97 protein-coding genes, 2 pseudogenes and 1 riboswitch (2 of these 100 only partly in view) are annotated in these 115,343 nt (G+C 52.4%); of the genes and pseudogenes, 30 read left to right on the top strand and 69 right to left on the bottom strand.

Annotated features, from left to right (window positions below):
- A protein-coding gene (locus M0220_RS12535) for a HigA family addiction module antitoxin (protein WP_264017797.1) crosses the window boundary here: on the bottom strand, positions 1 to 198 show its 5' portion. 57 nt of this gene lie to the left of the window's left edge; only the first 198 of its 255 coding nucleotides appear in the window; it begins with the start codon at positions 196 to 198; its stop codon lies beyond the left edge, outside the window.
- Positions 199 to 689: 491 nt separating this feature from the next.
- On the opposite strand from M0220_RS12535, the gene M0220_RS12530 reads away from it, so the two are divergent.
- Positions 690 to 1,658: a zinc-binding metallopeptidase family protein gene (locus M0220_RS12530; RefSeq protein ID WP_030073419.1), complete on the top strand. Its 969-nt coding sequence runs from the start codon at positions 690 to 692 to the stop codon at positions 1,656 to 1,658.
- A 65-nt stretch (positions 1,659 to 1,723) separates the two neighbouring features.
- On the opposite strand, the gene M0220_RS12525 is transcribed toward M0220_RS12530, so the two are convergent.
- From M0220_RS12525 to trpB, 5 genes are all read right to left on the bottom strand, one after another.
- The gene (locus tag M0220_RS12525; protein ID WP_264017796.1) at positions 1,724 to 2,617 is read right to left on the bottom strand and encodes a dihydrodipicolinate synthase family protein; all 894 of its coding nucleotides are present in this window, start codon (positions 2,615 to 2,617) and stop codon (positions 1,724 to 1,726) included.
- 115 nt (positions 2,618 to 2,732) lie between these two features.
- Positions 2,733 to 3,197, bottom strand: coding sequence for a YpsA SLOG family protein (locus M0220_RS12520; protein ID WP_030073453.1), 465 nt, complete (start codon positions 3,195 to 3,197; stop codon positions 2,733 to 2,735).
- A gap of 80 nt (positions 3,198 to 3,277) precedes the next feature.
- The gene (locus tag M0220_RS12515) at positions 3,278 to 3,598 is read right to left on the bottom strand and encodes a hypothetical protein (RefSeq protein ID WP_030073454.1); all 321 of its coding nucleotides are present in this window, start codon (positions 3,596 to 3,598) and stop codon (positions 3,278 to 3,280) included.
- 333 nt (positions 3,599 to 3,931) lie between these two features.
- Positions 3,932 to 4,771 carry a tryptophan synthase subunit alpha gene (gene trpA / locus M0220_RS12510; RefSeq protein ID WP_264017795.1) on the bottom strand — a complete coding sequence of 280 codons (840 nt, stop codon included), beginning with the start codon at positions 4,769 to 4,771 and terminating at the stop codon, positions 3,932 to 3,934.
- A 20-nt stretch (positions 4,772 to 4,791) separates the two neighbouring features.
- Positions 4,792 to 6,009 (bottom strand): tryptophan synthase subunit beta, encoded by a 1,218-nt coding sequence (gene trpB, locus M0220_RS12505; protein ID WP_030073459.1) that lies wholly within the window; start codon positions 6,007 to 6,009, stop codon positions 4,792 to 4,794.
- Between the two features lie 139 nt (positions 6,010 to 6,148).
- Here trpB and M0220_RS12500 point away from each other — a divergent pair, with 139 nt between their 5' ends.
- Complete coding sequence (locus M0220_RS12500; protein ID WP_264017794.1) at positions 6,149 to 7,042, top strand: LysR family transcriptional regulator; 894 nt, start codon at positions 6,149 to 6,151, stop codon at positions 7,040 to 7,042.
- Between the two features lie 153 nt (positions 7,043 to 7,195).
- Here the strand turns inward: M0220_RS12500 and M0220_RS12495 are convergent, their stop codons facing one another.
- Together M0220_RS12495 and M0220_RS12490 are read right to left on the bottom strand one after the other, a co-directional pair.
- The gene (locus M0220_RS12495; RefSeq protein ID WP_264017793.1) at positions 7,196 to 7,798 is read right to left on the bottom strand and encodes a glutathione S-transferase N-terminal domain-containing protein; all 603 of its coding nucleotides are present in this window, start codon (positions 7,796 to 7,798) and stop codon (positions 7,196 to 7,198) included.
- The gene (locus M0220_RS12490; protein ID WP_030073464.1) at positions 7,798 to 9,003 is read right to left on the bottom strand and encodes a YbfB/YjiJ family MFS transporter; all 1,206 of its coding nucleotides are present in this window, start codon (positions 9,001 to 9,003) and stop codon (positions 7,798 to 7,800) included. Before M0220_RS12490 ends, M0220_RS12495 begins: the two co-directional genes overlap by 1 nt.
- A 147-nt stretch (positions 9,004 to 9,150) precedes the next feature.
- On the opposite strand from M0220_RS12490, the gene M0220_RS12485 reads away from it, so the two are divergent.
- The gene (locus M0220_RS12485) at positions 9,151 to 10,020 is read left to right on the top strand and encodes a LysR family transcriptional regulator (RefSeq protein WP_264017792.1); all 870 of its coding nucleotides are present in this window, start codon (positions 9,151 to 9,153) and stop codon (positions 10,018 to 10,020) included.
- A gap of 105 nt (positions 10,021 to 10,125) precedes the next feature.
- Here the strand turns inward: M0220_RS12485 and M0220_RS12480 are convergent, their stop codons facing one another.
- Positions 10,126 to 10,755 carry an SDR family oxidoreductase gene (locus M0220_RS12480; protein WP_030073466.1) on the bottom strand — a complete coding sequence of 210 codons (630 nt, stop codon included), beginning with the start codon at positions 10,753 to 10,755 and terminating at the stop codon, positions 10,126 to 10,128.
- Positions 10,756 to 10,861: 106 nt separating this feature from the next.
- Positions 10,862 to 11,251, bottom strand: a complete 390-nt coding sequence (locus tag M0220_RS12475) for a VOC family protein (protein WP_264017791.1) — start codon at positions 11,249 to 11,251, stop codon at positions 10,862 to 10,864.
- 359 nt (positions 11,252 to 11,610) lie between these two features.
- Here M0220_RS12475 and M0220_RS12470 point away from each other — a divergent pair, with 359 nt between their 5' ends.
- Positions 11,611 to 12,543: a glycerophosphodiester phosphodiesterase gene (locus tag M0220_RS12470; RefSeq protein WP_030073468.1), complete on the top strand. Its 933-nt coding sequence runs from the start codon at positions 11,611 to 11,613 to the stop codon at positions 12,541 to 12,543.
- Between the two features lie 17 nt (positions 12,544 to 12,560).
- On the opposite strand, the gene M0220_RS12465 is transcribed toward M0220_RS12470, so the two are convergent.
- The gene (locus M0220_RS12465; RefSeq protein ID WP_030073470.1) at positions 12,561 to 13,190 is read right to left on the bottom strand and encodes a hypothetical protein; all 630 of its coding nucleotides are present in this window, start codon (positions 13,188 to 13,190) and stop codon (positions 12,561 to 12,563) included.
- 143 nt (positions 13,191 to 13,333) lie between these two features.
- A complete protein-coding gene (gene nfsA / locus M0220_RS12460; RefSeq protein ID WP_030073472.1) occupies positions 13,334 to 14,065 on the bottom strand; it encodes an oxygen-insensitive NADPH nitroreductase in 732 nt (243 codons plus the stop codon).
- Positions 14,066 to 14,278: 213 nt separating this feature from the next.
- On the opposite strand from nfsA, the gene M0220_RS12455 reads away from it, so the two are divergent.
- Positions 14,279 to 15,046 (top strand): class I SAM-dependent methyltransferase, encoded by a 768-nt coding sequence (locus M0220_RS12455; RefSeq protein ID WP_264017790.1) that lies wholly within the window; start codon positions 14,279 to 14,281, stop codon positions 15,044 to 15,046.
- Positions 15,047 to 15,187: 141 nt separating this feature from the next.
- On the opposite strand, the gene M0220_RS12450 is transcribed toward M0220_RS12455, so the two are convergent.
- Entirely contained in the window at positions 15,188 to 16,249 is a 1,062-nt protein-coding gene (locus M0220_RS12450) for an NAD(P)-dependent alcohol dehydrogenase (RefSeq protein WP_030073476.1), read from the bottom strand.
- 198 nt (positions 16,250 to 16,447) lie between these two features.
- On the opposite strand from M0220_RS12450, the gene M0220_RS12445 reads away from it, so the two are divergent.
- Positions 16,448 to 17,341, top strand: coding sequence for an AraC family transcriptional regulator (locus M0220_RS12445; RefSeq protein WP_264017789.1), 894 nt, complete (start codon positions 16,448 to 16,450; stop codon positions 17,339 to 17,341).
- Positions 17,342 to 17,377: 36 nt separating this feature from the next.
- Here M0220_RS12445 and M0220_RS12440 read toward each other — a convergent pair whose 3' ends face one another.
- A complete protein-coding gene (locus M0220_RS12440) occupies positions 17,378 to 17,803 on the bottom strand; it encodes a VOC family protein (RefSeq protein ID WP_264017788.1) in 426 nt (141 codons plus the stop codon).
- A gap of 185 nt (positions 17,804 to 17,988) precedes the next feature.
- Here M0220_RS12440 and M0220_RS12435 point away from each other — a divergent pair, with 185 nt between their 5' ends.
- Together M0220_RS12435 and M0220_RS12430 are read left to right on the top strand one after the other, a co-directional pair.
- Complete coding sequence (locus tag M0220_RS12435) at positions 17,989 to 18,234, top strand: DUF3820 family protein (RefSeq protein ID WP_030073482.1); 246 nt, start codon at positions 17,989 to 17,991, stop codon at positions 18,232 to 18,234.
- A gap of 43 nt (positions 18,235 to 18,277) precedes the next feature.
- Positions 18,278 to 19,045: a DUF1499 domain-containing protein gene (locus tag M0220_RS12430; RefSeq protein WP_264017787.1), complete on the top strand. Its 768-nt coding sequence runs from the start codon at positions 18,278 to 18,280 to the stop codon at positions 19,043 to 19,045.
- Between the two features lie 71 nt (positions 19,046 to 19,116).
- Here the strand turns inward: M0220_RS12430 and M0220_RS12425 are convergent, their stop codons facing one another.
- Positions 19,117 to 19,479, bottom strand: coding sequence for a ribbon-helix-helix domain-containing protein (locus M0220_RS12425; protein WP_030073486.1), 363 nt, complete (start codon positions 19,477 to 19,479; stop codon positions 19,117 to 19,119).
- Between the two features lie 146 nt (positions 19,480 to 19,625).
- Positions 19,626 to 20,195, bottom strand: coding sequence for a DJ-1/PfpI family protein (locus tag M0220_RS12420; protein ID WP_030073488.1), 570 nt, complete (start codon positions 20,193 to 20,195; stop codon positions 19,626 to 19,628).
- Between the two features lie 267 nt (positions 20,196 to 20,462).
- On the opposite strand from M0220_RS12420, the gene arfB reads away from it, so the two are divergent.
- The gene (gene arfB / locus M0220_RS12415; RefSeq protein WP_264017785.1) at positions 20,463 to 20,879 is read left to right on the top strand and encodes an alternative ribosome rescue aminoacyl-tRNA hydrolase ArfB; all 417 of its coding nucleotides are present in this window, start codon (positions 20,463 to 20,465) and stop codon (positions 20,877 to 20,879) included.
- Between the two features lie 122 nt (positions 20,880 to 21,001).
- Complete coding sequence (locus M0220_RS12410) at positions 21,002 to 21,220, top strand: DUF1289 domain-containing protein (protein WP_264017784.1); 219 nt, start codon at positions 21,002 to 21,004, stop codon at positions 21,218 to 21,220.
- Positions 21,221 to 21,237: 17 nt separating this feature from the next.
- On the opposite strand, the gene M0220_RS12405 is transcribed toward M0220_RS12410, so the two are convergent.
- The 6 genes from M0220_RS12405 to M0220_RS12380 all read right to left on the bottom strand — a co-directional run bounded on the left by M0220_RS12405 (position 21,238) and on the right by M0220_RS12380 (position 27,510).
- Positions 21,238 to 22,287: a proline racemase family protein gene (locus M0220_RS12405; protein WP_264017783.1), complete on the bottom strand. Its 1,050-nt coding sequence runs from the start codon at positions 22,285 to 22,287 to the stop codon at positions 21,238 to 21,240.
- Positions 22,284 to 23,465, bottom strand: a complete 1,182-nt coding sequence (locus tag M0220_RS12400) for an alcohol dehydrogenase catalytic domain-containing protein (RefSeq protein WP_264017782.1) — start codon at positions 23,463 to 23,465, stop codon at positions 22,284 to 22,286. Before M0220_RS12400 ends, M0220_RS12405 begins: the two co-directional genes overlap by 4 nt.
- Positions 23,466 to 23,629: 164 nt before the next feature.
- Positions 23,630 to 24,208 carry an NnrU family protein gene (locus M0220_RS12395; protein ID WP_264017781.1) on the bottom strand — a complete coding sequence of 193 codons (579 nt, stop codon included), beginning with the start codon at positions 24,206 to 24,208 and terminating at the stop codon, positions 23,630 to 23,632.
- Between the two features lie 114 nt (positions 24,209 to 24,322).
- The gene (locus M0220_RS12390; RefSeq protein WP_264019229.1) at positions 24,323 to 25,291 is read right to left on the bottom strand and encodes a magnesium transporter CorA family protein; all 969 of its coding nucleotides are present in this window, start codon (positions 25,289 to 25,291) and stop codon (positions 24,323 to 24,325) included.
- 34 nt (positions 25,292 to 25,325) lie between these two features.
- Complete coding sequence (locus M0220_RS12385; protein WP_264017780.1) at positions 25,326 to 26,717, bottom strand: SLC5/6 family protein; 1,392 nt, start codon at positions 26,715 to 26,717, stop codon at positions 25,326 to 25,328.
- Positions 26,707 to 26,814: riboswitch (TPP riboswitch) on the bottom strand. Its footprint overlaps the gene before it by 11 nt.
- A 111-nt stretch (positions 26,815 to 26,925) precedes the next feature.
- A complete protein-coding gene (locus tag M0220_RS12380; RefSeq protein WP_030073502.1) occupies positions 26,926 to 27,510 on the bottom strand; it encodes a peroxidase-related enzyme in 585 nt (194 codons plus the stop codon).
- Between the two features lie 202 nt (positions 27,511 to 27,712).
- Between M0220_RS12380 and M0220_RS12375 the strand changes: the two genes are divergently transcribed.
- Entirely contained in the window at positions 27,713 to 28,408 is a 696-nt protein-coding gene (locus M0220_RS12375) for a hypothetical protein (protein ID WP_030073504.1), read from the top strand.
- A 98-nt stretch (positions 28,409 to 28,506) separates the two neighbouring features.
- On the opposite strand, the gene M0220_RS12370 is transcribed toward M0220_RS12375, so the two are convergent.
- The gene (locus tag M0220_RS12370) at positions 28,507 to 30,006 is read right to left on the bottom strand and encodes a CoA-acylating methylmalonate-semialdehyde dehydrogenase (protein WP_030073506.1); all 1,500 of its coding nucleotides are present in this window, start codon (positions 30,004 to 30,006) and stop codon (positions 28,507 to 28,509) included.
- A 231-nt stretch (positions 30,007 to 30,237) separates the two neighbouring features.
- On the opposite strand from M0220_RS12370, the gene M0220_RS12365 reads away from it, so the two are divergent.
- On the top strand, positions 30,238 to 31,296 hold the full coding sequence (locus M0220_RS12365; protein ID WP_264017779.1) for a zinc-binding metallopeptidase family protein: 1,059 nt from the start codon (positions 30,238 to 30,240) through the stop codon (positions 31,294 to 31,296).
- A gap of 6 nt (positions 31,297 to 31,302) precedes the next feature.
- Here M0220_RS12365 and M0220_RS12360 read toward each other — a convergent pair whose 3' ends face one another.
- Both M0220_RS12360 and M0220_RS12355 read right to left on the bottom strand, forming a co-directional pair.
- Complete coding sequence (locus tag M0220_RS12360) at positions 31,303 to 32,301, bottom strand: alpha-E domain-containing protein (RefSeq protein WP_030073510.1); 999 nt, start codon at positions 32,299 to 32,301, stop codon at positions 31,303 to 31,305.
- A 4-nt stretch (positions 32,302 to 32,305) separates the two neighbouring features.
- Positions 32,306 to 33,790, bottom strand: coding sequence for a circularly permuted type 2 ATP-grasp protein (locus tag M0220_RS12355; protein WP_030073512.1), 1,485 nt, complete (start codon positions 33,788 to 33,790; stop codon positions 32,306 to 32,308).
- Between the two features lie 546 nt (positions 33,791 to 34,336).
- Between M0220_RS12355 and M0220_RS12350 the strand changes: the two genes are divergently transcribed.
- From M0220_RS12350 to M0220_RS12340, 3 genes are all read left to right on the top strand, one after another.
- Positions 34,337 to 37,687: a transglutaminase family protein gene (locus M0220_RS12350; RefSeq protein ID WP_264017778.1), complete on the top strand. Its 3,351-nt coding sequence runs from the start codon at positions 34,337 to 34,339 to the stop codon at positions 37,685 to 37,687.
- A 64-nt stretch (positions 37,688 to 37,751) separates the two neighbouring features.
- Complete coding sequence (locus M0220_RS12345; RefSeq protein ID WP_030073521.1) at positions 37,752 to 40,157, top strand: circularly permuted type 2 ATP-grasp protein; 2,406 nt, start codon at positions 37,752 to 37,754, stop codon at positions 40,155 to 40,157.
- A complete protein-coding gene (locus M0220_RS12340) occupies positions 40,154 to 41,023 on the top strand; it encodes a transglutaminase family protein (RefSeq protein ID WP_030073524.1) in 870 nt (289 codons plus the stop codon). The genes M0220_RS12345 and M0220_RS12340 overlap by 4 nt, the downstream gene beginning before the upstream one ends.
- On the opposite strand, the gene M0220_RS12335 is transcribed toward M0220_RS12340, so the two are convergent.
- The 4 genes from M0220_RS12335 to M0220_RS12320 form a co-directional block, all read right to left on the bottom strand.
- Positions 41,010 to 42,275 carry a TRAP transporter large permease gene (locus M0220_RS12335; protein WP_030073529.1) on the bottom strand — a complete coding sequence of 422 codons (1,266 nt, stop codon included), beginning with the start codon at positions 42,273 to 42,275 and terminating at the stop codon, positions 41,010 to 41,012. The two genes, M0220_RS12340 and M0220_RS12335, sit on opposite strands and share 14 nt — an antisense overlap.
- Positions 42,276 to 42,308: 33 nt before the next feature.
- Positions 42,309 to 42,866, bottom strand: coding sequence for a TRAP transporter small permease (locus M0220_RS12330; protein ID WP_264017777.1), 558 nt, complete (start codon positions 42,864 to 42,866; stop codon positions 42,309 to 42,311).
- Position 42,867: 1 nt separating this feature from the next.
- The gene (locus M0220_RS12325; protein ID WP_264017776.1) at positions 42,868 to 43,854 is read right to left on the bottom strand and encodes a TRAP transporter substrate-binding protein; all 987 of its coding nucleotides are present in this window, start codon (positions 43,852 to 43,854) and stop codon (positions 42,868 to 42,870) included.
- A 127-nt stretch (positions 43,855 to 43,981) separates the two neighbouring features.
- Positions 43,982 to 44,689: a DUF3581 family protein gene (locus M0220_RS12320; RefSeq protein ID WP_030073535.1), complete on the bottom strand. Its 708-nt coding sequence runs from the start codon at positions 44,687 to 44,689 to the stop codon at positions 43,982 to 43,984.
- A 107-nt stretch (positions 44,690 to 44,796) separates the two neighbouring features.
- Between M0220_RS12320 and M0220_RS12315 the strand changes: the two genes are divergently transcribed.
- Complete coding sequence (locus tag M0220_RS12315) at positions 44,797 to 47,760, top strand: hypothetical protein (RefSeq protein WP_264017775.1); 2,964 nt, start codon at positions 44,797 to 44,799, stop codon at positions 47,758 to 47,760.
- Between the two features lie 100 nt (positions 47,761 to 47,860).
- On the opposite strand, the gene M0220_RS12310 is transcribed toward M0220_RS12315, so the two are convergent.
- Entirely contained in the window at positions 47,861 to 48,577 is a 717-nt protein-coding gene (locus M0220_RS12310; RefSeq protein WP_084180481.1) for a trimeric intracellular cation channel family protein, read from the bottom strand.
- Positions 48,578 to 48,667: 90 nt separating this feature from the next.
- A complete protein-coding gene (gene copM, locus M0220_RS12305; protein ID WP_030073540.1) occupies positions 48,668 to 49,165 on the bottom strand; it encodes a CopM family metallochaperone in 498 nt (165 codons plus the stop codon).
- A 156-nt stretch (positions 49,166 to 49,321) separates the two neighbouring features.
- Here copM and M0220_RS12300 point away from each other — a divergent pair.
- The 3 genes and pseudogenes from M0220_RS12300 to M0220_RS12290 all read left to right on the top strand — a co-directional run bounded on the left by M0220_RS12300 (position 49,322) and on the right by M0220_RS12290 (position 53,023).
- Positions 49,322 to 49,815, top strand: a pseudogene (locus M0220_RS12300) (NfeD family protein).
- A 14-nt stretch (positions 49,816 to 49,829) separates the two neighbouring features.
- On the top strand, positions 49,830 to 50,882 hold the full coding sequence (locus tag M0220_RS12295) for an SPFH domain-containing protein (RefSeq protein ID WP_030073544.1): 1,053 nt from the start codon (positions 49,830 to 49,832) through the stop codon (positions 50,880 to 50,882).
- Positions 50,883 to 51,223: 341 nt separating this feature from the next.
- Positions 51,224 to 53,023 carry a GGDEF domain-containing protein gene (locus M0220_RS12290; RefSeq protein WP_030073545.1) on the top strand — a complete coding sequence of 600 codons (1,800 nt, stop codon included), beginning with the start codon at positions 51,224 to 51,226 and terminating at the stop codon, positions 53,021 to 53,023.
- Positions 53,024 to 53,055: 32 nt separating this feature from the next.
- On the opposite strand, the gene M0220_RS12285 is transcribed toward M0220_RS12290, so the two are convergent.
- The 10 genes from M0220_RS12285 to fabV form a co-directional block, all read right to left on the bottom strand.
- A complete protein-coding gene (locus tag M0220_RS12285; RefSeq protein ID WP_264017774.1) occupies positions 53,056 to 54,405 on the bottom strand; it encodes a DUF2252 domain-containing protein in 1,350 nt (449 codons plus the stop codon).
- A gap of 142 nt (positions 54,406 to 54,547) precedes the next feature.
- Positions 54,548 to 55,252, bottom strand: a complete 705-nt coding sequence (gene bluB / locus M0220_RS12280) for a 5,6-dimethylbenzimidazole synthase (RefSeq protein WP_030073549.1) — start codon at positions 55,250 to 55,252, stop codon at positions 54,548 to 54,550.
- A gap of 347 nt (positions 55,253 to 55,599) precedes the next feature.
- Positions 55,600 to 56,976 carry an N-succinylarginine dihydrolase gene (astB, locus tag M0220_RS12275; protein WP_264017773.1) on the bottom strand — a complete coding sequence of 459 codons (1,377 nt, stop codon included), beginning with the start codon at positions 56,974 to 56,976 and terminating at the stop codon, positions 55,600 to 55,602.
- Positions 56,973 to 58,448, bottom strand: coding sequence for a succinylglutamate-semialdehyde dehydrogenase (gene astD, locus M0220_RS12270; RefSeq protein ID WP_264017772.1), 1,476 nt, complete (start codon positions 58,446 to 58,448; stop codon positions 56,973 to 56,975). Before astD ends, astB begins: the two co-directional genes overlap by 4 nt.
- 106 nt (positions 58,449 to 58,554) lie before the next feature.
- A complete protein-coding gene (gene astA, locus M0220_RS12265; RefSeq protein WP_030073556.1) occupies positions 58,555 to 59,586 on the bottom strand; it encodes an arginine N-succinyltransferase in 1,032 nt (343 codons plus the stop codon).
- Positions 59,586 to 60,650: an arginine N-succinyltransferase gene (locus tag M0220_RS12260; RefSeq protein ID WP_030073558.1), complete on the bottom strand. Its 1,065-nt coding sequence runs from the start codon at positions 60,648 to 60,650 to the stop codon at positions 59,586 to 59,588. The genes astA and M0220_RS12260 overlap by 1 nt, the downstream gene beginning before the upstream one ends.
- Positions 60,651 to 60,685: 35 nt before the next feature.
- Entirely contained in the window at positions 60,686 to 61,900 is a 1,215-nt protein-coding gene (locus M0220_RS12255) for an aspartate aminotransferase family protein (RefSeq protein WP_264017771.1), read from the bottom strand.
- Positions 61,901 to 62,000: 100 nt separating this feature from the next.
- Complete coding sequence (locus tag M0220_RS12250) at positions 62,001 to 62,975, bottom strand: GlxA family transcriptional regulator (RefSeq protein ID WP_030073562.1); 975 nt, start codon at positions 62,973 to 62,975, stop codon at positions 62,001 to 62,003.
- A 196-nt stretch (positions 62,976 to 63,171) separates the two neighbouring features.
- Complete coding sequence (locus tag M0220_RS12245; protein WP_030073564.1) at positions 63,172 to 63,387, bottom strand: hypothetical protein; 216 nt, start codon at positions 63,385 to 63,387, stop codon at positions 63,172 to 63,174.
- Between the two features lie 68 nt (positions 63,388 to 63,455).
- Complete coding sequence (gene fabV, locus M0220_RS12240) at positions 63,456 to 64,661, bottom strand: enoyl-ACP reductase FabV (protein ID WP_030073566.1); 1,206 nt, start codon at positions 64,659 to 64,661, stop codon at positions 63,456 to 63,458.
- A 160-nt stretch (positions 64,662 to 64,821) separates the two neighbouring features.
- Between fabV and M0220_RS12235 the strand changes: the two genes are divergently transcribed.
- Positions 64,822 to 65,205, top strand: coding sequence for a DUF7079 family protein (locus M0220_RS12235; RefSeq protein WP_030073568.1), 384 nt, complete (start codon positions 64,822 to 64,824; stop codon positions 65,203 to 65,205).
- A 24-nt stretch (positions 65,206 to 65,229) separates the two neighbouring features.
- On the opposite strand, the gene M0220_RS12230 is transcribed toward M0220_RS12235, so the two are convergent.
- Positions 65,230 to 65,712: a glutathione peroxidase gene (locus tag M0220_RS12230; protein ID WP_030073569.1), complete on the bottom strand. Its 483-nt coding sequence runs from the start codon at positions 65,710 to 65,712 to the stop codon at positions 65,230 to 65,232.
- 78 nt (positions 65,713 to 65,790) lie between these two features.
- A complete protein-coding gene (locus M0220_RS12225; RefSeq protein WP_030073570.1) occupies positions 65,791 to 66,408 on the bottom strand; it encodes a LysE family translocator in 618 nt (205 codons plus the stop codon).
- Positions 66,409 to 66,595: 187 nt separating this feature from the next.
- Here M0220_RS12225 and M0220_RS12220 point away from each other — a divergent pair, with 187 nt between their 5' ends.
- Positions 66,596 to 67,327: a YebC/PmpR family DNA-binding transcriptional regulator gene (locus M0220_RS12220; RefSeq protein ID WP_030073572.1), complete on the top strand. Its 732-nt coding sequence runs from the start codon at positions 66,596 to 66,598 to the stop codon at positions 67,325 to 67,327.
- 1 nt (position 67,328) lies between these two features.
- On the opposite strand, the gene M0220_RS12215 is transcribed toward M0220_RS12220, so the two are convergent.
- From M0220_RS12215 to M0220_RS12205, 3 genes are read right to left on the bottom strand one after another with little or no spacing between them, the layout of a single operon-like run.
- Positions 67,329 to 68,090 (bottom strand): C15 family peptidase, encoded by a 762-nt coding sequence (locus M0220_RS12215; RefSeq protein WP_264017770.1) that lies wholly within the window; start codon positions 68,088 to 68,090, stop codon positions 67,329 to 67,331.
- Entirely contained in the window at positions 68,090 to 68,917 is an 828-nt protein-coding gene (locus M0220_RS12210) for a mechanosensitive ion channel family protein (RefSeq protein ID WP_030073577.1), read from the bottom strand. The genes M0220_RS12215 and M0220_RS12210 overlap by 1 nt, the downstream gene beginning before the upstream one ends.
- An 8-nt stretch (positions 68,918 to 68,925) precedes the next feature.
- Positions 68,926 to 70,137 carry a hypothetical protein gene (locus tag M0220_RS12205; protein WP_264017769.1) on the bottom strand — a complete coding sequence of 404 codons (1,212 nt, stop codon included), beginning with the start codon at positions 70,135 to 70,137 and terminating at the stop codon, positions 68,926 to 68,928.
- A gap of 190 nt (positions 70,138 to 70,327) precedes the next feature.
- On the opposite strand from M0220_RS12205, the gene M0220_RS12200 reads away from it, so the two are divergent.
- Complete coding sequence (locus tag M0220_RS12200; RefSeq protein ID WP_264017768.1) at positions 70,328 to 70,600, top strand: hypothetical protein; 273 nt, start codon at positions 70,328 to 70,330, stop codon at positions 70,598 to 70,600.
- 17 nt (positions 70,601 to 70,617) lie between these two features.
- Here M0220_RS12200 and M0220_RS12195 read toward each other — a convergent pair whose 3' ends face one another.
- The 7 genes from M0220_RS12195 to ybaK all read right to left on the bottom strand — a co-directional run bounded on the left by M0220_RS12195 (position 70,618) and on the right by ybaK (position 78,088).
- Positions 70,618 to 70,758, bottom strand: coding sequence for a hypothetical protein (locus tag M0220_RS12195; protein ID WP_198023730.1), 141 nt, complete (start codon positions 70,756 to 70,758; stop codon positions 70,618 to 70,620).
- 168 nt (positions 70,759 to 70,926) lie between these two features.
- A complete protein-coding gene (locus M0220_RS12190; protein WP_030073583.1) occupies positions 70,927 to 71,934 on the bottom strand; it encodes a zinc-dependent alcohol dehydrogenase family protein in 1,008 nt (335 codons plus the stop codon).
- Positions 71,935 to 71,989: 55 nt separating this feature from the next.
- Entirely contained in the window at positions 71,990 to 73,897 is a 1,908-nt protein-coding gene (locus M0220_RS12185) for an ABC transporter ATP-binding protein (RefSeq protein WP_264017767.1), read from the bottom strand.
- Between the two features lie 36 nt (positions 73,898 to 73,933).
- Complete coding sequence (locus tag M0220_RS12180; RefSeq protein ID WP_264017766.1) at positions 73,934 to 74,974, bottom strand: AbrB family transcriptional regulator; 1,041 nt, start codon at positions 74,972 to 74,974, stop codon at positions 73,934 to 73,936.
- 116 nt (positions 74,975 to 75,090) lie between these two features.
- Complete coding sequence (locus M0220_RS12175) at positions 75,091 to 75,948, bottom strand: PA4780 family RIO1-like protein kinase (RefSeq protein ID WP_264017765.1); 858 nt, start codon at positions 75,946 to 75,948, stop codon at positions 75,091 to 75,093.
- A gap of 50 nt (positions 75,949 to 75,998) precedes the next feature.
- Positions 75,999 to 77,396 (bottom strand): ATP-dependent RNA helicase DbpA, encoded by a 1,398-nt coding sequence (gene dbpA / locus M0220_RS12170; protein ID WP_264017764.1) that lies wholly within the window; start codon positions 77,394 to 77,396, stop codon positions 75,999 to 76,001.
- Between the two features lie 215 nt (positions 77,397 to 77,611).
- Positions 77,612 to 78,088: a Cys-tRNA(Pro) deacylase gene (gene ybaK / locus M0220_RS12165; protein WP_264017763.1), complete on the bottom strand. Its 477-nt coding sequence runs from the start codon at positions 78,086 to 78,088 to the stop codon at positions 77,612 to 77,614.
- A 107-nt stretch (positions 78,089 to 78,195) separates the two neighbouring features.
- Here ybaK and M0220_RS12160 point away from each other — a divergent pair, with 107 nt between their 5' ends.
- Positions 78,196 to 78,384, top strand: coding sequence for a DUF3008 family protein (locus tag M0220_RS12160; protein ID WP_030073597.1), 189 nt, complete (start codon positions 78,196 to 78,198; stop codon positions 78,382 to 78,384).
- A 74-nt stretch (positions 78,385 to 78,458) separates the two neighbouring features.
- On the opposite strand, the gene M0220_RS12155 is transcribed toward M0220_RS12160, so the two are convergent.
- The gene (locus M0220_RS12155; protein WP_030073598.1) at positions 78,459 to 79,322 is read right to left on the bottom strand and encodes a cation diffusion facilitator family transporter; all 864 of its coding nucleotides are present in this window, start codon (positions 79,320 to 79,322) and stop codon (positions 78,459 to 78,461) included.
- 107 nt (positions 79,323 to 79,429) lie between these two features.
- Between M0220_RS12155 and M0220_RS12150 the strand changes: the two genes are divergently transcribed.
- Both M0220_RS12150 and M0220_RS12145 read left to right on the top strand, forming a co-directional pair.
- Entirely contained in the window at positions 79,430 to 80,299 is an 870-nt protein-coding gene (locus tag M0220_RS12150) for a LysR family transcriptional regulator (RefSeq protein WP_264017762.1), read from the top strand.
- 180 nt (positions 80,300 to 80,479) lie between these two features.
- A complete protein-coding gene (locus M0220_RS12145) occupies positions 80,480 to 81,889 on the top strand; it encodes a PhoH family protein (protein ID WP_264017761.1) in 1,410 nt (469 codons plus the stop codon).
- 103 nt (positions 81,890 to 81,992) lie between these two features.
- Here the strand turns inward: M0220_RS12145 and M0220_RS12140 are convergent, their stop codons facing one another.
- The 10 genes from M0220_RS12140 to M0220_RS12095 form a co-directional block, all read right to left on the bottom strand.
- The gene (locus M0220_RS12140; RefSeq protein ID WP_264017760.1) at positions 81,993 to 83,006 is read right to left on the bottom strand and encodes a YihY/virulence factor BrkB family protein; all 1,014 of its coding nucleotides are present in this window, start codon (positions 83,004 to 83,006) and stop codon (positions 81,993 to 81,995) included.
- Complete coding sequence (locus tag M0220_RS12135; protein WP_264017759.1) at positions 83,003 to 84,787, bottom strand: complex I subunit 5 family protein; 1,785 nt, start codon at positions 84,785 to 84,787, stop codon at positions 83,003 to 83,005. Before M0220_RS12135 ends, M0220_RS12140 begins: the two co-directional genes overlap by 4 nt.
- Positions 84,784 to 86,289 carry a complex I subunit 5 family protein gene (locus M0220_RS12130; RefSeq protein WP_264017758.1) on the bottom strand — a complete coding sequence of 502 codons (1,506 nt, stop codon included), beginning with the start codon at positions 86,287 to 86,289 and terminating at the stop codon, positions 84,784 to 84,786. Before M0220_RS12130 ends, M0220_RS12135 begins: the two co-directional genes overlap by 4 nt.
- A complete protein-coding gene (locus M0220_RS12125; protein WP_264017757.1) occupies positions 86,286 to 87,776 on the bottom strand; it encodes a complex I subunit 5 family protein in 1,491 nt (496 codons plus the stop codon). Before M0220_RS12125 ends, M0220_RS12130 begins: the two co-directional genes overlap by 4 nt.
- Positions 87,773 to 88,453 carry a hydrogenase subunit MbhD domain-containing protein gene (locus M0220_RS12120; protein ID WP_030073612.1) on the bottom strand — a complete coding sequence of 227 codons (681 nt, stop codon included), beginning with the start codon at positions 88,451 to 88,453 and terminating at the stop codon, positions 87,773 to 87,775. Before M0220_RS12120 ends, M0220_RS12125 begins: the two co-directional genes overlap by 4 nt.
- Before the next feature lie 46 nt (positions 88,454 to 88,499).
- Entirely contained in the window at positions 88,500 to 89,165 is a 666-nt protein-coding gene (locus M0220_RS12115; RefSeq protein WP_030073614.1) for an alpha/beta hydrolase, read from the bottom strand.
- Positions 89,166 to 89,238: 73 nt separating this feature from the next.
- Positions 89,239 to 91,008 (bottom strand): SLC13 family permease, encoded by a 1,770-nt coding sequence (locus tag M0220_RS12110; protein WP_264017756.1) that lies wholly within the window; start codon positions 91,006 to 91,008, stop codon positions 89,239 to 89,241.
- Positions 91,009 to 91,265: 257 nt separating this feature from the next.
- Positions 91,266 to 91,469 carry a cold-shock protein gene (locus M0220_RS12105; RefSeq protein WP_009101184.1) on the bottom strand — a complete coding sequence of 68 codons (204 nt, stop codon included), beginning with the start codon at positions 91,467 to 91,469 and terminating at the stop codon, positions 91,266 to 91,268.
- A 190-nt stretch (positions 91,470 to 91,659) separates the two neighbouring features.
- Positions 91,660 to 93,327 (bottom strand): GMC family oxidoreductase, encoded by a 1,668-nt coding sequence (locus tag M0220_RS12100; RefSeq protein ID WP_264017755.1) that lies wholly within the window; start codon positions 93,325 to 93,327, stop codon positions 91,660 to 91,662.
- A 26-nt stretch (positions 93,328 to 93,353) separates the two neighbouring features.
- Entirely contained in the window at positions 93,354 to 94,865 is a 1,512-nt protein-coding gene (locus M0220_RS12095) for a CoA-acylating methylmalonate-semialdehyde dehydrogenase (protein ID WP_030073623.1), read from the bottom strand.
- Positions 94,866 to 95,002: 137 nt separating this feature from the next.
- Between M0220_RS12095 and M0220_RS12090 the strand changes: the two genes are divergently transcribed.
- From M0220_RS12090 to M0220_RS12080, 3 genes are all read left to right on the top strand, one after another.
- Positions 95,003 to 95,905: a LysR family transcriptional regulator gene (locus M0220_RS12090; RefSeq protein WP_264017754.1), complete on the top strand. Its 903-nt coding sequence runs from the start codon at positions 95,003 to 95,005 to the stop codon at positions 95,903 to 95,905.
- Positions 95,906 to 96,106: 201 nt separating this feature from the next.
- Positions 96,107 to 96,691, top strand: a complete 585-nt coding sequence (gene msrA / locus M0220_RS12085; protein WP_198023736.1) for a peptide-methionine (S)-S-oxide reductase MsrA — start codon at positions 96,107 to 96,109, stop codon at positions 96,689 to 96,691.
- Between the two features lie 198 nt (positions 96,692 to 96,889).
- A complete protein-coding gene (locus M0220_RS12080; protein ID WP_264017753.1) occupies positions 96,890 to 98,272 on the top strand; it encodes an NAD-dependent succinate-semialdehyde dehydrogenase in 1,383 nt (460 codons plus the stop codon).
- Between the two features lie 124 nt (positions 98,273 to 98,396).
- On the opposite strand, the gene M0220_RS12075 is transcribed toward M0220_RS12080, so the two are convergent.
- The 5 genes and pseudogenes from M0220_RS12075 to M0220_RS12055 form a co-directional block, all read right to left on the bottom strand.
- A complete protein-coding gene (locus M0220_RS12075) occupies positions 98,397 to 98,885 on the bottom strand; it encodes a phosphatidylglycerophosphatase A family protein (protein WP_030073627.1) in 489 nt (162 codons plus the stop codon).
- A pseudogene (locus M0220_RS12070) lies at positions 98,885 to 99,663 on the bottom strand (tellurite resistance TerB family protein). The gene M0220_RS12075 and the pseudogene M0220_RS12070 overlap by 1 nt, the downstream one beginning before the upstream one ends.
- 106 nt (positions 99,664 to 99,769) lie before the next feature.
- A complete protein-coding gene (locus M0220_RS12065) occupies positions 99,770 to 102,835 on the bottom strand; it encodes an AAA family ATPase (protein ID WP_264017752.1) in 3,066 nt (1,021 codons plus the stop codon).
- Positions 102,832 to 103,977 carry an exonuclease SbcCD subunit D gene (locus M0220_RS12060; protein ID WP_264017751.1) on the bottom strand — a complete coding sequence of 382 codons (1,146 nt, stop codon included), beginning with the start codon at positions 103,975 to 103,977 and terminating at the stop codon, positions 102,832 to 102,834. The genes M0220_RS12065 and M0220_RS12060 overlap by 4 nt, the downstream gene beginning before the upstream one ends.
- A gap of 118 nt (positions 103,978 to 104,095) precedes the next feature.
- Entirely contained in the window at positions 104,096 to 105,754 is a 1,659-nt protein-coding gene (locus M0220_RS12055; protein WP_264017750.1) for a DASS family sodium-coupled anion symporter, read from the bottom strand.
- A 249-nt stretch (positions 105,755 to 106,003) separates the two neighbouring features.
- Here M0220_RS12055 and M0220_RS12050 point away from each other — a divergent pair, with 249 nt between their 5' ends.
- Positions 106,004 to 106,612, top strand: a complete 609-nt coding sequence (locus M0220_RS12050) for a CDP-alcohol phosphatidyltransferase family protein (RefSeq protein WP_264017749.1) — start codon at positions 106,004 to 106,006, stop codon at positions 106,610 to 106,612.
- A 137-nt stretch (positions 106,613 to 106,749) separates the two neighbouring features.
- Positions 106,750 to 115,343, top strand: partial view of a GH36-type glycosyl hydrolase domain-containing protein gene (locus M0220_RS12045; protein WP_264017748.1) — the 5' portion only. It continues 331 nt past the right edge of the window; the window shows 8,594 of its 8,925 coding nt (coding positions 1-8,594); the start codon lies at positions 106,750 to 106,752; the stop codon falls past the right edge of the window.

Here is a 115,343-nt window from a genome sequence, read left to right as displayed (position 1 = left end):
TAGCTGCTCTGCTTTGTAAAGATCCCAGCGCATTTGTAAATTCATCCAAAAATCGGCTGAAACGCCAAAGAAACGCGCCAGTCTCAACGCCGTACTGGGTGTTACACCGCGCTTTTTATTCACTAGCTCATTGAAGCGGATGCTGTGCTGTCCGAGCCTGTCGCCTGATAGCGCTTCGAGTCGGTTGCCTGGCGGCACCTTTAGTTCCTCAAGCCTCTGCCTCTGCACTGAGTCCAGCAAGTCGAGTTTCCGTGATGCGATCTTCCTATAGAGACGATGGGCAAAGCTTACGAGCCGCCTTGGTGTGCTCTCCATTGAATAAGTCTTCTACCACTTTGTCTTTGAAATTTACGATCATTAATACGCAATAGCACGGAACCCATGCTATTCAAGCCGATTAAGATTGATGCGCTTTTCTAAAACTTGCTAGCTCACCGCTGAGCTGATTGAGCAGCTCACACGCTTAGCCAGCCAGTGAGCATTCGATGAATACTTTTACATCAGCCCTAACGCGGCGGCTTTACACGGGCAGTTGGGCGAGCGCGATAGCGGGCAGTGTGCACACCAGCACTTTATTGACCTAGTAGCGGTGGCTACGTGTTCATATTGGCATGGTGCTGCAATCGCTATTCGCTTATCCGCGCCTTGCCTCCTAGACTGAAAGCTCATTTCTTTTGAGTTACCGACCTATGCGTGTGTTTTCTAATCCGGTCGGTGCCGGTTCACTGTGGTTTGATAATTTGGTGACCGCCGACGGCGTTCCTGTGGCTTACGACCCGCAGGCGCGCGCCTTTCTACCGATGCCGCCCTTCTGCGCTAACCGAGAAGTGATTGGCTGCAACTGGATTGCCCCTAAGCAGGGTGAATTCTGTCGTGCCTGCGCGATGACCGCCCTTGCCCCAGACCCTTCTATTTCAGACGCCATGCCTAACTGGGCGCAAACCGAAGCAGCAAAGCGCTGGGTAATTGATAACCTGGGCCGCTGGAACTGGTTTCGCCCGGAAGACCCTGGTGCGCCACCGGTGTTTCATATGTTGGCGGAAGGCGGAACGCCGGTACCCATGGGGCATGTGGGTGGCGTGGTAACCATCAGCGTGGCGGAAGCAGATGCGGTGCTGCGGACAACGCGCAAAGAGGCGTTGGATGAGCCATACCGCACGATGATTGGCCACATGCGCCATGAAATTGCCCATATGCTGTGGTGGCGGCTAAGTTTGCGGGATGACTTTCTTGATGCGTTTCGTGAAATGTTTGGCGATGAGCGGGAGGATTATCCCGCCGCGTTGCAGCACTATTACCACAATGGCCCGCCTGCGGATTGGCGGCAGCGGTTTCTATCTACCTATGCGTCCTCCCACCCTCACGAAGATTGGGCGGAAACCACCTCTCACCTGCTGCACTTAACCGATATCACCGATAGCTTTGTGTCGGCGGGCATGACCTCTCCGGCCTTGCCCAACACCTATGGCTGGGATGCGTATGCCGAACCCGATGCTGAGCGCTTGATTCACATTGCGGCATCCTTAGTTGCCGGTGTTAACCATGTGAACCGTTCGATGGGGCTTTCGGATCTGTATCCGTTTGTGCTTTCCGACGCGGCGATGCGCAAGCTAGCGTTTGTCCACGATTGGCTGCGGCGCGGTGCTCAGGGGCTGTAACCCGCATTGACAACAAGCCCTAGGAACAAGCAGCGCTTTACCCAGGGCCTGCGATCCACAACGCGTTAGCTTAGCTGCAATGCGTCAATCGCCGCCGCTACCCTTTTCCGCGCATCGCCTTGAAGCGTTTGAAGCGGCAGGGGCAAACAAGGCTGGCTGACTTTGCCGGTAAGTTCTGCAATAGTAGCGGCTACCCGCAGGCTGCCGCCGTAGTCACGATAAAGTGCCCATAACGGTTCAAGTGCCACGGACAGTGCGCAGGCCTGTTTTACGTCTTTCGCTTGGGCGGCACGGGTTAGCGCCAGCGCAGTCTCTGGGTATAGCCCACCAATCACCGAGTACCAGGCATCGCAGCCAGCCAGCATTCCCGTGGCGGCGGCTGGGTCGCCGCTAATGCCGATGGTTACGTCGCTGGGAATTAACCCACGCAGCCGTGCCACGCGCGCCTGTGCGGCGGCTATGTCATTCTGTACAGGGGGTATTTTAATCGAGTGAACCTGGGGTAGCTGGGCGATGCGCCCATGCAGTTCATCGCTAAATTCAAAGTGCGTAGTGCCTGGGTTGTCATAGACACATAGCGGCACGCTCAGCGAACGACAAACCGTCTCGAAAAGGCTAAACACCTCATCATCGGTGAGCTTTTGATAGGAAACCGGTGCCAGAAGCACGCCGCTAGCGCCTGCTTGCTGGGCGTTTTCTGCATGGGTTAGTACATCACGGGTGCGTAATGCGCCTATACCCACCACCACTGGTACGTCAGCAGCATGCTCAACGCAAAGCTTGGCAACGCGGGCACGCTCTTCACCACTTAAATAAGCGTAGTTGCCCGTCGAGCCCAGCACGCCGATTGAGTCCACCCTAGCCTCCACCAAGCGCTCCACCAAACGAGTGAACTCATACTCATGAATACCTTGCTCGTTCATGGGGGTTAGCGGAAACGCGCTCAGGCCAGTGAACATGATGGAGAATCCTTGTGAAATGTCTGCCCTATTAAAAAGCTTTATACGCCCCTGGATACTAGCAGCTGACTTCGGATTGTGTGTTCGTGTGGATCTCACCTAGCAACAGCGTAACCTAACGAGACTGCTTGATAACCAGTTCAATCGTTTGCTTTACGTACGCATACATTACCGGACAAGTGCTGGCTCTGGGGCCTGCCACGTTAAGCACGTTAATGTGGCGATCATGCACAAAGTCGGCTAGCAGCATTGCTGCGTGAAGCGGATCAATCAACTCTATATCAATCAGTTTATAAGGCTTTGATTGCTGAATGCAAAAGAGTGCTGTGGCCTCTGTTCCCCCTTGAAGATAAGACGCATAGAAGATGGCAGTACCATCCGCATCTTGTACATTTTTCTTAGTACGCTGGCGGTATCCACCGCCAGTTTCTTCAAGTAAGTAGACGCTACTGATCGGTCCATCTTCGGCCATTCTGCCAACGGGGCAGGTTCCACCAATGGGGAAGTCTAATGTTAATGCAGCGTCTAGTGCCGCCCTATCAGCGCCTGTTTGGCCGCCGCTTATAATTTTAGTCAACATAAAAGTGGCTATATATCTCTGATCGCGTGGCAAACACATCGCCACACGGTATTAGGAAGTAAAAGTGAAAGGGCTAAAACCTACTGACCAAAGCCAATGCTTAAGCGCAGCGCTTGAAGGCCATCGAACTCGACGTTGACGTCGTCAGAAAATACCGGGTGGCCGTAAACCACCATGTCCACTGCTGCCTGCGAGCCACGGTAGCTAACAGTTACGCTGAGGTCTGCAGAGGTGGTAATCGGTGCAAGCAGGCCATACTCAACCTTATCAACGCTCAACGACGATAGGCCGCGGGCATCTAACTGATGCTGCACTTCTTGTTTTACAACGACGCCGTAATAGAAATAGATACCCGCATAGCCAAGAGCCAGCAGTAAGATCAGTGAAAAGAGCTTTCCCATTCGTCTCCCTCGGGGTGATGAAATCCTTGTAGTTGCCGCTTTTAGCAGACAGCCGCGAGCGCTGATAATGCCTGCGGTAGTAAGTAGCTACAAGCATTGAAAAATGAACATTATTTACAAACAAGTGAGAAGGATTCTAATGGTGAGGTGTCGGTAGCTGGTGAAGAGTAGTTGATGAAGAGTAGTTGATGAAGAGTAGTTGATGAAGAGTAGTTGATGAAGAGTAGTTGATGAAGAGTAGTTGATGAAGAATGGTTGATGAAGAGCAGGCGCTGCTGGCCTGCTCTCTTAACGTATCGTTCTTTTTACTCTGCCTGTATCAATCTGCTTGTATCAACAGACTTGTGGCTCACTCGCTGTGCGGCATGCCCTGATACTCTCAGCCAACTCTTTGACTAAACCATGCACGCGCTCAACGGCGTCGTCAGGCGTGTTGGCATGCTCAATACAGTCAACCAGCGCGGAGCCGACCACCACTGCATCGCTAAAGCGGCCAATGGTGGCTGCTTGCTCGGCGGTACGAATGCCAAAACCAACGGCAATGGGTAGCTCGGTGTGCTCGCGCAATTGGCCAACTGCGCTTTCCAACCGCGCAGGCGTGGGGGCATTGCCACCGGTAACCCCCGCAACGGAGACGTAATAGATAAATCCAGAGGCGTTACTCAACACTTTGGGCAGCCGTTTAGCATCCGTGGTCGGGGTTGCTAAGCGAATAAAATCAATGCCGTGTTGCGCCGCTGGCTGGCAGAGTTCTTCATCGTGCTCGGGGGGTAAATCCACCACAATCAGGCCATCTACCCCTGCACGGGCGGCATCCGCTAGAAAGCGCTCAACGCCATAACAGTAAATCGGATTGTAGTAGCCCATCAGCACGATCGGCGTGGTGCCATTTTGTTCGCGGAAACGGCGCACCATGTCTAGCGTCTTGGCTTGCGTTTGGCCGCCTTCAAGTGCACGCAGCGCGGCTTTTTGAATGGCGGGCCCATCGGCCATCGGGTCACTGAACGGCATACCAAGTTCGATGATGTCTACACCGGCTTCTGGCAACCCATGTAGCAAGCGGCGCGAAGTCTCAGCATCTGGGTCGCCTGCCGTCAGGTAGCTGACCAGCGCTGGGCGATTTTGCTGTTTGAGCGCCGCAAAGCAGTGCTCAAGGCGAGAAGAGCGGTTCATAGCTGGCTCCTTGTGCGCGCTCATAGGTGTTTAACGCCGAATTTGTCGCCCAGGTGATGGGCCACGCTCATCATGTCCTTATCGCCACGACCGCTTAGGTTAATCACCATTAGGTGCTCGCGTGGCAACGTTGGCGCACGCTTGGCGACTTCGGCCAGGGCGTGTGCGGTTTCAAGGGCAGGAATAATGCCTTCTTGGCGGCAGCAGACCTGAAAGGCTTCCAGCGCTTCGTCGTCGGTGGCGGAGACGTACTCTACCCGCCCCTGCTCATGAAGCCATGCGTGCTCTGGGCCAATGCCGGGATAATCCAACCCTGCTGAAATTGAGTGGGCATCAATAATCTGGCCATCTTCATTCTGCAGCAGGTAGGTGCGGTTGCCGTGCAGCACCCCTGGCGTGCCGCCATTCAGGCTGGCTGCATGCAGGCCGCTTTTAACCCCTTTTCCGCCGGCCTCTACGCCAATCATCTTCACATCAGGATCGTTGATGAAGGGATAGAACAGCCCCATGGCGTTAGAACCACCGCCGACACAAGCGACCAGTGAATCCGGCAAGCGGCCCTGCTTTTCAAGCATTTGACTGCGGGTTTCATGGCCAATCACCGCTTGAAAATCGCGCACCATGGCGGGGTACGGGTGTGGCCCAGCCACGGTGCCAATAATGTAGAAGGTGTCGTCGACATTGGTTACCCAGTCGCGCAGCGCTTCGTTCATGGCATCTTTGAGGGTGCCGGTGCCGGAGGTGACTGGCACGATTTCTGCCCCCAACAGTTTCATACGAAAAACATTGGGCTGCTGACGTTCGATGTCGGTTGCGCCCATATAGATAACGCAAGGCAAGCCAAAGCGCGCGGCTACCGTGGCGGTGGCCACCCCGTGCATACCAGCGCCGGTTTCGGCAATAATGCGTTTTTTGCCCATCTGCTTGGCTAAGAGCACTTGGCCGATGCAGTTGTTAATCTTATGTGCGCCGGTGTGGTTTAACTCTTCACGCTTAAGGTAAATACTCGCCCCGCCGAAATGCTCGGTCAGACGTTCAGCGAAATAAAGCGGGCTTGGCCGCCCCACATAGTCCCCTTGAAAATAGGCGAGCTGGCGCTGGAACTCGGGGTCTTTTTTCGCGGCGGCGTATTCGTCTTGCAGCTCTAGAATGAGCGGCATGAGTGTTTCAGCGACAAAGCGGCCACCGAAGCTGCCAAATAGCCCATTGGCATCGGGCAGATTCACGAATTGGTTCATCACGACCTCTGAGTACACGTTGGAAATTGGCAATGAACTGAAGGTAGCGCAGGCAGGCGGGGATAAAAATCGATAAGATGTCATCAATAGGTGAGTTTTAGTCAACTGTTAAGTCATTTTCAACATTACTGGATACGCCATGCAGAACAGCATGCCGCCGCTTAGCGCCCTGCGCGCTTTTGAAGCCACCGCCCGCTTGGGCAGCGTGACCGCCGCCGCTGATGAGCTAAACGTTACTCATGGCGCGGTTAGTCGCCAGTTAAAAAGCCTGGATGAACATTTTGGTGTGGCGCTCTTTGCTAAAGCTGGCCGCGGGTTGGTACTGACGCATCACGGTGAGCAGTTGCAGAGCGGCGTGGGCGAAGCATTCAGCCGCCTACGTGATAGTTGCGCAGCGCTCAAGCATGAGGTGGAAGAAGCATCCTTTACCATGGCCTGCCCAGGCAGCCTGTTAGCACGCTGGCTAATACCTCGGCTAGATCGCCTTCACCGTGACCTACCTGAGCTAAAACTACAGGTGGTGGTGAGTGATACTGAGCAACCCGGTAAGCCTACTGATGCCAGTGCTACCTTGGCGTTTACGGAGCCGCCCTGGCCTGCCGATATAGAGGTTATATCACTGATGTCCGAACAGATTTGTGCAGTGGCAAGCCCGGCGCTGGCAGCACACATCGACCCTACCAAACCGGAATCGCTGTTTGCCAACACGCTGTTGGTAACCGCTTCACGGCCCCAGGCGTGGCCGCAGTGGGCCAGTGCTAAAGGGTTGGAGCAAGGTGCATTGAAGGACGCTCTTCAGCAGGGCCAAAGCTTTGCTCATCTTTATTATTTGATTGAAGCAGCCGTGGCCGGTTTAGGGATCGCCATCGCGCCAACACTGTTAGTAGAGGGTGAGTTGAGCAGCGGGCGGCTGATTGCCCCATGGGGCAGTATCGAAACGTCCGCGCAGCTCTGCCTGCTGCTACCTAAACACGCCAACCTTCGCCGCAGCGAGCCACTGGCAGAGTGGTTTAAGCAGGCGCTTAAAGGGTGAGACCGGCGCCTTGCTGGGAGGCTACGCCTCCATTCGCGGGTGCCTCATTTGCTCGTCCCTCACAAGATTCGTTACGCCGCGCTACAGAACCCAAGCCATTGAATTTTAATATGTCGTAGCGCGGCGTAAGCGTCAGCGCACCCGCGGGGGCGGCTACACAAAGGCTGTTTGCTGAAAACTATCTCTGGCAATCACTACGCCATGCCATTTCCGTAACGCTGGGTGCTCTTCCTTCCAGTTCACTTCTGGCAGCCTGAAGGCCAAATAATCTAGCGCTACAGCGATAGCGATTTCACCAAGAGTCATCGACGGCGTCAGTTGACTTTCGTTTAGCTCGCTGCCGAGTTGCTGAATGATGCGTTGCATCGCCCGTTGGCGCCTGCGCCCAAGCTCACTTTGATCAATCTCAGGGCCATGGTGTTTTCTAGCAATCACCGTGGTGAAAGCGGCGTCCATAAGGTTTTGGCCAAGCCCCGCTAGGTGCATTACATCAGCCAAGCGTGATGGGGGCATCATCGGCACGCTGGGGCTGATGCTATCAAGATAAACAGCGATCAGCATCGATTCGCTCAGCGTCGTACCATCGTTTGTCACTAGCGCAGGAATTCGCCCAGCGGGATTAACGTCCAGCAACGCTTGGTCATCTGCCCAAGGGTCGCACCAGCGCAAGGTAACGTCACCTGCCAGACCTTTTTCCAGCAATATAATCCGCGCGAGGCGCGCATAGGGTGACGTGGCGTTCAGGAAGAGTTGCATTACTGTCTCCGTTTTTGGCCTAAAAAAGGAACGTGGCGCTGCTCCACACCACGACTAAGCAGCACCAGTACAAAGCCACCTATCAACACTACACTGCTAATCAAAAATAGCGGCAAGTACGTACCCCACGCCACATATAGCCCAGACATCACGTAACCAGAAAACGCCTGAGCCGCAGCGAAAGCAGCCGTCGCTTGCCCCCAGAGTTTTTTGTGGGCTCCTGGGCCAACTAACTCAGCAAGTCGACCAGACGTTAGCGCCACAATGCCAGGGATCATCGCGCCCACCACGAACGATGAAACTGACTGGCTAAGCAGCGCGAGCGAAAAGACAGGCAGAGATACAGCGGCCGCCTTGGCTAAAAACGCGAGGGTTAAACCACGATGCCAGCCCACTTTTCGCGCTAACGCTCCTACTACCAGTGGCCCGCACACAGCGCCCAAGCCGAAAATCCCCCACTGAAGAGACGCTGCTTGATGCCCTAAGGCATTTTCTCGGGCGAGATAGTCCACCCAAAATACGGTATGGGGAACAAACCCGATGGCGTCCAGGGCATACGCACCGATCACCAATAGCACGGCGACGTTTACCGCTGCATACCCGTTCTGGCTCGCCGCCCCTTCGTTACCTGTCACCGGCGGTAAGGACACCCGAGTAACACCGCGGTCACCTACCAACCCCGCCACGATGCATAGCAGGCCAAGCGCGCCCCAAGTAGCGGTTAGGCTGAACTCCAGCAGCATAGGTACTACCGATGCTGAAAGCAGCGCACCGAGCCCAATGCCAGTGAAAACCAGGGCACCGACACCGGCTCGTCTTTCCGGGGGCGTTGCCGATAGAGCCATCGATGGGCCAACCACCATCAGAATAGCGCCAGCCATACCTGAGACTAATCGCCAAAAGAAGAACCAACTAAAAATGCCAGCCCCCGCACATAGAAAAAAGCTTAGCGCGATCGCCACGAAACATGCTCCCATCACCGCGCGAACAGGAAAGCGTTCACTCAAGGAGTGAGCAATCAATGCACCGATAAAGTAACCAAGAAGATTGGCAGCCCCCAGGTAAGCCCCTTGGCTGGCGGTAAACCACCCCTCTTGAATCAGCGCCGGTAATAGCGGTGTGTAGGCAAAGCGGGCAATGCCGATGCCTGCCAAGGTAGCCATTACGCCGGTCACCAGAGCAGGCAAATCTTTGCTGTTGATCATATCGTGTCCTTACTGAATCGCTGTGTGGAAAGTGTGGCGTCGGGCGTATTTGCTAGTAGCCTACTCACACCAACAATTCTTTAGAAACGATTTATAATGATAATAGCTATCTTATTTAGAGATAGCAGAAGCTTGGGGGAGATGGGAATGCAATTGAAATCGTTGCGGCTGTTTAAGGCGGTGGCAGAGACAGGCAGTTTTATGGCCGCTGCGAAGCAATTACACACGGTGCAATCTAACGTGACCACGCATATCAAAAAGCTGGAGGAAGAGTTAGGCGCGCAGCTGGTTCATCGCGCTGGTGGCGTGCGCCTTACCTCTGCCGGGCGGGCATTACTGGGTTACGCCGAACGGTTGTTAGCGGTACATGACGAAGCGTTAGCGCTATTTCAAAATGCAGAGAACGCTGCTGGCCAGCTGCGCTTAGGATCGATGGAAACTACCATGGCGCTGCGTCTTCCCCCAATACTGGCGGCCTATCATGCCAACTTTCCAGACGTGGATATGACGCTGGCGACAGGCCCCACCGCCAGCTTGATCGAGAAACTTATGGTCGGTCAGGCGGATGGCATTTTTGTGGCAGGCGCTGTCGACCATCATCGCTACCATTCGCTCAAGGTGTTTAGCGAACAACTTGTACTGGTAAGCTCAACCCCTATGACCAGTGTACCCAGCGCTGAAGAGCTGCTGACAGCTACGTTTTTAGCATTTCGCCAGGGATGTAGCTATCGCCAACGTATTGAATTGCTGCTGGCATCTCAGGGAATTAATGCGGTGCGTGTTTTTGAATTTGGCACGCTAGATGCCATGCTTGGCTGCGTCGCGGCTGGGATGGGTTACACCGTGTTGCCACGTATTACTATTGAAGCCCACCGGCACCGCTTCGGCATTCACACGATGGAACTGCCCTCCGCCATTGCCAATATCGATACCTATTTTGTGACACCAGAACCCGCCTCTTGGTCACCCGCATTAGCGCGCTTTGTTGATACGCTACATCAGGAAGCTGGGCTATAGACTCGCCCTCACTCTTCATCTCATGTCTTTTGAGCAATCAAGTACGCGCCCCGTGCAACCATAGCCAATATCGGCGGGAGTCATCGGGGCCTTTTCAAGACGAGGTTACTGAACGATTTCCTCAATTGAGCGTTTGCCATCCAGCAATGTGTATTCCTGATTAATAATGCTCGCCGTTTGCACCACATGCAGCAGCGCATGCGCGACGTTAGCCCGTGAGATTTGGTTATCGCCCGCTTCATCCACTGAGCTAGCAAACTGGCGGCTGGCTGTTTCGTCGGTCAAGCGTCCTGGTTTAAGGATCACATGAGGGAGATCGCTGTTGCGTAAATGCGCATCGGCAGCGAATTTAGCAGCCATATAAGGACGCAGCTTTTCCGGTGCTTCCAACGGGTTTTCTGCTCTCATGGCACTAACCATAATATAGCGAGAGAGACCTTTTTGACTGGCCACATCCGCAGCGCGAATGGCACCAAAAAGATCAATCATCAACGTTTTATCTGGCCCGGTGTGAGGTCCAGACCCCGCAGTAAAGACAACTTGGTCGCAACCTTCAAAGGCATGTTCAAATTCACCTTCCAAATCGGCGACAACACTGTCAATGCCACGCTCGTTAAACCATGATGCTTGCTCTTCGCTTCGGATCATCGCTTTGACAGGCGTGCCTGCCTGCTGCGCCAGCTCGCAAAACTGTTTACCTATCTGGCCGTTTGCACCAATGACTAGCGTCGTCATGCCTATTTCTCCTTTTGAGTGTCCTCTATCCTTTAGTTGCAGGCATTTTTGTTGAATTCAACCTTTACTAAGGCGTTGTTTGTTGATGTTGCATTGACTTTAGCGCCTACCGATGAGGATAGACGACAAACGCTAGCTTGTTGCCGTCTGGGTCTCGCACGTAAGCTGAATAAAATCCTGCGCCATATTGCGGTCGATAACCAGGTGCACCTTCGTCGCTGCCGCCATTGTGAATGGCTAACTGATAGAGCGTATCGACCTCTTTAGGGTCAGCAAATTGAAACGCTGTCATGCTGCCATTGCCAGCGCTAGCTGGATAACCATTAAAGGGTAAACCCACAAAGAACCTCGGCACATCGACATCATCCGGGTCTCCAAACGACACACAGGAATCGTCTTGCCAGCACACATCTAGCTCCATCGTGCTGAACAACGGCGCATAAAAATGAAGTGCACGCTCGAGGTTATGCGTTCCCACCATTGTGTAAGCAATCATTGTGGCTACCTCTTATCGTCAATCTCCCTGTTTATCTGCTTATTTTATCTACGTCCTTTATTTACTTAAGTCAGATAAGCTCCGATCACGGGGTGACCAGTGAGAAAATAAATAGCCCTCCGGTCCGGTCCCTACTCTCACATCGCAAAGCCACGCTTCTAGCTCGCCTAGAGTCAGGACTATTGCCGAGTAGGCGATGAAAGCGTTTATTTAAGAATAGCGGATGTTGCACGGCGATAAGCGTTAAATGACATAGCCACTTATCAAAGCGTGCTGTTTTGTAATAAGGGCTACCCATTTGATATTTGCGTGGCGAGAGCTGTAGGATAATTGAACAATCATTCAATTAAGGAATTTCTATGCAACGTCATCCACTGATTGCTGCCGTGTCATTGGGTCTTTTTGCTGGTGCTGCTGCGTCCACTGCTACCGCAGAGACAACACCGCTAGAGCAACAGCTAAAGGATCTGGAATCGTTTCAGGTGATTGCCCATCGCGGTGCCAGCGGCCATGCGCCGGAAAGCACCATGGCAGCCTATGAGCTAGCCCATGAGTGGGGTGTGGATTACTTAGAGCTGGATGTTCAGCTCACCTCCGATGGCGAGTTAGTGATCTTTCACGATGATGCTATCGATCGCACAAGTGACGGCGAAGGCAAAATTAATGATTACACGCTAGAAGAACTCATGGCACTGGACACCGGTACGTGGTTCAACGAAGCCAATGCTGAAAAAGCTGATGCGGCCTTTGAAGGTGCACAAATACTTACCCTCGAAGCGCTATTTGAGCGCTTTGGTCACGATGCGCGTTACTACATTGAGACTAAATCTCCCCAGTTAAACCCAGGATTAGAAGAAGCCCTGGTTGAGACGCTTGAAAAGCACGAAATGATTGAAAATGGCCGTGTGCTAGTGCAATCGTTTGAACAAGATAGTCTGCTAAAAGTACGTGAGCTAAATGAACGTGTCCCGCTCATTCAGTTAGTGTGGTACTCGCCTAGCGAAGAAGATAATGATCGTTTAGTGGAGTGGACAGGCGTTACCCCAGGGCCAGCAGAGATTACTGATGAAGACTTTCAAGCTATTGCAGAGTACGCGGTGGGTATTGGCACTAACGTGACGTATAACGGCGAAGACGTTATTAATGCGAGTTTTATTCGCCAAGCTCAAGAAAACGGCCTTCCCGTGCACGTTTACACCATCAATGAAACTGATGAGATGAAGCGTTTGCAAGACTGGGGCGTCAACGGTTTGTTTACCGATTACGCTGACCGTCTTCTTGATATTTTATAACCCACGTATGGGCTCATTTACGACGTAGCCGGTTGTCTAAAATCCTGAACTGAAACGCTGGCGAATTTTTCTAAAAAAAACACCAGCGTTTCAGGATGCTGAAAGCGGCGTTCAAATGTCTCTTGACCATTTCTGCCTCGGCGTATCACCTTGGCATGATAGTGATCGCCTATTTTAGTGACATTAACACTATTTTCTTGCTCTCCTTCGCAATGAACAGCAGACAGAGGCGAAGCGCTATCGAGCAAGACTGTAAGCTGCTGCGCTGCATCCGCTTCTTGAGGTGTTGCCCATAGGGGCTGATCACGCTTGCCGTAATGGAATAGCACAATGACCAGCATGACTGAGAAGATACTGCTTGTTAACATCCAGGTTAAAGCGACATTTGACACCGGCATGGTAAAAATTACCAACAGCTGCCCTACGGCCATAACAGCCAGTACTAACGCTAATGGTTGCCACATGCGAGGGTTCATAAACCCACGTTTTAATATGTAACCCCACAGCCCTATTACAGCCAGTGCCCCCACTATAAGGTGGGCTGCAGCAAACGGTGTGCCCCCTCCTGAAAAAATGGCGATTAGCCCGATAAGTGGAAGTAAGCTGTAAAAAGCCGCTAGCAGGTAATAAGCGCGCTGAAGGTTCATCCATAGCTCCTTTTATTGTTATCGGCACTCATCTTGATATCCCACCAGTATAGATGAAGGCTGCAAACGTGCAGCGCAAGAAGGCTTGCCTTTTAAACGCCTTGCAGCAGGAGATGGTAGCCTCCTCGCGCTTGACCCGCTGGTTACTTCATTTCAAAGCCGCGCTTAACTAGAAAATCACGCATGTGGGGGCGCAATTTTGAATCGAAAAGCGGCGTTAGGTTATGTGACCAATCCGACACTTTATTGCCAGTACTGCGTGATTGGTAGTATGCCTTCATGGTGCTGTCAAAAGCGTCGACGTGATCGGTATCTTCACAATAAGTATCTTCTTTGAGGATGGCCTCTACCGGCAAACGCGGTTTGACCTCAGGCTCATGGGCTGGATAGCCAAGGCACATACCAAACACCGGATAGACATGGTCAGGCAGCTGCAATAGCTCACTAATCGCTTGGGGGTTGTTGCGGATACCACCGATATAACAAATACCCAGCCCTTCTGATTCCGCCGCTATCGCCACGTTTTGAGCCATTAAAGCCGTATCAACGGTGGCGACCAACAGCTGTTCGGTCATGCCTCGTTCTACGTTGGCGCCGGTACGTTTAGAGGCCTCTGTTGGGCGCTTCATATCAGCACAGAACACTAAAAACACCGCACTACTTGCCACGTAACCTTGCCCACCAGCAAGCTCAGCAATTTTTTCACGATTAGCCGCATTTTTTACGTTAATCACTGTGTAGGCCTGTACATGACTCGATGTCGCAGCAGCCTGACCTGCCTTAATGAGTTCTAACAATAATCCGTGGGGTATTTCCTGATCAGTAAACTTGCGTATCGAACGGTGAGATTGAAGCAGTTTAATAACATCGTTCATTTCGTCTCGCCTCTTTATGCTTGATATAATGAATGTAAGTGCTAAAAATGCCCTCGCCTATTTCATTAACGATGCACGTTAGCGGTTCGCTGCTTGTGCTCTTGAAGTGCTTGTGCTGCTAAATTCAGGTTTAGCGCATGCTATTGATAGCAAGCTATACTAAATCAAGTCATTGGGTCACCCCCCAACAAATACCGACGCTAGGAAGCCGATATGTCTAATGCCCCTCACACGCCGTCAGGGCAGGAATGGAATGCCAGCCACTATGCGCAACATGCGGGTTTTGTCCCAACGTTAGGTGACGATGTCATGAAGCTGCTAGCACCCCAGCCTGGACAGCGCATATTGGACCTTGGCTGTGGGGATGGCGCGCTCACCGAACGCATTATGCAAACAGGTGCTGATGTGCTCGGCGTCGATGCCTCAGAAAACATGGTGGCCGCTGCCCAGCAGCGCGGCGTCAACGCTCGGGTTGTCGATGGGCATCAGCTGCCTTTTGACCATGAGTTCGATGCAGTATTTAGCAATGCAGCGCTGCATTGGATGCTAGATCCTCAGACGGTGTTAGCAGGCATCAAGCGCGCGCTAAAGCCTGGCGGACGTTTTGTGGCAGAGTTTGGCGGGCATGGAAATGTTGCAGCTATTTGCACAGCGCTGATTGCCTCGCTTCAATTTCGCGGCATTAGCTCGCATGGACGCCACCCGTGGTATTTTCCAACCACTGAAGAGTATGCACACCTGCTTCAAACTGTTGGTTTTCACGTTGATACAATCGAGCTGATACCCCGCCCTACCCCGCTACCTACCGGCGTAGCGGGCTGGCTCGAAACCTTTGCAAGCCCCTTTTTGCACGGGCTAGATGAAGATCTGCGCAACGCCATTATCGATAACACAATACAGCTGCTCGCTCACAGCTTAAGCGATGGTCAAGGTAACTGGACCGCTGACTATGTCAGGCTGCGTGTCTCGGCCCACGTGTAGTAGAACCTTCATCCGCTCTAAACAGGAAAAACCCACTGTTACTAACGGTGGGTTTTTCGTTCTTAGGGCATTAATATCGGTGCAAGCTGCTAGGCGGTATAGATATTAATACGAGTGTTGATATGGATGTTGATAGCCACACTACGCCGTGGTGTTTTTCAACGTCGCCATATCAATAACAAAACGATAGCGCACGTCGCCTTTCTCCATACGCTCAAAGCCTTCATTGATATTATTGATATCCAACATCTCGATATCGCAGGTGATATTGTGCTCAGCACATAGCGCGAGCAGCTCTTCAGTCTCAGCGATACCACCAATCAGCGAACCGGCAACGACCCGACGCTTGAACACTAAGTTAAACGCTTCGATAGCAGGCTCAATTGGCTCCAGCAGGCCAACAATAATATGTGTACCGTTGTACTTCAGCGATGCTAAGTAAGGGTTAAGATCATGCTGAACCGGAACGGTATCCAACATGAAGTCGAATGTTTCAGCGACGGCGTCCATCTGCGCTTGATCACTCGATACCACAACATGATCGGCTCCGTTACGCTTGGCTTCTTCCACTTTAGCGTCAGAACGAGTAAACACGGTCACTTCCGCACCCAGCGCTTTAGCTAGCTTAACTCCCATATGACCCAGGCCACCCATACCAATTACACCGATTTTGTGCCCCTTGCCAACGCCAAAGTGTTTAAGCGGCGAATAGGTGGTAATACCGGCACAAAGAATGGGCGCAGCGGATGCTAGGTCAATGCCATCTGGCATTTGCAACACAAAATGCTCACTCACCACGATAGAGTCGGAGTAGCCGCCCTGGGTTAACGTACCGTCTTGGCGGTCTGGGCTACCGTAGGTCATGGTGAAGCCTTCTAGGCAGTACTGCTCCACGCCGTCTTTACAGGCAGAGCAAGTGCGGCACGAGTCTACCATGCAACCAACGCCCACTAAGTCGCCCGTTTTAAAGCGTGTCACATCCCCCCCTACGGCAGTCACACGGCCAACAATCTCATGCCCTGGCACCACAGGGTATTGGCTCATGCCCCAATCATTGCGTGCAAAGTGCAAATCACTATGGCAAACGCCACAGTAAAGAATATCGATGGCAACATCGTCTGAACGTGGTTCACGACGATCAAAGGCATACGGTGCGAGTGGTTTATCAGCGGAGAAGGCAGCGTAAGATTTTGCTTGGCTCATGGAAACTCCTTAATAGGTTTTCCGCGTAAGTGGGAAAGTGCCTTTATTATTCGCTGCTAAACGTTAGATAGCGATGAGCGAAGCTATGTTTTTTTTGCTTATTTCTCTATTTAACTGCAATAAAATAACAAAAAATCCCAAAAAAATATCATAATCGTCGTGTAATCCTGATTTCCAACCCAGTTAGGAGGCTTCATAGTGGCCAGTACTGCTCTCGCAGGCAATGCGCTCGCTGACTTGATCGCACCGCTAGTAAAACGTGATGGAATAAGCGTTTCTCGATTGTCCAGAGTGGGGGTGCTTTGCTTGGCACGACGTCAGGAACGTACTCCTTTGATGTACGAACCTAGCCTAATCATCATCGCCCAAGGCCGAAAAGTCGGCTACTTAGGTGATCGAGAGATTCACTACAACCCTGGCCACTATCTTGTGCAAACCCTGCCACTACCCTTTGAGTGTGAAACTCACGGCTCACCAGAAGCCCCCCTGCTAGGTATATCAGTGACATTGGACCCGGCATTACTGAGCGAAATGGTTACCGCCATGGGCAACATGAGCCTACCGTTCACTTCACCTAAACCGATGGCATCAGTTGCTATGAATGAGGGCATGCAGGCCGCTATGCTACGGCTAGCAAGCACGCTACATGATGATATTGAGTGTTCAACGATGGGGGAAGCGCGTATTCGAGATGTGGTGTTTGAGGCACTAAAAGGGGAACAAGGCCCAGCACTGCGGGCATTGGTTAAAGGGCACGGGCACTATTCGCGCATTGTTCAGGTGCTATCGCAGCTGCACAGACACTTTGCCGAGGACTTTACCGTTGATCAGTTAGCCCAGCAGGCCAATATGAGCATATCGACGTTTCATCAGCACTTTAAGCAAATTACGCGCTCGTCTCCCGCGCAGTACTTAAAGCGACTGCGCCTACTTAAAGCGCAGCAGCTTTTATTGCAAGATAGCCACAATGTGAACCAAGCTGCGCAGGCAGTCGGTTATCGCAGCGTTCCCCAATTCAGCAGGGATTATAAGCGCTACTTTGGCGCATCGCCGCTACAGCATAAACGCCAGGAGCAGGCGTTACGCGCCTAGACGCCCAACATATTGGAAAACACTTATTGATCGTGTTTATTTAGCAAAAATCTGGCTCTGATCTTTAAACGCTTTGAATTCCAAGGCATTACCACAGGGGTCGAGTAAGAACATAGTCGCCTGTTCACCGACTTCGCCTTTAAAACGTATGTAAGGCTCAATTACGAAATCTGTCTTCCGCGCTTTTAAGCGCTCGGCTAAAGCTTCCCATTCACCCCACTCTAAAATGACACCAAAGTGCGGTACTGGCACATTATGGCCATCGACAGGGTTAGTGTGGGCGCTCTCTTGGCCTGGGGTTTTCGGATGTTCATGAATAACTAACTGGTGGCCAAAGAAGTTAAAATCGACCCAATGATCGCTAGAGCGCCCCTCCTCTAGACCAAACACATCGTTATAAAACACTCGTGCCAAAGCGACATCGTAAACAGGAATGGCTAAGTGGAAAGGGGAAAGGCTCATGAATGTCTCCCATTGATTTGCAGTGGTTGGTTAATAGCAGGGGAATGGCGTTACTTTCGATGACTAGCGCGTTGCGCTGTCACTGTGCAAACATCCTAAAACGCGCCGTAAAAAAATAAAATCAATCATTAACTGAACTCAACTGAAAAACGCCTTAATACACTAAATTGAACAGAGCTGACCCTATGAACCCTGAAGATCTCGAGAAGCTAGTAACGCGCACCATGCCATTTGGTAAATACGAAGGCTGGTTGATTGCCGACTTGCCTGGTCCTTATTTGAACTGGTTCGCACGAGAAGGGTTTCCAAACGGAGAAATTGGCCAACTTCTACACTTGATGCATGAAATTGACCACAATGGTTTGAGTGATTTACTGAGTCCTCTACGTAAAGAAACGCCCAAAAAAGCGGGTAATCAACATTCAAACTAACGTAGGCTGCCATTATTAACTGCGTCATTATCAGGAGGCCGACATGGCAAAAGGCGCGAACCACCAACAACGAAGAGCCAGCAAAGCCACCGTGCTACTTGCCTGGCTGAGCATGTTAGCGCTGATCGTCGCAGCTTCCTTATTAGCAGGCGCAGGGCCAGCCTATCGCTGGGAGTTGATTGGCCTGGGCGACGCCTTTAATTTTATGCGCAATGGTGTCTATGCCGCCACCGCCGCTGTAGGGTTAAGCGTTCTGCTACTCCTGATAAGCATCTTTACTCGCCGTATTGGCGCCAGCGTCGTGGCTATCTTCGTTATTGTTGCAACCGCTGCCCTGTTGTATATGCCGTGGCAGCAGTGGCAGCGTGCACAGCAGGCACCCGTCATTCATGACATTACCACCGACACCCAAAACCCACCCGCCTTTGTCGCATTAAGAGCTGCTCGCGAGGCGGCGCCCAATGCGGTTGATTACCCTGGAGAAGCCACCGCACACCAACAGCAAAATGCTTATCCTAATGTGCAGCCTATACACGTAACGGCACCTAAAGCGACTGTGCTTGCGGCCGCTCAGGCAGAAGTAGAAGCGTCTGGCTGGCAGATTGCTGCGATAACAGAGAGTACTATTGAGGCGACTGCGACAACCCATTGGTTTGGCTTTGAGGATGACGTCATTATTCGCCTGACCGAACAACAAAATGGCGTGCAGGTAGACATGCGCTCCGCGTCCCGGCTGGGGGCCAGCGATGTCGGCACCAACGCACTACGTATAGAGACCTTCCTGGATAATCTGGGCAAGCGGTTAGAATAACGATCCTATCTGATGCGGCTTTCACCTGTGGACTGAGTTAACGATAGCAAACCAATTTCAGTGCATTTCTTTCAGTGCATTTGGTTAGTACGCGTGGCGGCTTCTCTGCTCAGAATTTGCTGCGCGTCTAACGAGCCAATGGCTACCTCTACGTTTCTTGGAATATCACCGCTTAATTGAAGCGCTTGGTAACGCAGCGCACAAACCCTCAAGAACGAGGTAAAGTTGCCAAGATCATGCCCTGCATCTATCGACTCGTGATAAAGCCGTGTGATGAGTTGGGCGGTATTCATTCCATCCCGTTGCGCCATCTCTTCCAGAAGGTGCCAGAAGTAGTTCTCCATGCGGACGCTAGTTACCATGCCATCAATACGCAGCGAGTGTGTGGCGCTTCGCCATAGCTCAGGGTCTGCATCAATAAACAGTTTGCACATCATTATGCCCTCTCTGCTATCACAGTACATTGCCTGCTCTTGAGCTTGTTCGTCAGATTAATGCCTAACAGAAAACGCACCCAGCAGCGTCTAATACAACGTTTACTCCGATATCACCGGGTGCGTAAAGAGATAACCTATCAGTGTTACTTATCCAACAGCGCCATAAACTGGGCAAGCCAAGCAGGGTGTGCGGGCCAAGCAGGTGCCGTTACCAAGTTGCCATCTGTCACTGCATCGGTGACCTCCAAGTTAGCGAAGTGTCCGCCAGCGAGCTCCACTTCTGGTTGGCAAGCCGGATAAGCCGAACACTGCTTGCCTTCTAGCACCTTCGCCGCGGCCAACAACTGCGCGCCATGACAGATTGCTGCGACCGGTTTCTGGGTTTCAAAGAAGTGTCTCACCATCGCCAGTACTTCTTGGTTTAAACGCAAATACTCCGGCGCACGGCCGCCAGGAACTACCAAAGCATCGTAGTCAGCGGGGTTAACCTTGGCAAAATCGGCGTTCAGAGCGAAACGGTGACCAGGCTTTTCAGTGTAGGTTTGGTCACCTTCAAAATCATGAATTGCCGTTGCCACGGTATCACCGGCTACTTTGTCGGGACACACCGCGTCGACGTGATGTCCAACCGCCATCAGCGCCTGGAAAGGCACCATCGTTTCGTAATCTTCAGTGAAATCTCCGGTAATCATTAAAATTCGCTTGTTGCTCATCTCACTTCTCCTTGTCGTTATTGGTCGAGGCCCAGAGCACACGCGTGGCGTGTTAGATGAGAGTAGCAAGCGCTTTTACTCAGTGGGTAGTAAACCGCTACTACATCTAACATTGGTAACGATGACGCTCCGCTAGTGCTCGCAGCAGGCCAGCGCTCGGCTATTCCTGACACACGCCATGACTGATAATGGACCATCCACCTCTGATCGGCTCCTTGGTGCTAAGTGTGCTAGCCTTATGAGCCATATTCGACATAAAGGAACTGAATGCTCACTATTTCTAATAGCGTGACGATAGCGGATTGGGAGATTGATATCAGCCAGATCAGAGCTCAAGGCTCGGGAGGCCAAAACGTCAATAAAGTCGCTTCTGCGGTGCATTTACGTTTCGATATTCAAAGCTCTACACTACCGCCGATCTATAAAGAGCGTTTAATGGCGCTATCTGATCAGCGCATTAGTAAAGAGGGTGTAGTGATTATTAAAGCCCAGAGCTATCGCACCCTGGAATTGAACAAAGAGGATGCTCTTGCTCGCTTAAAAGCATTGATTCAAAGCGCAGGAAAGCAACAGAAAATGCGTCGGCCAACGAAGCCCACCAAAGGTTCGCAGCGCCGCCGTGTGGATCACAAAACTCGTAAAGGCAAAACAAAGTCACTGCGTGGTAAAGTATCGATCTCGTAAAATACGCACTGACTATAAGCGGTTCAAACTGGTTATAAAATATTCACCGATCATAAACTGTGAGCTGAGTATGTAATGCTCACTTAGCGTCGTTTTTTCATCACTCATTGAGTCTTTTCATCATGTCCAGCGCCTCATCACACTCTACCCTTCGCGTTGCCCGCCCACTGTCGCCCTGCATTCAGGTATGCACCATTGAGCCCTCCTCTTCGCTATGCCAAGGCTGTGGTCGGACGCTAGATGAGATTGCCTGTTGGGGCAGTATGACCGAGGCCGAGAAGACCCCGGTGTGGGATCGGCTTATACAAGAAGGCTATATCGACGCACAGTACGCCAAGTAAACAGTACGCCAAGTAAGCTAGATGTCGTCTGTATGCCGGTCGCTTAAAATATGGTGCAGTTCGCCACATGACACCATCGGATCATCGCAGTTAATCACGATCTTTGACTCTGCCAGCACATAGCTACGGCCTGTTGTGGTGTTTTCCACCACTTGGTAATCACCTTCTTGATGGGTGCCAGTGAAGGTGCCAATAAATCCGGTTTCACGCAGTGACACGGTCTCTAACTTATCGCCAACCGTCAGCCGACCTTCATAATTCATCAGTGCTAAGCGCGCTGAAGTACCGGTGCCGGTAGTGCTACGGCAAATAACACCGGGATGCACATAGGTGGTTGAACGCGAGCGAATATAGTCTTCTGCTATTTTCTCTTCTGGCCCCATAAAGTGTAAAAACGGCAATGGCCCGACGTCACCTAAGGTGTAATGCGAAAAACCGCGCTGCGCCTGGATCGCCTCAACTATTTTATAAGCGCAAGCGGCAAGTGCCTGCTCCTCATTGCGCACTAATTTAAAGCCCAGCTCTTCGGCATCGACCAACGCATAAAACCCACCGCTGTATGCGACCGAGTAAGTAACAGTGCCTATTTCGGGTACTTGAATGGTGTCGCGATAGGTATCGATATAGCTTGGCAGACCTTCACAGGTAACTGATTCCACGACCCCATTACGCACCTTTGCTTCAATTTGCACCAAGCCTGCGGGTGCTTCTAGTTTAAAGCGTTGAATCCCTTCCTGCTTAGGAACAAGGCCGCTCTCCAAGACCGCCGTGGCAGTGCACAGCGTGTTAGAGCCAGAATAAATCGGATACCCCATCACTTCCATAATAATGTAGCCCGCCACTGCCTCTGGATGCGAGGCTGGAACAAGCAAGTCCACCGACATTTCTGAAATGCCGTACGGCTCTTCCAATAGCAGTCGCCTTAAACCATCAGCATCATCACGCAGGAACTCCATTTGTTGGCGTACCGTGGCACCCGGAAGTAGATCAATGCCCCCTGTCACAATGCGGCTAACATCGCCACCAGCATGGGTATCCATCAATTGAATCGTATGCAGCTTCTTCATAAACCTTGCTCCTCAGCAGTAGCGAGGGCAAACGGTGCGCCGTGGGTTTCCCACTGTGCATCAGGAACAATCACAATCTTGCCCAAATAGTTACTATCACGGTTCACAAAGTAGCGCTCAGCGTTATGCAGGTCTGAGAGTTTAAAGGCGCCGTGCAGCACGGGTTTTAGTGCTCCGCTACGAATCCATTCAATCAGTTGCTCGGCCTCTTCCCGGGTGCCATGAGAAACACCAAAAATTTGCACCTGATACAGATAGATCCGAGTCCACATCATCTCGCTAATATTGCCGCCACTCGCGCCAGCAATGGATAACCGCGGATAGCGGCTACGCCCCTGCATGTCGACAATCATGGTGTCGATAAACAGATCGGTCATTTGCCCCCCGACCAAGTCCATCACTGCATCAATCGGCTTGCCACTGGTTTCGGCCAACACACGCTCAACAAAAGTGGCTAAATCACCACGGTCGATCACTGCCTCAGCACCCAGTGCCAAAAGTGCATCGGCCTTATCCAACTGGCTGACCGCGTAAGGAATAGCCCCCACGATTCTGCACAGCTGAATTAATGCCGTTCCAACCCCACCACTGGCACCTGTCACTAACACGCGTTCGCCTGCGCTTATGTTGGCAGAGGTCATCATGTGATAGGCCGTCTGATATGAACACATACCCATTGAGGCAAGCTCTGCATCTTGCAATTTAGGGTTAGGCACATGGTGGAACTGATCAGCAGGTACTACGACATACTCGGCGTATCCGCCATCTGCGCCATGCCCGTAATAATCAGGCGTCAGGTTAATATCGCGGCGTTCATCAGCGTAAATATTAAAGTCGAGCAGGCCTCGCTCTCCAATACGGGAAACGTCTACACCCTCGCCTACTGCCACCACACGGCCGGCAATATCGGCGCCTTGAATACGAGGAAAGGTCAGCGTGGGTGAGCCTCCCATCGCAAACGATGTGACTTCCTCTTTGCCCTTCGTTGGGTAAAGTCCTTCACGCGCTTTTCGGTCGGTATTATTTTTAGCCGTTGCCGTTACTTGAACCAGTACTTGCCCCGGCCCAGGTCGGGGGGTAACGACATCCTGCCGATACTGCAGCTTATCTACATCACCGTGGCCAGTTAATAGCATGGCAGACATCGTCTTGGGGAGTTGAGGTGCAGCTTCGGCCATAAATTTGCTCCTGTTTAAAAGCGTGGACGAACCGAACTGACAATAGCAAATGTTGCCAGTAACAAACGACGACAATAACAAACTTTGATAATTACTAAAGAGATAAAAACAAAACGGCGTCAACGGAGTACCACCGTTGACGCCGCTAATATTTATTAATAATTTCAGCTAAATACAGGCACACCGATAAGCAGCATGTGTAGATAAAGTGCAAAAACAATATACGCAACCAGCCCCACAACCACTGTGGCTATTGTTGCCGGGATAGAGATAACGGTCGCTGATGGCGGGGCGGCACGATCACGTTTTTTGGCTGCTTTAAACGCCAGGATAGCCCACACCAAAAACGCTGCAAAAAAGATAATATCGCCAAGCCTGCCATTGGCCAACAGATGAGAAAATGCCCAAATTTTAACGGCCAACATCATTGGGTGGCCAAGCTTCGCTTTAATCGCATTGCGCGGCACATAGGCTGCCACCAGCATAATAAAGGCGGGAATCATCAGCAGCGCTACCGCATGGCGTAAGCCCATAGGCGGGAACCAAACGTAAATAGAGTCTAAGCGCATTTGGCCAAATCCGTAGATAGCGATTGCCAGTCCAATCACTGATACTACGGAATACGCTAGCTTCCAGGAGGTTTCGCCATGTTTAGTAATCTGCTGCTGACGCCAGTCTTCAGCAAAGATACGCACGGAGTGGCTGCCAAGAAATATCAGCAGGCCAATAATCATGATGGTCATAAAGGTGGCTCTCAGGTTGTTTGCAGGTCGTTGGTCGACTGCGAGCATGCCACACTCACGCCCAAACCACATGGCGAACTATCAACTTTTCGCTAACAGCGAAACTATCTCGATTTAAAACCAGCTTTTGCGTTTAAATAGCCAAATCAAGCTACCACCGATACCCAGCATAGCCCCCCAAACAAAAAAATAACCATATTGATAGCGCAGCTCTGGCATGTATTCAAAGTTCATACCGTAAATACCAGCAATGAACGTTAACGGTACAAAGATCGCCGTAATCACCGTTAATACACGCATGGTGATATTTAGCTGATGAGAAGAGATCGAAATATAGCCATCGATAAGGTCACCGCAAATGTCATAATACATTTGCGTCAAAGTATAAAGACGTTCAAAGCGCTCCTCTACATCCGTAATGGCATGCATCGTTTCACTTTCACCACGAGGCAGATGAGCGTAATCGTAGGCTGTAAGCTCTTGGGTAATGCCCTTATGATAGCTAAAAATACGGCGCATCTTCACCAAACGTGAACGGTAGGTGGTGATTTTTCGCATCAGCACATCGTTACCATTCTCTAACAGCTCATCTTCTATGTCGCTTAGCTCAGTTTCGAATTCCAATAAGCTATCAATATAGAAACCTGCTGAGGTATACATGATTTTCAGCGCGACACGCTCGGGAGATAATGCCAGCAGCGTTTTGCCATGCTCATTAAAAAGCCGTTCAATGCTGAGCGCTTCACCGGCATGCAAGGTGATCAGAAAGTGCTCACCAATGAAAAAACACACCTGTTGAGGCACGAACTTGAGCTGGGCATCAAACGAAGAAATACCTCGGTAGATAATCAATGTATGATGCTCAAATTCTTCAATTTTAGGCGGATGACGCTCCTTGTGGGCATCCTGAATGGCCATTGGATGACAATTAAAACGTTCCAGTAACTGGCGCTCACGCGTTTCTGGCTCGCCTTTCATATCTATCCATAAGTGGCTGCCAGGCGTTGCCTGCCAAACATCAATAAGGCATTCATCACCTTCATGCACATCGCCATCCGGCATCGTTAGTAGGCTGCGAATCATCATCGTCCCTGTTAATTTGGTTCACGGCTTAACGTTACTGCCTAACGCTTTGACGACGATTAGGCAGATAGGCCAGCGTCACACTGACAACAATAGACGCCAGAAGCGCCCCTAAAAATGGCCCAAGCGTGGGAATACTGCCGGGGAACGTTGCTGCCATAATACCCGCGCTGACACTTCCCTGACTTATCCAGCCTGGCAGTATTGCTCCTACCAACCCTGCCATACCACCCCCTATCGCCGCCAGAGGCGTCATACGTTGCCACAGGCCAAGCAGCACCGGCACCACGATGGCAGCGCACAGTAAGTCAGCGATTAAGAATAGTCGCAGTACCGACAACCCCTGCAACGCAATCAGCACTACTGGCACCATCATGGCGACCGTTATCCAACGAGCAGTCGTTAAAGAAGCTGTATGCCGTTCACCGCCACGTCCAACAATCAGCGACGCGATGCCATTTTGAAGCGTATCAACACTTGAGGTTACCAACGTGACAGCCAGCACTAAGGCGGGCAGTGCTACCCACACCGGCGCATCGGTTAACAGTGCAAAGAAGGGAATAGGCGGCTCTCCAAGTGGCACTCCACTCATCGCGGCCATCATGCCGACACCGCCAATGACCATCACCACCAACACGGTCATACCGCCGCCTAGCCAAGCACCTCGGCCTAAGCTCTGGTCATCCTGGGCAGCCCATACACGCTGCCAATAGCCTTGATGGAAAAGATTGGCGGCGGTCACCGCAATGACAAGTGTAAGAGCAACGCTGAGCGCACTTGTGATAGGAATAGAAGGCATCACTGCGTCATTCGGCATGGTTGGCAGCCGCCATATGGCAACGCTGCCAACAGCTGCTAACAGGGCCAACAAAAGCCACGCTTGCCAGCGATCCGTGGCGAGGCTTGCCCGTAGCCCACCAACCACCGTGTACACCAAGGTTGTGAGCGCAACACCAATAATCACCAGCGCCGGAGGTACCTCTGACAGCAGCGCGGTAATCGCGCCGATGGCCGTTAGTTCCGCCGCTAAAAAACAGCCCATATAAGCAACAGAGGCCAGCGATACCCAGCGACGCACGCCTTTGCCATAACAGGCATCAGCAAATTCAGCAATGCTTCTGCCCTCTGGCAAAGCACGGCGAATTTTTGGCCCGTAAAGCCCTAAGACAATAAACGGCAGCGCAGAGCCTATTGCATAGCCTGCGAGCGCTAATGGCCCAACAAACGCACCTATTTCAGGCGGTGCAAACAAAATCCAAGCGCCCATTCCCGAGGCTAAAAATGAGAACCCCAGCGTGGAGGCCGTTTGCGAATTGCGTGCTGTCACGTAGTCATCGAGCGACCCCTGCACATGGCGTGCCCGAAGGCCCAAAAAGGCAAAGCAAAGTAGTGCCGCACCCAGTACGGCTGATGTTAGGTAAGGCATGTCGCACTTCCTCCGCCGGTATTAACCGGATCAGGTTCCAGGGTCTGCGCAGTGCGCATTCTCAGCCCATCAGTGTGGAGCTCCCCTGGCGACAGTGAATGGAGACGCTATCCTCGGTGAAAGTGGTTCGTTAGTAAAGGTTGGGCGTTAGTAAAATCTGTCAGTGAGTAACGCCTTGGTGGGTAACTTTTTTCCTACTATTTTCCCTTTATGATCGCGGTAGGCGTCCCATTAAGTAGAACTCTTCATTAGGTGGGGTGCCTGCCATGGTAACCAATCGGTTCGACATTCCAAAAAAAGCGACAATGGCACCAATGTCCCAACAATCTTCCAGCGTGAAACCCACTTGCTCTAATCTGGCCTGCCATTCGGAAGAGAACTCACCCACTTCAATACCGCAATGCATTGCAAAATCCAACATCATGCGATGACGTTCGCTCAGTCCTGCGGTCAGGTGGTTAATTGCAACGTTGTCTGCTACTAACGGGTCCTTGCTATAAATTCTCAATAAGGCCCCATGCGCAACGACACAATAAAGACAACGATTGCGTGCACTTGTGGCTACCACAATCATCTCTTTTTCAGCCTTGGTGAGCGTGTCGGACTCACGCTCCATTAGCGCATCGTGGTACGCAAAAAACGCGCGAAACTCATCGGGGCGGTGGGCCAACATTAAAAATACGTTGGGTACAAAGCCCGCCTTGCTTTGAACATTTACTATTGCTTCACGAATATCATCAGGCAGTTCGTCAAGGGTTTCTGGCACATGGAAACGGCTAAGTGGGTTTATCATCGCGGTTCCTCTTTTCCTAAAAGCAGGTTTTAAATTTTTGTTTTGGTTAAACATTTATACTGCTGACTGAACGCTATTCAGTAACAAAATACTAAACAAAGTGACTTTCAATCGCGGCTCACGCTGTCCATACTCTTAACAACTCAATAACCTATAAGCCGCGCAATGAACGCGTAAAATGGCACCTTACAGGGACACTCACATGCAGCATTTCGAAGCGAAAGAGCATACGCCAGGGCGCTTACACACACTTTTTGCTGACCCTTACCGCGCGTTCGACAACGATACCGATGAGCGGCAGCTACACATTCGAGTCATGCTGCACATCCTCTTTGCACAGCCCCTGCAACAGTCGCCGATGACCCTTCGGGTCATTCATGGTTGGGAAAACGGCAGTTTCGAGCCAAGCGAATTGAAGCACATTGATTATCCGCTTACTTCGTTAGAAGACTTACACCGAGTGACAAACGAATTTTCCCAGGCCTCTCAGCAGCGTCAACCACTACCAGCCGAAGATACCTCGCTTCTTACTGCGCCATTAGCCAAACTATTTGCCCAGGCAGAAGAGGCAGAAGGACGTATCATTACGGAAGCGACGCGCAATATACCCGCACGCTGGCCTGCCTTACCGGGTGGTTTAGCAATTTACACGCTATTCAAAATGTATCATCGCCTTGTATATGGTGAAGACGACAATTACCGTTGTTCTCAATGCGAAACGCCTGAGGGCCTCCAAGAACTCCATGAATTTCATATTGAAGAAGGCGAGTTCGCGCTGTTAACGCCCCCGGCCCACTACAAAAAAATAGTGCCCACCATGCTGATACTGCATGCTGGCCAGCTTGGCCCTATTGAGCAACTTATCCGCGAAAGTCTGCCTTTGTTTCCAGATAGATAACCCGTTATTTATCAAGCTAAAGTTATTTACTCTGAAGCCATGCCATCCGACGCCGTACATCAAGAAGCCCCGTTTTCACGGGGCTTTATTGATCACGGTTAGCTTAAGGAAATAGTACTGTTGATGCCGCTAGAGACATTTTCTGGCTCAAACCAACGGGCGGTAACCGTTTTGGTTTGCGTCCAGAACGTAATTGCCTGTTTGCCGTTTGGCCCCAGATCACCAAGCTTGGAAGCACGCGACCCAGTAAAGCTAAAGTAAGCCACAGGGACAGGAATCGGCACATTGATACCTATTTGGCCAACGTCAATGTCTGTTTCAAAACGCCGTGCCACCCAACCTGAATTGGTAAATATCGACGTACCATTTCCATTCGGGTTAGCGTTGATAAACTCGATCGCGTCATCCAGTGTTTCTACATTGACCACGCACAGTACGGGGCCGAAAATTTCTTCTCGGTACACCGTCATATCAGCGGTCACATCGGCAAACAGGGTTGGGCCAACAAAATTACCGTTTGGATAGCCATCTACCGTGCAACCACGGCCATCCACCAGAAGTTTAGCGCCCTCTTTTTCACCCGCCGAAATCAAGCGCTCAACGCGATCCTTCGCTTGGGGAGAAACAAGCGGGCCTAGGTCTGCATCGCGCTGAGTGCCCGGCCCTACTTTCATTCGGCGCGCGCCTTCCTCAATATCTTTCAGCCACTCACGGGCTTCACCCACTAGCACGACAACCGAGTTAGCCATGCAGCGCTGGCCGGCGGCGCCAAATGCCGAACCCAGCAGGCTATCAATAGCTTGGCTGCGGTTAGCATCCGGCATCACCACACAGTGGTTTTTAGCCCCCATCATCGACTGCATACGCTTGCCTGCAGCTGCAGCACGGTTGTAAAGCAGCGAGCCGACATGGGTCGAACCAATAAACGAAAGCGCTTTAATATCCTGGTGGTCGGCGATCTGATTGGCGACATCCGGACCACCATGCACCACGTTCAAAACACCGGCGGGTATGCCAGCTTCATGGGCAAGCTCCACGAGACGCATTGTGGAGCTAGGATCTTGTTCCGAAGGCTTCAGTACAAAGGTGTTGCCCGTAGCAATGGCCATCGGGAACATAAAACAGGGCAGCATAATCGGAAAGTTAAAGGCGGTAATGCCCGCGCCAACGCCCAGTGGCTGGTGCATGGTGTAAACATCGACTTCATTAGCGGCGTTTTCCGCCAGCTCACCCAGCTGCAGCGAGGTAATCGAACAAGCGTGTTCAACTACCTCTAAACCGCGCCCTACCTCGCCTTCGGCATCTGGTAAGGTTTTACCATGCTCTTGCGTAATCAATGCGGCTAACTCAGCGGTATTTTCCCGTATCAGAGCCTGAAGCTTGAGCATAATGCGCATGCGCTTGCCAAGCGGCACTTTACGCCACTCTTTGAATGCTGTTTTAGCACTCGCAACCGCACGCTCCACTTCTTCGGCGGTACAAAAGGGCACACGGGCAACAACTTCTTGGGTCGCCGGGTTCACCACATCACGCCAATCCTGGCTTTGTGACATGACTGGCTGACCATCGATATACATAGGGATTTCACGAACAGACATGACTACCTTCCTCATCGTTATGTTTATTATGAGACGTAAATATGAACCCTAGGGTATAGCAGCAAGTTGACGTAAACGTCAATTAGCCACTTGATAAAGATAAAACTCACCTAGCACTACTATTTACGCTTTCCCTCCTAGCACTGCCCTCGCTATGCTGGCTAACAGCAGGCCAATGACGTGTGCCCAGTTGTTTAGACGCGTACGTGTTCAACACCCCAGGAGGCATCCATGCAGACCTTTAGCTGTCGCTGTGGCAACCCGCTTTTTTTTGAAAACACGTATTGCTTGGCCTGCGAATCCGAGGTGGGCTGGTGCCCAACCTGCTCAGCTATTGTAGCTCTTGAACCGTTACCAAATGGAGGATACCGCTGCACTCACCCAGACTGCGGATCCACCTTAATGAAGTGCCATAACTATGCGGTTGAGAATGTATGCAACCGGATGGTAGTGATGGTCGAGGGGCATGCCGATACGCTTTGCGACTGCTGCCGCTTTAATGAAGTGATTCCCGACTTAACTATCAATGGCAACCGGGAGCGCTGGGCTGCGCTTGAAGCTGCCAAGCGACGGCTATTTCACACATTAGACTTACTCACGCTTCCCTACGGCGTCAACGGTGAAAACATTCGTGTTCCGCTTAGCTTTTCGTTTATGGCAGATGCCTTGCCCGATCAAGGCCTTTGGCGCTCTACCGCTAGCCAGGAAAAGATATACACCGGCCATGCCAATGGTCATATCACGATCAACGTGAAAGAAGCCGACGACGTTGAACGCGAGCGCCTGCGGGTTGATATGAATGAGTCCCACCGCACTCTCATCGGCCACTTCCGCCATGAAATTGGTCACTACTATTGGGATTTATTGGTAAAAGGACGCGATGAAGACACCTGCCGCCACGTGTTCGGAGATCACAACAACCCTACCTACGGTGATGCCTTAGAACGGTATTACCAACAGGGAACGCCTGCTGATTGGTCAACACAGTTTATTTCTGCCTACGCCTCGATGCACCCATGGGAAGACTTTGCGGAAACCTTTGCGTACTACTTAGATATGGTCGCTGTGCTCGATACAGCGCGTCATATGGGGCTTTCCCGCACCGAACACAACGGCACATTAGACAGCATGTTACGAGCATTCCATCAGGTAGGCATGGCCGTAAACGAACTCAATCGTGATATGGGACTGCTGGATTTAGCACCGAGCGTCATTGCCCCGGCGGTGAGACAGAAGCTGACGTATCTGCATCAACTGATTCTTAATGCGAACGCCAGCCCCCGTACTTAACAACCGTTAATCGTTGTCGTGCTCTCCTGCGTGGCTTTGCGACTGGCGCTGGGTCACGCGGGGAACGCCATCACTGTTGACAAAATAGGTTGCGCTTAGCGTGTCGTGAATCGCCGCGAAACCAATCTGCAGTTCATCCACAAACGCATGTAGTTTGCTGGGGGAGTGAGCCAACGCCTGAATGTCGGCGTCGACCACATCGGCTCGCACAAGCGACACCGTTGCCGCCGCTCGGTCTTGCCTGGGTAACAGCTGTAGCTCGTGCCCCACCGTTTCCAGGCTGCAGGCAATAGAGCGTGGTAGGTGGGGGTCCTGCAGCAAAAAGCGCAGCACGTCAGGCCCACGCACCCGCAAACGGACTTGCTGCCGGTACATTTGGTAAGCAGTGAGCGACTTCAGCACGCTCATCCACTGCAAATTTTCAAACGGCAGCAGTTCCTCTGGATTTTGCGGCAGCAAACTGGCGGACCGAACATCGACAATTCGGGTCGTCATATCTGCCCGCTCTAAATGGCGACCTAACTTGATGAAGGTGCGAGCAGGCCCATGGCTTAGCGTACCTTCTATTAAGCCTGTCAATGTCTGGCAGCCGCGAATTACACTTTTCAAAAAGGTGTCGCGGCGCCGCGGACTAACGCCATTTTCGGCATGATCTGCAACACTCAAATAGAGTTGATTGACCTCTTCCCAGATCTCTCTTGGCACGACATCACGAGTGGTACGCAGGTTTTCCCTAGCGCTCGCTAAGGCGGCAAGAATAGAGCTGCCATTTTGCGCGTCTGCACACAGAAAGTGCACCACGCTACGCTCATCAAAACTTGAATGGCGCTCATTAAACGCTTCCAACGTGCCGGTCATTTCAATTAACGGCGCCCAGCCCAGGGGCAAGTGACGCGGCAGATCCAGCATTAGGTGGCTATTAACACTCAGCAACCGAGCAGTATCTTCGGCCCGTTCGATGTAACGCGCCATCCAGTAGAGGTTTTCAGCAACGCGTGACAGCATGGCGCTAGACTCCTTCCTGCTCAGCGGCAACTGCCGCGTTCTCATCGGTTTCAACAATCCAAGTATCTTTACTGCCGCCCCCTTGAGAAGAGTTAACCACCAGTGAGCCCTCCACCAGGGCGACCCGGGTCAAGCCACCAGTGGTGACGTGGGTTTCCGGCCCAGAAAGAATAAATGGGCGAAGGTCTACGTGGCGCGGCTGGGGCAAGCCGTTAGCCAGCGTCGGCGTCGTCGAAAGTGCCAGCGTTGGCTGTGCCATATAGTTACGGGGATTGGCTTTAATTAAGCGTGCAAACTCATCGCGAGTTTCTTTAGTAGAACGAGGGCCTATCAACATGCCATAGCCGCCGGATTCATTTGCTGGCTTCACCACCAACTCATCCAAATGCTCCAACACATACTTGCGATCATCTTCAAACATACATAAATAACTTGGTACGTTTGGCAGCAGCGGTTCTTGGTCTAGATAGTAACGAATGATCTCAGGGACAAAGGCGTACACGACTTTATCGTCGGCGACTCCCGCCCCAGGGGCATTGGCAAGCGCTACTTTCCCCGCCCGCCAAGCGCGCATTAGGCCGGCCACCCCAAGCATTGAATCTGGATTAAACGCTTCAGGATCGAGAAACTCGTCGTCTACACGACGATAAATCACATCGACACGGCGCAACCCTTCCACAGTCCGCATATAAACCACGTCGTCGTCATCGACCAGCAAGTCGCTACCTTGCACTAACTCAACTCCCATTTGCTGAGCAAGATACGCATGTTCAAAGTAGGCGGAGTTATAGATACCAGGCGTTAGCACTACCACTTGAGGGTCGTCACCTGGGCGAGGCGACATCGACGCTAACATGTCATATAGCTGGGCAACGTAGTCGTCTACGGGAAGAATTTTGCCAGATGCAAAAAGCTCAGGCAGCACACGCTTGGTTACATTACGATTTTCCAGCATGTACGAAACCCCAGAGGGAATACGCAAATTGTCTTCTAGTACATAAAGCGTGCCATCACCGCCACGCACTAAGTCTGACCCGCAAATATGCGCCCAAATGCCATGAGGAGGGTTGATACCAACACACTGGGGGCGGAAGTTAACCGATTGCGCCAACACTTCAGCAGGTAACACTTTGTCTTTAATTACTTTTTGATCGTGATAAAGATCATCAATAAATAGATTAAGCGCTTGCACGCGTTGTTTTAAACCCGCTTCAGTTTTACGCCACTCACTGGCAGGAATAATTCGCGGCACAATATCAAAAGGCCAAGCGCGATCAATCATGGCGCCTTCTGAATAAACGGTAAAGGTAATCCCCATGGTGCGAATGGCAATTTCTGCTGCGGTTTTACGCTCTGCCAACTCCTCTGCACTAAACCTTGCCAACATATTACACAGCTCATCAGCCGAGGCTCGTGGCTTGCCTGGCGCCGCTAGTAACTCATCGTAATAGTCACGGCACGCATAGTTATTCCAATTCACTTGGCTCATGGGCGCTCTCCTGGCGCAATGGTGGAAGCGGCAACTTCCTCTTACGTAGTGCAGGCCTAGCCCCGCGCGATCTACGCAGTTCTCTTCACATATAAGCACGCAAAATGCATACCATCTTTTTCGCTATTTCAACGTTAAAAGGATGCTTTCAATACGCACCCTCGCCCACCGTCTACTAGCGACGCTACTACTACTGGCAGCGCTACTAATAACTACGCTACTAATAACTACGCTACTAATAACAATGCTGCTTATAACAACACTGCTAATAACACGCTGCTAATCCCTCTAATGCCCCCTCTACTGAACCGTTACTTTTAGTGAATAGCTGAACGCTCACTTAAAGCCACAAACAAAAGCACCAAAATAGTGCGCACCACTAACCCTAATGGTGCATTTTATGTTTTTCACACTTCTTAAACGGCTTAGTTAATTTTGCAGCTGCAAAAAAACCTAACTACAACGATACTGCCGTAACTTAGCTCTTTTTATCGAGGCGTCTTAATGACGAATCGGTTGATATAGACTTAACCCAGAGGGTGGCTTATGACCATTCGTGTTGCCTTGTATCACCGAACTACTTATCACTTTGACCGTCCGGTGAAGTTGTCACCCCATGTTGTTCGTTTGCGCCCAGCACCTCATTGCCGAACCCATATCGATGCCTATTCGCTGAATATTTCTGGTAATGATCACTATCTAAACTGGCAGCAAGACCCCTTTGGCAACTTTAATGCCCGCATTGTGTTTCCAGAGCCTCGCAAAGAACTAACCATTGCGGTCGAACTTATCGCCCCAATGACCGTTATCAACCCGTTTGATTTTTTCCTCGACGACATCGCACAAAAAATCCCGTTTGCCTATCCAGAAGAACTCAGCAAAGAACTGGGGCCTTATCTTGAAGTTACTGAGGCAGGCCCAAAGCTGATGGCGTGGCTTGAAGAAGTTCCCAGGGAGCCCACTGTCAGCGTTGATTTTTTAGTGGCCCTTAATCAGCGCCTTCAGAACGACATCAGCTATCTGGTGCGTATGGAGCCGGGCGTTCAGAGCTGCGAAGAGACATTGACCCTGGCCAGCGGCTCCTGTCGCGACAGTGCCTGGCTTCTGGTTCAGATTCTGCGGCACTTGGGGCTTGCCGCCCGCTTTGTATCGGGTTATTTGATTCAGCTAGCGCCTGATGTCAAAGCACTTGATGGCCCAAGTGGCACAGAGGTCGACTTCACCGACCTGCACGCCTGGACAGAAGTTTTTCTGCCCGGCGCGGGCTGGGTTGGCTTAGACCCAACGTCTGGCCTCTTTGCTGGAGAAGGCCATATTCCCCTTGCAGCCACGCCGACAACCGGTAGTGCCGCCGCGATTACCGGTTTTTCTGATAAATGCGAGGTAGAGTTTAGTGTGGAAATGCGCATCGAGCGTATCCACGAAGACCCGCGCGTCACTAAGCCCTACAGTGAGCAGCAGTGGCAGGAAATTTTGCAGCTGGGCGACCAGGTTGATAAGGAGCTTAATAAGCAAGACGTCCGCCTGACCATGGGCGGCGAACCTACGTTTGTTTCCGTTGATGACATGGAAAGCCCACAGTGGAACATTGAGGCGCTTGGTGACCATAAACGTGAACGCGCCGAAGTGCTCCTGAGCCGTTTGCAGGAAGCTTATGCTCCTGGCAGCGTCATTCAGCAGCAGCAGGGTAAATGGTACCCCGGCGAGCCGCTGCCCCGCTGGGCGCTAGCATGTTACTGGCGTAAAGATGGCGTACCGCTTTGGCGTGACGCCAAATGGCTTGCCTGCATGGAGGGCGCCCCAAAAGTAGCGGTTGATGATGCCATGGCACAGCGGTTTACCCAGGCGCTTAGCGAACGTCTAGGCATAGCCCCACATTACTGGATACCCGCTTTCGAAGACGCCTACTACTATCTTTGGAAAGAGCAAACGCTCCCGGTCAGTATCGATCCGCGCAAAGCCGATTTAAAAGATGATGCCGAACGCCGCCGTCTGGCACGGCTACTTGAGCAAGATTTAGCGGCAGTCGTTGGTTATGCCTTGCCACTGCGTCATTCAGTTTCCCAATCCCATCGCTGGGAAAGTGGGCGCTGGCCACTCAAACGCGATCATTTATTTTTGGTGCCTGGCGACTCACCTATGGGCCTGCGTCTACCGCTTTCTGCGCTGCCCTGGGCCGATCCTGAAGAGCAGCCCCAGCCTGAGTCACTGTTCGCGCCACGACCGGAAATTGGTGATATTCACGGCGAAGTCGCTAGACGTCATGCTGAGCAACATCGTTTAAGTAGCACCGAGCGCCACGGTCAAAGCCTTCACCCCAGCCTGAGCCACCCAGAAGGAGAAGCCGTTCAGCAGCAGCCCCTTCCCGAGAATGACCGCGACCATAAAGTGATTCATACCAGTCTGTGCATAGAGCCCCGTGACGGTCGTCTGCATATCTTTTTGCCGCCGCTCACCCGGCTAGAACACTACTTGGACTTGCTCAGCAGTATTGAAGAGTGCGCACGAACGCTTAGCTGTCCAGTGATGATCGAGGGCTACTCGCCGCCCCGTGATCCGCGTCTTGAAAACTTTATGATCACCCCCGACCCCGGTGTTATCGAAGTTAACATCATGCCAGCGGCTAGCTGGAAAACCCTGGTCGCTCAAACCGAGCGACTCTATGAGGAAGCCCGGCTAGCACGCTTGTGCACCGAAAAGTTTATGCTCGATGGCCGTCATACGGGCACCGGTGGCGGCAACCATGTCACTCTTGGCGGTATTACGCCCGATGATTCCCCCTTCCTGCGCCGTCCTGATTTATTAGCAAGCCTGGTCACTTATTGGCAGCACCACCCAAGCCTTTCGTACCTCTTTTCAGGCCTGTTTATTGGCCCTACTAGCCAGGCTCCACGTGTCGATGAGGCTCGCCATGAGGCGCTTTATGAGCTGGAAATTGCATTACAACAAATGCCTGAAGGAGACGTTGTTCAGCCTTGGCTAGTGGATCGCTTGCTGCGCCACCTGCTCACCGACTTAACCGGCAACACTCATCGTGCTGAATTCTGCATTGATAAACTTTACTCGCCAGATAGTGACAGCGGTCGTTTAGGACTTTTAGAACTGCGCGGTTTTGAGATGCCACCCCACGCTCGCATGAGCTTAATGCAGATGCTGCTGATTCGCGCGCTTGTCGCCCGCTGCTGGAAAGCGCCCTACCGTGCGAAGCCTGTTCGATGGGGAAGCGCTCTACAAGATCGTTGGATGCTACCCCACTATTTGTGGGAAGACTTAGGCGATGTACTGAGTGACCTGGGTCATCATGGCTTTGATTTTAAGCGTGAATGGTTTGCACCTTTTCTTGAATTCCGCTTCCCTGTTCACGGACGACTGCATACCCCAATGCTGGATATTGAGCTGCGCCAAGCTATCGAGCCCTGGCATGTGCTCGGTGAAGAGACCTCTGCTGGCGGCACCTCCCGCTACGTCGACTCCTCTGTGGAGCGTTTGGAAATTAAAGTCAACGGTATGAGCGGCAGCCGCTATAAGGTGACCTGCAATGGCCGTCTGGTACCACTATCTCCCACTGGCCGTAACGGTGAAGCGGTTGCCGGTGTCCGCTACCGCGCCTGGCAGCCACCCTCGGCGCTACATCCGCAAATCCCTATTCATGCCCCACTGGTATTTGATGTCTTAGATACCTGGAATCAACGTTCCGTTGCAGGCTGCACCTACCATGTGACACACCCCACCGGCCGCAGCTTTGAAACATTCCCCGTGAATGCATTTGAAGCGGAAGCCCGTCGTCTAGGTCGGTTCAGTGAGGATGGCCACCGCCATGGTTACCAGTCGCCTAGCGCTGAAACGCCTAGCCAAGAATTGCCCAACACGCTAGATCTTCGCTGGAGGCCAAGCTAATGCTTTCCTATTGACACAAGCTGCAGGATAATTCGCAGCCTATTCGCTTAGGACGACAAGGAACATGACGGCCCCAGTCTCTCCCACTCTTCTCGAGCCCGGCACAGCCGGGCTTGTGGAGGACTACTTCAACCAACTTTGCGAGGGACAACCAGGCGTCTTTGATGCCATGGTTGACCGTTATGGTCAGCTGCGGCCAGGTTGGGAAACCCTTCTTAGGGCGCTTGAAGCACTCGGGACCGATGGCCGCCTTCAGCAGCGTGAAGAAATCCAGCGACTGTTGGCTGAAAATGGCGTTATCTTCAATATGCATGATGAGGCCAAGCGCTCCTGGCGGCTGGACCCGCTGCCCTGGGTGATTAACCACACCGACTGGCAAGCGCTTGAAGTAGGCTTGCGTCAACGCACTCGCTTACTCAATGCTCTCTTTGACGATATCTACGGAGCACGCCGCCTGTTTGATACCGGCCTACTCCCTACCCAGGCGCTGCTCGCTTCGCCGCATTTGCTACTACCGTGTCACGGCTCGCAGCCAAGTGACCGTCCAGCCATCAACTTTCACGGCGTTGATGTGATTCAGGATGCCGAAGGTCAGTGGCGCGTGATTGGCGACCGCTTACAGGCTCCTTCCGGTACCGGTTTCACCCTTGAAAACCGCATATTGATGGCGCGGGCACTGCCTGACATGTACCGCAATGCGCCACTTAAACGATTAGCGGGCTTTCTCGATAATTACCACCGCACGCTTATTGCCCTTGCCTACCAGCACCGTGACAACCCAAACGTTGTACTACTGACACCTGGACCGGGCAGCCCACGCTATTTTGAGCACGCCTACCTGGCTAACTATCTCAATATTGACCTTGCCGAGGGGCAGGACTTAATCGTTAGAGATTCACAGCTATGGCTTCGCACTCTAGGCGGTTTGCAACCGGTGGATGTGGTGCTGCGCCATTGTGATGACGCCTACTGCGACCCACTTGAGCTGCGCGGTGACTCTCAGTTAGGCGTGCCCGGTTTACTTCAAGCTGCTCGTGCCGGAGGGGTAGCGATGTCCAATGCGTTAGGCGTGGGCATTTTAGAATCTCCCGAACTTGCCGATTATCTGCCCGCCCTTTGTGAGCATTTGCTAGGCGAAAAACTGCTGCTGCCGAACGCCAATGCCGCCACGCGACCGGCCACGGCACCCATATTTGACCATCAGATGCAGCGTTTATCGCCTACCACCATGAACCTGCGCTGTTTTATTACTCGCTCGCCGGGAAGTATCGCCAGTTCAGGCCAGCAGCCAAGCGACTACCACGTTATGCCGGGTGGTTTAGCCTGGGTAGGTACGCCGGGTTCGCCGTCGTTGAATAGTCCTGTTGTGAAAGATGTGTGGGTAACGGCCAGCACGCCCCAGCCTCATGTCAGCCAACTTCGCCAGGCCCGCGGCCCAGTAGTCGCCACCCGGGATGGCACCGACTTACCCAGTCGCGTGGCCGAAAGTCTGTTCTGGTTAGGACGCTACGGCGAACGCCTGGATGCACGGGCACGCTTGCTACGTGAAGCGCTGATGCGCTTGCTGGAAGTTGATCAAGATGAAATCGCCGACCAGTTACTTGATGAACTGTTGATCGCCCTGGAAATCACTACGCTTAACGAAGATAGCGAAAACAGCAAACCGCCGCTGGTCGGCTTTGTGCAGAAACGCGCAGCCCTGCTAGCCCAATTTGACACCACAGACACCCAGGCCTTACATGCCCTGTTTGACCAGCTACTGCGTAACGCCCGTAGCGTACGTGACCACCTAGGCGATGACTCTTGGCGGGTGATTAACCAGCTTCGCCAACGCGTCAGCGGTTTTAACTCAAGCCTGGGTGCCAGTGCCGCACGACGTGCCTGTGAAGGGCTTTCTGCTCAAATAGCCGCTTTTTTTGGCTTATGCAACGAAACCATGCCCCACCATTACGGCTGGCGGTTTATGGATATTGGGCGCTTTTTAGACCGCGTCTTAGGCCTGCTGTCGCTGCTCAAGCTGACCCTTAATGCTCCTCACTCTCCCGGCCTTGCGCTCTGGGAAGTAGTGCTGGCCACCACCGACAACTTTACTGCGTATCGCAGGCGCTATCGCAGCGAGCTACATCCAGAAGCGATTTTAGACCTACTGCTCTTTGATGAAACTAACCCACGCTCCGTGGGCTACATGCTCAAACGCCTTGAGCGGCAAATGAACCGCCTGCCTGGTAGCTCTTCACCCTATCGTAACGCGGAGCGGCGCCTGTTAATTCAGGCCAACGCCGCTCTGCATTTGGCCGATATTGATCGCCTTAGCCACCTTACCGACACCCCCGAAGCGCAAGAAGCGCTAGAGCAGTTGCTTGATGAACTGATTGAACCGCTAACAGCACTTTCCGATGCTATCAGCCACAGCCATTTCAGCCATGTCGAGCGGCCGCGCCAATTAGTTAGCATGGAGCCTGATGCATGAAGTACACCCTGCGGCACACCACGCGCTATCATTACAGCGCACCCGTCACACTATGTCATAGTGAGGCACGGGTGTTGCCGCGCAAAACGCTGCACCAAGAGTGCGGCGCATCCGAGCTAACCATTAGCCCACTGCCGCAGGTTCAAGCAGAACGACGCGACGTATTCGGTAATCGCGTACTTTATTTTGCCATGGAGGATATTCACCAGACGTTAGACGTCACGGTGGTCACCCAGCTGAATACCCAGCCGCTGCCCCCACTGCCCACGACGTCTCCTGGCTGGGAGAGTGTCGCCGAACAGCTCAACAGCGATTGCCGCTTTGATATGCAGCTGTATCGCCTGGACTCGCCGTTTATTCGCCGTAACGAGGACTTAGCCGCTTTTGCTCGCAGCTGCTTTACGCCCGGGCGTCCGCTGGTAGAGAGCGCCTTGGCGCTCAATCAACTGATCTACGATACCTTCGAGTATGACCCCAGCTTCACCACGCTTGCTACTCCGCTTAGTGATGTGCTGGCTAACCGTCGTGGGGTATGCCAAGACTTTGCTCACCTAGCGATTGGAGCGCTGCGCTCGATAGGCTTGGCCGCACGCTATGTGAGCGGCTATCTAGAAACCCAGCCGCCGCCTGGACAGCCAAGGCTGGTGGGGGCAGACGCATCTCACGCATGGCTTGCGACCTGGATTCCCGATTGGGGCTGGCTAGCACTCGACCCCACCAACGGTACCCTTGCTGGCGAACAGCACCCAGTGCTGGCCTGGGGACGTGACTACGCGGATGTTGCACCATTAAAAGGGGTAATGAATGGCGGCGGCGACCATAAGCTAGAGGTGGAAGTGGATGTGATGCCAATTAGCGCTGAATAAGCCCATTGGTTAACCAAGGCACCCAGGCAAGAAGCACTAGAGTCACTAAGGTTGCCAACAAAAATGGCAGCAGTGCGCGAAATATTTTGAGCGGCGGTGCGCCGGTCATCGAAGAGGCAATAAACAGTCCCGCCCCCACCGGAGGCGTTAATAAGCCCATTACCAAGGTTAAACACACCACCACACCAAATTGATAGGGGCTAATCGCGAACTGGCTTTGAGCAATGGGCATTAAAATCGGCACGACCAAGATCAGTGCCGCAATACCGTCAATTACCATTCCCACCAACAGCAGCGCGCCAATCACCAACAGTAAAAATACAAAGGGGTCGCTGGTAAACGCCGCAATCCACGCTGCGGCCATTTGCGGCAATCGCTCATAAATCACCACCCAACCAAACACACCCGCGGCAGCAATTAGCATTATCACCAAGCCCGCGTTGATCGCTGTGCGAGTCAGTACCTGAGGTAGCTGACTTAAACGCAGGTCACCGTATACAAAGCGTCCCATTAATAGCGCCGCCAGCGAAGCTAACGCCGCTGACTCAGTGGGCGTGGCAATCCCCCATAAAATACCGCCAATAATGATCACGGGTATGAGCAGTGCAGGCAGCCCCCAAAGCAAGTCATGAAGCGCCTGACGACGGCTAGGCCATTGGCCTTTAGGGTATTGCTCTACCAAGCCTATCAACGCAATCACGATAAAAAAGCTTGCCCCTAAAAGTAGCCCTGGCAGTAATCCAGCAATAAACATCTCTGCAATGGGGACTTGGGCCATAACACCAAACAACACAAACAGCATGGAAGGTGGAATAATCGGCGACAGTAAACCACCGGCTGCGGTAATCGCTGCGCTATAAGATTTGTCGTAACCTTCCTGCTCCATTGCCGGCACCATGGCACGGGACATAATGGCAATTTGCGACGCCGCCGAACCAATAATCGCGGCCATCATCATATTGGCCACTAAATTAATGTAGGCAAGACCGCCACGAAAACCGCCCACTAAAATACGCGCCAGCGCGATTAAACGACGGGTTAAACCACCTTCATTCATTAACTCGCCCGCCAGCATAAATAGCGGGATCGCCAGCAATCCATAGCTTTCAATGGCACTAAACAGCTGCTGCGGATAGGAATCAAATAGCACCGTATTACCTGATGCTTGGATATACCACATCGCGGTCAGTGCCAATACCAGCGCAATCGGCACGGCACCGAGCAACAGCAGCAAAAACACAGCAATCGTCATAAACGTACCGTCACATGATAAGCAGGATTAGCGTCACGTTTTGGCAGTAGGTTCTTGAGTCGGGGTGCGCCACTGGTTGAGTGACTGGATAAGATTTGCCCAGCCATGCAGACTAAGAGACAGTGCAAACCACGGCACAATCAACCACGCCCAGAACTTTTTAACGCCAAGAGTGGAAGTGTTTTCAGCGTAAATAAAATTAAAAGTGTGCCCCTGGAACGCACGGATGTCGAACCCTGCTTGCGCAAGTTCAAGAGGTTGATACCAACGCCAGCACAGCCACACAAGCAGCAGTGCAAATAGCAGCACCATAGCATCTACCCAAAGACCAATTAGTTTTCGCCCCGTTTGCGGCAGTAGATCACTCAACAGTGTTACCGCTATCCCTTGGCGGCGTTTAAATACCGCGCCGGCAATTAAAAAAGTCATCCAAATCATGGAATAAATTGCCAACTCACTAATCCAATAAAGCGGGCTACCCAGCGCACGAAATGCAATATTGGTGAGAATTAAGCAGGTAACTGCCGCTGCTAAAGCAGCGGCGGCTATCTCTTCGCAACGGGCAAGCCTTGAAGAAAAACGTTGCAGCATCTTACTCGTCACGTAACCGGTCAGCTTCGGCACGTAACGTTTCTAACATAGGCGCTTTCGGCGCCCAGATGCTTTCCCACTGTGCAATGGCGTCAGAGAAGAACTCAGCATCCGCTTCAACAATGTTGATATCTAAAGCACGGATTTCCTCTTCCTGAGCGGCATCCATCTCTTCAAAGCCTACCAACACGTTTTCAAGATGCTCCGCCATTGCGGTATCAATCAGCTCACGATCATCTTCCGACAGCTCGCGCCACACTCGACCAGACACCACGCCCACCATAGGGAACATCATATGATTAGAAATCAGCAGATTTTCCGCCTGCTCGTAGAATTTCAAAATCAAAATAGAGTCGAAATCCATATCAATAGCATCGACCTGGCCGTTAGCCAGCGCATCATACACTTCTAATAGCGGCATGGGCGCAGGGGCAGCACCAGTGGCCGTATAGAAATCACGGATTGGCTCAAATGGGGTAATACGTAAACGCTGCCCCTGCAGATCGTCGGCGCTTTCAATAGGATCACGGCTGAGCACTTGGCGCATACCCACCATGCCGTAACCAACGCCAATTAAGCCGACTTCTTGCGGCATTAATTCGAGTAGTTCTCCAGCCGCGTCAGAACGTAACAGCTGTGCCGCATGGTTAACGTCATCCACTAGATAAGGCGCATAAAGCGCACCAAAATCAGGAATACGATTTGAAATTTCGGCAATTGTTAAAAAAGCCATATCTAATGCGCCAGTTTGAAGCTGCTGAACCATCTGCGCTTCATTGCCAAGCTGCTGGGCTGGAAAAACGCTAACGCTATGCTCACCATCAGAGCGCTCGTTAAGCGTTTGGGCAAAGGCTTCCGCCTCGGTGGACCATAGATGCTGTGCAGGCGTGATAAGACCGAGACGAAAATCCCGCGCTTGAGCACTCATGGCTGAAACGGCGAGCGTGGCTGTTGCGCAGGCAAGCGTAAGCGTTTTGATGCGATTCATGCAAAGCCTCTTGTATCCAGCGAAAGCGCCCATAGCGCTTCGCGTGTTTTTTTAATTGATAGACTTTGAGAATACATTAGCGTTAGCGTTAATGGCACCCGCCATTACGCTAACGCAACGACGCTACTTACGCTGCTTCGTAAGCCGCTTTTAAGCGGTAAAACTCATCAACAATTGCTGCCATTTCAGTCGCGTCGTAATCACACAAGCCACTAACCACTAATTTCTTAGAGCCCACCCCAACCGCTTCTCCAGCAGACTCAATCGAAAACTCAAGCAAGGCATCGGCGCGCTTACCCTGCACTTCTAGCGAGGAGCTTGTTAGCGCTAAGTTCGGCGAAAAACCGTCTAAACGCTCTAGGGAAAAGCCCATGCTGTCGTAAATAACCAAGGGGCGCTTAGGATTAAACATTACCCCATGCTGCTCCATCAAAGGTTTTAAATAGTGGGGAAAGTTTTTACCCGAAAATGCCACATAGCAGCGAGCAAAGGCCTCAATAGCCGCTTCATCGTGAGTCACTTCTCCACCACGAGTTACCTGAAGGTAGCATTTACCACCATCATCGCAGACATGTAGATGACCGTTCTCGTCTTCACTAAATTTGAGCGGTGTGTCGGCTCCCACCATATTGGTGAAGCGAAATTCCATTTGTCGCGACAACCCAAATTTCACCAATACCAGCGTAAATAGCAGGTCACCAGGTACGCAAAAACGGCGCGCATCTGGATTATGAATCGGGTTGTAATCGCCGGCCACGCCCTTGGCGAAACGGCTGGCCTGCTCAGCAGAGATCACAACATACTCTCCGCGCTGCGCGTAAAAATCCTTGAACATGGCTTTGCTGCCTGCCTAGCGTTGAAATCGAAAACCCATTACGGTCCCACGACGCGCATAATGCCATAAAACACGCGCCGACAGGAGTCATCTGCAAGGAAGCCCGTATGCCGAACGAGAACCCAAGATCAAAACGTCTACCCCGTGTCCTGATCATCCTACTACTAAGCGCATTAGTGGCGACGTTGGTGTGGGTAGGTGGCAGCACCTGGCTGCTCAATAGCCAATGGCTACCAGAACGACTTTCTCAGATCGAAGGGGTCGACGTGCGCTGGACGAATGCAAACAGCCTTCACCCAGGACGCTGGGAAGTAGAAAATCTTTACTTGGCACGAGAAGACGACAGTTTGCCAATATCCGTTGAAGCCCAGCAGGCAACACTTTCGCTATCATTACTGGCACTCCTGCGCGGTGAGCTGCACATACAGGCATTGGATGCCAACGGCATTCGCCGCTTAACCGTCGGCGATATTGCCTTAGAGGCACAAGGCCAACTACAGGTGAAGGATACCCAGTTAAGCCGCGCTGCGTTAGCCGTCCCTAGCGTATCGTTGGATATCAGCCAAGGTCGCCTAATACGCCTTAGCGACCAAGCCTCGCTGGTGCAAGATATTCAGTTACGCGCAGATGCCTCCTTAGAGAGCGTCACTACCGCGCAAATCCCCCGCGAAGAACTCACCGCGGAGTTACTCAGCGCCCTGTCTGCTCAACTGACCATAGAGGCCCAAGCAGATGCCTGGGACGTCTTTATGCCCTACTTAGAAGCGCTACCCTGGTTGACACTTGATGGTCATGGCAACTTAACAGGTGAGCTTAACCTGAGCGACGGCGAGCTACAGCATGGCAGCGTGCTAACCTTAAATGCGCCTGAATTGCGCTTATCGGTGAACGAACAGCGCCTGCGACCCCGCGAAACAGACAACCTGCGCTGGTTGATTGCAGAAGCACCGCCTCCGCTCCACACCGCCGTTGGTGAAGGCGCTGTGCGCTTGGCGGTAGAAAACGATGAGCTTAACTTTTCAACCCAGCTCATCGATGTCGTATTGGCGGATACCCACCCCTACGCCACCAATACGCAACTTCGCCTAGCGACCAGTATGCCCAATCAGCGCCTAGACCAACTAGACCTTCCCACTGGCGCCTCACTTGAACTAAAGGGCGACGTCACTCGCCTGGATATGCTTGACCGCTACCTGGCACATACATTTGACGGCCAAGGAGTTCGGCTTGCCGGTAACGGTCAAATTGAGGCTAGCGTGACACTACGTGACGCCAAGCCTTATCACGCATCGTTAGCGATTCAAGCGCCAACACTTGCGGCTAATTTACTTGATTTCACGGCTCAAGGAAGCGGCTCATTGGCCGCACAACTGTCAAACGAAGAGGCGATAGACGCGACACTCACCTTCACTGACGCCACCCTCAGCCACCATCAGCGAACGTTGATGGCCGATGCTGCCATTACGCTGAATGCAAGTAGCCCACTAGACCCAACGTTGGCGCAAGAAAACGCTACTGCTCGCCTAACCTGGCAATCCGCGCGCTTACCCGACATTAGCGTGTTACAAACCTATCTTAAAGCCGCCTTGCCCGACCCAGCCCCCTTACAGCTGCTCAGTGGCCAAGCGACTAGCAGTGGGCGGCTCGACTTCACCACCGAGCAAACGCAGGGTGAGATCCTTTTAGAAGGAGAGCAATTAGCCACCCGCTGGCAACACACGGAACAGAACGGTGTACTGGAAAGCAACGCGCAGCTTAGATTAGCCATTCGACAAGCGGCTCTGGACGGCACAAGGCTTGATATCAGCGGTTCACGTCTGCGCTGGCAAGTAGCGGATAGGCACGCTACCAGCGAGCAATTAGAGAGTATTCTAGTACTCAATGATGGCCGCTTTCAGCGCAATGGAAGTAACAGTGATGGGGATAAACCGCTCAGCGGCGAGTTTTCACTCGAAGGTAGCGTTCAGCGACTGGGGTTCTTAAATATCTTTTTACCCGACGCCCACGGGCTGGCACTTTCCGGTAACGGCCAACTATTCGCTCAGGGAGCTTTTCGTAATGATCGCTTATTAGCACCCACTCGCCTACGGGTGAATGCCAACCAGCTTGAGGTGGCATTTTTAGATTACATCGCTACTGGGCGCGGCGAACTGACGGCCCAACTCGACACGTCTGAGCAGGCCCGGCTTTCGTTAGGCATTCCACACTTTGCGCTGATGCGCCAAGACGATGACCGCCCCCATTTGGAGGGCCGCCACTTTGCACTCACAACTGAAACAGCCCGCTTTAGTGACGTGCTGGAGTCGCCAGAGCCCGATTTATTCACTACTCGCATCGCGCTGCCTATTACGGAGGTGCCTGACTTCACCCGTTATAACCGTTACCTACCTGAAGATGCAGGAGTTACCTTGCTGGGCGGCCAAGCTAGCCTAACCAGCGAATGGCTACTGGATGGACTTACCGCTCAGGGAGATATTACCCTACGTGCATTTGGTGCCGAACTAGCACTACTTGATCAGCAGTTAAAGGGCGATGTTGAACTACATCTGCGGCTTACCGAAGGTGATTTAGAAACACGGCGCTTCAACGCCAATGACTCTTTCCTGCGGCTAGAAAATGTTTTTCGGCAAAGCTCGGAAGGCGCACAAGATGCTGGCTGGTGGGTGCAACTTAGCATGGACGAAGCACAGCTTGAGTGGGGTGACCCTATTCGCTTAACTAGCCAACTGCGCCTTGGCATGCGTGATACCGGGCTATTGGCCCGGCTCTTCCTAGCCCGCGCCAGGCAAAGTGACTGGCTGGGGCGGCTATTAAACGTCCATGGCATTAACGGTAACGCGCAGCTTCAGATCAACGGCGAACGCATACGCCTACATAACCTCACGCTTACCGGTGGTCCGCTGTTACTGCTTTCAGATGTCACATTATCTGACAAAAGCGCCAACGGTGCGCTCTATGCACACCTTGGCGCATTAGGAATAGGCGTAGAGCTGATCGATAGCGAACCCACATTGAAGGTAGTGCAACCAAGGCGCTGGTTTGATCGCTGGCGAGAAGCACGTGCATTTTGAAAGTAAATGAGAGAGAAGATAGCGACGAACACAAGAAAAAATGAAGGAAAAGAATAGGCGCGCCTACTTTTAGCGACATCGCAAAAAGTAGGCGTTCAGGCTAACGCTTTGTGCGTTCCCGGCGAATCATCCGCACCCGCTCTTTGGCTTTCTGAGGGGTTGATAACGGTACGGCAGACTCATCATGGGTTTTCGGTGGTAGGGTTACCCAGGCAAACACCGGTAACGCCAGGTGCCAGTAAATCGCCGCTAGGCGCAACCCAAGTGTCACTGTTAAAGCAGCTGCAATTGCAACGGTTAGCGGCGCCTCTAACGCATCGAACGCCACGTAAACAATGCCCCCCGCCAAGGCTGCGGTCGCGTAGATCTCTTCACGGAGCACCATGGGCACCCGCTGGGCTAGCACATCACGAATCATGCCACCTGCCACACCGGTCATCATACCCATTAACACCGCCACAACGCCTGATGTACCCAGCAGCAATGCTTTATGAGTGCCAATGACGGTAAATAGCGCCAGCCCAAATGCATCAGCAACAGGTAGAAAGCCCCGAGAAAGGCGATGAATATAGTGAAACCCTACCAAGGATACGCCCACTGTGGCTAATATCACCCACAAATAGGTCGGATCTGTCACCCAGAATACCGGGCGAACGCCTAGCACCAAGTCCCTGAGCGTGCCGCCACCGATGCCCGTCACCGCCGCGAGCACCAGCATACCGAAGGGGTCCATCCGCGAGCGGCATGCCAAAATCACACCTGACAAAGCAAATACGATGACCCCCGCCATATCCAACCAGTAAATCACACCCGACACGCGACGCTCCTTAGAGACATGCTTAATAAGGCGAGCAGAATAGCACTCCTGTGAATGGGAGGGTCATCCCAAAAGCGATGAAAATATTAACTAGTGACCATGGCGCTCTAACCATTCGCGAAGGAAAGCAATTTCACTCTCTTGAGCAGCAACAATATCTTCTGCCAGTTGGCGAATCTCAGAATCTTCGCCGTACTCCAACACAATTTCTGCCATAGCAATAGCGCCTTCATGATGAGGAATCATACCTTTAGCGAAATCTATATCTGGGTTGCCTGTAAATGACATTGCCATATCTTCATGCATACGATCACTGGCAGTTTGATACGCTGTAACGGCTGGATTTTCTTCCTGTGCCTGCGCCGGTGCTCCATGGTGGCCATGGCTACCATGCTGTGTACGGCTATCTTGTTGTGTATGGCTATCATGATGGTCATAGCTGCCATGATGGTCATAGCTGCCATGATGATCAGCAAACAGTAAAGGAGCCGCCATCAAACTCGCCATGGCGACAACACTCACCGCCACGTTTAATGGATTTAATAAACGTGCACTGGCTAATTTACATGTTAAAACAACGAGCGACATAGCAACTCTCCCAGAGAGTGATAAAAGCATGAAATAAGAGGAAATAGAGTTTAAAACCTATAGGCAGCACACAGGTCAACAGACGTCGAGTAGGTTACTCTAGTGGACAGCTGATTCTAGTGAACAGCTTCACCCATAGACTGCATAGGAGCACACATGGACTGGAACCCTGCTTATACGTGGTTGGTGATTGCCCTGTTGCTAAGCTTGGCAGAACTAACCTCCGGCGCAATGCTACTGCTTGCGCTGGGGATCGCTGCGGCGCTGACCGCCGCGGTAACGGCGCTGGGGTTATCGCTACCTTGGCAGTTGCTCAGCATGGGGGTTTTCGCAGGCATTCTAGTACCCTTAGGCGTTATGGTAATCCGCCCGCGCTTTTCGCCAAAAGGCGTTGCCTATGGCACAACGGGTACCGGCGTTGAAAAAGACAACCAGTACAGAACGCTGATACGTGACTTTGACAGTGCAACCGGTATTAAAGTGAACGGTGACTTCTACCGTTTACGGGTGATCGAAAGCGGTGATACTGAGCTGCCGCCAGGAACCCAAGTGGTCTTTAAACGCTTTGAAGGTACAACGGCCTTAGTGACGCTGACACCTTCAACAGACGCTACTTCCCAGGATGCAATTTCCAACGCAAGGAGCCATAAACATGAATAGCCTCATGGATTTCTCGATTAGCCCAGGCCTGCTCATCAGCCTGATTATCGTCGTTATTGGCGTGCTCATCATCTCGAAAGGATTGGTCATTGTTCGCCAGTCAGAAGTGATGGTGATCGAGCGTCTCGGTTCGTTTCATCGCGTACTTGAAAGCGGCATCAACATTATTATTCCGTTTATTGAGCAGCCGCGTGCGATCACAATGCTGCGCTATCGCAAGATGGGCGAAGACTACACAGCCATTACCAGCGATGAAATCCGTATTGACCGCCGTGAAACGGTCATGGACTTTCCTGGCCAGCCAGTTGTCACCACAGATAACGTCACCGTGAGAATCAATGGTGCGCTCTACTACCAAATTATTGACCCTAAACGTGCCGTCTACGAAGTAGAAAATATGAGTCAAGCCGTCGAGGTGCTGGCAAAAACCACGCTTCGCTCAGTAGTCGGTAAGATGGAGCTAGATAAACTGTTTGAGTCCCGTGCTGAGGTGAACAATGAAATCCAGGCAGCAATGGAGGAGCCCGCGTCCAAATGGGGAGTCAAGATCTCCCGCGTAGAGGTGCAAGATATTGCCATGCCGGACGAGGTAGAAACCGCAATGCGCCTGCAAATGGCTGCCGAACGTAAACGCCGTGCGACGGTAACAGAAGCAGAAGGTGAAAAGTCCGCCGCCATTGCAATGGCGCAAGGGCAGCGTGAGTCGGCCATTCTAAATGCCCAGGGGGACAAAGAGTCAGCAATTCTACGCGCCCAAGGTGAACAGGAATCTATTAAGCTTGTGCTTAGCGCCATCGGCGACAGCGAAGAGAACAAGCGCACCGTAGTGGGCTACCTACTTGGCCAAAGCTATATCAAAGGGCTGCCCAACATGGCGAAAGACGGAGAGCGGGTATTCGTGCCTTACGAGTCCTCTGCTCTACTGGGGTCAATGGGCATGTTCCGTGAAATGGCGGGCTCCCCCGAAGACACTGTCGCTAATCACTTAAAACAGCGCAACAGCAGCGAAAGCGGCTTTCGTAGCGGTATCGTCGGTGGCGCGGCTGGCGGTCATTAATTGTTTAGTGATAAATAATTATTTTGTAGTCATTTAAAAAGTACTATTTCAATAATACCAGGCTAAATGCTATTTCTAGAGGTGTTATACCTAGAGGCAGTGTGAAACACGGTTAGGCTGGTTAAAAAACCCAGCCAACCCTGTTTCATAGTTGACTCTGTTTATTAGTGTTATCACGCATTTTAACGTTAAAGGCACTGTCATCGCCTGATGTTTCTTGCTAGTTAAGCGGGCGGCTGGGGTTAGTGTTTTTATCATCGCGCCTCAACCAACTCATCGGATTATTGGGCTGAGGCACTTTTCAGCACAAGGATTGTAACCAGTAGATTAGGGCGTTCATCATGCTGCCTCATTGGCTTGCCATACGTCACTGCACCCAGCTGCTTCTAATACTGGCTGCTTTTGTGCTCCTGCCTAGTGGCCTTACCGCTGCTGCTCAGCCCCTACCGCTGCAAAATTGGGAATTTCGCTGGGGTGACTCACCACTTGATTCAAATAACCAGCCACAATGGCTACACGGCAATTTTAGTGAATGGCAGTCAATTGACTCTCCGTTTAATCCACCGGGACGCGAAGGGCACGAGCATCTTTGGTTGCGAACGACGCTGCCAGCCGGTGACTGGAACGACCCGGTTCTATTTATCACTAGCATTAATCTTATCGGTCAAGTTTATCTAGGCGACACGCTTATTTATCAATACGGGGAGTTTGACGATCTAGGAAAGGGGGATTTTGCTGGCTGGCCCTGGCATATGATTGACCTTCCCCAAGATGCCGCCGGCCAGCCCCTCACTTTTCGCTTCTATTCGTACTACACCAGTATTGGCTTGTGGGGCCAAATCCAGGTAATGGAGCGTAGTGATGTTCTAAAGCAAGTGATTCACGACTCTACTAAAGATTTAGCCGTCAGTGCGCTGGTATTAGTGTTGGCTATTCTCGCAACCATTTTCACATTAATTGGCCCTGAACGACGCGGTTTTAGTGCCATTGCGCTATTTGCCTACGCTTCGGGGCTGATGTTAATTGCAGAAACTCCAGCGCGCCAACTAATGGCAGATGGAGCGCTAGCCTGGGACATATTGCGTGCTGGAAGTTACTACACCCTGCCAGTGGCATTGGGCTTATTGCTCAGCGACTGGTTGGAGGGCACTGCTAAGCGCTGGATAACCCGGCTGTGGATTATTCACCTAGTATATCTCGTTGCCACTATGGGGCTAGTGCAGCTTGGTGTGATCAGCCTTTCAATCACTTTTCCCATCTTTGACGTAATGCTAGCTATCACACTTCCCATGATGCTGGTACTCGCACTTATGCGCTTTCAACGACTGAAAGTGGAGCAGCGGTTGCTGGTGGTTAGCTTTACGTTTTTTGCACCGTTGTTGTTAGCTGATATGGCCGTTGCTCACGGCTTTGTAACCTGGCGCAACGTACCATTAAGCTATGGCACATTAGCTTTCACTCTCGCCAATGCTGCTATTTTCCTATGGCACTATCGCCATACCCAGCAACAGCTTGCTATCGCGAATGAAACGCTTGAGCAACAGGTAGCGTCTCGGACAGCCGATCTCGACAAGCTGGTTCAGGAACTCGAAGGGCTATCATTTAAAGACCCGCTAACAGGGCTGCATAACCGACGCCACTTCGATACTGCGTTTGATCATCACTGTCAGCGAGCGCAACAATACGCCAGCCAACTTTCAGTTTTAATGCTTGATATCGATCATTTCAAACAGATTAACGACGTTTTTGGTCACGATACAGGAGACGCTGTATTGGTAGAGGTCGCACGACTACTACGCCAACACTTACGCGGTCTTGATGTTATCTGTCGTTTCGGTGGCGAAGAGTTTATTGCTCTGCTACCTGCCACGTCCCAAATCGCTGCGGAGTCCAGGGCAAACACGCTACTAGCCTCTATATCTCAAGAGATATTTACTCATGAAGGCACGGCTCTTCGGCAAATAACACTGTCCTGCGGGATAGCCACCTACCCTGATCACACTCGAGACCCTAAGAAGCTGCTACGACTCGCTGACGAAGCCCTTTATCACGCAAAACACAGCGGACGAAACCGCTGTGTTGTTTGGGAAGAATCGCTTGAAGAGCAAAGCTACTTGTTTAGTAAACAACAAACGCTATGAACAAACGCCATCAACATTAATGGCGTAGCCTCTTAGCAAGAATTCGTCGCCAGAAAGTGCTCTACAAATACCTCGTAATCTTGTGATACGCAGTCGGCATAAGCAACCGCAAGGGTCGATACCACCTCAATAAATTGCGCTTCACGTCCTTCCAAGCGCTGACATACCGCGTTGGCAAATGGTGCAGAATGCCCACGGTGAAGAGCCTGGGCACCGCGCAGATGTTCACGTGCGAGAATTTCTCCCCACTGACGCGCTAACTTGCGATAAGACTTGCCCCCTGAAAGTTTGTGGGTAGGCACATCTTTTTTGAATGGAGACCGCTCTCTGACCGAAAACACTTTGCCGTTCATGGTCAGCCAACCCAAATAGGCGTCCGGGTGTTCAGCAATGGCATGAAAGGCTGCCGCATGGCGAATGCCTTCATTAGGAAATAACTTTCGCCACGCTTGCTGCTGAGCTTTATTCATTAAGCTGTAAGCTTCCGGCGTTACCTGTTCTTTAACATCTAATATAACGTCGTCGTGTTCATGAGCCGCACCACCCTCGATTAATACATAATAGCGCTCGACACCTAGCGAGCCCGTTCCCGCATCTAGGCGGCGCGCGGTATCTTTTACACGAAAGTGTTTTGGGTCACTCTCTTTGATCGGATGCTGTAGCGTCTGTTGGTACTCTTGCTCAATCAAACGACGCAGCTGGCTGGCGACATCTGCAGGTAAGTTCGCTAACTTGCCAGGGCGCTCGGCAAATATGCGCCCTTTCTGCTCATCTAGAGTCGTCCATTTTTCCAGCATACGCGCCCGACTCTGCTTATCGGCAACTTTCCCCATAAACGGCTTGAGTGGCCCTTTGGCGCTATCCAAAGTCACCGCATCAATGGGCAGCTCTTTAGTATGGTCATCTTTTACATGAGCTTCTTTGTAATCCGCTAGCGTATGGATGTACCCCTCTAACAGCTTTTTCAGCGCTTTATCAGACGCTTTAGAACTTAACGCTGCGTTTTCACGGCTATCCAACACTACGCTGATCGCCAGCCGCCATACATCGTATTGATAGTCGCCTATCAACGCATCATCAAAATCATCCATGCCATAGCGCACTTGGTCATCGTGGTGACCATAAGCACCAAAGTTATAAATATGCGCATCGCCTTGAAGCCATGTTTGGGTAGACGGCCATCCGCCAAATAGCGCAAAACGCCAGTCATGCCATACGTCCTGCCAATATAAGTGATTAGTTCCACGAAAGAATCGGTAGGGAGAGGCAGCCATCTTGGCGTACTTTGCTTGGCGGTGTGCCACATTTAGCGGGGCATTCACCTGCTGAATCGCCTCAATCACTTGCTGTGGGCGGTTATGTCCGGTTAGTGCATGGCTCATCGCGTTGCCTTTTTCTGTGCGTAAAAAGCATTCTGCTATCAGCGTAGGTGAGAAACGTTAAGAGAATAAGTCATTAGCAAATTTTAACTATACCCAGTTAGCTAACTCGGGTATCGACGAATTCCCCAACGTTAAGATCTGGCTATTCGTGCTCTTGTAAAAAAGTTAGAAGCGGGCTTTCTGCCAACGAACTACCCCAGCCATCATGGTGCACCAATTCATCTAATGAAAGCCGAGAGCGCCAGCCTTTTGTTTCCAACTCAGGCTGATCTAGAAACTCGCTGACATAGCCCATGCAAAGATAAGCCAACGGATAAACATGTTCAGGCAACTTTAACGCCGTGCTGAGCTGATCTTGGTCGAGAATACTGACCCAACCAACGCCAATGCCTTCTGCCCGCGCCGCCAACCAAAGATTTTGCACCGCTAAACACGTGCTGAAAAGGTCGGTATCCACAATACTATTGCGGCCTAGTACATGGGGGCCTCCCCGACTGCGATCGCAGGTAATACAGAGGTTAAGCGGACTTTCCAAAATGCCTTGAAGCTTCAAGCCTTGGTAACGCTCCTTGCGATCGCCCTCAAACCGCTCCGCGGCTTTGTGGTTTTCTTGCTCAAACATCGCCAATATCGCTGCTCTAACCTCGCGGCTTTCGATCACAATAAAATCCCACGGCTGCATAAAGCCTACCGAAGGTGCGTGATGGGCTGCCTTTAGCAGTCTTGATAACACCTCGGGGGCAATAGGATCAGGTAAGAACTGTGAGCGCACATCGCGCCGTTCATAAATGGCGCGGTACAGCCCGCGCTTCTCGGCATCGGAGAAGTGGTGGTTAGAGATAGTCATTAAGCTGATCTGGCCTTTTGCTGATCGATTTTACAGACATTGAATAGGCAGCTCTCTTCCTTGAAAACGATAGCGGTAGAAGATCGCGAATGATGAGGTGGCTAGCAGCCGCTAAGAATTGTTTAATCAAATCATAGCGCAGACTCGCTTAGCTTTACCGCATAGACTTCCGGCAGGAGTGAGTCCCACACCCTTATTCCGCTATACGGTAATGAACCACCTTAACCAATTACGGGGATCAGCGTTATATCATTATTCCGTAAGCTCCCATTTAAAGAAGCGGGAGCTTACACCCCTCCCCCAAGCAGCACTAAACAACATAGAAAGCCTGTCGACCACCGCTACCATTATCCCAACTGAAACGGATAGACAGGTCCGATTTTAAGCAGTTGTGTCAGCTCATCCAGCGCGGTGAGCACTTCAGTGGCAAGCTGGGGGTCGGAAAGATCATCTGCCGTAAGGCGGTCACGGTAATGGCGGTTGACCCACGCAGTCAGATCATCGTATAGCGCATCATTGATTAACACGCGGCCGGTCAACGCTGCCTGTTCAGCGTTTGATAAGGCAACGCGTAAACGCAGGCAGGCAGGTCCACCACCATTGCGCATGCTCTGTTTAACATCTTTAACGACCACTTCCGCAATCGGGTTATGGCCCGCCAGAATGAAGTCCTGGATCGTGCGCCAGACGGCTTCACGCTCTTGGCACTCGCTGGGCACGACCAGTGTCATGGTGCCATCCGGGTTGGAAAGTAGCTGGGAGTTAAACAGGTACGACGCTACCGCATCCTCCATACTCACCGCGTCTAACGGCACCCGCACCGGGATCAATGGCGTGGACATTTTGGCGCGCAGCTCATCCAACGTGCGCGCTTCATCCAAAAAGGCCATTTCGTGATAAAGCAACACGGGGCCATTACCCACGGCAATGACATCGTTGTGGAAGACCCCCGCGTCGATGGCATCTGGATGCTGCTGGGCAAATACCGTTTGCGCATCTGTTAGCCCATGCTGGCGGGCCACCGCCTGGCTGGCTTCCAGGGTTTGACGAGCGGGGAAGCGTTGCGGCTCACGCTCACCGCCAAATGCTTGGCGACCATACACAAATAGGTGAATGCCTGGCTCGCCGTGTTCACCGCATAGCCGGGTGTGATTGGCCGCGCCCTCATCAGAAAAAGCAGGCGTTGCTGGCAGTACAGGGTGATGAGCGAAATGCTGCTCATCATGGAAAATAGCCTGTAGTACACGGCCAGTGGTTTGCGGCTCTAGGTAGCGATGAAAGCTCGATTGCAGGTTCGCCGGGGTGAAGTGCACCCGACGATCTGGCGCATCAACGCTGGGGGTAACGGTGCCTGCGTTGGCCGTCCACATACTGGAAGCCGAGCAGACGGCGCGCAGTAACTGAGGAGCCTCTTTTGCAGCGCGGGTGAGCACGTCGCTATTGCTACCGCTGAAGCCTAAATCCCGCAGCGCCCCCACATCGGGTCGTTGTTGAGGTGGTAATACACCTTGGGCATAGCCCGCATCCATCAGTGACTTCATTTTCAGAAGCCCCTGCAGTGCGCCCTCTTTGGGGTTGGATACCAATCCACCATGACTCATCGATGCCACGTTGCCGTGTGCCAGCCCAGAGTAGTTGTGGGTAGGCCCTACCAGACCATCAAAATTGACTTCTCTGACGTTGTTATTAACCACGTTGTTATTAATATTCACCACGTCACTCATAGGTTGACTCCTGGCGGCAGCGTGTCCGGCATTTCCAGGGTGTCGGCTTCCATAGATGCCACTGGGTAAGCGCAGTAGTCCGCCGCGTAGTAAGCGCTGGGCCGGTGGTTGCCGCTGTCACCTACGCCGCCAAAGGGGGCGTCGCCAGAGGCACCTGTGGTTTGGCGGTTCCAGTTCACGATGCCCGCACGAATGCGCAGCAGGAAATCATCCCAGTCAGCTTTATCGCCACCGATGAGTCCTGCAGATAAGCCATAGCGTGTATCATTGGCAAGGGCTAATGCTTCATCCCAATCGCTGTAACGATGGATTTTCAGCAGCGGGCCGAAATGCTCCTCGTCCGGCACGTCCAGCCCCGTCACATCAATCAACGCCGGGCTTAACAGGCTGGTGTTCTCTTTCAGGCGCTGCATCCGGTTAATCACCGTACCGCCCATGGCTTCCAGCTCATCTTGCGCTTTCAGCAGGCCATCGGCAGCTACCACGCTGACCAAGCCGCCATAAAATGGCGCCACGGGCTCTTCTTCAAATTGCCCAGCCACGTGCAACTTGCTGATCGCATCAGAAAGCGCGTCGATCAGGCGATCGCCAACCTCACCCTGCGGTACCATTAAGCGACGGGCACAGGTGCAGCGCTGGCCACCAGATAAAAACGCCGACTGCAGAATAGTCAGTACAGCTGCACGCTCGTCGTCGACGTCTTTGACCACCAGCGGGTTATTGCCTCCCAGCTCCAAAGCGAGAATTTTATCCAGCTGTCCAGCGAACTGCTGCTGTAGCATGCCACCGACTTTAGCGCTGCCGGTAAACAGCAGGCCATCAATGCCGGGGTGCGCTGCCAGGGCTTGGCCGACAGCAACACCGCCCTGCACTAAGTTAATTACGCCTGCAGGCAGTCCCGCTTCCACCCAGCATTGCAGGGTTAAGTCAGCGGTCAGCGGGGTTTGGTCGCTGGGTTTAAACACTACGGTATTGCCTGCGAGCAACGCGGGCATCATATGGCCATTGGGTAGGTGGCCAGGGAAGTTGTAGGGGCCAAACACCACCATGACACCGTGAGGGCGATGGCGCAGTACGGCTTTCGCACTGCCCACGTCTTTTTCTCGCTCGCCTGTACGCTCATGGTAGGCCTTGATAGATAGCGCCACCTTGCCGACCATCGCGCCGGCTTCAGTGCGTGCTTCCCAAAGCGGCTTGCCGGTCTCAGAGGCAATTGCTATTGCTAGGTCTTCACGGCGAGCCGTCAGTACCTCAACAAAACGCTCAACAAGTGCTTGGCGCTGCGCAAACGAAGTGCGCGCCCATTCAGGAAAAGCGGCACGCGCGGCATCGATAGCGGCGCTAACTTGTGCGTTTGAGGCCGAAGCTCCTTGCCAAAGCAGTGTTCCAGAAACAGGATCATGCTTTGTAAAGGTGTCGGCATCGCCCGTTACCCAGGCGCCGTTAATCAGTTGCTGCTGTTGGGCGTGCATCGTTATCTCCTTCCCGTATGCGTGCTGGTGGTGCGAGCTTGTTATGTGTATTTGTTTTGAAAGACTGTTAATAAAGATCAGTGTTTAAATAGCTGTGCTTGAAAAGCTAGGTTTCCAACAAGCGAATGTGGTCACCTGCTGTAACACCCAGGCGGTCGGCTTCTTGCTGGCTAAGCACAATAGTGTTCTCCTGGGTGGGACCGCGTCCTATCCAACTAGCGCTGAAGTTAAGCATCTCAGTAGTGGCTGCCAGCCAGAGGCTCTCGCTTTCGTCAGGCGCGTTTTGAGAAACTTCTACTTGGCAAAGCTGCGAATTACGAATCGCTCGCACGTCGTCAATGTAGGCCTCCACTGTGGGTCCACCATCGAAAATATCGATATAGCCTTCCCAACGCAGACCTTCTTTCTTGAGCATTTCAAGGGCTGGTCGTGTATGGCGGTGCACTTGACCAATGCAGGCACGTGCCTCTTCCGACATAAACGTGGTGTAGATCGGGAACTTCGGCATCAACTCACCGATAAAGCTTTTCTGGCCTAGCCCGGTTAACCGATCGGCCTCATTAAAGTCCATGGGAAAAAAGTGTTTACCCAAGCTTTCCCAAAAGGGGCTGGTGTTATGTTCATCAAACACGCCGCGCATCTCTGCCAGCACTTTTTGCGGAAAACGGTCACGAAACTGCGCAATAAACAGCCAGCGGGCTTTGGAAAGAAGCGCGCCATTACGTAGGTGTTTATTCGCTTCGCCGCGATATTCAGGGCGTAAGAACAGCGAGCACACTTCGGCATCGCCGGTATGATCAGAGCTTAAAAACAGCGTATCGATCGTGCGGTGCAAATCTAACTGCACCGAGGAGTGCGCTAACGTACCAAGCCGGTAGTTGTAAAATGGCACTTCACGACCCACTTGGCCTTCAATGGCGCAGCAGCCTGCCAACTCACCACTCTGCTCATCTTCCAGTACAAAGAAGTAGAGTCGATCGTTAATCGGCGTGCGCTCTTCAAAGGCACGGGCAGCGGCTTCAATTTTTCCAGCCAAAAACTCACGGTTATCCGGCAGTGAGGTAAAACCAACGCCTGCCTGTTGCGCAAGCGCCTGGAGCCCATCTAAATCGTCACGGGCAATGGGTCGAATGCGCATTACATTTCTCCTTCATCAAGCGCATCTACCGCGCTTGGCAGGGTTAATGGCGCGGCCAGCACCGCGCGCCCCTCTTCAACACCTAAGCGTTTAGCGTGCTGTGGTGAAAGCATCAATTGCCCAGTAGGTGAAAGCGCATAACGCGCCACGATACAGCGGAAATCACCTAGCGTTTGATTGGCAATCATCGCGGGTTCTGCATCGGGCAGTGCGTGTTCAGGGCGTACCCTAACCGGATGCCAGGCAGCACGCCGGAAGGTTTCCAAGCGCTCGCGTTCGGCTTTTACAATCGGCCCTGCGTCAAAAATATCGACATGGCGAGAGCGTACAAAGCCTTCTGCCAACATTTCGGCTAGCGCATCTTCATGGGCGGGATGCTCGCGACCAATGGCAGCGCGCGCCTGCGGTGTTAGCAGCGGTAGATAAAGCGGAAATTGCGGCATCACTTCGGCAATAAAGCTTTTCGAGCGGACGCCAGCAATGTGATTCATCTCTTGAAAGCTGCGGGCAAAAAAGTGACGGCCAACGCTTTCCCAAAAAGGCGATTCGTTTTTGCTATCCAAGTAGCCCGGAAACGCTACCGCCAGAATGCGTGAAAAACGCTCGGGATATTGAGCAATGAACATCAGCCGCGCACGGCGTAACAGACTTTCTGCACTGGTGCCTTTATAGCGCGGGTTGAGCGATAACGCGCAGAGCAGCGTGGCGTCAGAGGCTTCGTGAGAAAGTGCTAAGGTTTGCACTTCCCGACGTACGTTCAACTGCTGAGAAGCATGAATCAGCGTTTCCTGACGATAAGTGTAATAGGCTTCTGCTGCACCGGCTTGGGCACGGATGGTCGCCGTGCCTAGCACTTCCTCGCGGTCATCATCCGCCAGCACAAACATATAATGTTCGTTGCCGGGAAACTCAATTTCACTATTAAAAGCTTCCTGGGAGCGCACAATGCGCTCCTCTAGCCGATCACGGTTGGCGGGCAGATTGGTGAGCCGTGGCACCGCGTGCTCTGCCAACTGCTCCAGGGCTGGAAGATCAGCCATTGTTACCGGTCGAATTACCAGCATCCTTAACGCCCCCTCTTGTGTGGCTTCTTGCCTACTCATGCGCTGGCAACTAGCCGCTCAATCGCACGCTCTAGGCGCGCCATGCCCTCAGCAATATCGTCTTCTGGAATAACTAAAGATGGCGCCATGCGTAGCACGTTGGGACCAGCAATCAATGCCATCACGCCCTCTTCGATAGCCAACGGCAGAATGTCTTTAGCACGGCCTTCAAAAGCATCCGACATTTGTGCGCCCATCAGCATCCCCATGCCGCGGATTTCTTTAAACACGCCATGTTTGCGGTTAATAGTTTCTAAATGCTCACGGAACAGGTCGTGACGATGCTTAACGCCGTTAAGTACTTCAGGGGTATCAATGAATTCCACGGCCGCTAGCGCAACCGCCGATGCCAACGCATTGCCCCCATAGGTAGAACCATGGGTACCAATCGCTAAAGATTTCGCAATCGCATCCGTGGTTAAGGTGGCACCAATCGGGAAACCACCACCCAGTGACTTGGCACTGGTGAGAATATCCGGGGTGATACCGAAATTTTTGTAGGCGTAAAGCTCGCCGCTGCGGCCAACGCCGGTTTGTACTTCATCAAAAATTAGCAGCGCGTTGTGCTCATCACACAGATCACGTAGCCCCTGAAGAAACTCTTGGGTCGCGGGAACAATGCCACCTTCGCCCTGCATCGGCTCAACCATAATGGCGCAGGTATCGTCGCCCACTAGCTTGCGTACGCTTTCCAGGTCATTGAAGTTGGCGTGCAGAATGCCACCAGGCACTGGGCCAAAGCCTTGAGAGTACTTGGGTTGGCCACCCACACTCACAGTAAAGAAAGTGCGGCCATGGAAAGACTGATAAAACGAGATAATTTTATCTTTGTGCTCGCCATGGTGGTTGACCGCCCAACGGCGGGCTAGCTTCAGCGCCGCTTCGTTGGCTTCGCCGCCAGAGGAGCACAGGAACACTTTATCGGCGAACGTGCGCTCAGTAAGCGTTTTGGCAAGTGCCAGCGCCGGCTCATTGGTAAATACATTCGACAAATGCCAAAGCTTTTCGCCCTGCTCTTTAAGCGCATTTACCAGCACCGGGTGGCAATGGCCTAGTGAGTTGACCGCAATACCACCGGCGAAATCGATGTATTCACGTCCCTGTTGATCCCACAAGCGGCTGCCTTCACCACGTACCGGGATAATTTGCTGTGGTGCGTAGTTAGGCGTCATGTAGTGATCGAAATCCTGACGGCTTGGGGTGTAGTTCATGGGACAATACCTCCGGTGAAATAAAGGATAGAGTTAGTATACGGGGGGCGACAGACGCCGTGCTTTCAGTATTGGGACGGTAAATTATGAAAAGCTGCGCTTATCCAAGCCGCTCTTCACGTGGCGTAATGCCAAAATGATTGCGATAGGCGGTAGAAAAATGCGCGCCAGAGGAGAATCCAGTCATTAGCGCGATATCACCGACCGGCCGGTCGCTCTCTCTTAATTGTTTACGCGCATCCTGCAGGCGCAAATCCAGGTAATAACGGCTGGGCACTGCTTGCAAATACTTCTTAAATAAGCGCTCTAATTGACGCCGAGAGATACCCAAATGCTCGGCCAGCTCTAGCGTAGAAAGCGGCTCTTCAATATTGGCCTCCATCAATGTAACGGCATCTACTAGGCTTTGCGGCGCATGACCAAGGCGATTACGTAGTGGTACATGTTGGCGCTCATCGGCTAAGCGGATGCGATCACAGACGAACTGCTCAGAAACCTGCTCGGCAAGGCGCTGGCCGTGATGCTTGCCAATCAGCGTTAGCATCATATCCATTGCAGCAGTGCCACCGGCACAGGTTATCCGGTCACGGTCAATTTCAAATAGCTGCTGAGAAAGCGTGACCTGGGGGTACGCCTGCGCAAACGCATCGAAACGTTGCCAGGGCAATGTAGCGCGGTAACCTTCCAACAACCCACAGCGGGCAAGCACTTCCGTGCCACCCGCAAGGCCGCCGATAGCAACACCTCTGCCCTGATGGCTGCGCAACCATTCATTTAGCTTGGCAGGCAATGCATAGGGTAGCGGTGTAGGAGCACATACCAACAGCATATCAAGCGGCCCAAGCGGCGCGCCTAAGACATGTTGAGCGAGTAAGGAAAGCTGCGCGCCGCTGCGTACAGGTTCATCGGTTAAGCTTAACGTAACGGTTTGGTAAAGCATCTGCCCGCTTAGCTGATTGGCCATATGCAGCGGTTCGATAGCGCTCGCATGGGCCAGCAGCGAAAAACCAGGCAGCAGCACAAAGGCCACCCGCCTGCGTTCACCAGCGGATGACATCAACGTACTTGAGGACATAACACGTTGCTTTGCTGCATAGAAATCGCCGCCAACTCAGATAAATAGCCAAGAAAAAAGCCATCTTACCCAATTGCGCAAGTGAAGGCAGCGCTATGGCTCTTAAAACAAAAATAGCGGGCATAAATACAAAATTGCCGAGCGTAATGCTCGGCAATAGGGGGATACTACAAAAGGCGATACTATGTCGTCTTCGTTAACCGCCGCTGTTGCCAAGCCCCAGCATGACAATGCCTGCAACGATAATCCCCATCACGATAATAATTAAAGGGAGCATTTTATGCAGTCCGTTAGGAGACTTTTTTGCTTCCGGCTGCCGTTGTGGCTGTGACGTTTCAAAGTCCTCGGGCAGACGTTCGTTCATGACGTGCTCTTTCTCTTCTTCCCGGGTTTTGCTTTCCTTGGTATCCATACAACACCTCTCGCTTTCCGGTTAGATGATCAAAACGCGGCGATTAACCCTCCTCGACACGCTTCGCGCTATAGTGTAACGACATCAAAGTGAACATCAGGGTTCACATCTGCGTCGTAATCTACATCATCACGCTCGAAGCCAAACAGCTTCAAGAATTCATGCTTATAACCAGCATAGTCGGTAATTTCGAACAGGTTCTCTGTAGTGACGGCAGGCCATAGGTCTTGGCAGGCTTTTTGTACATCGTCACGTAGTTCCCAATCATCAAGACGTAGGCGACCTTTATCATCGGTGGCCATCGCATCACCTTGACCAGTGTAGAGGTAATCACCAAACAAGCGGTTTAGTTGATCAATCGTACCTTCGTGTAGGCCCTGTTCTTTCATGATGCGATAGACCATGGCGATATACAGCGGCATCACAGGAATCGCGGCACTCGCCTGAGTAACCACCGACTTAAGCACGGCGACGTTGGCACCACCACCGGACTCTTTCAGTTTGGCATCAATCGCTGCGGCGGCGCGATCAAGGTCTTCCTTGGCTTTACCCAACGCACCGTGCCAGTAAATCGGCCAGGTGATTTCGGTGCCGATATAGCTAAACGCCACACTACGTGCACCTTTGGCTAGCACACCCGCGTCGTCTAGGGCGCTCATCCACAGCTCCCAGTCTTCGCCGCCCATCACGGTGATGGTGTCGTCGATCTCTTGCTGAGTAGCAGGCTCGACTTCTGCTTCGATGATGGCGTCTTTATTGGTGTCGATCGCGGTTGCGCGATAGGTTTCACCAATTGGCTTCAGGCTCGAGCGCTTCACTTCACCCGTATCTGGCAGCTTACGCACTGGCGAAGCCAGGGAGTACACCACCAGATCAACTTCCCCCATGTCCTGCTTGATCAATTCAATGGCTTTTTCACGTGCTTCGTTAGAAAACGCATCGCCGTTGATTGATTTGCTATACAGACCTTCTTGCTTGGCGAACTTGTCGAACGCGGCGCTGTTGTACCAGCCAGCAGTACCGGTCTTTTTCTCACTGCTAGGCTTTTCAAAGAAGACACCTAGGGTATCAGCGCCATAACCAAAGGCAGCCGTAATACGAGCTGCTAAGCCGTAGCCGCTGGAAGCACCAATCACCAGCACCTTTTTTGGACCTTGGCTTTTATCTAAACCACGCGCGCGGGTCGCTTCAATCTGTTCTAAAACGTTTTGCTCGCAGCCTTTAGGATGAGTGGTGGTGCAGATAAAGCCACGCACTTTTGGTTTAATGATCACGTTGGACCCCTTTATCAGATTGATGTCGCTATCAGCATGGCAATGCCATTACCGTGTGGGGTGTATTCTAGCGGTCTAGACGCGCCCTGTCCGCTCTTGAGCTTCTCCGCCATTCACGGCAGGATAGCGACCTGACCACTCCTTTGCCGACGAGACCCTGATGAACGCACAGCAGCTAGTCGATGAACGCGGCGATTTATGGCTTGCTCTCGCCCCGCTGTGGTTGGACCGCGAGCCGAGCGAGCGTGATTACGCCCATATGATTGAGATGATTGAACAGCATGACATGTCGCTGAAGGAATTAGAGTGGATGTTCCGCTTGGAGCTTGCTCCCGTGATGATGAGACACCAGCTATCAATTGCCAGTGAATGGCGAAAGTTCGATGACTATCAACTGATGAAGCAGCTGGTAAGCCACAACCTGCGCCTAAAAGGCTGGCGGCGCAAAAGCTGGGCGCTTTTTTCAGGATTAACCACAATGATGGTGCGTCATCGCTGGGTAGAATTAATGCAGCGACTGATGGTTACCCGCGGCGAGATATAACAGTGCGCGTCGTTTTTTTACCCGTTACTCTTTATCAAGAGCGGCTTCCAACGCCAGCCGAAGTGATGCCCCATGGTCGTTAGGGGCAAACCTTGCGATCACCCTGCCATCGCGCCCCACCAGAAACTTTGTGAAATTCCACTTGATCGCCTTAGTACCTAATACGCCCGGTGCCTCCTGTTTAAGCACAACAAACAGCGGATGGGCGTTTGGACCGTTCACTGATACTTTTTCCATTAGTGGAAAGCTGACTCCAAACTGTTGCTCGCCAAAAAGACAGAAAGCCTCTGCACTCTCTGGCGACTGCTTACCAAACTGGTTACAGGGGAAGCCAAGCACCGTAAACCCACGATCTCGATAGCGCTGATATAAACCCTCTAGCTCTTTTAGCTGCGGGGTAAAGCCACACTTACTAGCCACATTAACCACCAACAATACTTGCCCGCGCAGCGCCCGCAAGTTGAACGGCTTGCCTTGATGGGTGTAACAATCCTGCTCATAAATCATCGCAAGGCCCCCCTAAATGACTTCACCAACATAGGCTTTACCATGCCACGGCGATGGCGGTTACACCAGTACGGTTTATCAACTAATCGGGCCTGCAACAACCCGCAGCGCCAGCGCAATAAGCAGCACACCAGTGATTCGATTGATCCAGTGGGCATGACGCTGAAGCCAAGGCAGTACGCGAGAGTGGGAAAGCCCCACCGCCACCAAAACATACCACCCCCCGTCAATAATAATTGCAGTTGCGACGATGATAGCCTTGGCCAGCAGACTCATGTCAGGCGTTACAAACTGACTTAATAGCGCCACAAAAAAGATGATCAACTTGGGATTACCTAGCGCCACTAGCACTGCTTCTTTAGCCGCTTGGCGTGGTGTCGTCACTGCTGCCTCGGGTGACAGCGCTCCACCTCTGCCTGCCCGTAGTGCCTTTATTCCAAGCCAGGCCAAATAGGCTGCGCCGCACCATGTCACTAGCTGAAATAACGCTGGGTGGCGCACAATAAGTGCACCCAAGCCCCATACGGTGAGCAACGCATAAAACCCGACACCCAGCGCATGAAAAACTGCAGCCGTCATACCGGGCAAGCGGCCCCCGCCTAACGTATGGCGCAACACTAGCGCTAGACTAGGTCCTGGGGACATCGCTCCCATGGCACAAATAGCAGCCAGCGATAGCCAGAGTGACAGCGGCATTTTTCTCTCCTTGAAATCAGCAAGATAGGCTGACTAATTATACGCCAGCTAAGCGGGTTCTAAGCGAATAAATCCGCCTCCTTAAATAACGCTGTTAGCATGGTACGCTGTTGGGTAAAATTTTCCCCTTTTTGAAAACGATGACGCCTGCCCTGCAGGCGGTTCATGGCTAATGAAGGACTTCAATATGGGTAGGGCGTTTCAAAACCGTAAGGAATCCATGGCCAAAACGGCCGCTGCGAAAACCAAGGTTTACAGCAAATACGGGCGTGAAATTTACGTTTGTGCCAAAGCAGGCGGCACAGATCCAAACGGTAACCTTGCGCTGCGCGGTTTAATGGAGCGGGCTAAAAAAGACCAAGTACCCTCTCACGTTATCGATAAAGCCTTAGATAAGGCCAGTGGCGCAGGTGGCGAAGACTTTTCTCCAGCGCGCTATGAAGGCTTTGGGCCAGGCAACGTGATGGTGATTGTCGATTGTTTGACCGACAACCCCAATCGCACCTTTGGTGATGTGCGCGGCTGCTTTACCAAAACCAAAAGCAAAATTGGCACCCCCGGCAGCGTCAGCCACATGTTTGATCACTGCGCAATTTTTTCGTTTGCAGGCAGCGATGAAGAAGCCGTGCTTGAAGCACTCATGGAAGCCGATGTCGACGTTACCGATATCGAGCAGGAAGACGGTCGTATCACGGTGTTTGCGCCGCACACCGATTACGCTAAAGCCAAACAAGCGCTGCTAGATGCTTTTGGTGAGGTTGATTTCGAGGTTGACGAGATCCAGTTCTTGCCACAGACCCCAACGCCCATCGAAGGCGATGACGTGGCGATGTTTGAGAAACTGCTGGGTATGCTTGAAGAGCTCGACGATGTGCAAAATGTTTTCCATAGCGCCGAACTACCGGAACAAACTGCTTAAATCATTGCACACTTAAAGAGTCACAAGGGACAAAAATCCATCCTTCGGCCGCTGGCATGTCTGCTGGCGGCCAAGCAACTGTCTCTTTAGCGTGCTCCAAGCTCCAGGCAAGGAGTGCACAGTGCCAAGCATCCTGGATATCCTGCTGCTTTGGCGTTGGCTGGTGCAACATGGAAGCAAACTCAGACGGCATTGTTACCTGATGACGTAGTGCAGCAAATGCCGCTGAGCGCTTGGCGGGCGTTGGGTAGCCTTCTACTACACTTAACGCACCCTCAGCACTTTGCCACTGCCCGCAAGCGGCAATATGCGGCGCAAAGCGCGCCAGCAGATGCATACCTTTAGTGGCCTGGCTGCCAATCATATCTTTGATGGGTGACAGCGGCGTGACACCTCGCTGAAACAGCCAGCGTTCAGTTTCGCGATATAGATACGGATTATCTTGAGAGCGGCCTAGCGCCTCAACAGCGTCACCTTTTGCCAGTGCCAACAGCGCCGTTGGTAGCGCAAGCGGCGTGTCTATTGCCATCACCACTCGTTCATTGCCACTTGCTGCGTATTGACACAGCCCCAATAGGCTATTTATCAAGTCACGGCTAGTTAGCGATTCGTTGAGCGCGGCTCGCAGATTGCCTCTCCACGGTGTCCCCACTAAGCGGAGTGTTTCATCTAACACCACCAACGCATCGCGGCTGGTGGGATTATTATCGCAATTCCAGCCGCCCACATCCCAGCCAATATAAAGCGACTCAGATACACTCATTAGCTGGCGGCACCCCGTGTATCCAAGGCCGCATCAGGCGGCAACAACGCTGGGGTAACGCCCGCCGCGCTTAGCACCTGTTTACCGCGCACGGTTAAATCGGTGATAAACAAAAACTGTTGCCGAGGATCCACCGGGTAGGCACGAATACGGTAATGGGTTCCCCAAGGTTTCTCCTCCGCTACGACAATAATCGGCTTATCAAACTTCAGGTAAGCACTGGTTAACGCGACGTCTCGTAGCGCCTTGCGCACCCAGCCAGCTTCATGCTCCGGATGAAGATAAAAGCTTGCCACGCACTGAAGACTGGTGCCGCCATTGTTGGCGTTATAAATGGCTGAATCCCAAAGTTTAAGATGAGGCACCGCAACCAGATCATCGTCAGGCGTAAGGATTTCTACGGTGCGCATTCCAACATGCTTTACTTCGCCGTAAGTTCCCTCGATATTGACCCAATCCCCAGGCCGATAGGGCAATTCAACGGCAGATACTACTCCTGCAATTAGGCTGCTGACATAGTCTTTCAGGGCAAAGCCAATCGCCAGGCCAATGGCCCCCAGTAGCGTTACCATATTGCGCAAGGAAGGCTCAATGACAATAGGTACAGCAATCGCCAGCGCGGTAATTAAAATCAGTAGGCGGGTTAGCGGCACTAGCGCAAATACTCGGAATCGCAGCTGTCCATGAAGCCGATTAGCCAACCAGTTGAGCCCCCGCTGACTAGCAATGATCAGTATCACTGTGCTGACTAGAATGACGCCTAATGTGATCAACATTTGACTATCAAATTCATTAAACAGTTTGGCGTACTGCTCTTGATCGTCCATGTCAGCTCCTAAAGCGGGTCCACTAAGTAGTTACGCGATTCCAGCAGTTGCCTTACGCTGGCGTAGCTTAAGGGAGCCACTTGCCAACGCCCTTGATGACAACTAAGAATTTCTTGGCGAGCCAGCGCCAATCGAGCGCCCAGCGCTTCATGATGTGAAAATGGCAGAACATGGCCTAACGCCTGATCCTCTAGCCCTCCATGAATTAACAAAGCATGTAGTAACAATGTTGCCACATCTCCTGTATCAGTAGGCAACTCTGCTTCTGCTAACGCGTCTAACAACCAAAGCTCTTCTTGAGACTGCTCTTCTTGAAACTGCTCTTCTTGAGACTGCTCGACAGAGCGCTCGGTATTGCAGCTTTCAACCGGCTTTCGCAAGCGCTCTCGCCAGTAGTGCCAGGCAATACCCAAATGCCCCCGGCAGTGGGCCGCCAGACGTTGCAACTCTTTATAGGAGCGCTCACGCTCATCGTCATCTTCACTCGTGTTGGCAAGAATAGGCCGCCCCGTACGGGAGCTATATACCGTTGGGAAGACACCACCATCATTCGCCAACTGAGTAAAATAGTGTGACAGCTGCTCACCTTCTAGCGCCTGCAAGGTAACCACGGGGACGCCCTCCAAACCCACCGCATGCTGCAGGTAAGCATACGTCCAGCTATCACAACCTATTACGCCTTGCCCTAGGCGGCCACTTAAGGCCCGCTCTAACAGTTCGCGCACACCTTGCAAGCCAAGACTATGACGTAAAAAATGCCTCTCTAGGGTAGGAATTGCCCAACGACGCTGATGACCACAACGCTCCACCCACTCAAGACACCCGTCAACAAGCTCTGCAAAGGTTGGCGTGGACAGGCAACTGACATCCTGCTGCTGCGCCCAATGGCTAACGACTGCACCGTGGCCACCATAAGGGGGAGAAATAAACAGTACGACCGGTGCATCAGCATATTCACCCATGGCTTGGCTGAGGGCATTAGCTGCTGGCACCCAATCAATAGCAGGTACCCAATGTGAAAGCGCGACTTCAGGCAACTTACGCAGCTCGCTCTCTTCCTTTGCCTGGCGTTCCGAGGCCTCTTTACCAATTATCCACGTGGTTGCTGCTCGCCAGCTACGCCGCCACTGGCTGGCTTGGGTCTGCTCTGGTGTTTGAAACGACTCAAGTGCCACGACTTGCCATGGCGATAAAGCAGACTTCAATAAGCGCTGCGTCATATGCCGCCTCGAACATAAATAAGTAGATTAAGGTTAGCATGCCTCATAGTGAGGTTGAGGAAATAGTGAGGTTGAGGAAATAGTGTGATTGAGGAAATAGTGTCATTGAGGGGTTAGCCGAACTTATCGGCTAATATAAAGTCGTTAGTCAGTAACTACCCCATATGAGAGCAAAGCGCAGGAGGCGATAATGAGCGTAGTTAACGTCACAATGGCAGAACTGCATGAGAAGCTTTCAAAATGCATTGCGGGCGAACGGGTGCTTATTGACCACGAGGGAAATCGATTTAGCGCCCGTATTCAGCACGTTGGCTTAATGGGACTAAAAGTCATCCCGGAAACCCAGATTAAGAACAGCACAGGCGACCCTGGCGATATCGATGGTGTGACAGTGCCTTATGACGACATTTGGGAACTTGAAGTCAAAGGCGTGGTGTATAGCCGTCAAAACGACGACGTTTGAAAAGTCGTTTTGCTAAATTAACCTGCCAACGCGGAGGCAACACGTTCCAGCACCAGCGTCTCGCGATGAATAGATAATCCCATGCTGGCAGGCTGACGTGCGATAACACTACGGTTGTGTTTGAGCGCTTCTTCCAGCGGTATCCATTTCGCTGACATACCGTTCGCTTATTCGTTATCTCCCAGGCTTGCCTGACCTAACGTGCTATGAATAAGATGGGCGATATGCTGCATGTATGTCACCGGCAAATAAAAGCGGCCATTCTACGTAAATGGCCGCTTTAATTCACTTGCCTAGAAGCAACGTCATGCGCTCTCCCAGTGAGACTAGAAGGTTAGGCAGATTTTGCCGAAGTGTTTGCCTGACTCCTGATGACGAAACGCATCGGCAATCTCATGTAGCGCAAACTCTCGGTCGATAATCGGCTTGAGACCGAGAGTATCAATGGCGCGAGTCATATCAATTTGGTCACGGCGACTACCTACAATCAAGCCTTTCAGCGTGGCCTGCTTAGCCATCAGCTTAATGGTTGGTATATCCCCCTGACGGCCGGTAAGTATGCCAATTAAAGCAATGTGACCGCCAATTTTGACCGCATCAATGGATTGCGGCAACGTGCCGGGGCCGCCGACTTCCACAATATGATCAACCCCTTCGCCAGCGGTCAATTCACTAACGGCTTTACCCCACTCTGGCGTCGTTTTGTAATTAATCACATGATCAGCGCCCAGCGCCTTGAGGCGTTCCAGCTTCTCATCGGAAGATGACGTCGCAATTACCTGAGCGCCCATCATCTTGGCAAACTGCAGCGCAAAAATGGAAACGCCGCCAGTACCCAATACCAGTACGGTATCACCTGCTTTAATGCCACCATCTACCACCAGCGCGCGCCAAGCGGTTAAACCAGCGGTGGTTAGCGTTGCCGCTTCCGCATGGCTGTAACCTTTCGGCTGATGGGTGAACGAATTAGCAGATGCCACCACCTGCTCGCGGGCATAGCCGTCAATGCCATCCCCTGGGGTGGTACGGAAATCAGCGATTCGCGCAGGCCCTTCGAGCCAACCTGGGAAAAACGTCGATACCACCGCATCACCCACAGCGAACTCGCTAACACCTTCGCCAACCGCTTCAACCACGCCAGCACCGTCCGACATGGGAATACGGCCATCCTCAGTAGGAATCATGCCCGCCACCACGGCGTAGTCGTGGAAGTTAAGCGAGCTGGCATGTAGACGTACTTTAATTTCACCGGGGCCTGGCTCGCCCGGCGCCGCTAGGTCAACCACGTCCAGTTTATCTAAACCGCCGGGCTGTTGAAGCTGAATGGCTTGCATCGCTACCTCCTGTTGAAAGTGCTTAGCTAGAATCGCTCAATAAGCGACTGGTCTATTAAGAGCTGGGGGCAGTGTGGTCAGTATCAAGGCCAAGATCAAGATCGTGCCCTAAAAAGCCCCCTGACTGACGCTGCCATAAGCTGGCATAAATGCCGTTATGGGCTAACAGTTCTTGGTGCGTACCACTCTCTACCATGCGCCCTTCATCCACTACAATTAACCGGTCAAGCATCGCAATGGTAGAGAGTCGATGGGCAATGGCAATCACCGTTTTGCCTTCCATCAGCGAATCGAGTTGCTCTTGAATCGCGGCTTCCACTTCGGAATCCAACGCTGAGGTAGCCTCGTCCAACACCAGAATGGGGGCGTTTTTAAGCAGTACGCGGGCAATAGCAATACGCTGGCGCTGACCACCGGATAGTTTCACACCACGCTCGCCGACATGGGCGTCTAAACCGCGCCGCCCTTTAGGGTCGACCAACTCGTTGATAAAGGTATCTGCATGGGCGCGGCACACTGCTTGCCACACATCATCATCGCTGGCATGAGGACTACCGTAGCGAATATTATCTCTCAGCGAACGATGCAGTAGCGAGGTATCCTGGGTCACCATACCAATCTGATGGCGCAATGAGGTTTGGGTAACCTCAGCAATATCCTGCCCATCAATCAAGATACGCCCGCCCTGTAAGTCATAAAAGCGCAGCAACAGGTTTGCCAGCGTCGATTTTCCCGCGCCAGAACGGCCAATCAGGCCAATTTTCTCGCCAGGTTTAATCGTCAGGCTCAGCCCGTCAAACACATTTTTACTTTCACCTTCAGCTTGGGCGTACTGAAAGCGCAGCGCATCAAACACAATTTCGCCCTTGGGCACCGCAAGCGCGTTAGCATTTGGTGCATCTTTGATCGTGGGCTCCTGGGCGATGGTATTCATACCATCTTGCACGGTACCGATGTTTTCAAACAGTCCGGCCACTTCCCATAAAATCCAATCTGACATAAAGCGGATACGCATTACCAGAGCAATCGCAATGGCCAACACACCCAGGGAAATGGCGTCCAAATACCAGGCGCTGATCGCCATGCCTGCCGTTCCCACCAGCAGCAGCGTGTTGAGCAGCGTTAGGCAAACACTCATGATGGTGACTAGCCGCATTTGCCGATGCACAGTCCCCATGAAACCTTGCATCGCATCCTTGGCGTAGCTCTGCTCACGCTCGGTATCAGCAAACAGCTTAATCGTTTGGATATTGCTGTAACTATCAACCACGCGCCCTGTCATCTGGGCACGGGCATCGGCCTGAGCCATTGAAACGTCGCGCAGGCGCGGCACAAAAAAGCGCATAATGCTTAAATAACCGACCAACCAAAGTCCTAGCGGCAGCAGTAGCCACGGGTCAGCACGGCCTAGTAAAATTGCCGCCCCGGTAAAGTACACGATGGCGTAAACCATTAGATCCATCACTTTGGTGACGGTCTCACGAATGGCCAACGCTGTTTGCATGACTTTTTGCGACACCCGCCCTGCAAACTCATCCTGATAAAACGCTAGGCTTTGGCTAAGCATATGGCGGTGAGAAAGCCAGCGGCCGATCATCGGGTAGTTACCGAAGATACTTTGGTGAGTCACCAGTGACTGCGCCAGCACCAGTAGCGGCAGGCCGATAATTACCAACACGCCCACACCTGCCAGCCAAAGCCCATGATCCGACCAGAAATTAGCGCGTTCTACGTTACCCAGCCAGTCGACCAAGTCGCCCATATAACTAAAAAACACCACTTCCGCCGCAGAGACCAGGGCAGTCGCTAGCGACATCAGTAACAGCCACGGCCAAACGGGGCGCGAAAAATGCCAAATAAACGGCAGCAGACCTTTCGGAGGCGTGGCAACCTCGCCTTCGGGATAGGGGTTCACCCGCGTTTCAAAGTAACGGAATAGCGGCGCTAGTAAACGTGACAGCATGGAAGGTCCTTTCGTTACCTTGGTGGACAGACGTAGTTAAGAAGATTGATGACGCAATAGCCAACGAGCCCAAAAAGGGGCCACAATCATCAGTGTGACCATACGCAGTAGGTGGTGAAAGGCTACAAACACTGGGTCGATATTAAGCGCGACAGCAAGAATAGCCATTTCACCGATGCCGCCGGGAGCTAGCGCTAATAGAGCAACGTCACGGCGCACGCCCAGCAGCTGGTGGATCAGTTCAGCAAACAGCGCTAATACCACCAGAGCAAGCAGCGTCGCCACCCCCGACTGCCATAAATAGCGCCCGAGCAAGCGCCGTGTTATGCCCTGAAAACGCGAGCCAATCGCGCTGCCTAGCACCCACAACATGAGGTTCATTCCCCAACTAGGCAACGTAAGGCTTGCAAGCCCAAACCCAGACAACAAGGCCGCCATAATAAGCGGCGCAAGTAGCGCCGCACTTGGAATGCGCAGCCACTGGCCCATGGGTAATAAGAAAGGAATAGTGAGCAGCATCCAACCGTGCTCAAGGGTGGCCTGTGCCGGCCCAATGTCACCTGCACCGCCTTCAAATGCCCAAAACAGAGGAGGAAGAAACAGAATGACGAGGATAATACGAAGCGACTGGGCAATGGCGATACGTTGCGGGTCACCGCCACATTTATCACCGAGCATGATCATTGCCGTCATTGCCCCTGGCGATGAACCAAACCAAGCACTGACCGGGTCGAAGCCACAGCGACGATACCACGCCGCGGCAACAGCGGTAGAGGCCACAACACCAGCCAGCAAGAGTGCCGCAGAGATTGGCCAGTCCAACACACGATGGGCAAGTTGAGGCGTCACCTGGCTGCCCAGCACTAATCCCATAACCGCTAAAAACACATTGCGCAGCGGTTCAGGTACGCTCACGTTGATGCCTTTCGCTGACATCAGCAGGTTGGCAATCAATGGGCCTAACATCCAGGCAAGCGGTAAGCCGGTGAGCTGAAAAATAACGCCACCTACTGCACCTACGGCAAGCGACGTTACCAGCCCCTTTGCACTGTCTGCGCTGACAAGGATGCCCTTCACGCTTCCCTCCACCCTAATCTCTAACGTTAAAACGCAATTGTTAACCTGCTAAGCGTAAACGTTAGCTTACCACCATAAAGGGCATTTAGGGCGTTAGTCGCAAGGTGCTGCTAGCCTCAATCTTCGTCTTCATCATCGCGCATTCGCGCCTGTCGATCGGCCTCTTCTTCAATAGCATCGTCAATCACTTCTAATAGCTCATCGACATTGGCAATGTGGCTATCAAGCTCGAAGTGGCCGGTCAGTTTGCTGTCGGGGTGCAGCTTGCCTGATTCATATAAAGCCCACATTTCTTTACCATAGTGGGTGGTGAGAAGCTCCGGCGCGAAACGACCAAAGTAGGCGCGCATATTATCAACATCGCGCTCTAACATTGCTTCTGCACTATTATTGCCCGCTGCATCCACTGCCTGGGGCAAGTCGATAATCACTGGCCCTTCAGCATCTACCAACACATTGAATTCTGATAAATCACCATGAATCAGACCTGCACACAGCATCCGCACCACGTCTTGAATCACTTTGGCGTGATAGCGAAGCGCTTGCTCATGAGTGAGGGTCACTTCATCCAGGCGCGGCGCCACGTTCCCCTCGGCATCGCTAATCATTTCCATGAGCAGTACGCCATCAACAAACCCATGTGGCTCAGGCACACGTACATCGGCGGCGGCAAGACGATATAGCGCATCGACTTCCGCATTCAACCACGCCTGCTCCTGCTCTTTTTGGCCGTAGCGGGTCTTTTTAGCCATGGCGCGAGAACGACGACTATTGCGCTCCTTACGCCCTTCTTGATACTGCACGGCCTGTTTAAAGCTACGCTGTTTAGCTTCTTTAAAGACCTTGGCACAACGTACTTCTTCACCGCAGCGCACGACATACACCTGCGCCTCTTTACCACTCATTAACTGCACCAGCACCTCATCGATCATTCCATCATCGACCAGGGGCTGTAATCGCTTAGGGATTTTCATGGTTAGCTGCGTCGGCTCCTCTTTACTATCTGTGCACAATCATTAATCGATCAATAGCGAATACGGCGGACGCGGAATGCGCGCCCTTTAAGTTTGTCACGCTCAAGCTTGGCTTGGGCTTTTTGAACAGCGCCATGCTCCACTGCCACATAGGCACTGCGGGCTAGCACTTTAATTTTGCCTACCTGGTCGCCACGTAAGCCGCCCTCGCTGGTCAGTGCTCCCAAAATATCACCCGGGCGCAGCTTGTCTTTCTTACCGCCTGCCAACTGTAGCGTTGCCATAGGCGGCTCAAATGGCACTGAATTTTGGGGCTTCGGCAAAGGCTCGGTGGTAATCGGTTGTTCTAGCAAGCCTTCCAACCGCTCCAGCCGATAATGCTCTTTAGGCGTGACCAGCGTACAGGCAATGCCGCTAGCCCCTGCTCGCCCGGTTCGCCCTACCCGATGCACGTGAACATCAAGCTCACGGGCAATCTGATAATTAAACACCGCATCTAATTGAGCAATATCTAAACCACGTGCAGCAACATCCGTTGCTACTAGAATAGACGCACTTTGGTTAGCAAACAGAATTAGCCGTCGATCACGATCTTTCTGCTCTAAGTCGCCGTTGAGCGCCACGGCACTAAAGCCAGCATCTACCAGTTGCTCAGCCACCGCCTGAGTTTCGCGCTTAGTGTTGCAGAACACCACGCTGGTCGCTGGCCGATAAACCAGTAGCAGCTGTTGAAGGGCCGCAAAACGCGCCTCTTCATTGGCAACGTCATAGAAGTGTTGATCGATGGTAGTGGCATCATGAACCTCGGCCACTTTGACCATCACTGGCTCACGCATAATGCCGCGGGTCATAGCCGTCAGGCCACCTGACGCCTGATCGTCCGGGAATGTCGCACTAAACAGCAGCGTTTGGCGGTCGGCGGGCGTCTCATCAATGATCGCATCAATGGTGTCTTGAAAGCCCATATCGAGCATACGATCGGCTTCATCAAGTACCAAGGTGGTAAGCGACCCTAGTGTCAACGAGCCTTTGCGCAAATGCTCGTCGATTCGCCCAGGCGTCCCCACAACAATATGCGCACCGTGTTCTAGGGAGCCAAGCTGCGGCCCAAACGGCGCACCGCCGCATAGAGTTAGCACTTTAACGTTGGGCAACCCACGCGCCAATCGCCGTAACTCTTCGGCTACCTGGTCAGCAAGCTCTCGGGTGGGGCACAGCACAAGGCCCTGAACAGCAAACGCTTCTACGCGCAGTTCTGCCAGCAGTGCCAAACCAAAGGCAGCAGTTTTCCCCGATCCCGTTTTGGCCTGGGCCAACACATCTCGGCCCGCCAACATCGGTGGCAGGCTTTGCGCCTGCACTGGTGTCATGGCGTGATAGCCAAGGGAGTCTAAGTTGGTTAAAAGCGCAGGAGAGAGCGCAAGCGATGCAAAAGAAGTGTCAGACACAAAATTATCCTGAAGGGGCTATATTGCCCAGCAAACCTATAATGTGAAGCACCATACCAGAAAGCGCCAACCCATGCCTTGCTGCAAGGATAGCCAAACGTTAAACCATGGGTGATTGCTAGACTTTTAGCCAACAGGCCAGCGAGTAGGACAGCGTAATTAAGATAGAGTAGTGGAGACACAGCACTTAAGACACAGCACTTAAGACACAGCACTTAAGACAACGCAGTTGCTAACGCTGCAAAACGCCCCTGACATAATGTTGCTAAGTCGCTTGGGGAAAGCTCTATCTCCAACCCACGCCGCCCCGCGCTTACATAAAGTGTCGAAAACGCCTGCGCCGAGCTATCAATAAAAGTAGGCAGACGCTTTTTCTGGCCGAGAGGGCTAACACCGCCAAGCACATACCCCGTGGTCCGCTCCACGTCACCTGGCGCTGCCATTGCCGCTTTTTTCGCCCCTGCCGCTTTAGCAATTTGCTTTAACCCCAGTTGGCTGGTGACCGGTACAATACCAACGGCCAACTGCTTACCATCCAAGGTAACTACCAAAGTTTTAAATACTTGCTGAGCGGCAACACCCAGTTTTTCAGCTGCCTCCAGCCCGTAGGACTGCGCAGCAGTATCGTGTTGATACTCATGGAGCTGAAACGCAATGCCTGCGTGTTTTGCACTATTGATCGCCGGTGTCATGAAGTTCTCTTAAGTTAGCATTATCAACCTGCCTGAAAAGTAGACTTCTCCCTGCTACGCTAAATAGCGTGATTGATTTAAGGATGTCAACTGACAGGAGTCTTGATATGAAAGCAACTTCCAAAGCACAGCAGAAAGCCGCTGGGGCTGCGCTTTCTGCCAAGCGTGGTGAAACACAGCCCAGTGAACTTTATGATTCCTCCAAAGAGATGTATGACTCAATGAGTGAAGAGGAACTCGAAGAAATGGCCAGCACTCAGCGCAAGGGAAAACCGCAAAAGAAAGAAGATGATTGAAAAAGCTGTGTTCCACAACGGCAACAGCAAAGGTAGATGTGATCGCTGTGCCGTTGTGGGAGAAGTTTATGTGATTAAGTTACTAACGTAATGCTGGTCACAGCACGCAGATTCCGCAACTTGCAGTGCTGCTCAACACTTTCAACAATCTCTTCAGCATCATTGATCTGCTGCTTATCTAGCTGAATATCAACCATTAAGAAGCTACCCACTTGAGCTAGACGTACATCGTCATTGGCAATATCAAAATCTGCCACTTCTTGCACCATCTCCTGGCGAACGCTACCTAAAGGCTCGCCAAACATCAATTCGCGCAGCGCGCCACGCACCATACGAATGGGCATCGGCAGGAAGTAGCCCGCGATTATTAGTACCATCACCGGATCGGCAAAGCGCGCAAGGTGAGACCACGGGGTAAGCGTCAACCCCCATGTGAGCGCAAAGCCCAACATAACGGCGGCACTTAACCAAGTATCCATTTGCCACTGACGCAGTTCGGCAGCTAGCAGTGATGAGCGCGCAATTCGAGCATAACGGTTCAACCACCACCACGTAAGTAAACATCCTGCTACGTTTACCACGCCAAACATTAACGCAAGATCCAACGTTACCAGCCGCCCACCTTGCGCAAGGCTCCATACAGCCGAGACCATCGAAAACAGGCACACCAGTGCTATCACTACGCCTTTAAGCAGCACAGCCAACGGCTCTACAGTAAGCCGCCCAAAGGGGTAGTGATCATCTGCCGGTTTGCGCGCCTGCTGCAATGCAAACAAGGACAGCGACGCCAGCACTAAACTTAATAGCGAATAACCACTATCGAATAAAATAGTAATTGAACCGCTAGCAAGCCCGAGAGCAAGGCCAGTAAAGGCAAACAGGCTGGCGGAGACAGCAGAAAATCTGAGCGCTCGGCGCTCGGCGACAAAGGGGGTCACGCGAAATACTCCAGTAAAGTGTCTTAAACCCAACGCATAATAGTGAGTACACTAACGTTTCACCAATCGCTCAGCGCCAGCTTTTTTGGCTCTCCATGGAGTAACCTATGCGCGCAGAACAAGTGCAGGCGTTTATTGACGTTACTGAACATGGTTCCTTTGCCGCCGCCGCGCGGCACACCGGAATGAAACGCAGCACCCTAAGCGCCACAGTGAATGCCTTGGAAGACAGTCTTGGAGTCGTGCTGTTCGAGCGTTCAGGCAATAGCCTGCAGCTAACAGCCGTAGGTGAAAGCGTTTTGCCGGACTGCTACCGCCTACTGACCAGTGCCAGCCGAATCAAAAAACACTGCCAACAACACCTGCAGGGGGTCGAAAACCAGCTCTGCATTGCCCGGGATGATGCGCTGCCTGAAGCATTTTGGCGACAAGTCATGCACGACTTAAAACAGCGCTATCCACTTACAGCCATCTCGGTATATTTATTGCCCCCCCAAGAACACCCACAGTTCGTCCTTCGACAAACCGTTGATATAGCTTTTGGGTTGTATACCGCTGAAGGTGCCGACGTAAATGCCAGTAACCTTGCACCGGTCAGCATGTGCTTAGTAGCAGCAACATCGCACCCGTTAAGCCGGCTTCCCAGCGTTACTCGCGATGATCTCGCCCAATATACCCAAGTCTGTTTAACCTATGAGCAGGGCGATAAGTTGGTCAGTGAAGCACTTTTTTCGACAAATTACTTGGGCCTGACCATGTTCGAGGTCATCCGCGATGCAGCGATTAATGGCACTGGCTGGGCGTTGCTACCTTACCCACTAGTCAAGGAAGCCATAGAAAGCCATCAGCTTTGCGCTCTTAACCATGACCTTGCCCTGGACAGTCATTACTACCGCTATGTGGAAGGCGAAAGCCTAGGGGTAGTCGCCACCGCGCTGCTAACGAAGGTGTCACGCTTTTTAGGGAACACTCGTTGAGGCCCGCCAAAACGTTGAAATAGAGCATTGGAAAAAATCGCTTGTAGCTTCCAATCTATAAAAAACCATACAAGGAGATCAAAAGGACACGCTAGAGAACCGACACAGGTGAGTGTCATCTAAGCGTAAAGTGCATCTGCCAGTGTCGATGTTGCCGTCAACTAAGGAGTAGTTTCCACGATGGTACGACTCGATAAGAAAGCCACTAGGCTGTATGTCCTGGACACGAATGTCCTGATCCATGACCCCGCCGCGCTTTACCATTTTGATGAGCACGACGTGGTTATTCCCATGACTGTGCTTGAAGAACTAGACAAGCATAAAAACGGCATCAGAGAGATCGCCCGCACCGCGCGGCAGATTAGCCGCACGCTGTCAGACCTTACCAACCAAGTCACCTTTGATGAGATCCAGAAAGGTATTCCTATTCCGCGCATTAGCGGTGAATCGGGCCGCTTACATTTTTTGTGCTACAACGACCTTAAACCCTTCGACTCCCTTGATGACAGCCCCGACAACCGCATTTTGGCGGAAACCTGTCGGTTACGCGATGAGCGCCCGGATGCTTCGGTCATCCTGATCACCAAAGACATTAACCTGAGGGTAAAAGCAGCCGCACTAAAAGTGCCGGTGGAAGACTACCTGAATGATCGCGCCTATTCTGACAGCGATGCAATGATTGAAGGCGCACAGGTATACACCACTGCGGGGCAGGACGGTGCCTCGCTGTGGGAAACGCTCAATGTCGATGTCACCGTCGAGCGTGTCGACCACCATACTTTCTATCAATTAAGTGGCAACATGCCGCGCCATTGGCATGTCGGCATGCTGGTATCCGATAGCGAAAATGGCGCTGAGTTTGAAGCCATTGTACGTGAGCTATCACCGTCATCTGCCCGACTACAGCTACTTACCAACTACCGTCACCATGCTGGCGTGTGGGGCGTTCATGCCCACGACAGCCGCCAAAACTTCACCCTCAACTTGCTGATGGACCCAGACATTGATCTGGTCACGATTGCTGGTAATGCAGGTACCGGTAAAACGTTTATGACGCTCGCCGCAGCGTTCCAGCAAACACTAGATGCCAAACTATTTGAGCGCATTGTATTTACCCGTGCACCGATTCCCATGGGCGAAGATATCGGTTTCTTACCGGGCACCGAAGAGGAGAAAATGTCACCGTGGATGGGTGCCTTCCACGACAATATGGATAACCTGTTGCGTAACGAAGAGGGAGAGTCTAGCTGGGATAATGGTGCCACCCGACAGCTTATTGGCTCGCGGGTGCAGATTCGCTCCCCAAGCTTCATGCGTGGGCGTACCTTAAACGATACGTTCTTGATTATTGACGAGGCGCAAAACTTTACCCCCAAACAACTCAAGTCGCTGGTAACCCGAGCGGGCCGAAATACTAAGATTGTCTGTTTAGGCAACGTTGGCCAGATCGACACCCCCTACCTAACCGCCAACACCTGTGGCATGGCTGCTGTTGTCGAACGATTTAGAGATTGGCCCCATGCTGGGCATATCACGCTGAAAAGCGTTGAACGGTCGCGCCTCGCGCTGGCAGCTGAAGAGCTTTTGTAACGCTTGCCGCAAACCACCTTGCCGATTCCCCCTTCGACTAAGAACATCGCCCAGCAAAACTGGGCGATGTGCTCTAGTGAATATAGCTAACAGGGCTATTACTCTACTCCCGTGGTTGGTGCTGCGTGTCAGAATTTTCACTATTCCAAGGGTTTTCAACACCCACCGTATCGGCAGCAAACGCCTCTCGTTCACCTAGGGGGCGAGCCGCTCCAATCGTTGTATCGTTGCAAGTCTGACGCTCCATCTCACAGTTGAGCTCCGCACCAAACAGCACCACAAACGCTGAGAGCCAAAACCATAGCATTAATGCTACAACGGCCCCGAGAGAGCCATACAGCTCACTAAAGATAGAAAAGTAACGTACGTAAAGCGATAGACCGCCGGAGCCTAGTAGCCACATAGTGGTGGCAAACAGCGTGCCATAGCTTAACCACCGCCACTGGGCAGAACGCCGATAGGGGGCGTAACGATATAGTAAAGCAATAAGTACGCTCATCAGTACCAACAACGCCGGCCAACGCAACCATTTCAAGACACTATCTACCGGTGGTTCAATCATCAGCGTATCAACCACAATCGGCACAATGGCGATAAACCCCAGTGACACTAACGTCATCGTAATTAGCCCGAAGGTTAACGACACCAACACCACACCGCGCAGTAGCAACGGACGCTTTTCATGTTCCCCGTACACCACATTCAAACCGACGACGAGTACAGAAACACTTTTTGACGCAATAAACATGGCAACCAACAGTCCTGCTAGCGCAGTCATTACATTCCCAGACTCCGTACTTTCCACGACCTCTTGGGCCTGCTGATCAATCAGCTTCGCCGCATCCGGCGGCATAAAACGACTAATTTCATAAAGCTGACGACCGGCCTCAACAGGATCAAACAACAGCCCCCAAAGAGAGATAACTGCTGCAATCGTTGGAAATAGCGCCAATAAGGCATAAAAAGCCACGCCCGCCGCAAACATGGTAATACGGTCACGACGAGCAGCACGCACTACCCGCCAAATAATATCGTGCCACCCCTTACGGGGGATATCGTCAGGCGCTGTGGCTTTCCGACCCCGCCAGTGAGACTCTACTCTCCCTTTTTGGCTCATCGCAGCCCCTCCCACATTAGTAAAAGCGCCACTATTACAGCGAACACCATCATCAAACCGCTACCATGATGACGCATCCATGCTTCTGCGAATAAACCTCTGTTCAACTGCCTCATTAACGCTCTTTCACGAGCAAGCGAAAACGCAACACTCGCCATTTTCACCTTTTCACAGGCCCGGGCCAAAGCCTCTATAACGCGCAATCCTTTTACAGAAAAGACGCTATACAGCCACCATAAATCGCCTGCGGGTGGCGCTTGAATGACAACGCGGCGCAGTAAGCTAGCGCCAATCACCACCACCATCACAACAATCATGACACCAACAGGGAAAGGCCAACTCAGGCTTAACCATTCGGAGGCTGGTGGTATCTCAACACTACCAGCGGGCAGTGGAAGCCATATTGGCGTTACCAGGGCGGCGACCAATGCAGCCAACCACGCGCCCCACTGGAAGGCATTACTACCCCCTGAGTGCCGTTGCTGCCACTGACGCCACACGCAAACACTGATCAACGCAGAAGTGCCAATGGCCGCCCAGGTAAGCAGCATAATCAGATGTTCGTGATGCATGTCATAAAGCGCACTTTTAACGCCCCACTTACTTAGCATCCCCGCCGCTAGCGCACCCGTTAGCGACACGCCAGGCAAGGCGATTAACGCAAACAGCAGCGGTTGCGGCCAGCGAGGCATGTGCTCGCTAATACTAGTACCCAGAAAGAGTGCTCCTTTTGCCAATGCATGATGAGCGGTAAACAACACCACACCAGGTAATAACAGCGGCCACACGTCTGGGGCGGCTAACCCCATTGCCACCATAGCAGTGAGCATTCCCATTTGGCTGATGCTGGAGTACGCCAGAACCGCTTTTGGATGGCGCTGCCACACACCATACAACGCAGCACCAAAGGCGGCTGCCAATCCTGCTATTAGCATGACGTTGCCAAGCTGGAGGAGCGCAGGTGACAATCCGTTAACTCCTAACGGCAATACATTTATCCATGCTAATAGCCCAGCTTTAATCATCGCGCCGCTCAGCACCGCGCTAGCAGGAGCAGGCGCTACTGGATGCGCTAACGGCAACCAAACATGAAGGCCAATAACCCCCGCTTTCACCCCAAATCCAAGCCACAACAAAAGCGCCATCGTGGCCCCGTGGTCAGCGACAGCGATTCCCTCACGCACTCCCTTAAGCGTCAGCGTTTCTGAAGTGCCTGCCACCCAAAGAAAACCGCCAAGGATAAGCCCTTCACCAATAACGGCTAAGATTAAGTATGCCCTTGCGCCCAACCGCGCTTCGTCACTACCGCTATGGACTACCAGGGCATATGCGGCAAACGTCATCAATGCAAAGCCCAGATAAAAACTGGCGATATCTTGAGCAATAATCAGCAGCACATTGCCCAACAACGTCAGCGGCCACAGAAGCGCTAACCGCTGACATCGACGCTGTATAACCTGATCGCCTGCCTGTGCTTTTCGTTGCTCTGCTGCAAAGTATCCACGCGCATGAATGGCCGCTAAGCTCCATAGCAAAGCGGTAAAGGCCAGCCACGGACGGCTCAGTGCATTTAACTCCCAATAACCGCCTAACATCCAGGCGCTGATTGACCACTGGACCTCGCCGCTAAAGGCTAGCAGTAACGCCGGCCATGAAGCACTCACCCAGAGCATCGAGAAGTAGTCGCGGCTCGCCGCAGGCGTTCTATACGCCTGCCATATTGTGGTGCCCGCAACGCACAGAGGCCAAAGTAATGCCGCAAGCAAAAGTAGCGTGATCATGGCAGGTACTCCCCTACCGCCACGCGGGTAGCCCAATCCAGCGGGCTAAACGGCAATCCTGCCAATAAACCTGCTCCAAGGCTTACCATTGCAGTAAACACGGCTGGCCATAATAGCCAGCCGTGGGTTTCCAAGCGCCCAAGGCGCTGTTCATTAGGCCACTCCCCCTTTCCATGAGCCGGCCCCTCACGAAACCAAAGGCGGTGCAAAATAGGCAAAAAATAAATAGCATTCAAGGTACTACTCGCGACTAAAACCGCCACAACCCAATACATCTGCGCCTGGATAGCCCCCACCCCCAAGTACCACTTAGTAATAAAACCCGCGATAGGAGGCAGCCCAATCATCCCCAACGCCCCTACGGTGAATGCGAAGCTGGTAAGGGGCATACGCTTGCCGGCACCGTTCATTTCATCAATACGGTGGATACCAAGCTCTTCAGCGTAGTTACCCGCGCAAAAGAACAGCGTGACTTTCATCAAACCTTGATGCAGAAGATGCGCAAGTGCACCAATGGTACCGAAGGGGCCAAACAGGCAAACACCAAGCACAACATAGGAGACCTGGCTGATAGTAGAAAATGCCAACCGAGGCTTTAATTCTTGCTGGGCAATCGCGCGCAGCGAGCCGTAAATAATCGTAATTGAAGCCGCGACCGCCAATACAGTGGTGACACCAAGTTCAACGCTGAGCTCAATACCATAAAGATCATAAATCACCCGAAGGATGCCAAAGGCACCGGCTTTTACAACCGCAACCGCATGTAACAGCGCGCTAACTGGCGCAGGCGCTACCATTGCTCTTGGCAGCCATCCATGCAACGGCACCATGGCAGCTTTAACGGCAAGGCCTCCTACCAGTAATGTAAATATCAGTATCAGCAGACCACGATGATCATTGAGGTATGGCGACAATCCCTGCTCAGAAGCGAACGAATGGTCGCCGGTTAAACTATAAAGCAGCACCACACCGAGTAGCAGCACCACGCCAGCCGTTAAGGTATAACGCAGATAAACACGCCCCGCTGCTAACGCTTTGGCGGTTCCGTAGTGGACGACCAGCGGGTAGGTAGAAAGGGTCAGCATTTCGTAGAAAATCAGGAACGTAAACAGATTCCCGGCTAACGCGATACCCAACGTACTCGCGACACACAGGCTGAAAAAGCCAAAAAAACGTTTTCGGTTCGCCGCCCCTTCTAAATAGCCGATCGCGTAGATCGTGGTACACAGCCACAGTAGCGAAGAAAGTCCAGCAAACATTACTCCCAACGCATCAGCTCTCAATACAAACTCAACACCGCCCACTATCTGGAAACTAAAGGTGTCTTCAACCCCCTGAGAAACCCGCCCAACCATCAAGGTTACCAGGATGATTTTACTCACAGCGGCAATCAGGTTAATGCTGGTACGCAGCCGCCGCGCGTCTTCAGGCAAAAGAAAAATAACCGCTGCTGCAAAAAAAGACGTTGCTAACGTTGTTAGCGGTAGCCAAGCCGCATTCATGCGCCACCTCCCTGGAGTAGCGCCAGTGGTAGGTGAGCCAATAAGCCTAGGGCAAACGCTGCCACCGCCAAACAAAGCGCAATAAGATCCATACCAGGCGCTAACGGCTGGTAATGATGGCGAGGCGCAGTTTCATCAAAGCAGTAACGGAAAACACGAAATATATAAGCAGCTGTCAGCAGTGTGCCCACCAATAGTGCGGCAACAGCTACCCATTGCTGTGTCATCACCATCGCCTGTAGCAGCAACCACTTTGCGGTAAACCCTGCGCTAGGCGGCAATCCCATCAGCGTAACGGACGCAATGCCGAACACAAGCAGTGACAGCGGTAAACGGCGGCTAGTGCCTGCAAGCCCTTTGATTGAGCTTTCGCCGGTGGCAAGAATCAAATTACCAACGGCCATAAACATAGCCGCTTTTGCTAGCGAGTGGCCCATCAACTGTAGCCAAAACCCTTCCCAGGCCAGTGCCCCTGGCAGCGGAGAAATAGTAGGCCCCAACAGTAAAGGAAAGGCCACCATTAGGTAGCCCAACTGGCCTACCGTAGAAGACGCTACCAAGGTTTTAAGCGATTCAGCACGCCACGCAATTAGCCCACCCCAAACAATCGCTAACATGCCCAACCATGCCACAAAGCGTGGGGCAAACAGCGCTTCGGGAAGTAAAATTCCCCACAGCATGATCAACATAAACAACGAGGCTTTAATCACCAACGCCGCGTGCAATGCGCTCACCGGCGTCCAAGCATTTTCATGCACAGGCGTTAGCCACCCGTGTAGCGGAAAGAGAGCTGCTTTCAGCGCCAACCCTGCACCCATCAATGCAGCAGCCACCCAGGCCACTGGGCCAGGCTCAACAATGTCAGCCAGAGTTATAAGGTCAAGCTCTCCCCAGTTCCCAAGTAGTAAGGCCACACCAAGTAAATAGGCAAGAGACCCCACCAACGCTAACAGTAAATATCGCATGCCTGCTTTCAGCGCATTAGCCTTACCTGATAGCAGCAACATGCCTACGGCAGCCAGCCCCATAGCCTCTAATGCAGCGTAAAGGGTCAATAAATCTACTGCTAGCCAAATAAGCGATAGCGCACTGATCAGCACACCCATCAGTGCCCACAGCCATCGTGCTTGCTTGCCGGGGCTGGTAAGTTGCAAATGACCCAGTGTGTATAAGGCAGCCGCTACCCCTACCCACTGAGTGATCATTAACATCAAACCGCTCAAGCCATTAAAGCGCAGTGACAGCTCAACGCCCGCAACGTGCCACTGCCAGCGCAGTAAGCCCACTTGAAGGTAATCGACAACCAACAGTGCGCCAGCCAATAAAATTGGCAGGCATGCAAGCATCACGGGAAATAGACGGCGCGGTGTAAAAAGCACACCTAACAGCCCTGCAAAAATCGGCAACACCAAGATAATCAACAGCGCCCAGTGGCTATACCACAACGGCTCAAACGTACTTTCGTACAAGCCAAAACGCCATATCATTGCGCATGCCTCGCAGCATCACTGTCACTTGCTAGCGCAGACACACCCTCTAACAACACAAGTTGCCGAATAAGCAGCACACCTAACAACGTGCCTAGCCAGGCAATGATTAGTCCCACGCTGATAAGCGCCTGCGCTCCAGGCACCGTGCCCGCCATACCCGCCAGCAGCAAAAACACACCAGACCCGAGAACATTAAAGGCCATTAAACGGCGCAGCATATGTTTATGTAGCGTAAACGCTCCCATAGCTGTCGCCACAATAACCACAGCGGCGATAATTAGCGGATGCTCAGTCAGCGAATACGCCATATCAGGCAATAAAAACCGAATGGCACCCCCTATCATCACACTCCAGGCTAGCGCCAATAGAGCGCGCACCACGCCATGAGACCAACGGTGGCGGGAGCGGTCATGATGCGAACCCTTTTCGATAGTGGCAGGGAATGCGCTCAATGCATAAAAAAAGCTCCCCCCGGTCAGAACAACTCCTAATACAAGCTCTGCCAACGCCAACCAAGGTGCACCAAGCTTCCACCAGGAAAGACTCATTAATAGCGCAAAGAGCAAAAATAGCCCGCTCGCCCGTTTTAAGTGACGATCAAACAGGCAGACTAGCGACGCGGCTACTATGCAGAACGCTATACCGCTTTCTAGATAGTCAATTGACGCTATCATAAGCCTTCGCTAATTCCTTGCATCGGCTGAGGGAACCAATGTACGGCTAAGCCAAACGCTCGCTCAGCCACTTGCCAATATCGTTAACCTGCTGCGGGCATAGTGCATGCGCCATCGGATACTGGCGATAATTAACCGTATAACCCATTTCTTTTAAGCGTTCGACACCATTGCGACCCAGAGTTTCAGGAACGATGGGGTCGAAATTCCCATGGTGTACTTCGATAGGTATATCACGATTGGCTTCAGCTAAATCGATGCTATCGGCTGTCGCAAAATAGGTCGACATAGCTAACAGTCCGCCAAGAGGCTGAGGGAAAGAAAGCGCCGCCTGATAAGCTACTGCGCCGCCTTGGGAAAAACCCGCGACGATAATACGGCGGCTGTCGATCCCTTGATCAATCTGCTCTTCAATCAGTGCCTGAAGTCGTTCAGCAGACGTTCTCAACTGCGCTTCATCCACCCGACGCCCTAAGTCCATGGCAAGAATGTCATACCACGCTGGCATCACCATGCCGCCATTAATAGTGACCGGCAAGCGCGGCGCATGGGGCATAATAAAACGCACATGCGCTGAGTCAGGGAGTGTAAGGGCTGGTACTAGCGGCTCGAAATCGTGCCCATCGGCACCCAACCCGTGAATAATAAACACGCACGCATCGGCGGGTTGACCATTTTGCGGTTCAATAATCAGTTCGCCTGGGGCTGTCATGGGCTCTTTCCTTGCTGACGTTAAAAGCGCCACCCTAGCGTAAAGTGACGCGTTCGGCGAGTCATTTGCCTGCTTAAAGCGGCCAAACCAGTGGAATAAGAGTTAAGGCAATGATCCCCGTCAAAAGGTTCAAGCCACCACCAACACGTAAAAAATCACTGACCCGATAGCCGCCAGGGCCATGCACCATAAGGTTCGTTTGATAACCAATCGGCGTTAAAAAACTAGCCGAAGCAGCAAACATTACCGCCACCACATAGGGCATCGGGTTAACCCCCAGGCTTTCTGCTGCAGCCATAACCACCGGAAAAATGATTACCGCAGCAGCATTATTGGTCACCAATTCGGTCAACATTGCCACGACGCAATACGTGGCAATTAATAGCAACAGAGGGTTACCCGCCACCAACGACAGAACACTGCCTGCCAGGAAGTCCGCCGCGCCGGAGGTTTGCAGCGCAGCCCCTACCCCGAAAGATGCTGCAATAGTTAGCAACACTTGTGTATCCAAACCACGCTTAGCAGCGTCTACAGAACAGCAACCGGTTAACAACGCTAGCGCCGCGCCTAACATAGCCGCATTGAGCATACTTAAGACACCTAGCGCCGCCAGCAGTACAGCCCCCAACAAAATCGCCCAGGCCAACGGAGCTTTTTCATGCACGGGCCGTGCAGCGCCGTTCAACTCACTGATTAAGAGAAAGTCTTTCGATTGTCGGTGGCGCTCAATAAACGGTGGACGCGCTTCTAACAACAGCACGTCAGCGGGCTGCAAACGCACTTGCCCTAAGTTTCCAGTCACCCGCTCGCCGCCACGGCAGATCGCCAATACGGCAGCGCCATACAACGTTCTAAAACGCCCGTCACGAATACGCTGTCCAATAAACTGGCACTGGTTCGATACCACTGCTTCAACCAAGCGCCGCTCTTTGAACTCTTTTTCCAAACTCGACGCCGCGTCACGAGAAGGGATCAGGCCACGAATTTGCTGTAGCTCTACAGCGGCGTCCGAGGTGCCCACAAAGACGAGTCGGTCACCTGCCTTTAGCTGCTCGCCTGGCCCCACCACACTCACCACATTACCAGCGCGCTCAATTTCAACTAAAAAAAGCTCTTGAAGATGGCGCAATCCAGCCTCTTCCACCGTACGGTCAACCAGCACCCCTGCGGGATCTACTTCCATTTCGATGGTGAACTCGCGAGGGTTAGCAAATGCTTTTGAGATCCCCTCTCGCGAAGGCAACAAGTGTGGCCCTAGGAAAATAAGATAAGCAAGGCCCACCAGCGCAACAGGAACACCTACCCAGGCCAAGTCAAATAAGCCCATAGCAAGGTTAGGATAGCGCTCCACTAACAAACCATGCACCACTAAGTTAGTACTGGTGCCAAACAGTGTAATGGTACCGCCTAAAATGGAAGCAAAGCTGAGCGGCATTAAGAGCCGTTGAGGAGAAAGCCTCAACCGTCGACTCCAGCTCATCACCGCCGGAATGTAGGTAGCCACTACTGGCGTATTATTGAGAAAACCGCTGAGTGAAGACACAGGTAACAAAAGCCGAACAAGTGCACCACGCTCACTGTTAGGACGACCCAGTACATAGCGGATAATCAGGTCAATACCACCGGTTTCACGAATACTCGCCACCAATACGTACATGAAAGCTACGGTAAACAAGCCGCTGTTAGAAAAACCGCCCAGCGCCTGCTGCGGGTCAATGACACCCAAGGTCATTAACACCACGACGGCACCAAGCAAAATAATATCTGGCCCCAGTCGAGACAGTGTCATTAGTGGGAAAATAGTAAGCACTACTCCCACGGCTATCCAAGCATCCAGCGACATATCCTGTCTCCCTAACATAAAATCTTGGAAACATTGTGCCGCCTTGACGATATTCTAAAAAGTTATTTTTGGAAACACTTTAATAACAAAAAAGAATATATATGTGAGGTGTGAGGTGTGAGGTGTGAGGTGTGAGGTGTGAGGTGTGAGGTGTGAGGTGTGAGAATGTTGACTAAGCAGAAACGAAAAAACCCCGCTTTCGCGGGGTTTTTAGCATATTAGCGTTATGCGCTAACAGCGAACATCATCGTTTCTAATTAAAGAACTTTGATGTTGGAAGCCTGAAGGCCTTTTTTACCCTGAGTGACGTCGAAGGAAACCTTCTGGCCGTCTTGCAGAGTTTTGAAGCCATCAGCTTGAATTTCAGAGAAATGCGCGAACAGGTCGTCGCCATTGTCGTCAGGAGAAATGAAGCCGAAGCCTTTAGTGTCGTTAAACCACTTAACGGTACCAGTTGCCATGATCGAAATCCTCGATGTAGCTTGATGTAGAGCCGGGTAATACCCGAGTTGCAGTGGGTAGAACAAGAAACTTTCACCAGACTAAACGCTTGGGCGTTTCGATACTGCTGACAACGTTCGACTTGCTAACCAACTGCATCCAGCATGCGCTTAACTTAGCCGCACGTCAATACTATAGTTAAAAAAAATGTCAGGGTGATGACCGATCCGCTGCCATCATCCACCCCGCTGCTTTTTCGGCGATCATCAAGGTAGGAGAGTTGGTATTGCCACTGGTAATAGTCGGCATGATGCTGGCATCTACCACCCGCAAACCAGTCACTCCCCTAACACACAGTTTGGAATCCACCACCGCCATGGGGTCATCTTCGCGGCCCATTTTTGCCGTACCCACTGGGTGAAAGATGGTGGTACCGATATCCCCCGCCAGCTTGGCCAGATCGTCGTCACTCTGGTATTCAAGCCCTGGCTTGAACTCTTCCGGCTGGTACTTTGCAAAGGCCTGCTGCTCGGCAATGCGCCGGGTGACCCGCAGTGAGTCTGCGGCCACCTTGCGGTCTTCCTCAGTACTCAGGTAATTAGGTTCGATGGCTGGGGCAGCTTGCGGGTCGCGGCTTTTGATCTGCACACGGCCACGGCTGGTGGGGTTGAGATTGCACACACTGGCGGTAATCGCAGGAAACCCATGCAGTGGCTGGCCAAACGCATCCAGGCTTAATGGCTGCACGTGGTATTCGATATTGGCGTGCCGATACTCATCCGAGCTGCGGGTAAAAATGCAAAGCTGTGAAGGTGCCATACTCATCGGGCCTGTGCGTTTAAACACGTACTCCAAACCAATCTTGGCTTTACCCAGCAGGGTACCGGCCATGGTATTGAGCGTTTTTGCCCCTTTCACTTTATAGATAGAGCGAATCTGTAAGTGATCCTGCAGGTTTTCACCCACACCCGGTAGCGCTGACACTACGTCAATACCGTGTTGTTGTAGTAGTTCGGGCGCGCCAATCCCAGAAAGTTGTAGTATCTGCGGCGAGCCAATAGCCCCCGCGCTCAACACGACTTCTTTATTAGCCCCTACACTAAGCGTTTTGCCCTCGCGGAGAAGCTCTGCGCCTACGCAGCGCGGTTGGTCATCTTGCGGCTCAAATAGCAGACGATTGACGTGGGTAGAGTGCCAGATCGTTAGGTTAGTGCGTTGCTTGATCGGTCTCAGAAACGCTTTAGAAGTATTCCAGCGCCAACCATTGCGCTGGTTGACCTCAAAGTAATTGACGCCTTCGTTATCACCGCGGTTGAAATCATCAGTGCGTGGAATACCCGCTTGCACCGCCGCCTCGGCGAAATCGTCCAATACTTGCCAGCTTAAGCGCTGCTTTTCTATCCGCCATTCGCCACCATGACCATGGTAGCGGCGATGATCAGCATCGCCGTCACCGCCCTCGTCCAGCCGGTGGTGATCTTCATGCTGCATGAAATCCGGTAGGCAGTTATCCCAGCGCCAGGCGTTATCTCCAGTCAGCTCAGACCAGTGGTCGTAATCCCGTGCTTGGCCACGTAGATAGAGCATACCGTTGATACTTGAACAGCCACCTAGAGTCTTGCCGCGTGGGTAGATTAATGACCGACCGTTGAGCCCTTTGTCGGGCTCGGTACGAAACAGCCAGTCCGTGCGGGGGTTGTTGATGCAGTACAGATAGCCCACGGGAATATGAATCCAGTGGTAGTTATCCGGCCCACCCGCTTCAATCAGCAGCACCTTATTATTTGGGTTAGCGCTTAGCCGATTGGCCAGCAGGCACCCAGCGGTGCCTGCGCCAATCACAATGTAGTCGAAATTATTGTTAGCAGTGTTTGGCATAGACGTGCTCCCGTCACCTGGCGGCATTACTTAGCCGTCGGCATCACGAACTCAGCACCCGCGTCGATGGAGTCTGACCAGCGCTGCATGATGGATTTCTGCTTGGTGTAGAAACGTACGCCCTCTTCCCCATAGGCATGCATATCGCCAAACAGGGAGCGCTTCCAGCCGCCAAAACCGTGCCAAGCCATGGGGACCGGAATGGGGACGTTGATGCCAACCATACCTACCTGGATGCGGCGGCCAAATTCACGGGCGACGTTGCCACTTTCGGTAAAGCAGCTGACGCCATTGCCGAACTCGTGGTCGTTGATCAGCTGAATCGCCGTGGCGATATCCGGCACGCGTACGCAGACCAGCACGGGGCCGAAAATTTCTTCCTTATAGATAGTCATCTCGGGGGTGACGTGGTCAAACAGGGTACCGCCCATCCAGAAACCATCGGCACAGCCTTCGCCTGTTTGCGCGACATTAAATTCACGACCATCTACCACCAAGTGTGCGCCTTCTTCTACGCCTTTATTGATGTAACCGGTAATCCGCTCATGCGCCTGACGGGTGACAATCGGGCCCATTTCCGCATCAAGCTGCATGCCGTCCTTCACTTTCAGCGCCTTGGCACGCTCCGCCAGCTGAGCAACGACACCATCGGCTACATCGCCAACCAGCACCGCCACGCTGATGGCCATGCAACGCTCGCCTGCCGAGCCGTAGGCAGCACCAATCAAGGCATCCACGGCTTTATCCAGGTTGGCATCCGGCATCACCACCATATGGTTCTTGGCACCCCCCAACGCCTGGACGCGCTTGCCATGTTTGGCGCCGCGCTCGTAGATCAGGTTGGCAATCGGGGTGGAACCGACAAACGACAGTGCCTTGACGTCCGGATGATCAATCAGCGCTTCAACGCTGTCCTTGTCGCCCTGCACCACGTTGAAAACGCCATCCGGTAGCCCTGCCTGCTTGAGCAGATCAGCAATCATCAACGAGGCACTAGGGTCCAGTGGGCTGGGCTTGAGGATAAAGGTATTACCAGTGGCAATTGCGACCGGGAACATCCACATCGGCACCATGACCGGAAAGTTGAACGGCGTGATACCGGCGACCACACCCAGCGGCTGGCGCATGGTCCAGTTATCAATCCCAGTGCTAACCTGCTCGGTGTAGTCACCTTTCAGCAATTGCGGAATGCCGCAGGCAAACTCAACAATATCAATCCCGCGCGCCACTTCGCCCTGAGCATCGGTAAACACTTTACCGTGCTCCTTGGTGATCGCTTCGGCCAGCTCATCCTTATGGGCGTTCAGCAGCTCCAGAAAACGGAACATCACGCGCGCCCGACGAATGGGTGGGGTATCTGCCCAAGCAGGAAATGCGGCTTGAGCAGCGTTAACGGCGCTGTCCACATCCTGGGTGCTGGCCAACACCACATGACCGCTGACCTCGCCGGTAGCAGGGTTAAAGACCTGTTGAGAAAGGCCTGAGCTACCCTCGTTGATCTGCCCGTTAATAAAATGATTAATAGTGGTTGTTGTCATTTGGTTACCTTTATAAGCAAATTAAAATAACGGTGTAAGTGCGGATAGATTAACCGCCTTGATATGGCAATCAATTGAGTAATTTTTAACCTAGATATAAGATTTACTAATAACACAGCAGTAGCAGGTGGCCGCTTATGCAAGAGAACTCAGCACTACGGGCATTTGTCGCCGTAGCACGTACGGGTAGCGTTTCACGAGCGGCTGACCAGCTATGTATTACTCAGCCCGCAGTAAGCCTAAAGTTGAAGCAGCTTCAGCAGCATTTGGGTCTAACTCTGTTCACCCGTCGCCCACAGGGGTTAACGCTAACCGCCGATGGCTATGCCTTATTGCCCGCCGCAGAAAATGCCCTTGCCAGTGCGCTTGCCTTTGAACAAAGCGCCAGCGCTTTACATAGCACCCTGCGAGGAAAGCTGAAAATCGGCACGATTGTAGACCCTGAATTTATTCGCCTAGGTAAATTTCTCAGCCGCTTAATGGCTCGCGCGCCCCATCTTGAAACCGAGTTGCATCACAGCATGAGCGGTAGCGTGTTAGCAAAGGTGGAGCAGGGTGAATTAGACGTAGGCTTTTATCTCGCCATGCCAGGCGAAGGAACTGACAACTCAGCACTGGCTTGGCGTGAGTTGACTCATTTTCACTATCACATCGTCGCCCCAGCTGGCTGGGAAGCCAAGCTAGCAGACACCCGCTGGGAAGTACTGGCTGCCCTACCTTGGATCGTTACACCAACGGATTCCGTACACCACCGACTACTTAAACACGCGTTAGCAGCAAGTGGAGCCAAGCCCAATCGGGTCGCTCAAGTAGACCAAGAAGTATGTATGCTAGATCTAGTGCGCGCCGGTGTCGGGCTTAGCCTAGCGCGGGATGCGTTGGCAATGACCGAACGACAGGAAAGCGGCTTGACGATAGCGGATAGTATTCGCCTGCCCTGTGCACTCAGCTTGATCTGGCGCAAAGAGCGTGCCACAGAACCCACCGTAAAAGCGGCACTCGACACGTTGGATACGGTTTGGCAAAATCGTTTAAATTAGACAGATTATGTACAATAAAATCTAGCGCGTATAAAAAATTAGGAACCTACGTTAATAAATTGAATCACTATTCAGTCAGCTAATTAGCCATGTTCCTAGAAAGTCCTAACTAGAAAGCCTTAAACTGGAGCGCCCTAAATGTCTCGTCTAATGCCATTTTCCAAACCGTTTCGCCCGCTTTTGCACGTGCCTGCTTTTTGCATGGTGGTAGCGGTAGGTTTAACAAGCACCTCGTTACACGCTCAATCTAATGCGTCGGCCACCTTTGCTGGCGGCTGCTTTTGGTGCATGGAACCGCCCTATGATAAGCAGCCCGGCGTCAGCGCCACCATCTCTGGCTATATGGGTGGCGAGCTTGAAAACCCTACGTATGAACAGATTTCTCGCGGTGGAACTGGTCACGTCGAGGTGGTGCAAATTGCCTATGACGATAGCCAAATCAGCTATGAACAGCTGCTGGAGATTTTCTGGCGAAATATCGACCCCTTCGCCGTAGACCGTCAGTTTTGTGACAGCGGCGACCAGTACCGTTCAGCCATTTTTTACCATAATGATGAACAACGAGAGCTAGCAGAAGCCTCTAAAGCTGACATGGAAGCACGCTTTGACCAAACTATCGCGACTGAGATAGCTCCTGCCAGCGAGTTTTGGGAAGCTGAAGAGTACCACCAGGATTATTATGAAAAAAATCCACTACGCTACCGGTTTTATCGCCTGAGCTGTGGTCGTGATGATCGTCTGGAAGAAGTATGGGGTGAAGAAGCAGGCGGCCCAACATTTCAGTAGCACACTATCAGCATGCACATCTAACGGAACGTTTTTTGTCCGGGACTGCCCTATGATTACGCTTTAGTTAAGTCGCTAACCATTGAATTAGGCAAAGCGTTATTTTTCTACTAAAGTGGAGAGTCAGCATTAATAGACCAGTCGACTAAAGACTGGTTTATGCCTTAACGCCCCGTTGATCAAAAGATAGGAGATCTTATGAGCAACAGCATCACAACCGTCAATCCAACCACCGGCGAAACGCTTGAAACTTATGCGCTGATGGATGCCAGCCAAGCCAAGCAGATTGTCGAGGCAAGCCATGAAGCGTTTCTTGACTGGCGGCTTAAACCTCTTGACCATCGTGCCAAAGTGGTTAAAGCCATTGGCGAGGCGCTTAACGCCCATAAAGATGAGTTTGCCGAGCTAATGGTAAAAGAGATGGGCAAGCTGCCTAGCCAAGCCCGTCAGGAAGTTGACCTTTGCGTGGGCATCTGTGATTACACTGCAGCGCATGGCCCTACTACATTAGCCGACGAAGAGCGCAACCCCAGCAACGGCGAGCGTGGCATTGTTACTTACTCTCCCATGGGTGTTATCTATGGCATACAACCGTGGAACTTCCCCGCTTATCAGGTAGTTCGTTACTCCATCGCCAACATTATGGCGGGTAATAGCGTGTTGCTGAAACATGCTGAAAATGTCACTGGCAGCGGCCTACTGCTCGAAAAAATTTACCGTGAGGCAGGCCTGCCGGAAAATGTTTTCCGCACGATTGTTATTTCTCATGATGTATCTGATGAGGTGATTGCACACAAAGCAGTGCGTGGCGTTACTTTAACGGGTAGTGACGGTGCTGGTCGTAAAGTGGCGGCAAAAGCTGCCGAGCACTTGAAAAAAACGGTATTGGAACTGGGCTCAAACGACGCTTATCTGGTGCTGGATGACGCCGATATGGACGTGGCGATCAAGACCTGCGTTCAAGGACGCGTATACAATGGCGGGCAGACTTGCGTTGCAGCCAAGCGTTTTGTAGTCACAGAAAAGAATTACGAAACATTTAAAGAACGTTACGTCGCACGTATGCAGTCGTTGAAAGCGGGTGACCCCACTAACGAAGATAGCGATCTTGGTCCTATGGCCCGTGTCGATCTGCGCGATACTCTTCATGAGCAAGTGGAAGAGAGTGTTCGCAAAGGTGCAAAAATCTTATGCGGTGGTGAAAAGCCATCCGGCAAAGGAGCATTTTACCCGGTAACCGTGCTGGATAACGTGACACCCGGCCAGCCCGCCTACGATGACGAGCTATTTGGGCCAGTCGCAGCGCTGATTCGCGCTAAAGACGATGAAGACGCCATGCGTATTGCCAACGACAGCCGTTATGGCCTCGGCGGCGGCATCATCTCTAAAGATGTGAAGCGCGCTACCGAGCTTGCTAGCAAGTACTTTGATACCGGCATGGTATTTATCAACGGCTTTGGCGTTGCTACCCCAGAAATGCCGTTTGGCGGCGTCAAAGATTCCGGTTATGGGCGTGAGCATGGTGGTTTCGGCATGCTGGAGTTTGTTAATGTGAAGTCGGTCATTGTCGTTAAAGAGTGATGATCGTAAAAGAGCGATGACCATTAGCGACTAAGCCGGTAAACGCTCAGAATCATTAGCCGTAAAAAGAGCGCGCCGCTAGCTTTTCAACAAGCTAGCGGCGCTTTTTTTGTTACTGGTATTTTTACGAGCTTAAATGTTGTTCAGAGGTTCGGCGCTGCCATAATTTCAGTATTAGTGCCATCACTACCCACGTCACTAATGCGGCAATAACATCGTCTAACACAATGCCAAAGCCACCCTGCACATACTCTGCCAAATGAATTGGTGGCGGCTTCAGCGAATCAAAGAAACGATAAACAACGAATGCCAGCGCCATCACCAACGGATGTCGTGCTGCCTGTAGCCCAATCACTACTAGCGGGAACGCCAAGTACTCATCAGCAACAATGCTGCCATGATCTAGTCCTGCATAGTGCCACGCAGCAACATGGCAAACCGGCACAGCAAGTACCAGCAGAACAGCCATGATAGCGCCCTGCTGCACCAACGGTCGGCTTAACAACCACCATGCTAACGGAATGCCCAGCAGCGAACCAACCGTACCCGGCGCAATCGGCGCTAGCCCCAGCCCAAAGCCGGTGGCTAGCCAAAAATTAATGGTATCCAGCATTAACCTGCCTGCTGCGCCTGGCGTTCAAGCTCGGCGGCCATATCAGGCGAGAGATTTAGCGCACTTGCCAATTGATCCAACCAAGCGCGCTCCATGGGATTTTGCTCATCCGTCACCGCGACGCTAATCAAGTACATCTCGCGGGCAGCTTGAGGGGAGTCAGCTTCCCGGGCAAGTGCCTGGGCATCCAGTGGGGCGTTGAGCTGCTGCTCGACCCAGCGGTGCATCTCCTGATCGGCACCTAACGCGTCGATCTGCTCTGTGATGAGCGCCTGTTCTTGTTCATCAATATGGCCGTCGGCTCTCGCCGCCATAATCATTGCTTGCAACAGTTCGAGACTACGCCGCTCTTGATACTCACCGCTAAGCGCCTCTACTCGCTCACCTTCGGATGCGGCGTTTTGAGCAGCGTTTGACGGATTAGCACCATTTTTTCCTTCCTGGGAGCTTTGCCATGCTTTCCAGGCCAGCATGCCCACCCCAGCAATCGCGCCGTACTTGAGCGCTTTGCCGCCCATGCTACGGCCACGCTTAGAGCCAACGAGCAGCCCCATTGCGCCACCACCTAATAGGCTCTTCATATCAAAACCGCTAGAGCCGCCCCCTTGCCGCGAGCCTTGGTTTGCGCTACTGCTGCCACCGCCTAGCTGGCGCGACAGCCCATCAATAACGCCTTTAACATCGATACCGTTTCCGCTGTTTCCACTACTGTTTCCACTACTTCTGCTACCGCTGGCCTGCTTCATCAACTGTGTTGTAAAATCTTGCTTGCGTTCATCCTTGCACTCCTAAGTGGATAGTATCTCTAGGGCTCGCTAGACAATTAACTTCCGTTATAAAACATGCTGTATGAACGCAGCATGAATTAACGCCACCCCAGGCATTTAAAGAAGCGCGCCCTTTACTTCCACCGAGCTGCCAAGTCGGCTGGCACGCACTTCAACACGGACAGACATTTGCTCTTTGAGTTCGCTGACATGCGAGATGATCCCAATCATTCGCCCGCCCATTTGTAACTCACTGAGCATGGCGATCGCTTGGTCTAATGCATCCTGATCCAGGCTGCCAAAGCCTTCATCAATAAATAGCGTATCCAACTGAATACCGCCGGCGTAGGCCTGCACCACATCAGAAAGCCCCAGCGCCAACGCCAACGCCGCCATAAACGACTCGCCGCCGGAAAGCGTCGCTACTGAACGGCTCTTTCCAGTGTAAGTGTCGGCCACGTCTAGCTCCAATCCTGACGCTTTATTGCCCTTAGATGGGTCTTCACGGCGCACCAACTGGTAGCGCCCGCGGCTCATACGCACCAGCCGTTCAGACGCCTGAATCAGTACGTCGTCTAGTAGTACTCCCAGCACAAAACGCTGCAAGCTAATGCGGTTACCGGTGCGCCCGTTAGCCACCTCGCTTAACGTACCCCATACTCGGTATTGGGCTTCAAGCTCGGCCTGGGCCGTGTGGGCAGCAGTGAGTTTTTGGCCAATACCCTGCAAGGTCTTTAACCGCCCATCCAGCGACCGCCATGCCTCTAGCTGAGTATTCTCCTCTGCTTGAGCAGCTTTTGTTTGAGCAGTGAGTGCAGCAATATCCGGCAGCGTTTTTTCAGCCAGCTGGGCGTGGTAATTATGTAGCGCGCCGTCAAGCTCAGCCAAACGGCGCTGATACTCCTCTACTTGGCGAGCCAGATCTTGGCGTTGGTTATCTTCTAGCTGAGCCGCCTGAAAAGCAGCTTCGCTTTCAAATGAACTGGCCTGTAACGCCGTTTGCCACTCAGCCTGAGCCTGTTCAAGCGCTTGCTGGTTACGCGCCAGCTGTTGGTTTGCGCTGCGCAGCTGCTCTTCTGCCCGCGCTTGCTGGGTTTGGGTCTCTGCAAGCGCTTGCTGTGCGCTTTCCCAGTTTTTTTCAAATTCACTAATCTGGTTGTCCAGCTCAATAAGCGTTTGGCGCATGACTAAGGGGTTACGCACATCTTCTGGCAGTGATTGACGTAACTGATCGCACTGGCTATCTAGCCGTAACGCCTCCTCTTTGGCTTTTTCAACCTGAGGTCGCTGGGCTTTGAGCTGTTTGTCTAACGCGCTCCAATCCCGGCGACGCTCGTCACGAGCAGCGTTTTGCCGGTTAATCTCACCCTGCACATGCTTGTGACGCCCGACCTGGCGGCGTAATTGTTCGCAGGCCTGTTGCAGCTCAACCTGTGGTTGGCTGGCCCAAGCGCCTAGCTGGTGGCTAAGGCGCTGCGTCTGCTCAGCGTTGTAGCTAAGCTGCTGTGCTAACTGGTGTACCTGACGCTCGGCGGTTTGTAATGCGTGGCGGGCCCGTTCCTCAGCTGAGCGCGCTGTTTCCACCTGATCTTGGGTAACAATATCAGCATGTTTAACCGCCGGGGCCGGGTGCTCAAGGCTGCCGCACACCGGGCAAGGTGCCTCATCTTCAAGGGTGAGCGCTAACAGTGCGGCTTGCCCTTGGTGCCAGCGCATCTCTTGCTCAGTGGTGTGGCGTTTGGCCTGCTCCGCTTCCCTTTGCCGACCTTTAAGCGCCTGTGTTGCCTGCTGTTGTTGAGCGTCGAGTTCACGCCCCTGCCGAATCAGCTCATCCAACTCCTGTCTCTGAGTTAATAAGCTCTCATGGCGACTCAGCTCTACAGGGGCGCTGGCTAACTGCTGAAACTCGTTCTGTAACTCCTCAAGAGCAGCGCCTAGCGCTTCGCCTTGTTGGCGAATACCGTCTAACTGTGCTTCGTCACGCTTTAGTGCCTCATCAGCGTGTTGCCAAGCGACCTGGGCTGTTTTCCAGCGCGCTTCCAGCTCACTCAGTTGTTGGCCTTTGTGGATAAACTCGCCCAACTGACGATGGCGCTCACGCAGCGCGGGAAGTTCGGTTTGACGCTGGCGCGCCGTCTCAAATGCATGCTGAGCTTGTTCAGTACTGATACGCTGGGCAGCAAGCGCGGCATCGGCCTGTCGCTGCTGTTCTTGAGTGGCAGTGAATGCCTGCTGCGCTTGGACTAACGCAGTGCTGTAAGGCCGCAGCGCTTGGGCGTGGTCACTTTGGGTCAATCGGCTCTGAAAGGCGGTTATTTGCGCTTGCTGTTCAAGGTGGCGCGCTTTCTCCGCGGCGAGGCTGTCACAGATTTCAAATTGGCGCTGAAGTGCTTGGCCTTCGCCTAGCATCTGTTCAGCGCAGCGGCGCTGCTGCTGAGCGGTGTCAAAACGCTGACGCGCTTGCTCTACTTGCGGGGTTAGCGCCGCTAACTCTTGCGCTAATGCCGCTTCGCTTTCCAGCTCACCACCGGCCAAAATGCCACTGATATGCTGGCGGTGATCATTCACCGCTCGCTCAATTTGATTCGCTTGGGTACGCAGGCGCTCTTCAATACGCTGAAAAATCTGGGTTTGAAACAACTGAGAAAAAATTTTCTCGCGGTCTTTCGATTCTGCTAGCAGTAATTCACGAAACTTCCCTTGGGGGAGCACCATGACTTGGCGAAATTGATTCGCATCCAGACCTATTAAGGCGTGCAGCTGGCTGTTGGCATCGGTAACCTTACGCGCCACCAAGCACTCATCCTCTTCACCTTCTGGGGTCAGCCGCCACAGCTGGGCTTCAGCACTTTGTGTGGTAGTCCCTTCGCCAGTGGCCTTGGGGCGCTCCTGCTGGGGAACTCGGCGCACCCGGTAAGCACTATCACGCAGGCGAAAATCCAAGCTGACCTCGGTCAACAAAGTATCGACGGCCTGGTCGCAGCGCATTTGCCCGGCATCGCGGTCATTACCGGTGGTTTGACCGTAAAGCGCAAAACAGATGGCATCTAGTATCGAGCTTTTGCCTGCGCCCGTAGGGCCATTAATCAGAAACAGCGGGCTGTTGCCCAACGCAGTAAAATCGATCGTTTCACTGCCTGCAAAGGGGCCAAACGCCTGCATGGTGAGCGTTAACGGCGTCATGACTGGCTCTCCTGCTCACGGCTTAAGGTGGTGATGAGTTCACGCATGGCGCAGGCCTGCTCATCACTCATGTTGCCCCCGCTGGTTTGGGTAAAGAAATCGCTAAACATGTCCAGCGCGCTAAACTGCAGCCGTTCGCGATCTAACTGCTGACGCCCCCGCGCTGCCAACATGCCGGGCTTTTCTAAATGCAGCACGTTGGGGTAGACCTCGCGCAGCTTCCCCATGGGGTCAAGTATCGCGTGGCGGTCGGTCAAGCGAACGAGTAGATAGTCATCGGCTGTATCGGTTCTGCCTTGTGCTAGCAGCTCAGCCAGCTCGCCTTCCAGCACACGTACCTCTCGGCGCGGGGTCAGCGGGCGGTGTTCGATCTGGCTCACGCCCTCGGAGCCAATATCCACCAGCGTGACGCCTTTGCGCTGGTTAGCCTCTGAGAAGCTGTATTTAAGTAGCGAGCCGCTGTAGCGAATATGCTCACCGCCGCGATACTGCGGCCCATGAAGGTGGCCTAAAGCAACATAGTCAAACGACTGCATAGGTTCCCAGGCAACACTTTCCGCACCTCCCAAGGTTAGCGGGCGCTCTGAATCGCTGGCACTGCCGCCATCCACAAAGCAGTGGCTCATCAGCACCGTAGGTCGACTCGCTTGGCGCTGGGTGTTGATACGCTCGACTAAGTAACGGTGAGCGCTGTCAAAATCACGAACATCCACCGAAAATTGATTGCGCACATACTCTGGATCAGCGTAGGGAATACCGAACACATCCACCTCCGCCCCATTAATCGACAGCGACACAGGGCGGTCGCAGGCGGATAGATCAGACAAAATATGCAACCCTGCTTGGCGCAGGTGGCGCGCGCCAAAGCCAAGGCGCTCAGCACCGTCGTGGTTGCCAGAGATCATAATCACCGGCAAACGGCGCTTTTCACACAACTCGCCAAGCATCTCATCTAATAGCGTGACAGCGGCGGCTGGCGGCACCGAACGGTCATAAATATCACCGGCAATCAGCACCGCGTCCACCGCATCGCGGTCGACAATCTCCAGCAGCTGGTTCAAGACATGGCGCTGGTCTTCCAACAGCGAGAGGTTGTGAAACAGCCGCCCCAGGTGCCAATCGGCGGTATGAAGTAGTCGCATGGCAGGCTCAATGCAAAAAAATATTCCCCATCATAGCAATCTGCATTCCAAACTGTCCGTCACCCAGCACAAAAAGCCCCGCACATGGCGGGGCTGGAGCAGCAGTAGTCGCTGGCAGTTAGTTGCGGAACGCGTCCGGGTAGGTGGTTAAATCAATTCCCCACACGAGGGGTAACAAGAAATAAACCGACGCGACGATCAGCAGCAGTGCGAAAATATTTAGCCAAAAGCCGTTGCGTACCATTTCAATAATTTTTATTTTGCCGGTCGCAAAAATAATCGCGTTGGGGGGCGTGCCCACCGGCAGCATGAAGGCGCAGTTGGCTGCCATTGCCGCCGGCACCATCAGCACGAATGGATGAATATCCAATGCCAGCGCCAGCGACGCTAGCACCGGCAGAATCATCGTGGCCGTTGCTGTATTGGAGGTGATTTCAGTTAAAAACAGCACCATTCCTGCGGCTAACAGAATCACCAGCAAGAAGTTAACGCCTTCCAGCACACTCATTTGACCACCGATCCATGCGGCCAAACCCGAAGATCCAAAACCAGCAGCAATTGCTAGGCCACCGCCAAATAGCAATAGGATGCCCCACGGCACGTCTTTGGCGATATCCCACCCTAGCAGGCAGCCGCCTTTATTAGGCGAGGGAATTAAGAACAGTGCAATTGCCGCTGCAACGGCAATCATTGTGTCGTTAATGCCGGGAATATTCAGGAGCTGGCCTTGCCATAAAAATGAGCGGGTAATCCAGAAAAACGCCGCTAACAGGAAAACCCCCAACACGGCTTTCTCTTCGAAGGTGATTTTACCCAGCGCTTCCTTTTCTTTGGCAATAAGCGCTTTGCCGCCTGGAAGATTGCTGAACTTAATCGGGTAAATGATGCGTGTCAGCATCAGCCAGCCAATCAACAGCAGTGCTAACACTACGGGGAAAGCAAACATCATCCAGCTAGCAAAGGTAATTTCAAACCCAAACAACTCATTCACAACCGCAGCTAAAATGATATTAGGAGGCGTTCCAATCAGGGTACCCAACCCCCCGATAGTGCCACCATAACCAACACCGAAAATAAGTGCCTTGCTGAATTTATCAATTTCTTCGCTATGATCACCCTCACTTTTGTTTAGCTCTTGGGTCACCTGATACACAATCGCGGTGCCGATGGGCAACATCATCATGACCGAGGCCGTATTGGAAACCCACATCGACAGAAAGCCAGTGGCTGCCATAAAGCCGAACACAATGCTGTTAATACTGGTGCCTAGCAGCGAAATAATAGTGAGTGCAATGCGCTTATGCAGATCCCACTTCTCCATCGCCAAGGCGATCATAAAACCACCCAGGAAAAGGAAAATAATAGGATTACCGTAAGCCGCCGTTACCGCACTACTTTCAAGGGCCCCGGTAATTGGTAGCAGTACAATCGGCAATAGCGACGTTACCGGAATAGGAATAGCTTCAGTAATCCACCAAACCGCCACCCACAAGGTAGTCGCAAGCACCATACGGCCTTCTACGCTTAGCTCCGCAGGGTGGAAAAAAAGCAGTACAAACGCAAACAACATTGGCCCCAGCACCAGGCCAACCTTTTGAGGTTTTGTATAAGCAGGTGGCGTTGGCGGCTTATCGCCGGTTCCTTGCTGCTCGCCTGAAGTGTTGGAAGCTGAGCGCCCCGCGCCAGACGCTGGCAACGCGCACATCAGTAAATTTTTAACTTGGTCATGGGAGTGCCAGAGCATCTCCCAGAGCGTCATCGTGGCAGTTCTGCGCATTATCTAAGTACCGCTCGCAGTCAGGTGGTCAAAAGGGCTTTTTACACAGTAAAACCCGATGGCGTATTTAAAATAGCCTAGCTGGCTTTTTCGGTGCCCTTTATTCACTGCAGCCAAGGATTAGTCCAGTAAATTGGCAAAAAATACAACCAAAGTCTAACCACTTTAGTCGCAACTATTAGCTCATTCTTACATGACATTGCAGCCCCATCACGGTAGGTTTGAGACGCTTTCCAAGGAGGTACTAACGTGCTCGACCGTTTTACTATGCCGCTTACCCATCGACCGCTTGCCACTATAGCTCGGCATCTCAACAATAGGCAGATTACCCCTGACCAAGTTACCTTAACGGCCTTTTTAGTGGGAATGAGCGCGCTACCGCTATTAGCCTTTGAATATTATTTTTTGGCACTGATAGCGATTTTAGTTAACCGCCTAGGTGATGGACTAGATGGCGCACTTGCCCGGCTAAGCGGCCAACAAAGTGATGCGGGCGGGTTTATTGATATCGGGTTAGACTTTGTCTTTTATGCTGCAGTAGTGCTGGGATTCGCGCTGGCTAACCCTGCGCAAAATGCGCTGGCAGCAGCGTTACTGCTATTCGCCTTTATCGGTACAGGAACATCGTTTTTAGCCTTTGCGATTGCGGCGAAAGCACGCAATGTAGAACGGCCAAATTTTCCACAAAAAGCGTTTTACTATTTAGAAGGGTTGACCGAAGGCACAGAAACCGTTGTTGCGTTAGTACTCTTCTGCTTGTTTCCTCAGTATTTTCCGTGGCTAGCAGGACTGTTTGCAGCCGCTTGTATGATAACGGCGACCACACGATTGTGGGGAGGCTATTGGACCTTACGCTAGCACTTAAGATCACCCTATAACGGTTACGCATGCAATGTGCGTTATCGAACCGACAACAGCGAACGTTAAGCACATCGTCCTGATAGAAAAGCACTGTTTTATGAGCTGTGCTGTACACATTCATCAGGATGTAACCCGTGACTCTTTTTTTTCAGACGCCCTTATTTCGTCGTGTGCACCAACACAATGCCTCTATGGCATTGTGGCGTTCATCCTCGCCAGTACGTGAAGAATTGTTTAGTGCAGAACGGCTCGAACAGCACGCGGGTAGTCTAGCGCTGGCGCAAGTTGTGACAGCAAGCCCACCCAAAGTGGCGTCGTTAACGCGCCGCCTAAACGATAATGCCCGCGTATTACTTGGTGCTTACCGCGCTTGCGCTGTCACGCTGGCAGAAGGTCGAGAGGTCGTTCCCGCCGCCGCTTGGTTACTTGATAATTATCATCTCATCGAAGCACAAATTCGTGAAATTCGCGGTGACCTTCCACCGGGCTATTACCGACAGTTACCAAAGCTTGCAGAAGGCCCCTTTGCGGGTTATCCACGCGTATTTGGTATTGCATGGGCTTTTATTGCACATACCGATAGCAATATAGAACTCTCTAATTTACGTGCATTTATTAAATCTTACCAACGCACTCAGCCACTAACGATTGGAGAATTATGGGCAGTTGCGATAACGCTTCGCATTGTATTAGTCGAGAATCTACGCCGTCTTGCCGACCAGATTATTACTGAACAAATGGCGCGCGATGCAGCGGACGCACTAGCGGCTAAGTGGTTTGCTACTGAAAATGACTCACCAACAAGCAACGTCTCTTCCAATCGTTATTCACCTTACAGCGAGTCGATTAACAACGAGTCAATTAACAACGAATCAGTTAATAGCGTCTCGACAGATAACTGTTCAACGAGTAATGACTCAGCTAGTTATACATTCTCCTCTTTTACGTCTCAGAAAACACCACTGTCGGCGCCTTTTATAGCTCAATTAGCCAAACGTTTACGCGGTGTTAACCCCCATACCAATGCACTCGCCTGCTGGCTTTTTGAGCAGCTTAATCGCCAGGGCGAATCTATCGATGATGTCGTGCAAAGTACCCAGCAGTGCCAAGGGGCGTCGAACGTTACTGTGCGCAACATCATCACTAGTATGCGTTTTATCTCCAGCACTGATTGGGCTGAGCTTTTCGAAAGTGTCAGCTTGGTAGACGCAAAATTACGCGAACACAGTCGCTTTGCGCAGTACGATTTTTCAACACGCAATCAGTACCGCGTTGCAGTGGAAGAGCTCGCCCGTGGCTCAGCCTATACCGAGTTAGAAATCGTTGACCATACGCTAACGCTATCAAGAGAAGCACTGCCACTTACCGATGATGTTCACGAGACAGCAAGAGTTGAAGACCCTGGTTATTTTTTGGTGGCGGCAGGTAGGAATAGGTTAGAAAAACGCCTTAACTTTCGCCCACCATTGAAACGGCGATTTCGCCAGCTACTGTTGAAAAATGGCATCAATGGCTACGTCATAATGCTGACAGCGACTACCGTTGCTTTGATAGTCTTAGCCGGGTGGTTGCTGTTATCAATGCATTCAGGCGAGGTGTCGTCACGTTGGTTATTGTTATTAGCAGCCCTGGGCATCCTGCCCACAATTGAGTTCGCTACGTCTATCGTCAATCGTTTCGTTATTTATAATATTGGCGCTCAGCCACTGCCTAGCCTAGATCTTTCCAAAGGTGTTCCCCCCTCTCTTCGCACGCTGGTGGCGATGCCAACGCTACTGACCAATGAAGCCGACTTAGAAGAACAGCTTGATCGGCTTGAGGTGCATCATCTAAGTAGCGGTGGCGGTGCTATTAGCTATGCACTTTTGACCGATGGCGTTGATGCCCAGCAGGCAGAACTAGCCACCGATGAGGCACTGTTGAGCATTTGTGAAAAACGCATTGAGGAATTAAACAAACGCTACTGTGCTTCCAGCCATGACAAGCGCTTCTTCTTACTACACCGCAACCGCGTCTACAACGCAGGTGAACAATGCTGGATGGGATGGGAGCGCAAACGGGGCAAGCTTCATGAGCTCAATAAACTGTTACGTGGCGCGACGGACACGACCTTCAGAACCCCACCTTCCCTGCCAAGAAATGTGCACTATATTCTGACGCTGGACGCCGACACACGCCTGCCAAGAGGAGCCGCGAGCAAGCTGGTTGGCAAAATAGCCCACCCGTTAAATCATCCTCGATTTGATACGCAGCAAAGGCGGGTAGTGGAAGGCTATGCAATTTTGCAACCACGCGTCACTCAATCGATGCCTACAGGCGAAAGAGGCTCTACCTATCAACAGCTGTGCTCTTCACCAGGAGGCATTGACCCTTATGCCGCCGCCATTTCAGATCTTTATCAAGACTTAGTGGGTGATGGCTCGTTTGCTGGTAAAGGTATTTACAATATTGATGCCTTTGAAGCTTCACTAGCGGGCCGTATCACTGAAAACAGCCTGCTGAGCCACGATATGTTTGAGGGCATTTTTGCCCGTGCGGGATTGGCATCAGATATTGAAGTCATAGAAGACTTTCCAGACCGTTATGATGTGGTGGCCAAACGCCAACATCGCTGGGTGCGAGGGGATTGGCAGTTACTCCCTTGGCTACTAACAGCCTCGTTACCGCCTTCAGGGCGCTTGAAAATACTCGGCAATCTACGCCGATCGCTGCTCCCACCCTTACTGTTAGCCTGCTTTGCGGTGAGCTGGCAACTGCCTGTCATGATGGCTGTCGTCAGCAGCTTAATGATTACTATGGTCATTAGCATACCGGTCTTACTGTCGTTAATAACCTCGTTCGCTCCACTGCGTGCAGGCGTCAATCTCCGTTACCACTTCCACCAATGGCGGGACGAACTAACGCTGGGATTGAAGCAAATTTTGCTGCAGCTGATGTTTCTCCCTGACCAAGCATGGCGGATGCTAGATGCCATTGTTAGCACTCTGACACGGGTTTTTATAACTCGCCGTCATTTATTAGAGTGGACATCGTCTGCCCAAACGATGAAATGCCCACACCTGACCGTTTGGGGTTTTTATCGGCACATGGCGCCCGGTACGTTACTTGGCATAGCCGTTGCCTTTAGTGCGTTATGGTTTAACAGTAGTGTTTGGCTAATGGTCTTGCCGATCGCACTACTATGGACAGCAGCGCCTGCGCTAGCGACTTGGCTAAGCAGTACGACTAGTATTGCGTACCAACCTCTTATAGCAGAAGAAACTGCCCGTGAACTTCGGCTAATTGCCCGCAGAACCTGGCGCTACTTTGAAACTTTTGTAACTACATCCACCAATTTGCTGCCGCCGGATAATTTTCAGGAAGAGCCACAGCCGGTTGTCGCCCAGCGAACGTCACCGACCAATATGGGCCTCTACCTGCTGTCGATACTGGCGGCACGTGATTTCGGCTGGATCGGTAATCTCAACGCGCTAAGCCGTATAGAAACGACGCTTGCCGTCATGCATACCCTGCCCCGCTATCGTGGTCACTTCTTTAACTGGTATGCAATCGATGACCTGCGTCCGCTAAACCCTCGCTATGTATCTACTGTCGATAGCGGCAACCTTGCTGGGCACCTCATTACCCTCACCAATGCTTTGGAAACCTGGCAAGACACAACATTTCAACCTGATCCTCGCCAAGCACTAGCCGATACATTAGCGCTGACATTTGAAGCACTTAAATTTGAAGAACTTAAATTTGAAGAACTTAAGCGCGCTTCTCAATCAATAGAAAAATCCCTGCCCACTAAACCGCTCACTGAACAGCTTGAGAAAGTCGCCACTCTATTAAGCGAAAATAAAACGTCTCCATTAGATTTGAAAGCCCTCACAAAACATACAAAACAAGCACTTAAAATAGCCAGCGACCTGTTTAATGGCCATCACGACCGCAATAGTGAAGATGACAATAAAAATAGGGGTAATAAAGATAGGGTTAATAAAGATATAGTTAATAAAGATATAGGTAATAAAGACATGGGCAAGGATGATGGCGAAGATGTGGTTTTTTGGGTGACAGCCCTACATAAAACGGCGGCTCAGCATAACGCTGACCACAGAAAAACATCAATTTCCATCAGCGCGCATGGCGAGCGGCTACAGCAACTGGCCAGTAAAGCCCGACGGCTTGCCCTCAGTATGGATTTTGCGTTTCTTCTCAACCCTGAGCGGCAGTTACTGTCGATCGGCTTCTCGCTGGACGACGTCAGCCTGGACACAAGCTGCTATGACCTGCTGGCTTCAGAGGCACGCCTGGCCAGCCTGTTCGCCATTGCCAAAGGCGATGTAGTCACTCGCCACTGGTTCCGACTTGGTCGCGCCGCCACCCCATTAAAAGAGGGTGCGGCGATGATTTCCTGGTCAGGCTCTATGTTTGAATATCTGATGCCGTCGCTAATAATGCGTGCACCCGCTGGCAGCCTCTTGGAGCAAACTAACCGCCTAGTCGTTAAACGCCAGGAAACATACGCCGCACAGTTTTCAGCTCCTTGGGGTATTTCTGAGTCGGGATATAACGCACGGGACATAGAGCATACTTATCAATATTCCAATTTTGGGGTGCCTGGATTAGGGCTAAAGCGAGGTCTATCGGCCGATTTAGTGGTCGCGCCATACGCAACAGGGTTGGCGGCAATGATCGACCCAGAAGGAGCCTTCAAGAATTATCGCCGCCTTGCAGAAATGGGTGCGTTGGGACGCTATGGCTACTACGAAGCGCTAGATCTGACCCGCTCACGGCTCCCCAAAGGCGTCAAGCTGGTGATTGTGCGCAGCTATATGGCACACCACCAAGGCATGACCATCGTTGCCATCGCTAATACGCTTCACCATGGGCAGATGCGACAACGCTTCCACCGCGAACCGATGATTCAGGCGAGCGAGCTATTGCTTCAAGAGCGGATTCCAAGGGATGTGGCTATTGCTTACCCCCGTGCTGAAGAGGTGAAATCAACCGCTAGCCAAACCATCAACGAAGCACAAACCGTGCGCAAACTTTCAACCAGCGTCAACGGGCCTCCGGTGACACACCTGCTCTCAAACGGCAACTACTCTGTCATGTTGACCGCAACAGGTGGCGGCTACAGCCGATGGCACAATCTTGCCATCACTCGCTGGCAACCAGATACCACTCGCGATCACTGGGGAAGCTTTATTTTTCTCCGCGATACGCGACGCCCAAGCGTTTGGAGTGCAACAGGACAATCCCTGGAATCACATACCAGCGCTAATGACGACGACAACCACGTGTTGTTTGCTGAAGATTATGCCCGCTATGTGCATCGTCACGAGGCTATTTCAAGCCACTTGGACATCCTGGTGTCTGGGGAAGATAACAGCGAAGTACGCTTGCTAACACTGGCCAACAGTGGACGCCAAACCTGCGATATTGATGTTACAACTTATGCAGAATTAGTACTCACCACACCGAGTACCGACAACGCTCACCCTAGCTTCGCCAAAATGTTCGTGGTCACTGAATACCTCCCCGCATTTAATGCCCTTGTGGCTACTCGGCGACGGCGGGACCCCAGCGAAGCACAAGTGTGGGTAGCTCAGTTCGCCGTCGTGGAAGGCGATACCGTAGGAGATTTCCAATACGAGACCGACCGCGAGCAATTTATTGGCCGGGGCCACCGTATTTCCGCAGCAACGGCACTTGCTGAAGGCCAACATTTATCAGGTACGGTGGGGAGTGTCATTGACCCCATTTTTGCATCACGCTACTGCCTGCGAATCAAGCCAGGCAAAGCCGCCCGTATTGCTTACTGGACGGTCGTTGCCGACTCACGTGAAGCGCTGATGGATTTAATTGACAAACATCATGACGTTAGCGCCTTTGAGCGAGCAAAAATGCTCGCCTGGACTCAGGCACAAGTGCAGCTACGTCATTTGGGCACTCAGCCAGAGGAGGCCGCTGACTTTCAGCGGTTAGCTGCCCCACTGCTCTATCCTGACGCACGCTTTAGAGCACCTCAGAAAGCGATTCAAAGCGGCGCAGCTCAACAGTCGCTGCTATGGCAACACGGGATCTCCGGCGATTTACCCATCGTATTGCTCCGGATTCAATCCACTGACGATTTGCCACAATTGCATCAATTACTTCGCGCCCATGAGTATTGGCGCATGAAACGTCTCGAAGTCGATGTCGTCATCATCAATGAGCGTGCATCCTCTTACATTCAAGATCTACAGCAAGCCATTGAAGCCACGATTCTCAGCAGTCAGTCAAGGCCCCGACTTCACAGTGGCGATGCCCAGGGAACGATCTATGCCTTAAGAGCCGATCTAGCAAGCGCCCAGTCATGCTCTCAGCTTCAATCGGTTGCACGCGTGGTGCTGATAGCGCACCGAGGATCAATTGCCGATCAGCTATCTGTTATGTTGTCCCAACAGAGCACCGCGAAGCCTCTGCTTGTCATTACCAAACGTGCTCTCCCCAGACAATTGATGGATAAGACCCACAATCCTCACCAGTTTAAGCGGCCTACACTTGAGTTTTTTAATGGTTGGGGCGGGTTTGCAAAGCAAGGACGAGAGTATGCCATCATTCTAGAAGCGGGCAGCTCAACACCAGCGCCCTGGATTAATGTCATTGCAAATCAACAGTTCGGGTTTCAAGTATCAGCAGAGGGCGCTGGCTATCTGTGGGCAGACAGCAGCCGAGAAAACCAACTGACACCGTGGAGTAATGACCCCGTTAGTGACCCAAACGGTGATGTTATTTATGTCCGGGATGAAGAGACGCTAGCGCTTTATACGGCAACGGCAAGCCCGATTCGTGATTCAGGCCGCTACATTGCGCGCCATGGTTATGGCTATAGTCAATTTGAACATCATACTAATGAACTTAGCTTAACGCTGCTGCACTTCGTGCCGCGAGATGCTCCGTTGCGTATCTCGCGGTTGAGAATAACAAATCATTCACACAAGACGCGCAAGCTCTCTGTGACTGCTTATGCAGAGTGGGTTTTGGGCACGTCGCGAAGCGCATCAGCCCCCTTTCTTATCACGTCGCAAGCGAAAGAAAGCGGAGCGTTGTTAGTTACCAACCCATGGAATGCCGCCTTCCCAGGCCGGGTGGCTTTCCTCGATATTGGCGAGCAACCTACGCAATGGACAGGCAATCGCAGTGAGTTTATCGGTTATGGCAAACACTTAGCTGAACCGGCTGGGTTACGGTGTAAAACGCCACTTTCCGGCACGTTAGGCGCCGGGCTAGACCCCTGCGCTGCGCTTCAGCGTCCCGTGACGCTAGTCCCAGGAGAAACCGTCGACATTATCGTACTGCTTGGTCAGGGTGGCTCCAATGACGAAGTTGCCGAGCTGATTGCCCGTTTTCGTGATGCTGACATTGATGCTGAGCTTGCCAACATTCACGACCATTGGAATACGCAGCTCAATGCCATACAGGTCAAAACACCTGACCGGGCAATGGACATCATGTTAAACGGCTGGTTGCTGTATCAGACCATCGCCTGTCGTTTAACGGCTCGCTCAGCGTTTTACCAAGCCAGCGGCGCCTATGGCTTCCGCGATCAGTTGCAAGATTGCATGGCATTGACGTTTAGCAATGCTGCTACAACGCGCCAGCATTTACTGCGCGCGGCTTCACGTCAATTCCCTGAAGGGGATGTACAGCACTGGTGGCTGCCCCATTCCGGACAAGGCGTGCGCACGCGTATCTCTGACGACCGGGTTTGGTTGGCCTACGCCTGCGCGCGTTATCTCGCAACAACCCAGGACATAGCAGTGCTTGACGAGCCAGTGAGCTTTTTAGACGGCGCGCAGTTGTCATCGCATGAGCACGAACACTTTTTCCAGCCAACCACCTCACTGGAAGCCGCCCCACTGTTTGAACACTGCGCACGCGGTCTTGATATTACCCTTTCGCAACTGGGTGAACATGGTTTGCCGCTGATAGGCGGCGGGGATTGGAATGACGGCATGAACCGGGTGGGTGCTGAGGGCAAGGGAGAAAGTGTATGGCTAGGCTGGTTGCTGCTTAAAACACTTCATCACTTTGCGCCAATTGCCGAACAGCGCGAGGCCCAAGCCTGCCACGCGGATGAACCCCAACGCGCCGTTCGTTGGTATGAACATGCTAAGGCGCTACGCATAGCAATTGAAAACAGCGCTTGGGATGGCCAGTGGTATCGTCGAGCGACTTACGACAACGGCATTTGGCTGGGCAGCAAACAAAGCGATGCATGCCAGATTGATTCCATCGCCCAATCATGGGCGGTGCTTTCCGGCGCCAGCGACCCTGAACGGTCGACGCTCGCAATGCACTCGCTGGAGCGCGAACTCATTCTGCATGACCCGCAGTTAGCGCTGCTTTTTTGGCCTCCCTTTGATCACCCTAAGCAGGACCCCGGCTATATAAGCGGCTACCCGCCTGGTATGCGCGAAAATGGTGGGCAGTATAGCCATGCTTCAATGTGGGCAGTTTTGGCCTTCACCCAACTGGGTGAAGGTGACAAAGCACATCAGCTATTTACACTGCTTAACCCCATCAACCATGCCACCACCACGGAAGCAGCTACCCGCTATCGCGTTGAGCCTTATGTGGTCGCTGCTGATGTGTATTCTGTGGCACCCCATGTGGGCCGAGGAGGCTGGACATGGTACACCGGCGCCGCCGGTTGGATGTATCAGGCCGGTATGGAGGGTATTTTAGGCATTCG

Source organism: Halomonas qinghailakensis (assembly GCF_025820815.1).
Classification (GTDB): Bacteria; Pseudomonadota; Gammaproteobacteria; order Pseudomonadales; family Halomonadaceae; genus Vreelandella; species Vreelandella qaidamensis.
Note: the sequence above shows the minus strand (reverse complement) of the source record. Positions and strands in the feature narration are given on the sequence as shown.

Coding starts and splice junctions, on each gene's coding strand:
- M0220_RS12530 (WP_030073419.1), top strand. CDS start 690: ATGCGTGTGTTTTCTAATCCGGTCGGTGCCGGTTCACTGTGGTTTGAT.
- M0220_RS12380 (WP_030073502.1), bottom strand. CDS start 27,510: ATGATAAACCCACTTAGCCGTTTCCATGTGCCAGAAACCCTTGACGAA.
- M0220_RS12435 (WP_030073482.1), top strand. CDS start 17,989: ATGAACCCTGAAGATCTCGAGAAGCTAGTAACGCGCACCATGCCATTT.
- M0220_RS12370 (WP_030073506.1), bottom strand. CDS start 30,006: ATGTCTGTTCGTGAAATCCCTATGTATATCGATGGTCAGCCAGTCATG.
- M0220_RS12315 (WP_264017775.1), top strand. CDS start 44,797: ATGCCGAACGAGAACCCAAGATCAAAACGTCTACCCCGTGTCCTGATC.
- M0220_RS12175 (WP_264017765.1), bottom strand. CDS start 75,948: ATGAAAATCCCTAAGCGATTACAGCCCCTGGTCGATGATGGAATGATC.
- M0220_RS12485 (WP_264017792.1), top strand. CDS start 9,151: ATGCAATTGAAATCGTTGCGGCTGTTTAAGGCGGTGGCAGAGACAGGC.
- nfsA (WP_030073472.1), bottom strand. CDS start 14,065: ATGAACGATGTTATTAAACTGCTTCAATCTCACCGTTCGATACGCAAG.
- M0220_RS12470 (WP_030073468.1), top strand. CDS start 11,611: ATGCAACGTCATCCACTGATTGCTGCCGTGTCATTGGGTCTTTTTGCT.
- M0220_RS12365 (WP_264017779.1), top strand. CDS start 30,238: ATGCAGACCTTTAGCTGTCGCTGTGGCAACCCGCTTTTTTTTGAAAAC.
- trpB (WP_030073459.1), bottom strand. CDS start 6,009: ATGAACCAATTCGTGAATCTGCCCGATGCCAATGGGCTATTTGGCAGC.
- M0220_RS12400 (WP_264017782.1), bottom strand. CDS start 23,465: ATGGCCGAAGCTGCACCTCAACTCCCCAAGACGATGTCTGCCATGCTA.
- M0220_RS12515 (WP_030073454.1), bottom strand. CDS start 3,598: ATGGGAAAGCTCTTTTCACTGATCTTACTGCTGGCTCTTGGCTATGCG.
- M0220_RS12345 (WP_030073521.1), top strand. CDS start 37,752: ATGACGGCCCCAGTCTCTCCCACTCTTCTCGAGCCCGGCACAGCCGGG.
- M0220_RS12125 (WP_264017757.1), bottom strand. CDS start 87,776: ATGATATGGCGTTTTGGCTTGTACGAAAGTACGTTTGAGCCGTTGTGG.
- M0220_RS12395 (WP_264017781.1), bottom strand. CDS start 24,208: ATGACCATCATGATTATTGGCCTGCTGATATTTCTTGGCAGCCACTCC.
- M0220_RS12320 (WP_030073535.1), bottom strand. CDS start 44,689: ATGTTCAAGGATTTTTACGCGCAGCGCGGAGAGTATGTTGTGATCTCT.
- bluB (WP_030073549.1), bottom strand. CDS start 55,252: ATGACTATCTCTAACCACCACTTCTCCGATGCCGAGAAGCGCGGGCTG.
- M0220_RS12065 (WP_264017752.1), bottom strand. CDS start 102,835: ATGACGCCGTTAACGCTCACCATGCAGGCGTTTGGCCCCTTTGCAGGC.
- M0220_RS12405 (WP_264017783.1), bottom strand. CDS start 22,287: ATGAAGAAGCTGCATACGATTCAATTGATGGATACCCATGCTGGTGGC.
- M0220_RS12145 (WP_264017761.1), top strand. CDS start 80,480: ATGGTACGACTCGATAAGAAAGCCACTAGGCTGTATGTCCTGGACACG.
- M0220_RS12440 (WP_264017788.1), bottom strand. CDS start 17,803: ATGAGCCTTTCCCCTTTCCACTTAGCCATTCCTGTTTACGATGTCGCT.
- M0220_RS12120 (WP_030073612.1), bottom strand. CDS start 88,453: ATGATAGCGTCAATTGACTATCTAGAAAGCGGTATAGCGTTCTGCATA.
- M0220_RS12075 (WP_030073627.1), bottom strand. CDS start 98,885: ATGCTGGATACCATTAATTTTTGGCTAGCCACCGGCTTTGGGCTGGGG.
- M0220_RS12325 (WP_264017776.1), bottom strand. CDS start 43,854: ATGAATCGCATCAAAACGCTTACGCTTGCCTGCGCAACAGCCACGCTC.
- M0220_RS12450 (WP_030073476.1), bottom strand. CDS start 16,249: ATGAGCCAAGCAAAATCTTACGCTGCCTTCTCCGCTGATAAACCACTC.
- astD (WP_264017772.1), bottom strand. CDS start 58,448: ATGCACGCCCAACAGCAGCAACTGATTAACGGCGCCTGGGTAACGGGC.
- M0220_RS12135 (WP_264017759.1), bottom strand. CDS start 84,787: ATGATCACGCTACTTTTGCTTGCGGCATTACTTTGGCCTCTGTGCGTT.
- M0220_RS12410 (WP_264017784.1), top strand. CDS start 21,002: ATGTCCAGCGCCTCATCACACTCTACCCTTCGCGTTGCCCGCCCACTG.
- M0220_RS12060 (WP_264017751.1), bottom strand. CDS start 103,977: ATGCGACTACTTCATACCGCCGATTGGCACCTGGGGCGGCTGTTTCAC.
- M0220_RS12115 (WP_030073614.1), bottom strand. CDS start 89,165: ATGACAGCCCCAGGCGAACTGATTATTGAACCGCAAAATGGTCAACCC.
- M0220_RS12290 (WP_030073545.1), top strand. CDS start 51,224: ATGCTGCCTCATTGGCTTGCCATACGTCACTGCACCCAGCTGCTTCTA.
- M0220_RS12350 (WP_264017778.1), top strand. CDS start 34,337: ATGACCATTCGTGTTGCCTTGTATCACCGAACTACTTATCACTTTGAC.
- M0220_RS12340 (WP_030073524.1), top strand. CDS start 40,154: ATGAAGTACACCCTGCGGCACACCACGCGCTATCATTACAGCGCACCC.
- M0220_RS12250 (WP_030073562.1), bottom strand. CDS start 62,975: ATGTCCTCAAGTACGTTGATGTCATCCGCTGGTGAACGCAGGCGGGTG.
- M0220_RS12355 (WP_030073512.1), bottom strand. CDS start 33,790: ATGAGCCAAGTGAATTGGAATAACTATGCGTGCCGTGACTATTACGAT.
- M0220_RS12210 (WP_030073577.1), bottom strand. CDS start 68,917: ATGGACGATCAAGAGCAGTACGCCAAACTGTTTAATGAATTTGATAGT.
- M0220_RS12285 (WP_264017774.1), bottom strand. CDS start 54,405: ATGAGCCATGCACTAACCGGACATAACCGCCCACAGCAAGTGATTGAG.
- M0220_RS12335 (WP_030073529.1), bottom strand. CDS start 42,275: ATGACGATTGCTGTGTTTTTGCTGCTGTTGCTCGGTGCCGTGCCGATT.
- M0220_RS12160 (WP_030073597.1), top strand. CDS start 78,196: ATGAAAGCAACTTCCAAAGCACAGCAGAAAGCCGCTGGGGCTGCGCTT.
- copM (WP_030073540.1), bottom strand. CDS start 49,165: ATGTCGCTCGTTGTTTTAACATGTAAATTAGCCAGTGCACGTTTATTA.
- ybaK (WP_264017763.1), bottom strand. CDS start 78,088: ATGACACCGGCGATCAATAGTGCAAAACACGCAGGCATTGCGTTTCAG.
- arfB (WP_264017785.1), top strand. CDS start 20,463: ATGCTCACTATTTCTAATAGCGTGACGATAGCGGATTGGGAGATTGAT.
- M0220_RS12235 (WP_030073568.1), top strand. CDS start 64,822: ATGAACGCACAGCAGCTAGTCGATGAACGCGGCGATTTATGGCTTGCT.
- M0220_RS12255 (WP_264017771.1), bottom strand. CDS start 61,900: ATGAACTACACCCCAAGCCGTCAGGATTTCGATCACTACATGACGCCT.
- M0220_RS12185 (WP_264017767.1), bottom strand. CDS start 73,897: ATGCTGTCACGTTTACTAGCGCCGCTATTCCGTTACTTTGAAACGCGG.
- M0220_RS12195 (WP_198023730.1), bottom strand. CDS start 70,758: ATGTCAGCGAAATGGATACCGCTGGAAGAAGCGCTCAAACACAACCGT.
- M0220_RS12080 (WP_264017753.1), top strand. CDS start 96,890: ATGAGCAACAGCATCACAACCGTCAATCCAACCACCGGCGAAACGCTT.
- M0220_RS12500 (WP_264017794.1), top strand. CDS start 6,149: ATGCAGAACAGCATGCCGCCGCTTAGCGCCCTGCGCGCTTTTGAAGCC.
- M0220_RS12425 (WP_030073486.1), bottom strand. CDS start 19,479: ATGTGCAAACTGTTTATTGATGCAGACCCTGAGCTATGGCGAAGCGCC.
- M0220_RS12295 (WP_030073544.1), top strand. CDS start 49,830: ATGGATTTCTCGATTAGCCCAGGCCTGCTCATCAGCCTGATTATCGTC.
- M0220_RS12475 (WP_264017791.1), bottom strand. CDS start 11,251: ATGATTGCTTACACAATGGTGGGAACGCATAACCTCGAGCGTGCACTT.
- M0220_RS12100 (WP_264017755.1), bottom strand. CDS start 93,327: ATGCCAAACACTGCTAACAATAATTTCGACTACATTGTGATTGGCGCA.
- M0220_RS12130 (WP_264017758.1), bottom strand. CDS start 86,289: ATGAATGCGGCTTGGCTACCGCTAACAACGTTAGCAACGTCTTTTTTT.
- trpA (WP_264017795.1), bottom strand. CDS start 4,771: ATGAACCGCTCTTCTCGCCTTGAGCACTGCTTTGCGGCGCTCAAACAG.
- M0220_RS12230 (WP_030073569.1), bottom strand. CDS start 65,712: ATGATTTATGAGCAGGATTGTTACACCCATCAAGGCAAGCCGTTCAAC.
- M0220_RS12390 (WP_264019229.1), bottom strand. CDS start 25,291: ATGATTCGCAGCCTACTAACGATGCCGGATGGCGATGTGCATGAAGGT.
- M0220_RS12375 (WP_030073504.1), top strand. CDS start 27,713: ATGCAGCATTTCGAAGCGAAAGAGCATACGCCAGGGCGCTTACACACA.
- M0220_RS12360 (WP_030073510.1), bottom strand. CDS start 32,301: ATGCTGTCACGCGTTGCTGAAAACCTCTACTGGATGGCGCGTTACATC.
- M0220_RS12190 (WP_030073583.1), bottom strand. CDS start 71,934: ATGCAAGCCATTCAGCTTCAACAGCCCGGCGGTTTAGATAAACTGGAC.
- M0220_RS12480 (WP_030073466.1), bottom strand. CDS start 10,755: ATGACGACGCTAGTCATTGGTGCAAACGGCCAGATAGGTAAACAGTTT.
- M0220_RS12110 (WP_264017756.1), bottom strand. CDS start 91,008: ATGTCGCTGGATGCTTGGATAGCCGTGGGAGTAGTGCTTACTATTTTC.
- M0220_RS12520 (WP_030073453.1), bottom strand. CDS start 3,197: ATGTTGACTAAAATTATAAGCGGCGGCCAAACAGGCGCTGATAGGGCG.
- M0220_RS12220 (WP_030073572.1), top strand. CDS start 66,596: ATGGGTAGGGCGTTTCAAAACCGTAAGGAATCCATGGCCAAAACGGCC.
- M0220_RS12200 (WP_264017768.1), top strand. CDS start 70,328: ATGAGCGTAGTTAACGTCACAATGGCAGAACTGCATGAGAAGCTTTCA.
- astB (WP_264017773.1), bottom strand. CDS start 56,976: ATGAGTGACGTGGTGAATATTAATAACAACGTGGTTAATAACAACGTC.
- M0220_RS12465 (WP_030073470.1), bottom strand. CDS start 13,190: ATGAACCTTCAGCGCGCTTATTACCTGCTAGCGGCTTTTTACAGCTTA.
- M0220_RS12105 (WP_009101184.1), bottom strand. CDS start 91,469: ATGGCAACTGGTACCGTTAAGTGGTTTAACGACACTAAAGGCTTCGGC.
- M0220_RS12330 (WP_264017777.1), bottom strand. CDS start 42,866: ATGCTGCAACGTTTTTCTTCAAGGCTTGCCCGTTGCGAAGAGATAGCC.
- M0220_RS12420 (WP_030073488.1), bottom strand. CDS start 20,195: ATGAGCAACAAGCGAATTTTAATGATTACCGGAGATTTCACTGAAGAT.
- M0220_RS12490 (WP_030073464.1), bottom strand. CDS start 9,003: ATGATCAACAGCAAAGATTTGCCTGCTCTGGTGACCGGCGTAATGGCT.
- M0220_RS12455 (WP_264017790.1), top strand. CDS start 14,279: ATGTCTAATGCCCCTCACACGCCGTCAGGGCAGGAATGGAATGCCAGC.
- M0220_RS12225 (WP_030073570.1), bottom strand. CDS start 66,408: ATGCCGCTGTCACTCTGGCTATCGCTGGCTGCTATTTGTGCCATGGGA.
- M0220_RS12055 (WP_264017750.1), bottom strand. CDS start 105,754: ATGCGCAGAACTGCCACGATGACGCTCTGGGAGATGCTCTGGCACTCC.
- M0220_RS12095 (WP_030073623.1), bottom strand. CDS start 94,865: ATGACAACAACCACTATTAATCATTTTATTAACGGGCAGATCAACGAG.
- M0220_RS12150 (WP_264017762.1), top strand. CDS start 79,430: ATGCGCGCAGAACAAGTGCAGGCGTTTATTGACGTTACTGAACATGGT.
- M0220_RS12495 (WP_264017793.1), bottom strand. CDS start 7,798: ATGCAACTCTTCCTGAACGCCACGTCACCCTATGCGCGCCTCGCGCGG.
- M0220_RS12215 (WP_264017770.1), bottom strand. CDS start 68,090: ATGAGTGTATCTGAGTCGCTTTATATTGGCTGGGATGTGGGCGGCTGG.
- M0220_RS12385 (WP_264017780.1), bottom strand. CDS start 26,717: ATGCCTTACCTAACATCAGCCGTACTGGGTGCGGCACTACTTTGCTTT.
- astA (WP_030073556.1), bottom strand. CDS start 59,586: ATGCGCATTCGACCCATTGCCCGTGACGATTTAGATGGGCTCCAGGCG.
- M0220_RS12140 (WP_264017760.1), bottom strand. CDS start 83,006: ATGAGCCAAAAAGGGAGAGTAGAGTCTCACTGGCGGGGTCGGAAAGCC.
- M0220_RS12090 (WP_264017754.1), top strand. CDS start 95,003: ATGCAAGAGAACTCAGCACTACGGGCATTTGTCGCCGTAGCACGTACG.
- M0220_RS12245 (WP_030073564.1), bottom strand. CDS start 63,387: ATGGATACCAAGGAAAGCAAAACCCGGGAAGAAGAGAAAGAGCACGTC.
- M0220_RS12260 (WP_030073558.1), bottom strand. CDS start 60,650: ATGCTGGTAATTCGACCGGTAACAATGGCTGATCTTCCAGCCCTGGAG.
- M0220_RS12205 (WP_264017769.1), bottom strand. CDS start 70,137: ATGACGCAGCGCTTATTGAAGTCTGCTTTATCGCCATGGCAAGTCGTG.
- msrA (WP_198023736.1), top strand. CDS start 96,107: ATGGTGGTAGCGGTAGGTTTAACAAGCACCTCGTTACACGCTCAATCT.
- M0220_RS12430 (WP_264017787.1), top strand. CDS start 18,278: ATGGCAAAAGGCGCGAACCACCAACAACGAAGAGCCAGCAAAGCCACC.
- M0220_RS12525 (WP_264017796.1), bottom strand. CDS start 2,617: ATGTTCACTGGCCTGAGCGCGTTTCCGCTAACCCCCATGAACGAGCAA.